This window comes from Candidatus Nanopelagicales bacterium (assembly GCA_037045355.1).
In the GTDB taxonomy this organism is placed as follows: domain Bacteria; phylum Actinomycetota; class Actinomycetes; order S36-B12.
On sequence record JBAOHO010000014.1, the window covers coordinates 114,224 to 229,566 of the forward strand.

The following is a 115,343-nucleotide window of genomic DNA, read 5'->3' on the forward strand; positions in this document are numbered from 1 at the left end:
GAAGACGATGGCGGTGACGTTGGTCAGGAACAGCAGCAGAGCCCCGAGCGCGTCGTCGAATCTGCCCTCGTTGAGGGTGATGCCGACAACGGCAAGTGGCGGGACCAATGAGATCGCTATCGCCACACCAGGCAGGGTGTCGGACACATCGGAGCGAGCCAACGCGAACGCTCCAACCGTTCCCGTGGCGAGCGCTGCGATGAGATCGATCATGCGGGGACTGACGCGCGCAGACACCTGGCCGTTACCCTCGCTGATCACGTCGAGCGGTTCCACCAAGGCGAACAGGTAGCCGATAGCGATGACCAACAGCGCACCACCGACGACAACCAGAAGGGACCGCGCCATGCGATAACGATCTGCGAGCACCAGGGCCAGTGCAGTTCCCAGGATCGGAGTCATGAGCGGGGCAACGATCATGGCGCCGATCACGGTTGCGGTGGAGTCGGCGATGATCCCGGCGGTCGCGATCACTCCCGCCAGGGTGAGCAGGACCCAGAAGGCTGAGTACTTCCTGCGTGAGCTGGGCCCGAAGGACAAGAGAACCTGATCAGCCATGCGTTCCAGATCGTCTGCCGAGACCGACGGCCGTTTCACATCCACTGGACCTCCCGACGTGAATCGAATCCACCTTAGAAGCACTCGGAGTCGTACTGTGGGCTACCGCCGGATAAGAAGCGCATCGACGATGAGGAGAGTGGCATGAACATCGGGATCCTGGGCTCGGGGATGGTCGGTCAGACGTTGGCCACCGCCCTGGCAGCAGCCGGACACGCCGTCATGATCGGCACCAGAGAGCCGGCCGCGACGCTGGCCCGTCAGGAGGCGGACGGTTACGGCAACCCGCCCTTCGGTGTCTGGCTGTCGGAGCATCCCGATGTCACGCTGGGTACGTTCGCAGAGTCCGCAGCCCACGGGGACGCGCTCATCTTGGCCACGACGGGCTCCGCCGCCAAGACCGTGCTGGAATCGGCGGGAGACGCCACGGACGGCAAGATTCTCTTGGACATCACCAATCCACTCGACTTCTCGGCTGGAATGCCGCCCACGTTGTTCGTCTGCAACACCGACTCGCTCGCCGAACAACTGCAGCAGGCGTTCCCCGCCATCCGGCTCGTCAAGACCTTGAACACGATGAACGCAGCTCTGATGGTTGCCCCCGGATCTCTGGCGGATGGACATCACACGGTGTTCGTCAGCGGCAATGACGAGACGGCAAAACAGCAGGTGATCGCGTGGCTGGGGGAGTGGTTCGGGTGGAAGGACGTCATCGATCTCGGTGATGTTTCCACGGCCCGCGGAACGGAGAGCCTGCTTCCGATCTGGCTGCGCCTGATGGGCGCACTCGGCACCACGGACTTCCAGTTCAAGATCGTCCGGTAAGGCAGTTCGAAAGCGTCTGGCAAGCTCGTACGGCGTCACCACCAGACAGTCCGCTCAGGCGCCGCCCGGGGGCATGACGAAGTTGAGATGATGCCGGCCCCCATCGACGTAGATGGTCTCTCCCGTGATGTAGGAGGCGTCCTCCGAGGCCAGGAATGCCGCCACACCGGCGATCTCTTCGGGGGAGCCGAAGCGCCCCAGGGGAGTCCGCGCCAGCATGAGCTCCCGCAACTGGGGATCATCGGTGGCGTCGTGGGTCATCGCAGTGGTGATGGTCCCGGGTGCCACGATGTTGACTCGGATTCCGTGGGGAGCCAGAGCGACGGCCACTGCTCGGGTCAGTTGCCCGACCCCGCCCTTGGATGCGCAGTAGTCCACCGTCAACGGATTGACGAGACTGTCGCTGAGTGAGCCGATCATGATCATCGACCCGGGGCGGCCACCGGCCTGGATCTGATCCACCATCTGGCGGGCGCATGCGTGCATGGCCAGGAATGAGCCCCTGAGGTTCACCGCGATGGTTCGGTCGAACTGCTGCGCTGTCATCTCCAGGAAGGGTCGCTGCTCGGCAATGCCGGCGGAGTTGATCAGCACATCGATTCGACCGTGGCGGGCGACGGCCGTCTGGATGGTTGCGGCGACACTGTCCGAGTCGGACACATCACAATGCAGGTAATCCGCCCCGGTGGGCTGTATCTCGCGCGGGTTATCCTCGATGCCGGTGGCGACGACAACCGCACCGTCGGCTCGAAAGCGCTTGACACACGCCAGTCCGATCCCACTGGTTGCTCCGGTGACCAGGACCACCGGCGCTTCGGGCATCGCGACTCAGCTCTTCTGCTGGGAGTCCGGTCGGTTGCTGATCGGACGGCCCGGATGATGCAGCACTGAACCGTCGTGGGCGATCTCGAGCTCGTTGTCCTCCTGGATGACCGGTGCGGTCACGGCCACCTGTTCGGCCAGGTGCTCGTCCGCGTGCTCGATCTCCGCGGCAGAAGGTTTGGCGACGGTGTCCCCGAACAGGAACTGCGACAACTTCGACCGGCGCCGATCGCTCTTCAACTTCGGATTGCGAACTCCGGCACTGTCGGTTTCGGGCGGTGCGGCCACCGGCTTGACCTCGGGCTTGGCCATGATCTTGGCGCGTTCGTTGTCGTTCAACGGCGCATGGATCTCGATGAACTCACCGTGGGGAAGGCGCAGGATCTGTCCGGTCTCACGGCCGTGCAGGAGTTTGTCGCGATCGCGGCGCTGCAACGACAGGCAGATGCGTTTGGTGATCAGGAACGCGATCGGCGGAAGCACGATCAGCGAGATGCGTAGGAACCAGATGATCGAGTTGATGGACAGGTCGAATCCGACCGCGATGATGTCGTTGCCTCCACCGATCCACAGCAGGACGTAGAAGGTGATGGCCATGACGCCCAGACCGGTGCGCGTCGGATTGTCGCGTGGCCGGTCGAGCAGGTGATGCTCGCGGTTGTCGCCGGTGGCCCAGCGTTCGAGGAACGGGTAGGCCATCAACGCAACTGTGATCAGGCCCGGGATGATCAGCGCCGGGGTCAGGACGTTCAGGCTGAGGGTGTAACCGAAGGCCTGAATCTCCCAGTTGGGCATGACGCGTAGGGCGCCATCCAGCCAGCCGATGTACCAGTCGGGCTGGGTGCCGGCCGAGACCTGATCGGGCGTGTAGGGGCCGAAGAGCCAGATCGGGTTCAACTGCACGAGGCCCGAGATGATCACGATGATGCCGAAGACCAAGAAGAAGAACCCTCCCGCCTTGGCCATGTAGATCGGCATCAGGGGGTAGCCGACCACGTTGTTGTTCGTGCGGGCCGGGCCGGGGAACTGCGTGTGCTTTTGCACCCACACGAGCATGAGGTGAACGGTGATGAGTGCGAGGAGAATCCCCGGGATCAGCAGGATGTGAACGCCGTAGAGGCGAGAGATGAAATCGGTCCCTGGGAACTCGCCGCCGAACAGCAGGAAACTCGCCCAAGTCCCGACGACCGGGATGGACAAGACAATGCCCTCGGCGATGCGCAGGCCCGTGCCCGACAGCAGATCGTCGGGGAGGGAGTAGCCGGAGAAACCGGCCATCAGGGCGGTCATCGCGAGGCCAACACCGATCATCCAGTTGAGTTCGCGGGGCTTGCGGAAAGCTCCGGTGAAGAACACGCGGAACATGTGAACCGCGATGGCGGTCATGAAGAACAGCGCCGCCCAGTGGTGAATCTGGCGCATGAGCAGCCCACCGCGGATCTCGAAGGAGATGCCGAGTGCGGAGTCGTAGGCCTCCGACATCTTGACGCCCTTGAGCGGGATGTACGGGCCGTCGTAGATGACCTCCACCATGCTCGGCTTGAAGAACAGAGTCAGATAGACGCCTGAGAGGAGAACAACGATGAACGAGTAGAGGGCGACCTCACCCAACATGAACGACCAGTGATCGGGGAAGACCTTGTTGAGGTTGCGGCGCAACCATCCGTTGCTCCCGACGCGCTCATCCACGAAGGTCGCGGCTGCGGCGCCCTTCTTCTCGATCCCGGTCAGTTCCGGTGGAGTCAGTTCCGACGTGCTCATGAGTAATCCTTCAACTCCCAGAAGCTCGGTCCGACAGGTTCTTGGAAGTCACTCACGGCGACCAAGTACCCCTCGTCGTCCACGGTGATGGGCAACTGAGGCATCCGCCGCGCCGCCGGGCCGAAGACCACATTGGCCGAGTCCGCCAGGTTGAACGTCGACTGGTGGCAGGGGCACAGCAACTCGTGAGTGCGCTGCTGGTACAACGATATGGGGCAACCCACATGGGTGCAGATCTTGGAGAAACACAAGATGCCCTCGTAGTCCCATCCTTCGCCTTGCTGCGACTGAATCTCCTCGGGAGTCATGCGGATGACGATGGCGGCGGCTTTGGCGCGGGCATTGAGGTTGTGGTCCTCCTCTTCCACCAGAGGAAGGTCGGCGGGGACCACGTTGACCAGGCCTCCGACAGGAATCTCGTCGGCCTTGACGGGCTGGTAGGTGATGTCGGTGACCAGGCGCATTCCGGGGCGCCAGATCGTGTGGAGCAGCTCCTCGGACGGCGTGGTGACTCCCGGGGGCGTGATCCACAGGTCACGCAGGGAAACGATGAAAGGAATGGGCACCAGGGCCATGGCCGCGAGCATGGTGCGGCGGATCATCGGGTACTTCGCGAAACCACTGGACTCTTTGCCGACTTCGTAGATGTCGGCCGCCACGGCGGTGTCCTCGGCGTCGGTCTTCATCTCGTGGCGCTCCTGCACCACTTCGACGTCGCTCATGAGTTTCTTGGCCCAATGGATGGCGCCGAGCCCGATGAGCAGGATCGCCAACCCGAAGGTGACTCCCATGGCCGCGTTGAGTGCGCCGATGGCCCCGATATAGGGGAGCGTGATGACCGCATCACGGGGAATGACGATGAACGCGACGATGAACAGGATCACCATCAGCACCGACAGCATGAACATGATGCTGACTTGCCGCACCGCCCGGTCATGGGCGCGTGGGTCAGTGTCCGTCCGGCGCAGATGATGCGCGACGTCCGCGCGGGGCCATTCCCCGGGACGCAGAGCCTGCTGGGTATCCGACGCGGGAGTGAGGTCCCCTCCTGCCGGGGTCAGGTCCTTGCCGGTGCCGTTGTCGCTCATCGAACCTTCGCTCCGATCCAGATCGCTCCGGCCACCACGAGCAGCAGCCCGCCGATCCACATGAACAGGCCCTCTGTCACCGGCCCGAACCGGCCCAGCGCCCAGCCGCCCGGATCATCGGAGGCCCTCAGCCCTTCGATGTAGGCGATGATGGCCTTCTTGTCTTCCTTGGGAAGGGTGCTGTCGGCGAACACCGGCATGTTCTGTGGGCCGGTCAGCATCGCCTCATAGATCTCCTGAGGGGTCGCCTCCATCAGATTCGGTGCGTACTTGCCGTTGCTGAGCGCACCGCCGCGGCCAGCTGCCTGGTGGCACTGCGAGCAGTTGGCCCGGAACAGTTCCCCGCCTACGGCCGAATCCGCGTCGGCCCAGTCGAGATCAGCAGCGGTGGGGATGGCCGGGCCTGGAGCCAGCGAGGCGACGAAAGCCGCGAGTGCGGCAATGTCGGTATCGCTGTAGTCGCGCGGCTTCTGCGGAGCCTGAGCCCCTGGGTTGGCCAGCGGCATCCGGCCGGTGGACACCTGGAAGTGCACCGCCGCTGCTCCGACGCCGATGAGTGTCGGTCCGTTCTGGGTGCCCTGGGCGTTGATCCCGTGGCAACTGGAGCAGCCCTCGAGGAAGAGTTTCTTGCCATTCAGTACTGCAGTGGCGTCCTGCTCGGCCGACTGTGCTTCGGTGGCCTTGTTTGCGAGGGCGAACAGGGCGCCGGTCAGCAGCAGCCCGATCATGATCACGACAAAGACCGCGGCCGGGTGGCGCCGGTGTCTGGCGAGGGTCTTCACCTGTTGAACCCCTTGTCCTTCAGTGAGCGTTCGGAGCGTGTTGCGAGTGTGCGGAGCTGGTCATTGCAGAGGATGGTCATTGCAGGATGTAGATCATCGCGAACAGCGCGATCCACACGACGTCGACGAAGTGCCAGTAGTAAGAGGTCACGATGGCTGAGGTGGCCTCTTGGTGGGTGAAGCGCTTGGCCATGTAGGTGCGGGCCAGCACGAAGAGGAAGGCGATCAGGCCACCTGTGACGTGCAGGCCGTGGAATCCGGTGGTGAGGAAGAACGCGGAGCCGTAAGGGGAGCCGGAGAAACTCAGGCCCTCGTGCAGTAGTTGCGAGTACTCGAACACCTGGCCGGCGACGAAGATCGAGCCCATGATGAACGTGATCGTGAACCAGAACCGCAACTTGTCCCGGTCGCCCCGCTCCGCGGCGAAGACGCCCATCTGACACGTGACGGAGCTGAGGACCAGGATCGTGGTGTTCGCTGCGGCGAACGGCACGTTCAACAGTTGGGTGTCCTCGGCCCAGATCTCGGGGTTCACCCCCCGCAGCGTCAAGTACATCGCGAAGAGTCCCGCGAAGAACATCAACTCACTGGACAGCCAGACGATCGTCCCGACCGACACCATGTTGGGACGGTTCGCCGGGGCGCTGTGCGCCTGCGCCTCTAATGCTGTTGCAGTAGCCACGTGCGGATTCTGGCACCTTCTGACTCCGACGTCGCACCTGACCCCCCGATAGAGGTGCCCTTTTTCGGAGCCGGCCCGCCTGTGGTGACCTTCCGTAGGGTGCGCTACGCAGTGCAACGTCCGGACGGGCATTCTGGCCGGCGGATCGCGCCTCGCGACTCGCCTGGGCCCCGATCGCTAGTATCGCAACCATGACCGACGACGCTCGCCCGCTGCGGATCCTCGTCTACTCCGACGATCGCAACACGAGGGCCAAGGTGAGGTCGCTGCTGGGTCCTCGCCCGTCGGCTGAGTTGCCGGCCGTGGAGTACGTCGAAGTGGCCACCGAACCGGCTGTGATCCGGCGCATGGACGCGGGGCGGATCGACTTGGCCATCCTCGACGGCGAGGCCGTGCCGGCCGGGGGCATGGGCATCTGCCGGCAGTTGAAGGATGAGATCTATCAGTGCCCGCCGGTACTGCTCATCGTGGGTCGCCCCGCGGATGCATGGTTGGCAACCTGGTCGCGCGCTGACGAGGTGGCGCCTCAGCCACTCGATCCGCTGGAGTTTCCCGAGGCGGTCGCAGGGCTGTTGCGTCGGCGCATCGCCGCTCTGCCCAGCGCCTGACCCGCTACCTCTGAGAGCGCACGTACGCTACCGATCGTGAGTACCACTACTGCCTGGCCTGCGCTCTTGGACCAGCTTCTCGCCGGTCGACCGCTTGCGGAAGCACAGAGTCGCTGGGTGATGGACCAGGTCATGTCCGGACTTGCGACCCCGGCGCAGACTGCCGCCTGGCTCGTCGCCCAACGCTCGTCGGGGGTTACCGCTGACGAATTGGCCGTGCTGGTCGAGGTGATGCTCGAGCACGCCGTGACAGTGGATATCCCGGGTCCGGTGGTCGATACGTGCGGGACGGGCGGGGACGACAGCGGATCGGTCAACATCTCCACCATGGCGGCCATCGTGGTCGCTGCTACGGGGCGCCGTGTCGTGAAGCACGGCAACCGGGCGGCTTCGTCGAAGTCCGGATCGGTCGACGTCTTGGAGGCGCTGGGCGTGGTGCCCGATCTGGCCCCCGATCGAATCGGCGCTTGTCTGGATCGAGTCGGGATCGCGTTCTGTTTCGCGCAGGTGTTCCACCCGGCGATGAGACATGCCGGTCCCGTTCGCAAGGAGATCGGGATCAGGTCCGTATTCAACTTCCTGGGCCCCCTGGCGAATCCGGTGCGCCCGTCGGCTCAGACGGTGGGCGTCGCCGACGAGCAGATGGCCCCTGTGGTCGCAGCGGCGTTGGCCCGCAAGGGAACCTCGGCATTGGTCGTGCGGGGGATGGACGGTATGGACGAGATCACCACGGAGGCACCCACCCGGGTATGGGACGCACGGAAGGCCGAGATCCGGGAGGTTGTCATCGATACGGAGGACGTGGGTCTGGCTCGGCCCTCCGCCGGCGCACTCGGTGGCGCCGACCCCGCGGCCAATGCAGAGGCGGCACGTCGGATGCTCGCGGGTGGCCAGGGCCCCCGGTCGACGGCCATCGCCGACGCTGTCGCGGCCAACGCAGCTGCCGCCATGTGCGTCTTCGACGTGGCCAGCGGGAGAGCCGAGGCCGACGAGGATCTGCTGAGCCAGCTCGCACCACGGGTGATCGAGGCCCGGGAGGCCATTGCCACCGGTGCCGCGGCCCGGCTTCTGGACGAGTGGGTCACCGTCAGCCGGGAATTGGGTGGCGCCGGAGGTTGACCTTGGCGGTGAGCTGTCCCAGTGCCGGCTGTGCACCGTTTCGCGGGAGGGCGAGATGCCCGTCGAGTTGCACCAGACGTACTCCAGGCCCGAACAGCCACCGCAACACCAGTCGGCCCTCTTCGGGACTGGCAGCTGTCAGGACCCGGTCCGGTGCTGGGACATGTTCGGCTCGAGCGATGGCGGCGGCCACCACCGCGGCGGGATCGTCGTCCGGCCGGGCACGTGCGGCGGCTGCAAGCCGCCCATGTTTGATCACGTGGATGGTCCAGTCCCGAGCATCGGGCGCCGCCGCCACGATCTGCGCGCAGGAACCGATCACCGCCAACTGCCGGCCCTGATGAGCGGCCGTCAGCAAGACCTGAAGGGTGTCGCGCAACTCGGCGGCGTCCTCGAAACGCTGTGCCACCGCTAGGTCCGCCATGCGCTGGCGCAGCATATTCACCACCGGTGAGCAGTCGCCGGTCATGGCGGCTCTGGCCTTATCGGCCATCGCCCGATAAGGCAGGTAGGCCGACGCGTCACGACACGGTGCCGCGCAAGACCCTAAGTCGGCCCGGATGCACGCGCTCACGGATCGGGCAGGGGACAGCCGAGGCGAGCAGGTGCGCAGGGGATAGACCGACTGCAATGCCTCGGCAGCGCGCACCGCCAGACGACGCGAGGAGAACGGCCCCAGGTACCCGTCGTCAAGATCTGCTCCGGGGGCGAGTTCGCGGACGACGGACAACCGAGGTGCGGGTTCGTCGGTCATGCGTAGCCACACGTACTTCTCGGCATTGCGTGAGCGGCGGTTGTAGGGCGGCTGCTCCGTGGCGATCAGGCGGACCTCGCGTACGGCGGCCTCCAACTCCGTCGCACACTCGATCGCTGTGACGCGATCGGCGATGCGGACCATCTCGAGAATCCGGCCGCGAGTCTCGCCCGCCGTGAAGTAGTTGCGGACCCGCTGGCGGATAGAGGTTGCCTTGCCGACGTAGAGCGTGCGGTCGTCCGGAGCGACGAAACGGTAGACCCCGGGCCCGGTGGGCAGACCCTGCGCAAGCGTGCGCTTGGCCCGCTGCTCGGGTCGGACCCGGGCAGTCAAGGCGGACAGGTCCCCCAAATGATGGGCACCGAATCCACTGGCCCGCTCCAAGAGCCCATGCAGGACATCGAGGGTCGCCCGGGCATCGTGCAGGGCTCGGTGATCGGGCGTCGTGGAGGCGCGGAAGTGCCGGGCGAGTGTGCCCAGCCGGTGGTTGGGGACCTCGTCTCGATGGAGCAGAACCCGGGCCAGGCGGGCGGTGTCTACGACCGGGAAGGCGGGCCACGCCAGCCCTTGCGCCTTGCACGCAGCCTTGAGGAAACCGACATCGAAGGGAGCGTTGTGGGCAACCAGGACAGCGCCCCGGGCGAACGCCAAGAACGGGTCGAGGACTTGCTCGATGCGTGGCGCCTCGGCCACTGCGGTGTCGGTGATTCCCGTGAGAGCGGCGATGAACGACGGGATGGGAACCTGTGGATTCACGAGGGTGTGGAACTCGCCGGTGACGTGACCGCCGCAGCTGCGCACCGCACCGATCTCCGTGATGCCGCAGTCGGCCGGTGATCCGCCGGTGGTCTCGAGGTCGACCACGACGAACTTGACGGCCGACAGCGGGGGGTCGATATCGGCATCGTCGAAGGTCAGGGGCTGCGTGATCACCGATGACCCGGCCGTCTGATTCATGGTGGCGACGCTATGCGTGGGGTCCGACACGTCCGGGCAAGAGAGTTCGTCCGGGTAGCATGAGCGCTCGTGACCTTCCGGATTCCCGACGCTGACAGTCGCTGGCGCTGTGCCCATTGCGGCAACCTCACCCGCTTCGACGTGGTGCGCGCCAGTAGGGTCCGGGAGTATTGGCATTTCACGATGGCGGGCAGTCCCGATGTCGAGGAGTCCGAAGTCTTGTCCGAGGCGATCGAAAAGGTGATGTGCCGCTGGTGCGGCGCGAGTGACCGCATCGAGGTCGTGCCGCGGCCTGCGAGCGACGATCCCGAGCCCGGCCTGGGGGGAACGCCCTGACCGTCCGACGCCGGACCCACTCTCACGCTCGCATATCCGGGCTCGGCGCATCCGGGTTTCAGGGCCCAGGGGCACCGATCGCCTGTCTGGGCATCATTGTCGGGGGTCCTCGGTAGCGTCCGCGCAACACGCTCACAACCAGTGCGTTGAAGGTGAGGACGTCATGGACAGCGAAGTCATGGCCGGGCAAGTAACGGCCGGAGAAGTAACGGCCGGGCAAGTAACGGCATGGGAAGTGGCGGCCGGAGAAGTCACGGCCAGAACGGACAGCGATATCGAGTCGACGGCGCGCCGCGAACCTCCCGAGGTGCTTCAGATCGACTGCGCCACCTGCCCGATGCGAGCGGTGTCATGCGATGACTGCGTGGTCAGTGTCCTGCTCGGACCTGCTGAGTTCGACCACGACTCCGCAGCGGCCCTGGTCGTGCTGGCCGACCGGGGTTTGATCCCCCCGTTGCAGGATCCTCGTCGGCACGCGGGTTAGGGGGTCAGCCTCCCGGCGAGTCAGGACCAGTGGCGATCACCCGTACAGTGCAGCCACCTCGTCCGCGAACTCCGTCATCACGACGTTGCGCTTCAGCTTCAACGAGGGCGTCAGTTGGCCGCCCGCTTCGGTCCAGTCGACGGGGAGCACGGTGAACTTGCGGATGGACTCTGCTCGTGAAACTGCCTTGTTCGCCTCGTCGACGGCCTTCTGGATCTCCGCGATGAGCGTCGGATCGTCCACGAGTTCCGCGGGCGAGGTGTCGGCCGGTTTGCCGTTGTGCTCCAGCCATGCGGGCAGTGACTCCACATCGAGCGTGACCAGACAGGCGATGAATGGCTTCCCGTCGCCGACGACCATGCACTGACTGACGAGTGTGTGTGCTCGCAGTCGATCCTCCAGTACTGCGGGGGCGACGTTCTTGCCGCCCGCGGTGACGATCAATTCCTTCTTTCGGCCGGTTATCCGCAGGTAGCCGTCCGAGTCGATCTGGCCGATATCCCCGGAGTGGAACCATCCGTCCGGCTCGATGGCCTCTTTGGTGGCGGCATCGTTGTTCCAGTAGCCCCGGAAGATGTGGGGACCCTTGAGCATGATCTCGCCGTCGTCGGCGATGCGCACAGAGGTCCCGGGGATCGGGCGCCCGACAGTCCCCACCTTGAGCCCGCCGGGACGGTTGACCGTTGACGCCGCCGAAGTCTCCGTCAGCCCGTACCCCTCGAGGATTGTCACACCGACCCCGCGGAAGAAATGGCCGAGGCGGTCGCCGAGCGCGGCACCACCCGAGACTGCGTGCTTGACGTGGCCGCCCATCGCGGCGCGGAGTTTGCCGTACACCAGACGGTCGAAAATCGCATGCTTCAGGCGCAGCAGGATGCCCGGGCCCGAACCGTCCAGGGCTTGGCTGTACTCGATGGCCACGTCAGCAGCGGCGTTGAAGATCTTGCCCTTCCCGCCGGCAACCGCCTTGGTCTGGGCTCCGTTGAAGACCCGTTCGAACACGCGGGGAACCGACAGCAGGAACGTCGGCTGAAACGATGCCAGGTTGGGCAGCAGTTCGGTGACATCAGCGGTGTGGGCCAGCCGAATCCGGCCGCGGATGCACGCAATCTCGATGACCCGGCCGAAGACATGCGCGATGGGCAGGAAGAGCAACGTGGACTGACCCGGGGCGAACACCTCGGGGGCCCCCGCGATCACAGCGTCGACCTCGAACATGAAGTTGCTGTGAGTCAGGGTGCACCCCTTGGGGCGCCCTGTCGTCCCAGATGTGTAGATGATGGTGGCGACACTGTCGGGAGTGACGCTCGAGCGCCGATTCTCGAGTTCCTCGTCATCGATGTCCGTACCGGCCGCCCGGAGGTCGTCGATAGCGCCGTCGTCGAACACCCATGGCCGAGTAACGGCGGGGAGTGCTCCACTGACCTGATCGAACACTTCCTTGTGCTTGTCGGATTCGAGGAAAACACCCACGGCACCGGAGTCACCGAGGATCCACTCCACCTGTTCCGCGCTGGAAGTTTCGTAAATGGGGACGGGAACCGCGCCGGCGTACCACAAGGCGTAGTCGACCAGGGTCCACTCGTAACGAGTCCGGGACATGATCCCGACGCGATCGCCGACCTGAACGCCACTGGCGGCAACGCCCTTGGCAACGGCTCGGACGTCGTCGGCGAACTCCTGGTAGGTCAGATCGGTCCAGCCGCCACCGGAAGGTAGCGCTATGGCCGGCTGGTTGGGGGCTAGGCGTTCACTGTCCAAGAGATGGTCGCTCAGGTTGCCCGTGGTGGGGGGCGAGACCAGTTCTGGTTCGGTGAACTCCTGCATGGTCGCTCCTTGAGATCGTCGTGGCCGAATGCCGACACATTACGCGGGCGGCGTCGCTGTCGCAGCATGACCCCCGCTTGGCGAGTCGCGATTCTCAGATCAGTATTCCTAGATTGAACCGCGGGCACGCACAGACGCGATCGACTCGGCTGCGGCACCATAGGGACATGCCGGTTGTTGACCTGGTGGATGAGACATTCATTGTTGCGTCACCGGCCACCCTCGCTGCCGTGGTGGCAGACCGGAGCCGGTGGCGGGTGTGGTGGCCCGACCTCACCCTGCATGTGTTCATGGACCGCGGCGAGCAAGGCATCCGGTGGTCGGCGACCGGTGCGCTGGTCGGATCGGTCGAGGTGTGGCTGGAGCCGTTCGGCGACGGAGCGATCCTGCATTACTACCTGAGGGGCGACCCCACGACGGATCCGGAAGGCACCCGCGCGCGGACCCTGCCCGATTCTCCACGTGGTCGACGGGTGGCCGACCGGCTGCGCCGCCGCCACGCCCTGCGATGGAAGCGCAGTGTGTGGGCCCTGAAGTACGAACTGGAAGCCGACCGCCCTCCCGGTACCGGCGGGTGGTGAGTCGAATGGTTGCCGTGGCCCGCTGTGCCGAGTGCGGCGCGGTCTTGGCTTCGGGGGCGCAATGGTGCTCGCTCTGTCTGACGCCCATCCCAGCGCCGACGAGCCCCACCACTGCGGACATGCCATCAGCCACAGCACCGCCTGGGCAGCCCACCCCGCCGACCGTCGCACCCCTGCCGCCACCACCACCCGGGGCCACACCGGTCCTCCCCCCCTCAGCTTCCGCGACCTCGCCCATTTCGACGTCCGGCAATCGCGACCCCGGCTCGGGCGCTCACCCCGGCACCGGCACCGGCACCGACGCCGATCCCGAGGCCTGGTTGGCGAAGCTGGCGGCGGCGGAGCGTCAGGACCCGACCCCGCTCGCGACGACTTTCGCGACGAGATCCGGACGGATTCTCGTGATGATCGTCGGCATGGTGATCGTGATCATCTCCCTCGCTCTGATCACCTTCGTCATCGGACGGTTCGCGGGCTGATGCGCATTCATCTCGTATCGGACGTGCACAACCGCACACAAGGGCTGGCGGCGGCCGGCGTCGGGTGCGACTTGTTCATCTGTCTCGGAGATCTGGTGCTCTTCTTGGACTACGACGACCCGGGCGACGGCATCTTCGCCGAGGTCTTCGGTCCGGACAACGCACGCCGGTACATCGAACTGCGTTCGCAGTTGCGTTTCGATGAGGCCCGCACGTTCGCCCGGGAGTTGTGGGAAGCCGTGGGTGCGGAACCCTGGACAGTCATCTCCGAGAAGGTCAATGCTCAGTACGCGGCGCTCTTCGCAGCCATGCCCGAGGGGCTGCTGACCTATGGCAACGTCGATGTCCCCGCGCTGTGGGCCTCCCACCTGCGCCCCGGTCACGAAGTCGTCGATGGCACTACGGTTGATGTCGGAGGCATCCGATTCGGCTTCGTGGGCGGTGGATTGCGGACCCCCATGCGGACACCGTTCGAAATCACCGATGAGGAGTACGCGGCGAAGGTCGCGGCACTCGGGCCGGTCGATGTCTTGTGCGCGCACATCCCCCCAGCCGTGCCCGAATGCACCTACGACGTGGTCGCTCGAAGACTGGAGCGCGGGTCACAGGCGCTGCGGGAGTACATAGAGGACATCCAGCCCGCCTTTGCGCTTCATGGTCATGTTCATCAACCACTCACGTCCCGCGTCAGCATCGGGCGCACGCAAGTCGTGAATGTCGGCCACTTCCGCTCGCGGGGTCGTCCGTATGTCCTGGACCTGGGTTGATCCGACGACCAGCGCTCATCTGGGGGACTCGGCCGGCGAACTCCTCCGCGTCGCACCCCTCCGCGGTGAACCCGCGAGAGTGAAGCCGTGCCGAGACAGGACCCCCACGGATGTCAGGACGATCGCGATCGGGAGTAGGACTCCCAACAGGATCCAGATCCCGAACGACTGGGTCGAGTTGACCAACCACTGGAAGTTCATGCCGAAGTACCCCGTCAGAAACGTGACCGGGAGGAACACGATCGACACGATGGTGAGTTGGTTGATGCGCTGTCCTTGCCGGTTGGCCACCTCGGTCTGATAGTCCTGGGCAGCGTTGCGGACGGCATCCAGCACTCCACCGACACGAGAGACGGTGCTTTGGACGCGTGCGCTGTACGCCTGGAGGTATTGGGCACCGGTGGCATCCATACCCGGCAACGAGGTCGGGTCGATGATGGCCTGGTTCACGTTGTCCAGATAGGAGGGCAGGACACGGGCCCACGGCGCCAGGTCGCTACGGACGGCTCGGAGCTGTTCCAGTTGTCCGGGGTCCACCGACGAGATGATCGCCCCATCCAGAGCGTCGACGCTGCCGGCGATCTGGGTGAGACACCGGTCGACACTGTTCAAGATGATCTCCATCACCACGCCCGGGACAGCGGTGGGATGCGCGAAGAGGTGTTGACCTCGTGCGTCGATCTGCTCCTTGACGGTCGCCATGACCTTGTCGGCACCGCAACGGATCGTGATCATCCGGTCGGGATTCCAGACCAGATGAACCAGAACAGGGTCATTGCTGTCGTCCGACGTTGCCCAAGTGGCCCCGACCAGATTGCCCGCGAACTGCTGGAACATCCCCGTGCCTTCGGAATGCGAGGTGAAGGACACCAGCGGATCCTCAAACCCGATGCCCGCGAGGAACGGGGCTACTTCGGGGTCATGCGGGCCGTCAGCCCGCACATCGATCCACGCGAACGGGGTGTCAGCAGACAGCACGTTGTGGTCCTGAGCCGTGAAGGGACGCGTCACGCGCCCGTCGAACATGGTTGCCTTCATGGCGCCGCAGTCTAGAGCGCCGCGCCACTCGCCCTTCAGGCGAAGTGCTTCAGCCAGTGTCCCTGAGTCGCTCGGCGGTCCTGGTCGCGAAGTGCACGATAGCCTCGACTCATGGCGGAACGGACCCAGGCCGAGCTGGAGATCGCTGCGCCGCCCGCTCGGATCATGGCGACCATCGCCGACATCGATTCCTACCCCCAGTGGTGCCCCGGTGTCAGCACCGCGCGAGTGCTCGTCGAATTTCCCGATGGCCGGCCGCGGGAAGTCGAGATGGTGTTCGATTCCGGTCCCATCCAGGACACGCACATCTATCGCTACGACTCGTGGGGCGATCGGGAAGTCAGGTGGCACCTGATCGCCGGTGAGACGGTCACCGGGTTATGGGGTGTCTACTCCTGTCACACCCTCCAGCCCCGCAACACGCTGGTGTCGTACCGCTTGGCCATGGATCTCGCGGTACCCATCATCGGAGCCCTGAAGCGACGCGCCGAGAAGGTCATTGTCCGCACGGCCCTGAAGGGCCTGAAGGAGCGGATCGAGTCACAACCGTGACACGTGTGCTGCTGTTCACCGGCAAGGGTGGTGTGGGCAAGACCACTCTGTCTGCGGCGTCAGCGATCGCTTGTGCAGACACGGGCTTGCGCACTTTGGTGATGTCGACCGATCCAGCACATTCGCTGGCCGACGTCCTCGCCGCTCACGTGAAACCAGGAGTAGCGGTCCCGCTGTCCGACAATCTCTGGCTCGAACACATCGACTCACGCATGCTGCTCGAGCGTTCCTGGGGAGCCGTGCAGGATTACCTGCTCAATGTGTTGTCGTCGGCCGGAGTGGACACGGTGTCCGCCGAGGAACTGACGGTCCTCCCAGGCGCCGAAGAGGTGTTGGCGCTCCTCGAGGTTCGGGACAAGGTCAGATCCGGTGTCTATGACGTCGTGGTCCTGGATTGCGCCCCGACCGCCGAGACGCTTCGGCTGCTGGCTCTTCCTGAGGCGCTGGAGTGGTACATGCGGCGGATCTGGCCACTGGAGCGTCGAGTGGTGACGGCTCTGCGCGCACCCTTGAGCAAAGCCACGCGGGTGCCCATGCCCGACTCGGGAGTCCTTGACGCTGTCGAGCGGTTGCACTCGGACCTCGCGCAGGTCCGTGACGTGCTGACATCGGACGACGCATCGGTGCGACTGGTCATGACCCCCGACACAGTCGTTCTGGCCGAGGCTCGGCGTACGCTCACCTCGTTGTCGCTGTACGGGTACCGGGTTGACGGGGCACTGGCCAACCGCGTGTTCCCTCGTGGTCGCGATGCGTGGCGATCGGGTTGGGCGTCGGCTCAGCGGGTCCGGCTCGATCAGGCGCGGGCGGATCTCGACCCGATCCCGCTGTTCGCTGTGCCGTATCAGGACAGCGAACCAGTGGGACTGCCGGACCTGCGCGCTCTCGCCGAGCAGGTGTACCCGGACGGGGACCCGTTGGCGCTGCCCGCCGTGGAGCCGCCCCTGCAACTGGAACGGCTCGGCGATCAGATCGTGTTGGTGTTGCACCTGCCGCTCGCCGCCAAGGGGGATGTGGACCTGGCGGAACGGGGCAATGAACTGATCATCACCGTCGGCCCCTACCGCAGGGTGCTGGCGCTACCAGGGGCGTTGCAGCGATACGGGATCGCCGGCGCCGGCCTGGTGGACGGTGTGCTCAGAGTCCGATTCCGGCCGCACGACAAAGGACGGCAGCGATGACCGATACCCCCTGGTGGCACGACGACGACGCCGAACCTCCGGCCGGCGGATCCGACGCCCTCGGCTCGGCCGCGGCTGAGGCTGCCCGACTCTTCGAGGTGTTGCGGGAACGGATGATGACCGACCCGAACACGCTGCGCGCGGGGATGCGGATGATGGAGGCGTTCAGTGCCTTCACCGCGAATTCCGGAGGCAAGGCAGTGCCTCCGGGAGAGGCCCCGGAATGCGCGTACTGCCCCGTCTGTCAGGCCATCACGCACGCCCGCAACCTCGATCCTCAGACCGTCGAGCGGCTGACCGGCGCCGCCGTCGAGTTCGCGGACACGATCCGACGCACGGTGGCGCAAGACTCGTCAGCCGCCGCCGGCGACGAAGTGCGCCACGTCCCCCTCGACGACGAGGAGAACGAGGAATCGGAGCGCGATGGGCGCGACCCGGTCGCCGAGATGGAGGTGGAGGGTTTCGCCGGCTGGCCGGAGCCCTTGGACCCGAATGACCAGGATCCGGACGATCAGGAAATCTGACCGCTGCGCTTCGCCGTGACCCGGGCACCCGGACTGCGGCGATCGCGGATCACCGCGTGTCACTCGCCCGTGATCGGTAGCCTCCGAAGTGGGAACCAGGGAGGTTGTCGTGACCAGCAAGAAGTCCGTGTCCTACACCGCCGGAGTCGACATCGGCGGCACGAAGATCGCCGTTGGGGTGGTGAATCCGGACGGGGACCTGGTTGACAGCAATCGCAGTTCCACCCCGGTCCGCGACCCGGACGCCGTGCTCGACGTCATCGTCGAACTGCTCGACGGGTTCTCGCAATACGACATCGAGGCTGTCGGTATCGGGGTGGCGGGCTTGATCGACTCCTCACGTTCCCGCGTGATCTTCGCCCCCAATCTGGGCTGGGTCGAGGAGCCTCTGCGGCAACAGGTCGAGCGGGCGGTGGGACTGCCCACGGTGATCGAGAACGACGCCAACGCCGCCGCCTGGGGCGAGTACCGGTTCGGTGCCGGCAAAGGCAAGGACGACCTGGTCATGGTGACCGTCGGCACGGGAATCGGCGGTGGCATCGTGCTGGGTGGCCGACTGCAGCGGGGGGCCAACGGAATCGGGGCCGAGTTCGGACACCTGCGCCTGGTGCCGGACGGGCGGTTGTGCGGGTGTGGTCGGCACGGCTGCTGGGAGCAGTACGCCAGCGGCAACGCCTTGGTCCGTACCGCGCGAGGCCTCGCTGCCGAGCACCGCTCGGAAGCGCGGGTCATGCTTGCGCTGGGCGATGGAACTCCGGAAGGGATCCAGGGTTTGCACGTCACGGAGGCCGCGGAACGCGGCGACAGCGTCGCCATCGAGGCGTTCGAGGTCGTCGGAGCCTGGCTGGCGCGGGGCATGGTAGAAGTGGCCACTCTTCTCGACCCTGCGGCATTCGTGATCGGTGGTGGTGTCATCGAAGCTGGTGAACTCCTGTTGGGACCCGCCACGACGGAGTACGCGGCACAGCTGGTCGCTCGATCGCAGCGACCCATGACCGAGATCATCCCCGCCGAGTTGGGCAACCTGGCCGGCATCGTCGGTGCCGCCGACCTCGCGCGAGACCATGGCCCGGCCCCGGAGACCGTCCGACGCCCAGCCGCGAAATCGTCGGCTGGGGCGGATCGAGAGGCTGCCGTCGCGGCTGCCACGGGCTCGGCCAAGAAGGTGGCCGAAGCGGTCGAGACGAGTACTGCCGCGGCGAAGTCAACAGCGGCCAAGAAGTCCGAGGCAGTCGCCCGCAAGACGCCGAAGAAGTAGTCGATCAGCTACTGCGGTAGCCCGGCACCAACTCCATGGCGAGTTGCTCCATGAACAGTCCGATGTCGGTGACCACTCCGACCGCCTGCGCCGAGCCTCGATCGGCCAGTTTGGTCACAGTCGCAGGGTTGATGTCCACGCATACCAGCGGAATGGATGCGGGCATCAGGTTGCCGGTCGCGATGGCGTGCAGCATGGTCGCCACCATGATGGCGTAGCCGACGTCGGCCAGCGCCGCGCGCATAGCCCGTTGGCCGTCGATCACATCCGTGTAGACGTCGGGCAGGGGGCCGTCATCGCGGACGGAGCCCACCAGGATGAACTCCCGATCGGCCTTGACCATGGCGTGCATGATCCCGCCGGTGATGACTCCCTCCTCGACTGCGGCGGCGATCGACCCTGATCGGCGCACCCGGTTGATGGCGCGCAGGTGATGCTCGTGGCCGTGTTCGACACCAGTGGCATCGGACAGATCGACGCCCAGCGAAGTTCCGTACATGTTCGACTCGATGTCGTGGGTCGCCAGCGCGTTGCCGGCGAACAAGATGTCGACAAAGCCCGCCTCGATCAAGGCCACCATGGCCGGCCCCGATCCGGTGTGCACGATCGCGGGTCCACCCACCCACAGGATCTTCTTGCCCTCCGCCTTGACGCGGCGGAAGTCATCCGCGATCAGGCGGACCTGGAGGGCCTGGGGTTTCTCGCTCGACACGACCGAGTTCATGAACTCGAAGTGGCTGTCATCCGGGTTGAGTTTCAGCGGTTCCGTGACCACTCGAACGCCACGCGGGCCGACGACGACCCGGTCGCCGACCTCGATGTCGGCCATGGGGCGAGTGAGCGGTATCCCATCCTCGATCACGATGCCGCAGTCCATCTCGGGGTTTTCGACCGTCCGCCACTCGCCATCGAGCATGACCTGTGTCTCGAGGTTCGTCGAGGAGTAGAAGCCCAGGGGCAGGCTTCCGGCCACGTCCGCGACAACGATGTTCGGTTCGCCGGGGTCCACCAGGTTCGCCCCGAACTGCTGGAGTCGGTTGAGCACGTCGCGCAGTAGCTCCGGCTCGTCGGCGGACACCATGATCTGCACCCAGGACTCGTCATCCGGGTGCTTGCCGATCTCGAAGCGTTCGATGACGAAATCGCCGTGGCCTTCGAGGATTTCGTTCAGGACACGGGGCAGTTCCCGCGTGTCGAGGATGTGGCCTCGCATCTCAATACGTTCGCTGACGGGCACAGTGGTCCTCTCGATCGGGCGGCGGGAACAGCCTGCCAGATCGGCTGCGAGATGGCCTATAGCGCCGAGGGTTGGTCCAACGGAAACGTTGGGTTCAGACGACCGCTCCGTCGTCCCACCCGTCGTCGGAGCGGTTGCGCTCCTCCATGCGGAAGACCAAGGTTCCGAATCCGCCGAAGAACAAGATCACCCCGACTGAGCTCAGGAATCCGGGCAGTCCGATGGCGTGGACGAGCAGGATCAGCAGCGGACCGCCAAGAACGGCAGCCCACGCGGCTCGCGCGATGCGGTCCTTAGGGCGGGGGATCGGGGCCGGCTCCGGCGGCACGAAATCCGCTGTCTCGTCTTCCGGGGGGTCTGCCAGTGGGTCCGCGTAACCAAACGTGAGGCGCGTTCCATCGACCAGGCCGCCGGGCAGCGCGGTCGGGTCGTCTTCGGTGCGGATGAGGCGACTGGAGAGGCTCCCGGTGCGCCGTGGCGCGTCGTCGAGGAGTTGCGGCAGAACGAGTCCGATGACCGATCGCGCGTGTTCGTCCGCAGCTGGATCGATGACCACGCAGACCCGTCCATCAGGTTGGGGCAACGCCGCGCTGGGGACACCAGCGTCGGTCAGGAGTTGCCGAACATGGCCGACAAGTCCGGGCTCGACCGTGCACAGCGTGGTCACTTCATCGGGGTTCATGGCTTCGTCGGGCTCATCGTTTGCCGGGTTCATCGGATGCCGGGTTCATCATTCATATGGTCACTCGGTGAGGCGTTGGATGAACGCCAGACTGTCGGCGAAGATCTGCGGGGCATCGTTGTCGAGAGTGGCCACGTGGTAGCTGTCGGGCAGCAGCTCTTGGTGTCGGTCCACGCTGTTGACGTGCTCAAGGAGGTAGTCCGAGTTCTCCGGTTCGACTGTGTGGTCGTCGGGGCTCGTGAAAATGAGGATCGGCTGGCTGACGCGGGGAATGTCCGGCTTCACGTTCGCCCACAGTTTGCTCAAGGAGTACGCGGCCTTGACCGGAATCTTGTCGTAGGCGACCTCGGCTTCGCCGTCCTTCTTCTTGATGTCGTTCGCGATCCCTGGCCACGCGGGGACGACTCTGGCCAGAACAGGCAGGAGATGCCTGTCGGGACGGGTGGTGAAGACGGACGGGTTGACGAGTACGAGCCCCGCCACCTGCTCGCCGCGGTCGGCCGCCAATCGCAGCGACAAGGTGCCACCCATGGACTGTCCGAAGACGAACACCTGATCGCAGCGCGCGCGCAATGCGTCGAAGGCCCGGGCCACCTCGGCGTACCAGTCGTGCCAGGTGGTGCGATTGCACTCCGACAGAGATGTCCCATGTCCGGGCAGCCTCGGGGCGGACACCGTGTACCCGGCATCGGCGAGGAACCGCGCCCAGTCACGCATGCTCTGCGGCGTTGACGTGAATCCGTGGACCAGCAACACGCCGGTGCGGTTGCCGTCGACGGTGATGGGCTCTGCGCCGGCCATCAGGGGCATGGGACCTCCTCGCGGATGCGACCTCCCATGGTGGCACGTTCCTGATCGTCCCAACACCGCTGGTCGGGTAGGTGCGGCGCGCCGGGGGATGAACGGGCATCCCGGGTCGACTGTGGGGCAAGGTGGGGGGGCATCAGGGCAGAGGATCGTCAGGAGGTGCGGGGTAGTGCTGTACTGGTTTCTCAAGCGCTTCCTGCTGGGCCCCTGGCTGCGGGTGCTCTTCCGGCCGTGGATCGAGGGTCAGGAGAACCTGCCGGAGGACGGGCCCGCGGTGCTGGTCAGCAACCACTTGTCCTTCTCGGACTCGATCTTCCTGCCCCTGCTCATGCGTCGGCGGGCCACGTTCCTGGCGAAGAGTGACTACTTCACCGGGACCGGTCCCAAAGGCTGGTTCAGTCGACTGTTCTTCGGGGGCACGGGGCAGGTTCCGATCGACCGCTCCGGTGGGCAGGCGTCCGAGGCCGCGCTGAACACCGGCCTTCGGATCCTGGGCAAGGGTGATCTTCTCGCCTTGTATCCCGAAGGGACACGATCTCCGGACGGCAAGCTGTATCGCGGTCGCACCGGAGCCGCTCGCATGGCGCTGCACGCCGAAGTCCCCGTGATCCCGGTCGCGATGATCGGCACGTTCGAGGCGCAGCCGACCGGACAACTCAAGCCCAGTCTGCGTCGCATCGGAGTACGGATCGGTCGACCCATTGACCTGTCCCGTTACTACGGCATGGCCGACGACCGGTTCGTCCTGCGCTCCGCGACGGACGAGATGATGTACGACCTGATGCAGTTGAGTGGTCAGACCTACCAGGACATCTACGCCAACGTCGCCAAGGAGCAGATCAAGGAAACTCGGGCAGCGCAGCGTCGGGCGTAGGGGGGCGTTGAGATCGGGGCCCGGCGGGGGCCTCGGGCTTCTGCCTGCGGGGCTTCTCAGCGCGGTGCAGGTGCCTCGGGATCAATCTCCTGCGTCTGATCCTCGCCCACCTGCGAGTCCGGCTCGCGAGGGTCGGCGGCAGCGGTGTCGATCTCGCTGTCCTGCTGCTCACCCAGTTCCGTGGCGGGATCGTCGGGATCAATCATGTCGTCGGAGTCGATCATGGGGCCTCCTCGCTTCTTGGCTCTGACCCTAGATTGGCGATGGTGCTGATGCGCGGCGGTGGCAGTCGGCTGTTGCCGTGCGGTGGCGATGGTGCTGATGCCGCGCGGTGCGTGTCTTGTCGTCTCGGGTCGGCCCAGGGGTCCCCTGTGCGGGGTGGCGACCGCAGGCCCGCGGGTGACGAGGTGTGGTCCGTCAGCCTGGGGTTTCCACAGGTGTCGTGGTCGCGGGGGTGTCCGGGGGCGTGTCGGGGGGGTGTCCGGGGGCGTGTCGGGAGGCGGTGAGGGGAAGGAGCGGATTCGATTCAGTCGGTGGCGTTCGCCAAGTATCCGTGGCCTGCGGGGTGAAGGAGGGGTCGGTGCTCGCTGGTGGCAGCGAGGTTCCCGCGGCCCTAACCTTGTGCAGTGACCATCACATGGCCTGACTTGCCTATGGCCCAGAGCATCCCGTGGCCGGATCAGGCAGCTGTCGATCAGGTTGCCGGCACCCTGTCAGGGTTCCCCGGTCTGGTTCAGGCTGCGGACTGTCACCTTCTGACTCAGCGGCTGGCCGCGGTCGAGCGTGGTGAGGCATTCGTCCTGACGGCCGGTGACTGCGCTGAGACCTTCGATGCCAATACGGCGACCTCGCTGCGCGCCCGCCTGCGGACGGTGCTCCAGATGGCGGTCGTGCTGACGTACGGCGGATCCCTGCCTGTGGTCAAGATCGGGCGAATGGCCGGCCAGTACTTCAAACCGCGGAGCCGACCCGTCGAGGCTCGTGGGGACGTGGAACTGCCGTCCTACTACGGGGACGCGGTCAATGCCCTGCCCTTCGATCCGGGGTCACGCCTGCCGGACCCACTTCGATTGCTGCAGGTCTACCGAGCGAGCAGCGCGGCGTTGAACCTCATCAGGTCGTTCATGCAGGACGGAAGCGCCGACTTGCGTCAGGTCCACGCATGGAACCGGGACTTCGTCCGGTTCTCGCCTGCCGGGCGTCGGTACGACCAACTCGCAGCGGACATCGACCGTGCGCTCGCGTTCATGAGTGCGTGCGGTGCCGATCCCGAGGAGTTCCGCAGCGTCGAGTTCTTCGTGGCCCACGAGGCCCTGTCACTCGACTACGAGCGTGCCCTGACCAGGGTGGACTCGGCGACCGGCCAACAGTTCGGTTCCTCAGGGCATCTGCTGTGGGTGGGTGAACGGACCCGTCAGCCCGAAGGGGCACATATCGATTTCTTGTCGCGGATCGCCAACCCGGTCGGCGTGAAGGTTGGCCCCGATGCTCACCCCGATGATGTTCTCGCGCTCATCCGCCGGTTGGATCCGCACCGCACCCCCGGGCGGCTCACCATCATCACCCGGATGGGGGCCGACCTGATCTCGGAGAGGTTGCCCAACATCGTGGCCAAGGTCACCGGGGCCGAACATCCGGTCGTCTGGGTCTGTGATCCCATGCACGGAAACACCCGCGAAGCCCCCTCCGGGCACAAGACGCGACTGTTCGATGATGTGGTGGCCGAGGTCAAGGGGTTCTTCGCGGTGCACCGGGCGTTGGGGACTCATCCCGGGGGATTGCACGTCGAGCTGACCGGCGACGATGTCACCGAGTGTGTGGGTGGCACCCAAGGGGTGGCGGAATCTGATCTCGCCGACCGCTACGAAACCGCCTGCGACCCGCGACTGAATCGTGAGCAGTCCCTGGAGCTGGCATTCACCGTCGCCGGCATGCTGTCGGCCTGATCGGGCGGCTCGAGTCGCCACTCGGCAGGGGCCACTCGCGGGAAGAGCGGTCAGGCAGTAACCGCCTCGGGCTGCGCCCGGCCCAGCACCTGGGCAAGATCGTGCAACGATGCCGCGAGTTCCGTGAGGTCGTCCGTGGTGAGCGCCTGGGGCCCGTCACACAAGGCGGTCCTCGGGTCGGGGTGAACGTCGATGATGACGCCGTCAGCGCCGATCGCGACGGCCGCCCGTGACAGGGGCGCCACCAGCTCACGTCGCCCTCCGGAGTGGCTCGGGTCGACGATGATCGGCAGATGGGACTGTGCCTGAACCACCGGGATCGCGGAGATGTCCAACGTATTGCGGGTCGCCGTCTCGAAGGTCCGGATCCCTCGTTCGCACAGGACAATCTCCAGATTGCCGCGCTGGGCGATGTACTCGGCGGCCATGAGCCATTCCTCGACGGTCGAACTCATCCCGCGCTTGAGCAGGATCGGCCGGTCGACCGAGCCCAATGCCTGGAGCAGGGCGAAGTTCGCCATGTTGCGGGTACCGACTTGCAGCATGTCGGCGTATTCGGCGACAACATCGAGGTCCGCTGCGTCCACGATCTCCGTGACGATCGGTAGTCCGGTTTCGGCGCGGACGTCGGCCAGGATCCGAAGACCAGCCACCCCAAGACCCTGGAACGCATACGGCGAGGTCCGCGGCTTGTAGGCCCCGCCCCGCAAGACAGTGGCCCCCAGTCTTTGCGCCAACAGAGCGGCGGCGAGGGTCTGTTCGGGGGTCTCGACGGCGCAGGGGCCGGCCACAGTGGTGAAGGTATCGGGGCCGAACGGCACACGATGCGCGCCTCGGCCGACCCAGACGGTGGAGCGTTGCGGGTGATGATCCCGGGAGACGAGTTTGAACGGGGTCGAGATCCGCACGATCTCGGACACGCCGGAGAGGCCTTCGAGGTTCAGGTCGAGGAAGTGGTCGATATCGCCGACCAGTCCGATGATGGTCCGTCGCTCACCGCGGGAGACAAAGGCCTCACCGCCCACGCCGTCGATCATCGTCACCACGGCGGCGATGTCCGAATCCGTCGCGTCCGCATCCATCACCACAACCATGAGCCAAGGTTACGGCGTCGGCGGGTGTCTCTTGCCCGGCGCGTCAGAAGCGGCCCCCGGCGCTGGAGGGTGTCAGAAGCTGCCGAGGGTGTCAGAAGCTGCTGGAGGGTGTTAGAAGGAGATGGAGGGTGTTAGAAGGAGATGGAGGGTGTTAGAAGGCGCTGGAGGGTGTCAGAAAATGCTGAGGGTGATGGTGGAGCCGACCGGCACGGTTGTCCCAGGTGCCGGGTCTTGGGCGTAGACACGCTCGAGCGGGGTGACGATGCCCTCGTCGATCTTGGCCCGCAGGCCGAGGGCTTGGAGTGCCGCGATGGCCTCGTCGCGGGGCTGGTCCACGAGATTCGGAACCGCGACGGGTGGGGGTCCCTCCGAAACCACAAGCTTCACCGTGTCGCCGCGCAGGACTTCGGATCCGGGTGCCGGGTTGGCCTTGATGACCACGCCCTTGGGTACATCGGTGGACTCGCGCGTGGACACCGCCGCCTTGAGTCCGGCATTGTTCAGGGCCTGTTCGGCTTCGGACTGGCTGATCCCGGTGACAGCGGGGACATCCACAGGGGCCGGTCCGCGGGACACGATCAGCCCGATCGGGGTGTCCCGCTTGACCTCGGTGCCCTTGTCGGGATCAGTACCGACGACCAGACCTTCGGACACTTTGTCGTGGAACTCGCGCGTCTCGGGTCCCACCGTCAGATTGGTGGCCGTCAAGGTGGCGGCAGCCTCAGCTGGGGACTGGCCCCTGACCCCAGGCACTTCGTAGCGCTCCGGTCCGAGTGACACCACAAGGCCGACGGTGGAGCCTGTGGCCGCGCTGGACCCCGATTCCGGGTCGGACGACACGACGGAGCCTGCCGGGACTCGTTCAGAGAACTCCCGCGCGCTGATGTCAACCTGGAACCCGGCGGCAGTCAGGCTCGATGTGGCCTTGGCTTCGGTGGCCCCGACCACGGTCGGCACGTCCGTACGGTCGAACGGGTTGCCACCCGCCGCCCACCATCCCGCAGCGGCAGCCAGGGCAACCAACGCGAGCGTGACGACGATCCCGACCACCCACGGCCGACGTGGTGTCTTGGGGGAGGGGGCGCCATGAACAGGGGGTGGCCCCTGCCAGGAGCCAGCGCCGCTCTCGGGGACGCCGGTGGGTCCGACCGGTTCCGGCGTGGCGGCTGCGCGGTCCAATGCGGTCGTGATCGAGTCGGGAACCACGACAGCGCGGGGAATGGGGAACGGTTCCGGCGGCGGCAGCAACTGAGCCAGTTCATGCACGCGGGACAAGAAGTCGTTGACGGTGGGGATGCGGTCGTCGGGATCGCGGGCGGTGGCAGCGGCGACCAGGTCGGTGATGCCGGGGGGCACGTCAGGTCTGACGGTGTCGAGACGCGGCACGTCGGTGTTCACATGCTGGTAGGCGACGGTCCAGGGGTTGTCACCGGAATGGGGTGGGCTACCGGCGAGGAGTTCATACAGCAGCACGCCGGCCTGGTAGACGTCGCTGCGCTCGTCGCTTTGGCCGCGGCTGACTTGTTCCGGGGCCAGATAGGCGGCGGTTCCGATCAATACGCCGCGGGTGGCCGAGGAGGGCAACTCGAGAGCCCGGGCGAGGCCGAAGTCGGTGACCTTGATGGTGCCGTTGTCGGCCACCAGGACGTTCTCGGGTTTGACGTCGCGGTGCACGAATCCTGCCGCGTGGGCCGCAGCCAGTGCCTGGAGCGCGGGGTCGATGACCGCCAGGGCCTGCTCGGGGCTCAGCGGACCCACTTGTTGCAGGATGTCGCGCAAGGTGCGTCCGGCCACGTACTCCATGACCAGGTAGACCAGGCCGTCCGACTCGCCTTGGTCGAAGACCCCCACGACGTGGGGATCCGAGAGGCGGGCGGCAGCGCGGGCTTCGGTCTGGAATCGGATGACGAACTCGGGGTCCTCGGCGAGGGATCCCCTCATGACCTTGAGGGCCACGGGCCGGTCGAGTCGCAGATCGGTGGCACGATAGACCGTGGCCATGCCGCCCGAAGCCACCCGCGCCAAGACGTGGTAGCGCCGGTCCACGGTGCGGCCGACCAGGGGATCGGCGACCATCGTGTCCATCATCATGAGTGTACGGGCGGGGACGCCGGGTCCCGTGTACTCGCAGGGAGGGCATTTCCGTGACCTATGTGTGGGTGCTCGCTTTTATCCTCGTGGGCAGCGGGTGGCTCGAACTGGTCCTGCGGACCAGGGTGTTCCGCCGCTGGCGCCGACTGCTGGCCACCCTCGCATGTGCGATCGCCCCGTTCCTGCTGTGGGATCTGTACGCGATTGCCGCCGGGCACTGGTGGTTCGACCCTGAACAGTTGATCGGGGTGCAGTTGCCGATCGGTATGCCGGTGGAGGAGTTCCTGTTCTTCCCGGTGGTGGGGCTGGCGGCGATCCTGACGCTCGAGGCTGTACGAGCGGTGCGCGACACCCGCGCCCCCGCTGATACCCCCATCGAGTCCGGTGACGGCCGATGACGTACACCGCCATCGCCGTGGTGACCGCCATAGCGGTCCTTGTCGTCGACGGATTCGTCCTGCGCACTCGTATGGTCGCGAGGACCGAGTTCTGGATCGCCTACGCGATCATGATCGGATTCCAGTTCCTTACCAATGCCGTGCTGACCGGCTCGCGCACCGTGCGCTACGCCGACGACACGATCATCGGAGTGGGCAACGATGTCGTCGAACAGCCGCCGTTGTTCGGCGAGGGTCGGCTGTTCTTTGCGCCGGTGGAGGACATCGCCTTCGGTTTCGCGTTGGTCCTGCTCACGCTGAGTCTGTGGCAGTTCTGGGGGCGTCGGGGTCTGCAGGACCGTCCCCGAAGTGGCCCACCGATCTGGCGCCGACAGTCGTGATCCGGCCGCTGCCGTAGATGCGGCGGGCCTTGCGGGCGCGAGTCCAGGCGGCGGCGGCGACGGCGGCTCGCCGCCGCCGCGGGACTCGGGCCCGCTGCGAGAACACCTCGTAGTCGATCGCGGCGACCTGTTCGGCGATTCCGCAATACAGCTCCTGCGCTGTACTGATGCAGTCCCGCGTGGCCGGGTGAAGCAGCTGGATCGAGGCGGCGGACTCCGCCGACAGTCGGCGGACCCGGTCGACCTGGAACGCCAACGCCGCGCGCACGTCGTCGTCGACGACCCGGCGTTGCAGGCGCTCCGGCGTGACCCCGAACTCGGCGAGTTCGGACAGTGGAAGGTAGATCCGGCCGCGGTCGAGATCCTCACCGACATCGCGGATGAAGTTGGCGAGTTGGAACGCCTCACCCAGACGCATCGCTCCGGTGCGGGCGGCCTCCGGATCGCTGGGCTCCAGGATGGGCAGCATCTGCAGTCCGATGACCGCCGCCGACCCGTACACGTACTTCTGCAGATCCGGCCACGTGTCGTAGCTGGTGACCGTGAGATCCATCGCCATCGACTCGAGGAACGCGTCGAAAGTCTCCCAGGGGATCTGCCACCGCGTGGCGGTATCCAGCACCGCGCGCACCACCGGCGGTGCGGGTGCGGAGGACTGCCATGCGGCGGTGAAGTCGCTGCGCAGTTGGGCTAGTCGGCGGCCGCGTCCGGTTGGTCCGTCGGCAGCCGGCGCGTCGACGATCTCGTCGGCGAACCGGGCGAATCCATACAGCGCGTGGACGAACGGACGCTTGGCGGGCGGGAGGAGCAATGTTGCGAGGTAATAGGTCTTGCCGTGCTCCGCGTTGAGCCGTCGGCACTGTGTGTAGGCGGCGATGAGTTCCGGGTCGCGGATCCCGGCCGCGTCCAACTGGCGTGCCACCCGCTGATTCTGGCACGGGTCTTCTCTGTCGGGTTGCAGGAGAAGTTGCAGGGGAACCGGCAGGGAATCCGCAGTGGAATCTGGCAGGGGAATCTGCAGTGGGGGAATCCGCAGGGGAAGCTGCAGAGGAAGCGGCAGGGGAAGCTGCAGAGGAATTCGTCCGTGGGGAGGCTCCCACCCCGGGGCTGGCGCGTGGCACCATTCCTCCTGAACGGGAGGACAGATCCTCCTGAGAACGGGAGGACAGATCCTCCTGAAAACGGGAGGACAGATGGCTGGCACAGACGAGTCGGTGCCCTCACAGTGGTCCGAGCTGCTGCGCACCGGAGGTGTCGCTCGAGTCGCCACGGGGGACGTGGCTGCTGCCGACATCGAGGGCTGGGCGGACCGATCCGATCGACGTGTGGTGGCCGTCGACACCCAGGACTGCGCGTCGGAGCGCGACCTGATCCTGGCCCTGGCCACCGCTTTCGGGTTCGATGGCGACGATGACGGTGACTGGGATCTGCTGGACGAGGTCCTCGGCGACTATGACGTCGCGCCCGCCGGCGGCCTGGTCATCGTGTGGTCGGGGTGGGACCTGTTGCACGATGATGACGAGGAGGCGGTGGCGACGGCGGTCGACGCTCTGGCCACGGCCGCACAGTCGTGGGCCCACGAGGGCAGACCGTGCACGGTACTCGTCGCCGGGGATGGCCCGACCTGGCAACTGCCCTGGCTGGGGGCGGGCCCCATTCCATCGACCCGGTGACGGTCGCCCAGGGGGTCGTCGCGGGCAGCTACGCGGTGATGATTGTCGTCGCCGCGCGCTGCTGATCCTCGGGTGTCTCTGGATGCAGGCCGTGCGACCCGGGGTCCTTGAGCACCAGTCGTCGTTCCCGGGGACTGGCGAGCAGGATCAGGGCGACGATCGCCAGCGCGAACGCGATCGCCACCAAGTCGGTCAGTTCGAACAGCGTGTCAGAGGTCGCGCTCGACTCCGCCATGCCATGGACCGCGAATGCTGCCGTCAGGAGGATGGTCCATCGCAGTTCGACCTCGGAGAGTCCCGTGACCGCGAACAGAGGCAGGACCCACAGCAGGTACCAAGGCTGGATGACCGGACCGAGCAACACCACAGCCGCAAAAGCCAGTGCACAGCCCCGTACGGCACTGCGGCCCTGTGGCCGCAGGCACAGGTAGGCGACGATCATCAAGGAGGCAGCCAGACCGATACCGCGGCAGACAGCTACAGCTGCCACGTTTGACTCCGCGATCCCCAGGCCCTGCAGCAGCCCACCGATGATCATGCCGACAGCGGTTGGCGGCGACAGCCAGGTCTTGACCTCGCCGGGCGCCGAAAGCGAGGCGATCCACCCCATGCCGGTGCCCGCCAGCAGCGCCGTGAGCCCGAAGACGACCGCCGCGGGAATAGTGACCAGGATCCAGTCCTTCACCCGCCGGCCGAAGGTGGCGATCGTGCCGGATCGGATCAGACCGACGAATGGCAGGGCCAGCAAGGCGATGGGTTTGACGGCGGCAGCCAGGCCGATCAGACCGGCACCGGCCAGTGGCTGACCGGACCCCGCGACTGCCAGCCCGGCCAACAGGAGACCGACCATCAGCGCGTCATTGTGGGCTCCGGCCTCGAAGTGCATGATCACCAACGGATTGGCGACACTCAACCACACCGCTTTGGCGGGGTTGATGCCGTGCTGGCGAGCCAGCTTGGGGATGGCCCACAGCATGAGCAGCAGTCCGAGCACCGCGATCAGGCGGAACATCACGGCCCCGAGGTAGGCCTGGGTTCCGCTGAAGTCCGCGACCCCTCGACTGAGGAGCAGGAAGAACGGACCATACGGGGTTGGTGTGTCGCCCCACAGGGGGTCGGCGCCGAAGGTGAACCATCCGGGCAGTACCGAGACGCCCGTCGTATAGGGGTCGTAGCCCTCCATGAGCAGGCGACCCTGTCCGAAGTAGCTGTAGACGTCGCGGCTGAACAGCGGCGGGGAGATCAGCAGCGGGACCGACCACGCCCCGACCAGGGCGGCGATGCGCGAGGTGTCCCATGGGTGGCCGGACAACAGGTCGTAGCCGACGACAAGCCACGTCTGGAGCAGGATGGCGACGCCGGCGAAAATCATCAGGCGGGACAGGATCAGACCAGGTGACGTGTCACGCAGGATGTCGACCAGGGGCCAGTCCCGCACGACCGTGTCCAGAGGTAGCCACCCAACCCCGAAGGCCCCCACGGTGATCAGAACCGTGCCCAGCGCGCCGGGTAGGGCGTATCGGGCGAGGAACTCGGGCCACGGTTCCGCTGCGGTACGCACGGATCCGTCAGTCACCCGAGCACTCTACTGTGGCGCTGTGGTGGCTCCCGTCACGCGCTCGGCAGCCAACCGACCCGACACCAGGACCATCGGAACCCCGACTCCGGGGCGGGTCCCGGAGCCCACGAACACCACGTTGTCACCCCAAATGTTGCCTGGTCGGAAGGGGCCGGTCTGCCAGAACGTGTGCGCGGCGGCGAACGGAGCCCCGGCAGCCATTCCCCGGTCGAGCCAGTCGGCGGGAGTGGTCAGGTGCTCCACTTCGATGCCGGATCCGAACCCCCGGTAGCCACGCTCCTCGAGTGTTCGGAGGGCTTCGTCGCGGTAGCGGTCCCGGGCCCGGGACCAATCGATCCCCGCAGTGGCGTTGGGAGTCGGGAACAGAACGTAGTACGCGTGTTTGCCGGCGGGCGCCAGCGAGGGGTCGTCCCTATTGAGGTGGGTGACCATCAGGCTGGGATCGGTCATCAGTCTCTTCTCGTCGATGAGTTCGCGGAAGGTACCCCGCCACGATCGACCGAAGTGGATGTTGTGGTGCGCGGTGGCCGGGTAGTGGCGGTCGGATCCGATGAGCATCACGAACGCCGACGGTGAGTAGGACAGGCGCCGCAGGGACAGCGGTTGTCGGTTCAACAAGTCACGATGCGCCACCGGCAGATCCGCGTTGACGATGACTGTGTCAGCCGGGATGCGTTCCCCCGAGTCGGTGATCACCGCGGTCGCTCGCCGCCCGGTCCGTTCGATCGATTCGACGGTGGTGCCGTAGCGGAACTCGACGCCGTGCTTGGCGGCCGCTCCGGCCATCGCCACCGGGATCTCGTGCATGCCACCCTTCGGCACGCTGACCCCTGCGACGGAATCCATGTAGGAGATCACTCCGTAGATGGCCAGTGCCTTGAACGGCGAGACGCCGGCGTACATGGCCTGGAACGACAGCGACCTGATGGTCCGCGGATCCTTCAGGTAGTCCCGCACCTTCGTGTCGAGACGGCGGAACCCGCCCATGCGCAGTAGTCGCACGAGGTTGGGTGTGAGGAGGTCCCACGGGTAGTCGGTGTTGCGGTCGATGAAGTCGCCGAACTCCGCGTCGTACAACTGCGTCAAGAAGTCGACGTAGCGCAGGTAGCCCGAGGCCTCGTCGGGGCCGATGACCGACTCGATCTCCGCGGCCATGCGGTGCGGATCGGCATGAACGTCGAGTTGTGAACCATCCGGGTAGTAGGTGCGGTAGATGGGCTCCAAAGGTGCCAGGTCCAGCCAGTCGGACATGTCCTCACCGACGGCCGCGAGGGCGTCGCCGACAAGTTCCGGCATGGTCAGCACGGTCGGCCCGGTGTCGAACGTGTACCCGGAGTCCTCGATCCGTCCGGCGCGCCCGCCGGGGATCGGTTCCCGCTCGACCACGGTGACGCAGCGCCCGGTTCCGGCCAGCCGCAGCGCTGCCGACAGGCCACCGAGTCCGGCGCCCACGATCACGACCCGGTCGGTGGGTCCGCTCACGGTTCTCATGTTCTCGTCATTCCTCTCCGCCCTCTCGCCTTCCGCCCTCTCGGCCATCTCGGCCCTTCCGGACCATTCGGCCGCTTGGACCGGAAGGCCCTGCGGTCGCTCGCTCGATCACGGTTCTCACGCGACCCGGCGCGTGGCGACGTCGATGAGTGCGTCCAGGACGGACACGACGGTGGGGTCCAATCCGGGGGCGGTCAATGCGGAGCGGGAGGACTGCGCGAAGTCGGTGATCATCCGCTCGACCTCGTGGCGCGCATCCGTGCTCTCGACCAAGGCACGCATTCTCTGTACGTCGGGCGGCGAGGCCGACGGTGCATCGAGCCCTGCGGACAGTTCGCGTCGACCGTTGTCGTCGAGTTCCTGCAGGGCGAGTGCGATGAGCACGGTGCGTTTGCCCTCGCGCAGATCATCACCACTCGGTTTCCCGGTTTCGGCGGGATCGCCGAATACCCCCAGCAGGTCATCACGTAACTGAAACGCACGGCCCAGGGCCAAGCCGTACTGGCGCAGCGCATCGGTGACGCCCGGATCGGCATCGGCCATGGCCGCACCCAGGTGCAGGGGACGCTCGATCGTGTACTTCGCGGACTTGTAGGTGGCCACCAGCATGGCCGGGGCCACCTCGGCATTGCGGCGCACCTGCTCCAGCATGTCGAGGTACTGCCCGGCCATGAGCTCGGTGCGCATGACGTCGTAGACGGGTTTGCCTCGCTGCAACGCGTCCGTCGGCAGTCCGCTGCCGAGGAGCAGTTCGTCGGCCCACGACAGGCACAGGTCGCCGATCAGGATGGCGGTCGCGAAGCCGAACTCCCCGGAATCGCCGGCCCAACCGGCGTTGTGGTGCTGCGCAGAGAACTGGCGGTGCATCGACGCCCGGCCCCGCCGGGAGTCGCTGCGATCCATCACGTCGTCATGGACCAGAGCACATGCCTGCAGCAACTCCATCGCGGCCGCGGCCGAGACCACCGAATCGTGGTCGGGCCCACCCCCCGCTCGCCAGCCCCAGTACAAGAACATGGCCCTCAGTCGTTTGCCACCGGCCATGAAATCGGACAGCGGGTCGAGCAGAGCACCGGCGTCCGGGCTGATGCTGTCGAGCAGATCGCGTTGGCCGGCGAGGAACTCGTTGACTCGCTTTCCGACGCGTTCGCGCATCTGGTCGACGTCCCATGGCTGTGCTTCATCCACTCTCAGAGGGTAGGCCCGAGACGGTCCGGCACAACTCGGGTGATCCGGAACGCGAGGCTGTGGGATAGCCTTTCCGGATGCATCGGCCCGTGGAGAACCCCTCTTTGCGGCATGCCCTGCACACGGGAGAGCGTTCGTTCTCCTTCGAGTTCTTCCCGCCCAAGACCGACGCGGGAGAGCGTCAGTTGTGGCAGGCGATCCGAGAACTCGAGGGATTGCACCCCACTTTCGTCTCCGTCACCTACGGTGCAGGTGGCTCCACCCGCGACCGGACGGTGCGGATCACCCATCAGATCCAGCAGAACACCACGGTGGCTCCCGTCGCCCACCTCACGTGCGTGGGCGCCAGCGTGGATGACCTCCATGCCGTCATCGCCCAGTATGCGGACGCGGGCGTGAGCAATGTGCTGGCGATCCGCGGAGACCCTCCGGGCGGACTGGGTCGGCCTTGGGTGCCCCACGCCGGTGGGTACGACCACGCCGTGCAACTCGTGTCCCTGCTGAAGGAACTCGGCAACTTCACGGTGGGCGTCGCGGCGTTCCCCGAAGGGCCATCCCGAGGCCCGGGATCTGCAGTCCGACGTGACGGTGCTCCGGGCCAAGCAGGACGCCGGCGCCGACTTCGCGATCACCCAGTTCTTCTTCGACGCTGCCGACTACTTCCGGTTGCGTGAGCGCGCAAACGCCGCGGGCGTCACCATCCCGATCATCCCCGGCATCATGCCGGTCACCAACGTCGCTCAGATCGAACGATTCGCGCAGTTGTCCGGAGCCGCTTTCCCCGAGGGGCTGGCCCGGCGATTCCACCAGGTCGCGCATGATCCAGGTGCCGTCGCCGACCTCGGTGTCGCCGTCGCCACCGAGATGTGTCAGGCGCTGCTCGCCGGCGAGGCCCCGGGACTGCACTTCTACACCCTCAACCGATCCACGGCGAGCCGTGAGATCTACTCCGCGTTGGGGCTGCAGCACCGGCTGGCCGCCGGCGTCACTGCCTGACGTCCCCGGGCGGGCCTGAAAGACTGGGGCATGGATCTCGACAGCCTCGCCGTGGCGATGCTGGCGTGCGCCGCGGTGGCGCTGTTGGCTGTGCTCGGAGTGCGCTTCGCCGGGCTCATCGGAATCCCAGGCCTGTTGCTGTACCTCGGCCTCGGACTCGTCATCGGGTGGATCTTCCCGCAGTACGACCTGCAGGACGCGCAACTGGCGACCGTGCTGGGGTACGCGGCGCTGGTCGTGATCCTCGCAGAGGGCGGCCTGACGACACGAATGGACAACCTCAGGCCCGTTCTGTGGCCAGCCCTGGTTCTCGCCACGGCCGGGGTCGCCATCAGCATCGCGATCGTCACCTTCGCCCTCGTCTCCCTCACCGATGTCACCCTGCAGATGGCCCTGCTCATCGGGGCTGTGGTGGCGGCGACGGATGCGGCTGCTGTCTTCTCCGTGCTGCGTCGGCTCCGGTTGCACCCTCGGTTGCGCTCACTCCTCGAAGGTGAGGCGGGTTTCAACGACGCTCCTGTGGTCGTCCTGGTCGTGGTGTTGTCCAGTGGTGACATCGCGGCTTTGTCACCGTGGCAAGTGCCGCTCATCGTCATCGCTGAACTCATCGGTGGTGCGGCCTTCGGAATCGCAGTCGGACTGGGGGCCCGCTACCTGCTGCCACGGCTCGCACTGCCTTCGGTCGGTCTGTATCCGATCGCCGTTATGAGCTTCATGGCGCTGGCATATGGCGCGGCATCCGTGGCCCACACGTCCGGATTCATGGCCGTCTACATCGCCGGTGTGCTGGTCGGCTCTGCCGAGGGCATGCCTCACCGCCGTTCGGTCATCGGGTTCGCCGAGGGCCTGGCCTGGGCGGCCCAGATCGGCTTGTTCGTGATGTTGGGGTTGCTGGCTCAGCCGGAGCAGGCACTGGCGTCGATCGTTCCGGCAGTGGTCGCGGGCGTCGCTCTGGTTCTGGTGGCGCGCCCTGTGTCAGCAGTCGTGACGCTGCTCCCGTTCCGTTTGCCCCGACGTTGGATCGCCTTCGTCTCGGTGGCGGGGTTGCGCGGCGCGGTTCCCATTGTGTTCGCCGCCATCCCGTTGGGGTTGGCTGTGCCCGGGTCTCAAGTGGTCTTCGACGCGACCTTGATCCTGGTCGTCTTGCTGACGCTGCTCCAGACCCCGCTGCTGCCCTGGATCGGGCGCAGGCTGGGAGTCGGTTCCGAATGGAAAGCGGAGGAACTGGCAGTCGAAGCGGCGCCGATGGACCGCATGGATGCTTCATTGCTGGGTGTCGATGTCGACGGAGAGTCCCACCTAGCGGGGCTTTATGTGGCCGAGCTTCGGCTGCCGAAAGGCGCGTCGGTTTCGCTCGTCGTGCGTGACGACGCAGCGATCGTGCCCGACAACACGACTCGGTTCCGAGTGGGGGATCAGGTTCTGATCGTAGTTACGAACAAGGATCGGCGAGCGACGGTGCGTCGGTTGCGGGTGGTGTCTCAGGGTGGACGGCTTGCCGGCTGGCGGGGTTGACTCCGCCCGCCTCACCCCGCTCAGGCTCGACCGATCTCCTCGGCGACGATCTCGGCGCTCATGCCGACCAATGGCAGTCCACCTCCGGGATGAGCTGTACCGCCGACTCGGAACAAGCCCCGCACCGGGCCTATGTTCTGGGCCCGGTGCAGCACGGACATGGCGCCATGGGCCGCCGTTCCGTAGATCGCGCCGTCGCCGGACCCGTCGCGGAGTCCGAGGTCGAACGGGGTCTGCAGGATCCGCCAGCGGACCCGGTGGCGGATGTCCATGCCTCGACGCGCCAGCAGGTCGAGCACGTCGTCGGCGTAGCGTTCGTTGGCCGCGTCGTCCGACCAGTCGTGGCCGTCGGGTGCGTCGGGTGCGTGCCGGGGGGCGTTCACCAAGATGAACCACGCTTCGTCCCCCGGTGGCGCCATCTGGGGATCAACAGGGCGGCACACGTAGATGGCGGGGTCGGCCACGGGGCGGCCCGCCGCCAGGTCGGTGAACTCGCCGTCATAGTCGGCGGGGAACCACACAGAATGGTGCCGGAGCCCGTCAGTCGTGCCGGCGACCGCGGCCAGGATCGCGAATCCGCTGTAGGAGTCCGTCTGGGTCGAGGCGGCGTCATCGCCCCACATCGCGGGCAGTCTGCGGGAATCGACGTCGGAAACCACAATGTCGGCCGGCACCATCTCGTCGGAGTCCGTGACCACACCTGTCACGGCACCGTTGCAAGTGTCGATGGAGCGCACGCCAGTGCCGAGTCGGAACTGGGCTCCCGCCTTCTCGGCACGGCGACACAGCGCGTCGGCCAGGTTTCCCAAACCGCCCCCGATGTGCCACATCCCGAACGTGGCCTCGACGTAGGGAATGGTGATGAAAGCGCCGGGTGCCTTTCTCGGCTGGGAGCCGCTGTAGGTCGCATACCGATCGAGCAGTGTCACGAGGCGGGAGTCGGTCAGGGCGTCGGTGCCCATGTCGTGCAGGGACCGCCATGGAGCGACGGTTCGCAGATCGCGTGGTCGCGACAGCGACATCAACTGCCGGCGCCCCCGGATGGCCGTCCCCAAGACGTTGGTGCGGGTCAGGCGCCAGATGTCTGCCGCCCGCCTCATGAGTTCACGCCACGACTCACCCGCGGATGGTCCGAACTGATCGCCGATGGCCGCGACCGTGCGCCCCATGCTCGAGCCGGGCAATTCCAGGCGTGAGCCGTCGCCGAACTGATAGGCGAAACCCGGTTCGCATTCCTGCAGGTCGATCTCGGACTCCAGCGGGGGGCCGGTGTGCATGAACAGGTCGCGGTACACGGCCGGAAGCGTGAACAGACTCGGTCCCGTGTCGAAGGCGAAGCCATCACGACGCAGCGTGTACAACTTCCCACCGACCCTGTCGGCGGTGTCGAAGACGGTGACCTCATGCCTTTTCGCCGCAAGGCGGGCGGCGACAGCGAGCCCACCGGCCCCGGCACCGATCACACTGATACGAGACACAGCGTCAGCGTAGTGCCCCGTGCACCCGGACCCTGGGTCCGACTGGTCGCCCGCGCCATTGCAGGCCGCCGCGGTAGGACAGCGCCGCCGAGCGGACAGTCAGGGCGAAGAGAGCCACCATTGCGGCCGGGTGTTCGGCGGCGGAGGGCCACGCTGCGCTGCCGGTGGACCGCGCCGCGACGATGCGACCGGCCACCGCGGCGCAGTAGCCGACCAGCCCGACGATGCGGGTCTCGCGGTGTTGTCCGACAAGTGCGTAGCCGGGGGGCAGCAGGTGTCCGATCGCCAGCGTCGCGGTGACAGCAACCCCCGACACCGGGCCGCCGAAGGCCCGCCACAGCGACTTCGTGTACCCGGCGACCAGTTCGCGGTTGTCGGCGTACATCAGGCACTGCGCCACGGCGGCCGCATCGACGACGTCGGCGCGGCCCCCCGACCGCTTGACCGCGCGGGCGAGTCCGATGTCCTCCAGCACCTCTCCCGCGACTGCGCCATGCCCGCCGCAGGTGTCGTATCCCTCGCGGGTCAGCAAGAGGAACTGTCCGTTGGCCGCAGCCATGGAGCTTCGGGCAGATGTGGCCGCCCGCGCCAACGGAAGGGTCGTGAGCCACGACCACTGCTGCAATGGCTGCACCATCCGGGCCAAGTGGGTCGCGGCCAGTTGGCGGGGCCAGGCGCTCAGCAGATCCGACCGCGAGGAGACGAGGTCCGCGACTGCCGCAGCGACGGCCTCGGGGTGCAGGCGGACATCTGCATCGACGAACACCAGTACCTCGCCCGAGGCGGCGGCAGCGAGCCGGTGGCACGCATAGGGCTTTCCGAGCCAGCCAGGTGGGGGGCCGGTGTGGCCGCTGATCACCCTCACGCGGGGGTCCGATTCTGCGTGGTGGCGGGCCAGGTCGGCGGTGTCGTCACTGGAGTCGTCGTCGAGCACGATGATCTCGGTGGCGGCCAGGCCCCGCTGCGCGCGCAGCATCTCGAGGCAGCCGTCGATCGTGGCCTGTTCGTCGCGGGCGGGCACGAGGATGGAGACCGCCGGCAACGCACCTGCGTCCTGCCTGCGTCCGGGACGCAGGTGACGCAGGTTCTTCGAGTTCGAGGCCGCGTGGACCGCACCCGCGATGGTCAGGGCAGTAGTGGCCCACACCACGGCGCGGACCCACGCAGTGGCACGGGGGAGTCTCATCGGGCAAACTCGCGAACCTCAGGACGGCGCAGTCCTGCCCAGACGATCGCCATGGGGATCCCCATCGCGATGCCGCCGATCAGAGCCACTGCGGGGCGCCCGAAGAACACGGCGTTCGCCAAGACGTTCGACAGATACACCCAGGTCAGGAGAACGACCGGCGGAGAAGTCGTGGGTACGGGTTCAGCGGGAGGTCCGGCCAGTAGTTCGACGATGGTCATGACGATCAGGGCTGCCACGATCCAGCCGACGAAGTTCGACAGCGGGATCCCCGCGACCCCGGGCAGGGCCGGGGTCGGGTCGGCGAACCACCAGTGCCTCTCGGAGACCATCTGCGGGTCCAGGAACAGGTCCCATGTCGCGAGGAGGGTCGCGGCCAGCAGCACGCGGGTGAACGCGCCCATGCTGATGCGGGCGGCCACGACGTAGATCGGGTACGCCATCATCGCCCACGCCAACGGGATCACCCACGGGACCGATCCGATGTCCGCGCCCAGACGGTCGCCGTAGGTGTAGGCGCCGAACGGAAGACCGGTCCCGGTGCCGATGGCCTCGATGGCCCAGCCGAACAGCAAAGAGATCGCGAAGAACCGCGCCGTCCAGCCGGGAGGCTGGGTGGCCAGGCTATGGGTGAGGGACGCGAGGAAGAACAGCACGACGCCGCCGACGGTGAAGGTGTCGCGTGTGGTGCCGGACACCAGCACCCACAGGATCTGTCCGGCGATGGTCAGCGCCGTGAAAGCCCACGACAGGCGGATGGTCACGACTGAAGCGTGGACGCTGCGCCCGGGCCGGGCAACTCTCCGACCTCGGCGGCGGTTCCGGCGGTGATGCGCAGCAGTTCGCTGTACGTGGTGGGGAAGCAGTAGCCCGGGGCGCCGGCGGGAACCCAGATGCGCCGCCAACGGGACAGGTTGACGTCGATGATCACGGTCACGGGTTCCGCGTGCCCGACGGGGGCTATCGCTGCCGGGCTCTGCCCGGTCCAGAGGCGGGCGACTGGTTCCGGTACGACGCGCACGGTCATGGTGCCCAGAACACCGGCGAGGTCCACGGGGTCGGCGCGACCGTCGCACACGACCAGGACGGGTCGTCCATCGGCCTCGAAGACCTGTGTGGTGGCGATGGTCTGGTCGGCCGGCAGGGGCGCGGCCGGGGTGGGGCCGGGCACGCCCGAGGCGCCCAGGCCACCGAGTTCCTCGGCGACCCGGACGACAGGACCGGGCAGGTCGGGCATGTCCGAAACACTAGTTCCCCGCCATTCGGGACCGAGGTGTTGACGGCTGTCGGACCCCAGTCGTAACGTCCTTGTTATCGAACATATGTTCGATCATGATTCGGGGGCGAGCAGATGCCGAGGAAGACCAGCAACCGTGGACCAGCAGCCGTGACCAGCAACCGTGGACCAGCAACCGTGGACCAGCAGCCGTGAGCGAACAACCGTGAGCAGGCGTTATGGCGAGCCGATCGCCGTGTGGACCAGTGAGACATCGCCGGGCGCCCCGCAGCGATTTCGCTGGCGCCGCCACACCTATGCAGTCACTGAGGTGCTCGGTCGGTGGGTCGAGGCCGCCCGGTGGTGGCAGAGCGGGTCCGGGGCGGCTGGAGCCGAGAGCGGCCCGACCGGGCAGCGGCTCCTGTGGCGGGTCGAGGCCCGTTCCGGCACTCGGACCGGAGTGTTCGACCTGTGCCGGACTCCCGCGGGGTGGTCGCTGCGGGCCGTCCTCGACTGAAGTTTCAGGACTGACCCCGACCAGGAATTGAAGAACGAACCAGAGAAGGGACGAACGATGCGTGCTCCACAGCATCCTCCGGCGCCGCTGCCGGCTGCCAGCGTGGAACTGCTGGCCACCGCCGTGGCGGAGATCGAGGCGGCGGTGGTGCAGCCGCGGGCAGCGGACCGATTCATCCGGGGACATCTGGTCGCGCGCCGGGCGGCGGCGGCAGTGCTCGCGGCCCGGGCTCGCCCGGATCAGTCCGGGCCACCCCGCAGTGTGTGGACCCTGCTGCCCGCCGTGGCCCCCGAGTTAGGGGAGTGGGCCCAGTTCTTCGCTGCGGGCGAAGGTCGGCGGGTGGCCATCGAAGCGGGCGCGGAGCAGGTGGTCGGTACCCGCGAGGCCGACGACCTGGTCCGGGACGCCCACAACTTCCTCAGCGTTGTGGTCACGCTGCTCACCGCGTGCCGGCGGGCGGGTTGACGTGGCCGGATTCGCCCACCTCCATGTCGCCTCGGGATTCTCGTTGCGGTACGGCGGATCCAGTCCGGTCGACCTGGTGCGCCGAGCCGCTGACCTCGGCCAGACCGCACTGGCCTTGACCGATCGCGACGGACTGTACGGGGCCGTGCGGTTTGCCCTCGCCTGTCGTGACCACGGGGTGGAGCCGGTGTTGGGCGTCGATCTGGCGGTCCGGCCGACGGGTCTGCTGCCCGCTCGATCGATCCCCACGCGGCGTCGCGCTCCTGCCCGGGGTGGGGCACAAGTGGACGAGCGTTTGCCGCGGGTCGTGCTGCTGGCCCGCAACCGGGTCGGGTGGGCGTCGCTGTGCCGACTGGTATCGGCTGCTCATCTAGATGGCGAACGGGGTCGACCGATACTCGATCTGACCCAGATCGAGCAGTACGGCGAGGGAATTGTGGTGCTGCTCGGACCCGACTCCGAGTGTGGTCGGGCCGTCGCCGCTCGCCGCCCCGACCTGGCCGACCAAGTGCTGCGGCGCTGGCAGGACATCATCGGATCCGGCGTCTACGCCGAGGTGGTGTGCCACCTGGCGGCGATCCCCGACCGGGTCCCCGACCGGCCGTGGATCAGTGCCTTGTCGTTGCCGCTCGCTGCCCGGATGCTGCGTTGGGCTCACGACCGAGGGATCGAGCCCGTCCTCACCAATGCCGTGCGTCACGCCGAACCCGAGCAGGCCCGGGTGGTGGACGTCCTGGACTCCATCCGTCGCCTCGTCCCGATCGACATCCGCCACCTGGATCGAGGGACCAGCGAGGGGTATCTGAAGTCCGGTACCGAGATGGAAGACGTGGCCGAACAGGTCATCCGGGCCGCTGGTTACCCCGATACCCGCGGCCGCGTCCGACGCTGGTTGGAACGCACCGAGCAGCTCGCCCGGTCGTGGGCACTGGATCCGGTCGCCGACCTCGGCATCGGATCGGTTCATGTCCCCGAGATGTCGGTTCTGCTACCGGACACCGACGTCAGTGGCGATCAGGTGCTGCGGCAGCGATGCATGGCACAACTCCACCGGCGCTACCCGGATCGCCACCGCGCCCGGACGGCCCGGTCCCGGCTCGACGCCGAGCTCGCCGATATCGCCACACTCGGTTTCGCCGGATACTTCCTGACCGTTGCCGAGGTCGTCGACCTCATCCGCGGCCATGGGGTCCGGGTTGCCGCCCGTGGTTCGGGTGCCGGCAGTCTGGTCAACCATCTGCTGGGGATCTCCGGGGTCGATCCGCTCGACCACGGGCTGATCATGGAACGGTTTCTGTCGCCACTGCGGCGGGCGCTGCCCGACATCGACATCGACGTCGAGTCAGCCCAGCGGACCGAGATGTACGAAGCCATCCTGGACCGGTTCGGTGGGGAACGGTGCGCCTGCGTATCGATGATGGACACCTATCGGGTCCGTCATGCCGTGCGCGATGTCGGAGCGGCGCTGGCTTTCCCGCCCGGCGAGATCGACGCCTTCGCCAAGGCATTCCCGCACATTGCGGCTCGCGATGCCCGAGCGGCGTTGGCCGATCTTCCCGAACTGCGCTCCTCAGCGATGGGCCGGATGGCGGCAGCCGGCCGACTGGACACCTTCTTGGATCTCGTTCAGTCGCTGGACGGCCTGCCACGCCACATCGCGTTGCATCCCTGCGGCGTGCTGCTCTCCGACAGTTCTTTGTTGGACCGCACCCCGGTCGAGGCCTCCTGGATGGGATTTCCCATGAGCCAGTTCGACAAGGACGACGTCGAAGAGCTGGGCTTCCTCAAACTCGATGTCCTGGGGATCCGGATGCAGTCGGCCATGGCGCATGCGGTTGCCGAGATCCGCCGCACCGAGCGGGTGGACGTCGATATCGACTCGGTTGCGCGTGACGATCCCGCCACGTTCGAGTTGATCCGCAGCACCCGCACGCTGGGGTGTTTCCAGATCGAGTCACCGGGTCAGCGGGAATTGATCGGCAAGTTCGCCCCCGAGTCCTTCAACGACCTGATCATCGACATCTCCTTGTTCCGACCCGGTCCGGTCAAGAGCGACATGATCACCCCATTCCTTCGGTCCCGGCACGGATGGCAGTGCACTTCGTATCTGCACGACGACCTGCGTCCGGTGCTGGCCGAGACAGCTGGAGTGGTGGTGTTCCATGAGCAGGTCATCCGGATCATCGCGGTGATCACGGGTTGTTCCCTGGCGCAGGCCGACGAGGTCCGGCGCAGTCTGGGCAGCCCCGAGGGGCAGCGGCAGGTCCGAGCCTGGTTGTATCCGGCCGGGCTGGCCCAGGGATACGACCTTTCGACCGTGGAAGATGTCTGGGACGTGCTGACAGCCTTCGCGTCGTTCGGGTTCTGCAAAGCCCACGCCGCAGCCTTCGCCCTGCCCACCTACCAGTCGGCGTGGTTGAAGGCGCATCACCCGGCCGCTTTCTTGGCCGGGGTGCTGACCCATGACCCAGGCATGTATCCCAAGCGCCTCATCCTCGACGATGCCCGTCGGCACGGTGTCGAGGTCCTGGGTTTGGACGTCAATCGGTCCGATCGGCAGTACCGGGTCGAGCCTGTCGGTACTGAGCCTGGCGGTGTCGAGCCTGGCGGTGTCGAGCCTGGCGGTGTCGAGCCTGGCGGTGTCGAGCCTGGCGGTGCTGAGCCTGGCGGTGCTGAGCCTGGCGGTGCTGAGCCTGGCGGTGTCGAGGTCCAGCAGGTCGGGCGGCAGCGGTGGGGGATCCGGTTGCCACTGGCCGAGGTCAAGGGTATTTCGGAGGCGGAGCAGGCCACCATCGTGGCCGGTCGCCCCTACCGGTCCTTGGCCGATTTCTGGCACCGGGCGGGTGCGGATCGATCGACCACCGAACACCTGGTTCTGGCCGGCGGGTTCGATGCGCTGCACCTGGTGGGCGGTGGACCCGGGGTGAATCGGGTGACCCGGCGCGATCTGCTTCTGCATGTCGCCGACCTCGACCGATACCGACCATCGACGCGACGGGGGAGTCGCGCGGCGATCACCGCCGAACGGATTCGGGCGGCGACCGTCGATCCGCGGGATCCGGCCACAGCCGCCCGCCGGCAGTCGCAGGCCCCGGCCGCGGTCCGTGCGCCCGAGGAACTCACGGCACAGCTGACCCTGGACCTCGCCGATACCCCGGCACTGATGGCCAGTGGGTTGCCCGAGATGAATCCCGCCGAACAGGTCCGGGCCGAAGTCGAGATCCTCGGGCTGGATGTGAGCTCCCACATCGTGTCGTTCTACGACGACATGCTGACCGACATCGGAGTCGCGCGGGCGCAGGACCTCATGCGGCGCCGCTCGGACAGCGAGGTTCTGGTCGCCGGGGTCAAGGTCGCGACCCAGACCCCTCCGGTACGCAGTGGCCGCCGGGTCGTGTTCTTGACCCTTGACGACGCCACCGGCCCCGTCGACGTCACCTTCTTCGAAGACGCCCAGGGGCCGTACGCCGCGACCCTGTTCCACTCCTGGCTGCTGCTGGTCACTGGCCGGGTCAGACGTACCGGACCGCGGGGACTGTCGCTGCGGGCCACGGGCTGCTGGGAGTTGGGCGCCGTACGGCAGGTCTGGCTGGACCAGGGCCCCACCGGGGTGCAGCAGATGATCAGTGAATCGATGAGCGCCGATGTGGGGCCCAACAACACCTCCAGGGTCACCGGCCACCAGACTCTAGGCGGCAGTCCGGGTTCCGGAACCGCTGCCGGTGGTATGCGCCAGCGCCGCCGGATTCTCGTCCATGCCAGCGGTTTCAAGATGTCGCCCTACGCTGACATCAGACCCGCAGGCGCAGACGTGAAGAACGGTAGTCCGGCGCGGGAACAATCAGCGGCGGCCGCAACGACTCACACTGACTCTGATGGGGCTGGCGAGAAGACCGGCGAGGCGCCCGCGAAGTTGTGGCATTCCAGTCCTGGGAGCAGCGGATGGTGAGCCGATGAGCCGTAGTCAGATCGACCGGCCCCGGGCGAGTCAGCCGGTCCATGCCGACGATCGCGACTGCACCGTCCTGCACGTCGACATGGACGCGTTCTACGCCTCGGTTTCCTTGTTGGCCCGACCTGATCTGGTGGGCCAACCCGTCGTCATCGGCGGTTCGGCCAACCGCGGAGTCGTGCTGTCAGCGACCTATGAGGCACGTGCGCTGGGGGTCCACTCGGCCATGCCCATGGCCCGGGCTCGCCGACTCGCTCCCGCGGCCGTGGTCATCGAACCGGACTTCCGTCGATACGCCGACGCCAGCGAGGGTGTGATGGCGTTGTTCCGCACCATCACTCCTGCTGTGGAACCTCTCAGCCTCGACGAGGCCTTCCTGGACGTCTCCGGCGCCCGCCGTCGGCTCGGATCTCCGCGGGATATCGCGAACCTGATCCGCGCCCGGGTCAAGGACGAGCAGGGCATCACATGCTCGGTCGGTGTGGCCGCGTCGAAGTTCGTGGCCAAACTCGCATCGACACTGGGCAAACCTGACGGATTGTTGGTGGTCCCGCCCGATCGGGTCGTGGAGTTCCTGCACCCATTGCCCGTCAGCGCGTTATGGGGAGTAGGCGACAAGACCGCCGAGTCACTGACCCGCCTGGGGCTGCGCACGGTCGCTGACATCGCCGGGACACCCGTGACTACCTTGTGCCGGGTCCTCGGGCCCGCCGCGGGGCGGCATCTGTCCGAACTGGCCTGGGGGCGAGACCCCAGGGCCGTGGTCCCGCACGAACCCGAGCGCAGCATCGGTGCCGAGGAGACATTCGGTACCGATGTCGACGATGCCTCGGTGGTCCTGCGCGAGATATTACGTCTGGCCGAGAAGGTCGCCGCCCGGCAGCGCGCCCGCGGTTACGTGGGTCGCACTGTCACAGTCAAGGTCAGGTTCGCTGATTTCACCACGATCACGCGGTCGCGAACCCTGCCCGATCCCACCGATGTCGCCCGCGACATCTTCACAGCAGCTGCGGAACTCTTCGGTTCCCTGGACCTGCAGCGGGCCCGGGTCCGTCTCGTCGGGGTGCGCATGAGTGGTCTGAGCGACGGCGCCACGACACCGCGGCAACTGTTGCTCGACGACACCGGACCTGCCTGGCGAGAGACCGAGTTGGCGGTCGACCGTATCGCTGAGCGGTTCGGTCGCCACGTCGTCAAACCCGCTCGTCTGGTGGAACCTCCCGGCGATTGACCACCCCCAGTGCCGCAGCGGACACCGCCAGCACCCAGCCGGCCCCGAACATCCAGCCCGCGATCACATCGGACGGCCAATGGACGCCGAGGATCAGCCGCCCCACACCCATCAACACGCCAGCCGTCCACAGCCCCACGGCGATTCCTCGTCCGCCCGGCACCACGAACAGGACCACGATCCCGTAGACCACCCACGTCGTGACCCCTCCGAGCGCATGCCCTGACGGGAACGCGTAGTCGGTTGCCGCGGCGATCGGGTCCGACCACACCGGACGCTCGCGTCCAACAGCAGCATCCACAACCTCCGAGACGACCGCTCCTCCCAAAGAGGTGACCGCCAGGTAGATCGCCCAGCCCCGATACCCCCGTGCCGCCAGGAGCACGACTATCACGATCGTCAGTGGAACCAGGACCAGCGGCGATCCCGCCCACCGTAGTAACTGTCCGACGATCACAAGAAGTCCGGACGACCGTGCGGCCTCATGGAAAGCGATCGCAACAGTGGCATCCCAGGTGGGAGGTGTCTGTGCCACCACCTGTTGCGTCAGAACAGCCGCGACGGCGAAACACAGCGCTGACAGCCCGGCGAATACCGGCACCCACCGTCGCCGCGGAAGGGCGGGGGTCGTTCGCGTGTCGCTCACCCACCACCTCCTCCCGCCCTTGATCATCGGATCGGCCGGGCCATATCGCTCGATGCCCGCTAGTCTCAGCCCATGCGTTCCAGCCACCCCGCGCATCCCCGAGAGGTGTTGCTGCGCGGAATCGGCGACTGGACTTTCCCATGTGCCCGGCCCCGCCTATTGTGGAATTGAAAGCGTTGGAGGTGTCGCATGCCCCTGTCGGACCATGAACAGCGGCTGCTCGAGCAGATGGAGCGTGCCCTCTACGCCGAGGACCCCAAGTTCGCCGACTCCTTGCGCAAGACCCGCCGGGCGGCCATCGACCGCAGGCGACTGCTGCTCGGGGTGATCGGGGCTGTGGTCGGTCTTGCCGTGATCGTCGTCGGGGTCGCCACGTCGCTGCCGGCCGTGGGTCTCCTCGGATTCCTCGGCACCGTCGCCGGTGCGTTTGTCGCCTACAACGCCTACACCGCCAAGGCGGAGACCGATACCTCGACGGCGGGGGCACCTGCCCCTCAGGCTCCCAAGGCGGCCTCCTCCGGTTTCATGGACCGGCTCGAGGAGCGTTGGCGTCGACGCCGAGACGAGCGCGGCCAGTACTGAACCCACCCGCACCGAAGCCACCCACCCGCACCGAAGCCACCCACCCGCACCGAAGCCACCCACCCGCACCGAAGCCACCCAAGCCACCCGCGATCGGGAACCGGTGAAGTCTGTTGTCTCACCCCACGAGACCGACCACGCCGACCGTTGCGCAGCGAGGGTTCCGTCTGGTCGCGGCCGGTAGTAATCCGGCGAGGAGCAGATAGATGGACGACGTCGCGCTGAACCGGGTGTTCCACGACCACGAATGCGGCTACTACGACGAGCGTTTCGGCATCGTTCACGACGAAGTATCGGCGCACGCAGCGGTCACCGAGGTCGAGCAACTCCTGGGATCGCGGCTGCGCGACGGTGACGTCGTCGTCGATGTCGGTTGCGGCACCGGATGGTTCGCCGCCGGACTGACTCGACTGCGCCCGGACGTGCAGGTGATCGGAGTGGACCTGTCAGCGGGCATGCTCGGGAAGGCGGCTTCCGCCGGGGCCACCGTGCTGGTCCAAGGTGACGCAACTCGCTTGCCGTTCGCGGACGGCGTCGTCGATGTCGTCGTCGGCCGCGGTGTGCTGCATCATCTTCCTGATCCAGTGGCTGCTCTGCGGGAGTGGCGTCGCGTGATGCGTCCGAGCGGTGCAGTCGTGCTGTCGAGCGAGCCCACGCCGATCGTGGAGACTCACGGCGCGTGGCTCGTCGCGGCCATGTTGCGACTGCCCGGGCTGCGGGGAGGCCTGACTGCGGAGGATGAGTTCTGGGAACTCGCAGCCATGGCCGCCAACCTGCACACCTTCAGGCCTCAGGAGTTGCGGGACATGGCGCAGTCGGTGGGTTTCCAGGAAGTGACGGTGGCAGCGTCAGGTTTCGCCGAGACGATGGCCATGACTGCCTCGTACGCGATGCACGGCCACGCCCCCAACCTGGCCGCGAGACTCCCGTGGCGGCGGATCGCGACAGTCGGATCGCAGGTCGACCGTGCGGCATTGGACAAGGTGCTGCCCGAGAGCTGGCGCCACACCCTCACGGGTCGTTTCCGGTGACGTGACGCAGTGCCCTCGCCGACCGACGCACTGCTCGCGCTGCTGAGCGTCACTGTGTGCGTGTGAGTGGTTCGTCGCGAAGCAGTAGGCGTTCGATCGCGTCGGCTGTGGTCGCTGCCTGCCAGAGCCAACCCTGGGCGAATGGGCACCCCATCGTGCGGAGCAACTCCAGTTGCTCCGGGCGTTCCACGCCCTCGGCCACCACCTCGAGATCGAGTCCGGCCCCGACCGCAACCAGGCTGCTGGTGATGGCCGTGTCGGTGCTGTCGGTTCCCAGTCCCGCGATCAGGGAACGGTCGATCTTGATTTGGCTCACCGGTAGCGGACGCAGGTAGCTGAAACCGGAGTGGCCCGTGCCGAAGTCGTCGACAGCGATCCGAATGCCCAGGTCGGCCAACTCCACCAGTTCCGACACGATGTCGGGATCGGCGCTGATGAGGTCGGGTTCCGAGATCTCCACGACCAGACGGTCGGGCCTCGTCCCGTGTTCGTGGAGGGCCTGCTTGACCAGATCAGGAAGAGTGCCGACGCCGAGTTGGCGCACAGAGATGTTGACGGCAATCCGTGGTTCGGGCCGGCGCCCCCCGACCGGCCAACTCGCAGCCACGCGGCATGCCCGATCCACCACCCAAGCACCCATCTGGGTCATCAGGCCGCGCCGCTCGGTCGCCGCAATGAACTCGTCGGGCAGGATGCGGCCGGCCTCTGGGTGTTCCCACCTGATCAGCGCTTCGACCGCCACAATCCGCTCCGATGTCAGATCGACGATCGGCTGGAAATGCAGTTCGAACTGATCGGCCCCGATCGCGTTGCGGAGTTCGTCCTCCCGGCGCATGATCCCGACGGCCACCTTGTGCATGTCGTCCGTGCTCAGCGCCCACTGTCCGCCACCAGATCGCTTCGCTTGGCTCAGGGCGCTGCCCGCGTCACGGAGCAGATCATCCGGCGTGCTGTTCGGGGTGCTGAGGGTGACTCCGATGCTCGCACCGGGGTTCACCGTCGCGCCGAGCAGATCGAAGTCCCGCGCGAGTGCCGTCGCAAGTCGGCGGGCGATCATGCCGGCCTGCTCCTCGGTGCCGACCTCTGGACACAGCGCCACGAACTCGTCGGCGCCCAGACGAGCGATGGTGTCCGCCTCACGCAGCACCTCTCGTAGCCGCTGTCCGACCGCGGTGAGGAGAGCATCTCCGACGTCGTGCCCGAGATCGTCGTTGACCGCGGCGAAGTTGTCGAGGTCCACCATCAGCACAACGACCGAACGCCCCGAGCGTTTGCTGCGGAGCAGGTCCTGACTGATCCGGTCCATCAGCAGTGCCCGAGTGGGCAGTCCCGTCAGTGAGTCGTACAAGTCCGCCCCGGGGACGGCTCGACCGGTGATGATGCAGCCGTCGCGATACTTCGACGCTGTCGCCAAGAACGGGTCCCGACCCACGACGGGGGGGATCTCGAAGACCACTGGTACCCCGGACGCCACGACGGCGCGACAGATGTCGACGGCCTGCCACTCCGCCGGGGCGGCGGCGAGCAGGCTCTGTCCGCCCAGGTCCCCAGCGGACACCCCCAGTAGCCGCCCGCCGGTGCCAGTGGCCTGCTCGCAGCGGAAATCGCGGATGATGCCGGCCTCGTCGCGCTGTGCGCGCACCACCAGCAGGACGTCCTCCAGCAGGACGTCTTCCAGCAGGACGTCTTCCAGCAGGACGTCTTCTAGCAGTGCGGCGTCTGTGGCGAAGGCCTCGTCCTCAAGGAGGGCGTCTTCGCGCGGGGCAACGTCTTCGCGCGGGGCAATGTCTTCGCGCGGGGCAACGTCTTCGCGCGGGGCAACGTCTTCGCGCCGTGGAGCGACTTCGCCGGCGGCACCGGCGTCGACCGGTGGTTCCCCCGGATCGTCGGTCATGACACCTCTTCTTCCATTGCGTTCTCTTCCACTGCCTTTTCCCCGCGTCGCGATCTTCCTCATCCCCGCGTCGCGATCTTCCAATGCGTCGCGCTCACGGGAACGCCTGCACTCGCATGCTCAGGTGCCGCCCGCATTCTCATGCTCAGGTGCACTGAGAGTGGAGCGCCGCGCAACTCTCCACTGTTGAGTCAACCAGTCCCTGCCCTTGGTGGCACGGCAGGTGCCCCTTGGGTGGGCACGGCAGGTGTCCCTTGGGTGGGCACGGCAGGTGTCCCTTGGGTGGGCACGGCAGGTGTCCCTTGGGGGTATGGCCGGTGCCTTTTGAGGACCGGTGCCCTCTGAGGGAACGGCCAACACCTCCATCGGTGACTCGGCCGTCCCATCGCCGACTCGGCCGCCTCATCGCCGACTCGGCCGCCTCATCGCCGACTCGGCCGTCCCATCGCCGACTCGGCCGCCTCATCGCCGACTCGGCCGCGCAGTCGTGGGCCGGACCACGAACGGTGGTGGGCATGGCGGGGCCGGCGCGGGGCGATGCGGTTGACAGTGGGAGAAAGTGGAATACAGTGGAGCGAAATGGAGGACTGGACCACAATCGGGCTGGCCTGCGGCGGAGTGGAGGTGCGCGATGCTGTTGGGCACTCACGCGCCTCGGCTGGACGACAAGGGTCGGCTGGTGTTGCCCGCCAAGTTCCGCGACGAACTCGCGGCGGGGATCGTCCTTACCAAAGGTCAGGACCGCTGTGTCGTGTTGTGGCCCGAGCAGGAGTTCGCGCGCTACGCCGAACGCCTCAACGAAGCATCACGATCCAACGCCTCGGTGCGCTCGTACCTACGGGTGCTGTTCTCCGGAGCTTTCGACCAGGTCCCGGACAAGCAGGGGCGCATCAGCTTGCCCCAGCCATTGCGCGACTACGCGGACCTGGAGCGCGATGTGGTGATCGCCGGCAACGGCAGTACAGCAGAGATCTGGAACGGCCCGGCTTGGGAGCACTACCTGGCCGCCCAGGAGGAGTCCTTCTCGGACCTTGGCGAGGAGGTGGTCCCGGGCATCTTCTGACCGTGCTGTGAGGCCTCCGCCCGCAGAGCCGGCCATTCTTCCCCGATGGCCGGAACTCGCCCCACCCAGGTGACGTCCCGACGCTCTTCCCCGGCGCCGGGTGCGCGGGAGGGGACCTGATGGCACGGTCGGACCCGGAACCGGCGCGATCTGCGAATGTGAGGGCTCTCGCGACTCCCTCGGGACCTCTGGTACAGCCTGAGGCCCGCAGAGTAAGCCGGGGGACTCCTGAGCAGGCCTGAGGGAGGAGGCACGTGTCGGGCTCATTCACCCACGATCCGGTCCTGGTGGGTCGGATCGTCGAGTTGCTCGCACCGGCTGCCACCGACGGCGGGATCGTCATCGACGCCACGGTCGGATTGGGCGGCCACAGCGAGGCGTTGTTGGCGAGTTTCCCCACGATCACCGTCGTGGGGGTCGACCGCGATCCCGAAGCGCTGGCGCTGGCATCGGCCCGGCTGGCCGGATACGGCGACCGTTTCGTGCCGTTCTCGTCGGTGTTCGACGACATCTCGGGCGCCGTTGCCGCGGCGGGGGGGAACGATGCGGCAGCTGTTCTGTTCGACCTCGGCGTGTCAAGCCTTCAGTTGGACAGTGATGCGAGGGGGTTCGCTTACAGTCGGAGCACCCGGTTGGACATGCGGATGGATCCGCGCAGCGGGGTCACGGCCGAGGACGTCGTGAATGACTACAGTCCCGGGGAGTTGGAACAAGTGTTCGCGCTGTATGGCGAGGAGCGGTTCGCGCGAAGGATCGCGCGTCGAATCGCCACTGAACGTCAGCAGCGGCGCATCACGACCACCGATCAACTCTCCGCCATCTGCGACGCTGCCATTCCCGCCGCGGCGCGACGCAAGGGGCACCCCGCCAAGCGGGTATTTCAGGGCCTGCGGATCGAGGTCAACGGCGAACTCGATGCGCTTCGGCTGGGCCTGGAGCATTCAGTCAGAACGTTGCGCCCCAACGGCCGGGTGGCTGTGCTGTCCTATCACTCGCTGGAAGACCGCATCGTCAAGCGCGCGTTCGCAGCCGGGGCACGTCCACCGGTACCCGCCGGACTGCCGGTGATCCCCGACGACGCACGCCCGTTCCTACGTCTACTCACCCGAGGAGCGGAGCAAGCCTCCGACTCCGAGGTTCGCGACAATCCCCGGGCGGCGTCCGTGCGGCTGAGAGCCGTCCAGCGGATTCTCCCGATCCCGCCGACGTGGACGGTCGCCGCATGACCACCGCGACCCCGATCCGAACCACCGGACCCGCGCGACTACGGGTCCGGCCCCGGCGCACCGAGCGCGCCGTCGAGCATCAGCGCCGCCATCTCGGATCGTTGCCCTTCCTGGGTCTGATCGCAGCGATCCTCAGCCTCGGGTTGTTGTCGTTGCTGCTGATCAACAACAGCCTGGCGGCCGGCTCTTTCGAACAATCCCGGCTCAAGGCCGACAGCATCCTGCTCGGCGAGCAGGAGCAGGCGCTCAGCCAGGAGGTCCAGCGGCTGTCCTCGCCCACGAACCTGCGCGACGCGGCGCGGCAGGCCGGACTGATGGCTGCTGCCACCACGGCCTACATCGACATCTCGACCGGGCGCATCCTGGGCACACCGATGCCGGCCGGAGCGACCCCTGGGTCCGCAACGAGTGGAGACCTGGCGACGCCGTTGACGCCCGACTCGACCGATCCGGCGGTGACCGATCCCACCGTGACCGACCCGACGACGACCGACCCGACGACGACCGACCCGACAACGACCGACCCGACGACTGATCCCACCGATTCGACCGCTTCTGATCCGTCCGCTTCTGATCCGACCGCCCCGGATTCGGCCGGGCCGGATTCGGCGACCGGTGACACGCTCGACCCGGAAGGCTCGGACGGTGCCGCTGTGGGCCCGGCCGGCGAGACGGCCTATGACCGGGCCATTGTCAGCGGAGGTGGCCGATGAGTGCCCCCACCCAGCAGCGGCCGCGCACCGGCGGCCCCGGGCGTCCACCCGCGAACAAGCCCTTCGCGTTGGCCAACTCCCGGCGCCGGATTCAAGTCGTCATCATCGGTTTCGCCATGGTGCTCAGCCTGTTCGCCGCTCGCCTCGTCGAGCTGCAGGCGCTCAAGGGCCCCGACCTCGCAGAGGCAGCGCTCAACCAGCGCATCCTGTCGCAGGACATCCCGGCGACTCGAGGCGAGATCACCGATGTGGACGGTCGCCCCCTCGCAACATCCATCGAGGTTCGTGACATCACGGCAGACCAGACATTGGTGGTCGACCCCGCTCAGACCGCCGCAGTACTCGGTCCGATCATCGGGATGTCACCGACCGAGTTGCAGCCGCTCCTCACCGGCGACGCCCGGTTCACCTACTTGAAGAAGGCCACCGAACCTCAGGTGTGGCGCAACATCCAGACATGGCGTTCCGATCCCGGCAACGACCCCGTGGTGCTGCAGGGGATTTTCTCCGAGCGCCGCACGATTCGCGACTACCCGAATGGCCCGCTGGCGTCGAACATCATCGGGTTCACCAATGCCGAAGGCCATGGCGCGGTGGGCCTCGAGTCCGGGCTCGACCGGCTCCTCGCCGGAACGCCGGGCAGCGTCACCTTCGAGCAGGCGGCCGGTGGCACCGAGATCCCCACATCTGACGTCCAGCAAATCGATCCGGTGCCCGGCAGCGACGTCAAACTCACCATTGACTCCGATCTGCAGTGGGCCGCCCAGCAAGCCGTTGCCGCCGAGGTCAAGGCATCCGGATCCGACTTCGGCACCGCAGTCGTTCTCGAAGTCGGTACGGGCCGCATCCTCGCCATGGCCACAGCGCCGGCCTTCGACCCCTTGGATCCCGATCAGGTCAAACCAGAGGAATGGGCGAACAAGCCGGTCACATGGGCCATGGAGCCGGGATCCACCGCGAAGCTCATGACGTTGGCGGCGGTCCTGAACGAGGGCAAGATGAAGCCCCGGTCCCGGGTGTCGGTGCCGCCTTCGCTGTTCCGCGGTGGCCAGTACTTCAAGGACTCGCACGAACACGGTGGACTGCAGCTGACCTTGGCGGGTGTGCTCGCGGAATCCAGCAACATCGGGACTGTCCTCGCCGCCGAGAAGATCGGTGGCAAGAAGCTCTACGAGTACCTCAAGGCGTTCGGGGTCGGCGAACCCACCGGACTCGATCTGCCGGGGGAGCAGACAGGTTACGTGCCCCACCCCAAGGAATGGTCCGACACGACGTTCCCGACCCTCGCGTTCGGCCAGGGCATGTCCCTGACGGCGATCCAGATCGCCAATGCCACCGCTACGATCGGCAACGATGGTGTGCCCGTGCAACCACGCATCATCGACAGCTACACCGCCCCCGACGGCACCACCGAGCAGACCAGCCCCGTCGAAGGGGAGCCGGTCGTCTCGCCCGAGACCGCCCAGACCATGCAGAGCATGATGCAGATGGTCGTCGGCGAGGGCGGTACCGCCAAGGTCGCTCAGGTGCCCGGATACCTGGTGGGCGGCAAGACCGGAACCGCGCAGCGCTACGACGAGGAATGTGGCTGCTACAGCGGGTACACCGCCAGCTTCTTGGCCATGGCACCGGCGGATGATCCCCAACTCGTGGTGGGTGCCTGGTTCGACCACCCCCGCAACGGCTACTACGGCGGCGAAGTAGCGGCCCCGGTCGTCCAGAAACTCATGACCGCCGCGCTCGCCAACCACAATGTCCCCCCCACTGGGGGCAAGCGGGCCAAGTGGCCGCTGACCTGGGGTGGGACGTCCTGACCCTGGACAGTCGGCCGGGACCAAGGCCCCGACCGTTGCACCAAGCCCCCGCGCTCGCGTCGGCAAAGGTGCCCAGGAACCTCCTGGTCGCGGGGATCACTCTCGACTCTCGTGCCGTGCGTCCTGGCGATCTTTACGCAGCGCTGCCCGGCGCGACAACCCACGGGGCCCGATTCGCCGATCAGGCCACCGACGCCGGCGCCGCGGCGATCCTCACCGATGCCTCGGGTTCCCAACTGTGCCCCGATAGCCCGGTCCCGGTGATTGTCGTCGCGGACCCGCGCGCAATGCTCGGGGACTTGTCCAGCTGGATCTACCACCAGCCCGCAGGCGACCTGTTGCTCATCGGGGTGACCGGCACCAACGGCAAGACCACCATGACCTATCTGCTCGCCGAAGCCTTGGCGGCGGCCGGTCACACGACCGGCGTGATCGGCACGATCGGTATCAAGGTCGGCCACCAGGATCTGCCCTCGGCCCGAACCACTCCCGAGGCTCCCGACGTGCACGCCGCTCTCGCCGTGATGCGGGAGCAAGGAGTCACTGCGGTGGCTATGGAGGTGAGCAGTCACGCATTGGTACTGGGCAGGGTCGCTGGGCTGGCATTCGACGTGGCGGTCTTCACCAACCTCAGCCAGGACCACCTCGACTTCCACCAGGACATGGCCGATTACTTCGCCGCGAAGCGGCAGTTGTTCGAACCGGGTCGCAGCAAGCGTGCGGTCATCTGTGTCGACGACGCATGGGGGCGCCGGCTCGCGGAGTCGAGCGAGATCCCTCGGGTCACGTATGGCCGCGACGAACCGGCCGACTGGAGTCTCGTCGACCTGCGCGTGCGACGAAGCGGCGGCTGGGACGCCGCCGCGAGAGGACCCAACCTGACGGTACCGGTGTCCTCCGACCTGCCCGGCCGGTTCAACCAGGCGAACGTGCTCGGGGCGTTGGCCGCCGCCGCCGGCGCCGGGATCGATCCGCAAGCAGCCGCTGCAGGCCTCGCGCGGTGCCGGGGTGTGCCGGGTCGGATGGAGGCGGTGTCGGCGCCCGAGTTTGCGGCATTCGTTGACTACGCTCATACCCCGGAGGCTGTGGCTCGAGCCATCGGCGCAGTACGCGAATTCAGCAGCGGCAAGGTGATCGTCGCGCTGGGGTGCGGCGGCGATCGGGATCCGGGCAAGCGGCCATTGATGGGCACAGTGGCGGCCCGGGGGGCCGACATCGTGATCGTCACTGACGACAACCCTCGATCGGAGGACCCGGCGATGATCAGGCAGGCAGTTCTCGAGGGTGCTGTACGGGCCGAATCCGGTGCCGAGATCAGTGAGATCCCCGACCGGGCGGCAGCAATCCGGGCAGCAGTGGACCGGGCCCAGCCAGGTGACGCCGTACTCATCCTCGGCAAAGGCCATGAGCAGGGGCAGGAAGTCCGCGGCGTCGTCACGCCGTTCGACGACCGCGTCGTCCTGGCGTCGGCCATCACCGCCGGAGGTGCCAGATGATCCCGCTCACCTTGGCCGGCGTCGCCGATGCCGTCTCCGGAACCGTGGCGGGCACCGCGGCGTCGGCGGACGACACGTCGGCAGATGACACGGTGGTCACCGGGGTTTGTGCGGACTCCCGGCTGGTTGCCCCCGGCGACCTTTTCGTGGCCATCCCCGGGGAGCGGGTCGATGGTCATGACTACGCCGCGGTGGCCGCAACGGCTGGTGCGCGGGCAGTTCTCGGCAGCAGACCGAGTCCGTCGCTGCCCACCGTCGTGGTCCCGGACCCGGTCGCTGCCCTGGGAGAACTCGCACGTTCCGTGGTCGCTTCCCTGCCCAACCTGACGGTGATCGCGGTGACCGGTTCGTCGGGTAAGACCTCCACCAAGGACCTGCTCGCCACGGTCGCGAACCTGCGGGGGCCGGTTGTTGCGCCGGCCGGATCCATGAATACGGAAGTTGGACTTCCCGTCACCGCACTGCAATGCACACCGGACACCCGCACCCTCGTCGCCGAGATGGGGTCCCGTGGTCCCGGTCATATCGAGTACTTGTGTCATATCACCCCGCCGGATGTCGCGGTCGTCCTCAACGTCGGCACCGCTCACCTGGGTGAGTTCGGTTCCCGCGAGGTGATCGCAGCCGCCAAGGGCGAGATCGTCGCCGCACTACCCGCTGGGGGAACGGCGGTTCTCAACGCCGACGACCCCCTCGTTGCCGCCATGGCCACGCGCACATCGGCAACCGTGCGGTCCTTCGGGCTGTCGGCGAAGGCGGACATGCGCATTTCGGAGCTGGAACTCGACGATTTGGCCCGGCCCTCCTTCACTTTGACGTTCGCGGGGGCATCGGCTCGGGTGGACCTCCGCAGCAGCGGGGAGCACAACGCTCACAACGCCGCTGCCGCCGCGCTGGCCTGCTGTGCGAGCGGGGTCGCATTAGCGGACGTGGCGCGTGCGCTGTCCGACGCCGAACCCGCCAGTCGGTGGCGCATGGAAGTGAGCACAACCGCCGGGGGCGTGACACTCGTCAACGATTCCTACAACGCCAACCCCGATTCCATGGCTGCTGCCCTGAAGTCCTTGGCCGAGATGGGGCGTCGCACTTCGGGCCGCACGTTCGCTGTACTCGGCGAGATGAAGGAACTCGGCGCCGAGTCGCTGACCGCCCACGATGAGATCGGCCGCCTGGCAGTCCGGCTCAACATCAACGCACTGGTGGTCGTCGGCGAGGGCGCTCGCCCGATCCATCTCGGTGCAGCCCACGAAGGATCTTGGAACGGCGAATCGGTGTGGGTCGCCGACATCCCGGCCGCTGTCGCCGAGTTGAGCAGCCGACTGCACCCGGGCGACATCGTCCTGGTGAAGGCCTCCCGCAGCGTCGGACTCGAGGCCGTCGCCGAGCAGGTGGACACGCTCTAGTGCCTTTGATCATCCTCGCCGGCGGGATCAGCATGCTGATCACGTTGCTCGGTACCCCACTTCTCATCAGGCTGCTGCAGAAACACGGGTACAGCCAAGCCATCCGGATGTCCACCGACGACATCCAATACCCCGAACACACGGGCAAACTCGGCACGCCGTCCATGGGTGGTGCGGCCATGATCGTGGCGATCGTGATCGCCTATTCCCTGGTCCACCTCGTGTTCTGGACGTGGCCGTCGGTGTCCGGCCTGCTCGCGCTGTGGCTGGTGATCGGCCTGGGAGCCGTGGGTTTCGCCGACGACTACCTCAAGATCTTCCGGCAGCGGTCCACCGGCATCCGGGCCCGCACCAAGCTGATCGGTCAGGCGTTCGTGGCCCTCACATTCGCTCTGGCAGCGGTGCACTTCCCTGATGCGCAGGGATTCACCCCTGCCTCCCAGGCAGTGTCGATCGTGCGCGACACCTCGTTGGTGTTGCCGTTGGCCTTGTTCGTGCTGTGGGTCTGGTTCCTCATCACGGCCACCACCAATGGCGTCAATCTGACCGACGGGCTCGACGGTCTGGCCACCGGTGCGGCGCTCGCGTCATTCCTGGCGTACACCGTCATCACCGTGTGGCAGTTCAATCAGTCGTGCGGTGCCGCTGTCGCGGCCAACTGCTACCAGGTCCGAGATCCCTTGGACCTCACCGTGTTCGCATCGGCGTGCGCCGGTGCCTGCTTCGGGTTCCTGTGGTGGAACACTCACCCAGCCGCCATCTTCATGGGAGACACCGGGTCGCTGGCCCTCGGCGGCGCCATCGCCGGCCTCGCCATCATGAGTCGTACCGAACTTCTGTTGGCTCTGACCGCGGGACTGTTCTTCATCGTCACGGTGTCCGTGATCCTTCAGGTCGGATCGTTCAAGCTCACGGGCAAGCGTGTGTTTCGGATGGCGCCCCTGCACCATCACTTCGAGCTGCGGGGCTGGCCCGAGATCCTCATCGTGGTGCGGTTCTGGATCATCCAGGGACTCTGCATGGCCGCAGCTGTGACGATCTTCTTCGCCGAATGGGTGGTGCCATGGTCGAACCAATGAAGCTGGACGGTCTCGGACGGGCCAGCGACTGGTCGGGTATCCACGTGTGCGTGGCCGGCATCCGGGTGGCAGGTGCGGCGTGTGTCCGGGCGTTGGTGGCGCTCGGGGCTGACGTCGTCGCTGTCGACGCGGGCGCTAGTGCGGACCACGAGCGTTGGGCGGACGAACTGCGCTCCATCGGCGCCACCGTCCGGCTGGGTGACGGCGACACGCTGCCGACAGACTTGGATCTGCTCGTCGTCTCGCCCGGCTTTCCCCCCACCGCGCCGATCATCCGCTCCGCTACTGCCGCCGGAGTCACCGTGTGGGGCGAACTGGAACTCGCCTGGCGGCTGCGGTCTGCGCAAGCGGCTCCATGGCTGGCCATCACGGGCACGAATGGTAAGACGACCGCGACGCTGATGCTCGAGTCGATCCTGCGGGCGGCCGGTCAGCGAGCCATCGCGGCGGCCAACATCGGGGTCTCTTTGGTCGAGGCCGTGATGGCCGACGATCTCGATGTCATCGCCGTCGAGGTCGGGGCGCCGCAGCTGCCCTTCTGGCACAGCGTGAGCCCGTTGGCGGCTGTCTGCCTCAACGTCGCTGAGGACCACATCGACCATTTCGGGTCGTTCGACGCCTACACCGCCGCCAAAGCCAGGATCTACGAGCGCTGTCAGGTGGCTGCGATCTACAACTGCGCCGACCAGCGCACGATCGCCATGGTGCGCGACGCCGATGTCGCGCCGGGATGCCGGGCCATCGGGTTCACGTTGGGGATCCCTGGTCCCGGTGAGTTGGGCGTCGTCGAGGAACTGCTGGTGGACCGCGCGTTCGGCGCCGATCGGGACACCACGGCGGTGGAACTGGCAGTTGTGGACGATGTCCATCCGGCTGCGGCGCACAATGTCGCCAACGCATTGGCGGCCGCCGCGCTCGCCCGCGCGTTCGGCGTATCCCCGGAGGCGATAGCCGCGGGGCTGCGTTCGTTCACCCCGGCCGGTCACCGCATTGCCGATGTGGCCGAGGTGCGAGGGGTGCGTTACATCGACGACTCAAAGGCCACCAATACCCACGCCGCGGACACGTCGCTGCGCTCCTATGAATCGGTGGTGTGGATCGCGGGCGGGTTGGCAAAGGGGCAGGAGTTCGACGAACTGGTGGCCGCCAGCCGGGACCGGTTGCGCGGCTGTGATCCTGCTGGGCGCCGATCGTGCGGTCATCGCCGGCGCATTGCAGCGACACGCCCCCGAGGTTCCCGTCGTTGTGGTCGCGAGCGCGCAGACTGGGGCAATGGCCGAGGTGGTGGCCGCCGCCGCCGCGATGGCCGAGCCGGGGGACACCGTGCTGCTGGCACCGGGGTGCGCGTCGTGGGACATGTTCGTCAGCTATGCGCAACGTGGTGACATGTTCGCGCGAGAGGTGCACCGGCTCGCCGCGCCGACCGAGGAGCATCGTTGAGCGAGACCCTGCAGCCGGACGCCACCTGGCGCGACCGCCTGGTGAGCCACCCGGCCAGCATCTACTACCTTCTGCTCGGTTCCACGCTGTTCCTGCTGCTGCTGGGCCTCATTATGGTCTGGTCGTCCTCGGCCATCGAGAGCATTCGAGACACCGGGGGCAGCACCGACCTCGTGGTCAAGCAGGCACTGTTCGCCGGGTTGGGTCTGGTGTCCATGGTCGTGGCGTCGCGGCTCCCGACGGCGACGATCCGGGGCCTGGCCTGGCCGGCCATGGGGCTCGCGCTCGTACTGCTCGTGCTGGTGTTGATCCCCGGCATCGGAGTGGCGGTGCACGGCCAACAGAACTGGATCGACCTGGGCGGGCCATTCCGGCTGCAACCCTCCGAGATCGCCAAACTGGCCCTGGTCGTTGTGGGGTGCCGACACGTTGACCCGCAAGTACCGCCCCATCACCGACTGGCCGACGTTGCTGATCCCGGTCGCGCCCGTCGGTGGGCTGCTAATGTTCCTCGTCACCCTCGAAGGTGACTTCGGCAACGCCATGATTCTGGGCTTCATCCTGCTGGGACTGTTCTTCGCGGTTGGTGCTCCACTGCGCTTGTTCGCGGCGTTTGGCGCCCTCGGTGTCGTTGCTGTCGTCTTCGCCTCGTTCGCCGCTGAGTACCGGGTCCGGCGTTGGACCGCTTTCCTGGACCCCAACGCCGACGAACTCGACGGTGCCTGGCAGGTCACACAGGGCACCTACGCCCTGGGGACGGGCGGCTGGTTCGGCACCGGAATCGGCGGATCCCGCGAGAAGTGGGGCAGTCTGCCTGCCGCCCACACCGACTTCATCTTCCCGGTCATCGGCGAGGAACTCGGCATGGTGGGCACGTTCTCGGTTCTTGCCCTGTTCGCCGTCCTGGTGTTCGCGATCCTGCGCCTGGCGAAGGAGTCACCCGACCGCTTCGTACGGCTCTTGGCTGCCGGCACCGGTACCTGGCTGATCATCCAGGTCGTCACCAACGTCGGCGCCGCGTTGAAGATGCTGCCCATCACGGGCGTCACCTTGCCGATGGTGTCCTACGGGGGTTCGTCGTTGATCCCGCTGCTGATCGCCATCGGGCTGCTGCTCGGAGCCGCTCGTCGCCATCCTGCCCGACTGCGGCAGTACCACGAGGAAGTGGCCCAGCAGACCGCCGGATCCATCCGTTGACCCCGCGGGTCGCCATCGCCGGCGGCGGTACCGGCGGGCACATCGAACCCGCCCTCAACCTCGCCGATGAGTTGCGCCGACGTGACCCGACGACCGCCATCGTCGTGATCGGAACCGCGAAGGGATTGGAGGGGTCACTGGTACCGCAGCGCGGGTACGATCTGGAGCTCATCGATCCGGTGCCGTTGCCGCGGCGGCCGGGGCGGGACCTCATCAGTCTCCCCACTCGGCTGCGCCGATCGACCCTGCAAGCCCGGCGGATCGTCACCGACCAGCGCTGCGACATCGTGGTCGGGTTCGGCGGTTACGTGTCGATCCCGGCCTACCTGGGCGCACGCGGCCGGGTTCCTTTCGTCGTCCACGAGGCCAACGCAAGGCCCGGACTGGCCAACCGGCTGGGGGCCAGGATGACTCCTTGGGTCGCGGAGAACTACGCCGGCACCCTGCCCCATGCCTCGCCGGCTCGGGTGTCCGCTGCGGCAGGTCATCAGCGACCTCGACCGCGACTCGCAACGTCTCGCCGCGCGGGAGTTCTTCGGCCTGGCGCCGGATGGCCCGGTCCTCCTCGTGTTCGGTGGTTCCCAGGGCGCGGCGTCGATCAACGGGGCGCTCGCCGGCAGCCGCGATCGGCTCCTGGCCTCCGGGATCCAGATCCTGCATGCCGTAGGTCCGCGCCAGGGTCATGCCGTCGAACCCCGACCGGGGTATCACCCGCTGCCCTTCATCGACCGGATGGATCTCGCCTACGCGGCGGCGGACCTGGCCGTATGTCGCGCCGGAGCCATGACCTGCGCCGAGGTCGCGGCCGTTGGGCTGCCCTGCCTGTACGTGCCCTACCCGATCGGCAATGGGGAACAACGGCTCAACGCCGAGCCGGTGGTGTCCGCGGGAGGTGGCATCATGATCGATGACGCCGATCTGACCGCAGCGGTACTGGGGGAGACCGCCTCGAATCTGCTCAGCGACCCCGGTCGACTGGCTGAGATGGGCCGCCGCGCTGCCGGCTATGGCATTCGCGACGGAGCGGCGAGGTTGGCGGACCTGGTCATACACGCGGCGGGAGGACCCCGATGACAGCGGCCTCGTTGGCCGACCTCCACGCGGTGCACTTGGTCGGCATGGGTGGGGCAGGAATGTCCGGTCTGGCGCGACTCATGATGGACCGCGGCGTCACCGTGTCGGGTAGCGACATGCGCGACTCGGCCCGGCTCGAGGCACTGCGGCGCCAGGGCGCCACGGTGTTCATCGGGCACCGCGGCGATCATGTGGGGGCCGACGTCGATGCGGTCATCGACACCCCGATCATTCCCGACGACAACCCCGAAATCATGGCCGCGCGTGATCGCGAGATCCCCGTGCTCACCCGAGCGCAGGCTCTGGCTCTCGTCATGGCCGACCGCACGGTCATCGGAGTCGGCGGCACCCACGGCAAGACCACCACGACGTCCATGATCACCGTGGCGCTGCAGCGCTGCGGCGCGGATCCGTCGTTCGCCATCGGCAGCGAGGTCAACGACCTGGGGAGCAACTCGCACACCGGACGTGGAGACTTCTTCGTCGTCGAGGCGGACGAGTCGGATGGCGCCTTCCTGCTCATGGATCCCGCCGTCGTCGTGGTGACGAACGTCGAACCGGATCACCTCAACTACTGGGGGGATTTCGCAACACTGCAGAATGCCTTCGACGAGTTCGTCGATCTGGTCGCCCCCAATGACGGCTTCGCGGTCATCTGTCTCGATCAACCCGGCAGCGCCGATCTAGCGGCACGCTCGCGGGCCCGCGGAACCACAGTGGTCACCTATGGCACCCACTCCGATGCGGACTACCGCGTGGAGATCCTGGGCAGCGATCACGGCGGCTACCGGTTCGATGTCGTGCACCGGGGTGTACGGATGGGCGACATCGTGCTGCAGATTCCCGGGCGGCACAATGCGCTGAACGCGACGGCCGCGCTCGCCGCCTGTGTCGGACTCGGCTTCAGCGCCGTCGAGGTGCGTGCCGCGCTGTCCGCCTTCACAGGTACCCGGCGCCGCTTCGAGTACCGGGGTGAGGTCGCGGGGGTGCGGGTGTACGACGACTACGCGCACCACCCCACGGAACTGCAGGCGACGCTGAGTGCAGCCCGGGAGTTCGTCGGCTCGGGGCGGCTCGTCGTGGCGTTCCAGGCCCATCACTACTACCGCACCGCGATGTTCAGCAAGGAGTTCGGTGAGGCCCTGGGCCTGGCCGATGACGTCGTGGTCCTCGAGGTCTTCGCTCCCGGAGAGGAGCCGATTCCCGGTGCCAGTGGGCAAGCCATGGCGGCCAATGTGCCCCTGCCGCCCGGCAACGTGGTCTTCGAGCCGTCGTGGTCGCGTGTCGCCGGGCATCTGGCGGCTCGCGCGCGTCCGGGAGATATGGTGATGACCCTGGGGGCCGGGGACATCTCCCTGCTGGGGCCAGAGGTTCTCACGCTCTTGCGTGAATCGGAGGAGGGCACATGACGCTCACGTCCGACGCGCCCCCCGACGTCACCGCGGACTCTGTTCCTCCTCGTTCCCGGCGCAGGTTCGGGCTCCGACGGACCTCTGGAGCGAATCGCGCCGGCCGAAATGGATCCGAGCGAAAGGTCTCCGGCCGACGGGTCCCCATCCGGTTCGTGATGTTCGCCGTGTTGGCCGTCGCTGCGCTGGTGGCTCTCGCTTGGCTGCAGTCCTGGTACTCGCCCGTGCCGGTCCGATCGGTCACGGTGTCGGGTCCCACCGCAGCCAAGCAGGCCGAGGTCCTCGAAGCGGCTGCGATCACCGAAGGCACACCGATCCGCGAGATCGACACCGCAGCCGTCACCGAGCGAGTTGCCGCCCTCCCGGGAATCGAGTCCGTCGACATCGTCCTGCAACGCCCCTGGACCGTCGACCTGCAAGTCGTGCAACGGATTCCGTTCGCGGTGGCCGGAGGTCCCGACCGGTGGGTGATCGTGGATACCCAGGGCGCCGTGATCAGTGAAGCCACCGCGCGCCCCGAGGAGTTGCCCCTCCTGAACTCGCCGGGACCCGACTATGCGCCGGCGGTGGCAGCGCTGCGGGGCTGGCCCGAGGACGAACGCTCCGCGATCAAGTCGGTCGACACCGCTGCGGACGGTTCCATGACGATCGTGCTGAAGAACGGAGTCCCGGTGGAGTGGGGGCTGCCGGGTCAGGATGAGTTGAAGGCCGCTGCAGCGGTGCAGCTGCTGCAGTTCAAACCGAAGAAGATCAACGTGTCGGTCCCTGAACGCCCCGCGGTCACCGGCGCTTTGGACCTTCCCAAGGAAAACCAACCCGACCCCGAGGACTCCACCGCGGAGTAGGGCCTCCCGATCACCTCACCGACCATCAGGCGCCGGACATCAAGTGAACCGTCACGACCGGCATGACCAGCGCCGGACACCAAGTGAACCGTCACGACCGGCATGACCAGCGCCGGACACCTGGCTACCATCTGGCAGACAGCAACCATCTGGCGCACAGCACCAAGACAGCCCTCGGAGGTTCCATGAACAAGCGCACTGCCGTCATCGCACTCGGCATGACCGGCCTCGTCACCGTGGCCGCGGGCTGCAGTAGTAGCAGCACCCCTGCTCCCAGTACGCCGGCAACCAACGCGCCAGCGACCGATGCATCGGCAACTGAGGCTGCCCCGACCGCCACCGGTGTCCCTGCGCCTCCTTCAGGTGCCAAGCAACTGAGCTCCTCGCAGGAGGAAACCGCGATCTACACCCGGTACGAGATCTCCGGTATGACCCCCCAGCAGGTCGTTTCGTCCTACGAGCAGGCGGCCACCAGCGCTGGCTACTCCGTCACCAACTCCGGTGGGTCGGGCGGAGGCTGGGGTGGGTACGGTGGCGCCGGGGCCGGCATGGTCGCGCAGAGGTCCGGCTCCTACCTGGACGTTCAAGCCGGCGGCGAGACCAGTGGCCCCACGTACTTCGAGGTATGTGTCGGTGCAGACGAGGCCGCCGTGGACCATTGCGACGCCTCGAGCCAACAGGACTCCAAGTCGAGCGGTAGTTGATGCCGGTCACCCAGCGCTGGGAGCGCACGTTCGCAGCAATGGGGACCCAGTGCCATGTCGTCGTCGTCGGAGCTGGACGGGATGTGGTTTCCCGGGCTGAAGACCGTGTCGGCGAGTTGGCGAGGGCATGGACCAGGTTCGAGTCCGACAGCGAAATCAGCCAACTCAACTCCCGCGGAGAAGGGATGCTCAGTGAGGACAGTTGGCTGCTTCTGACCGCCGGGATCGTGGGGCGCCAGTTCACGAAGGGACGCTTCGACCCCTTCATGGCTCACCAGATCGTCGCCGCTGGTTACGACCGGGACTTCCCCGACCTGGGTGTACAAGCGGTCACCGATGCGGCCCCCGCAGCACACCGCCCGGTGCTGGAGCTGTGCCGGCGCACTCGGTTCGTCCGGCTGGCTCCCGGGGCAGCCATCGACTCGGGGGGGATCGGGAAGGGGCTCGCGGCGGATCTCGTGTCGGCCCAGATCATGGCCTCGGGGGCTGACGCATGCCTGGTCAACCTCGGTGGGGATCTGAGGGTCCGCGGCGACAAAGGCAGCCCCTGGCAGATCGGCATCGACCGGGAGGTGCCGGGTCCCCAGATCAGCGTGCGGCTGCAAGCCGGCGGGCTGGCGACCAGCAGTACGACCAAGCGCATCTGGCACACGACGCGTGGCGACCCCCACCATCACCTGCTGGACCCTCGCACCGGGCGGCAGATGCGGGCCCGGTGGGCGGGAGCCACTGCGATAGCTCCGAACGCCTGGGTGGCAGAGGCATTGTCGAAGTCCTTGCTGTTGTTCGGCCCATCAGCCGCCCAGCGGTTGGTCCGGCGCCACCGGGGGGGCGGTCTGGTGCAGGACTCGAACGGGGACGTCGCCCCTCTGTGAACTGAACCCAACCCCATATGTTGAGTTGAGGTCGAGACATTACCCCGAGAAATGGGGTCGGAACTGCTTGCCGGGGTCATGTGATCTGCATAACCTTCCGACATCTGAGCACTCGGGGAAGTGTCACCTCGACCATAGGTCGAGGTCTCGGATTGGGTGGGAAATCGCACAAGACCATCGCCTGGGGGCGGTGGGGGGAGGGAGGCAGCCATGGCTGCTCCACAGAACTACTTGGCCGTCATCAAAGTTGTCGGAATCGGTGGCGGCGGCGTCAATGCCGTCAACCGCATGATCGAGGTCGGCCTGAAGGGCGTTGAGTTCATCGCCATCAACACCGACGCGCAGGCGCTACTGATGAGCGATGCCGACGTCAAGCTCGATATCGGGCGAGACCTCACCCGGGGGCTCGGGGCAGGCGCCAACCCCGATGTCGGCCGCGAGGCCGCCGAGGACCACGCCGACGAGATCGAAGAGGTCCTCAAGGGCGCCGACATGGTCTTCGTGACCGCCGGCGAAGGCGGTGGAACCGGCACCGGGGGAGCGCCCGTCGTTGCCCGGATCGCACGCAGCCTGGGGGCACTGACCATCGGTGTCGTCACCCGGCCCTTCGGTTTCGAAGGCCGGCGCCGCGGCAACCAGGCGGAGACCGGCATCGAGTCCCTGCGGGGCGAGGTCGACACACTGATTGTGATCCCGAACGACCGCCTTCTGTCGCTGACCGACCGCCAGATCAGCGTCATCGATGCCTTCAAGCAGGCCGATCACGTGTTGCTCCAGGGCGTATCCGGCATCACCGACCTGATCACCACGCCCGGCCTGATCAACCTCGACTTCGCGGACGTCAAGAGCGTCATGCAAGGCGCCGGATCCGCCCTCATGGGGATCGGGTCCTCACGAGGTGAGGATCGCGCCATCACGGCCGCCGAAGGTGCCATCAACTCACCTCTCCTCGAGGCGAGCATCGACGGTGCGCACGGTGTCCTGCTGTCCATCGCCGGCGGGAGTGATCTCGGACTGTTCGAGATCAACGAAGCTGCCCGGATGGTGTCCGAGGCCGCCCACCCCGAGGCGAACATCATCTTCGGAACGGTCATCGACGACACATTGGGCGACGAAGTCCGGGTCACCGTCATCGCCGCCGGTTTCGACGGCGGTCTGCCCAAGGCCCGCGAGGTGGTCGCGGAGGTCCGCGTGCCCGACACCGAGGTCGTGTCGTCCCGGCCCAGCCAACACCGCACCCAGGGTGCCGTGGCGCAGCCAGTCGGTGGCGGTACCCCCGTCGAGCCGCAGCGCACCGTCTTCGACGACACCGATGACGGCCTGGACATCCCCGATTTCCTGAAGTGACCACCGAGCCCGGTGGGGTCGGTTCCCCCGGCCCCACTCGGCCGGCTCCGCTTGCCCGGGTGTGCTTCTCGGACCGGCGCGGCGGGATCAGCGCCGGCCGGTACCGCAGCCTCAACCTCGGTGATCATGTCGGAGACGAGCCGACAGCCGTCGCCGCCAACCGCGGTCTCCTGGCTGCACGGGTGGGCCTCACCGGAGCCGACCTGGCCGTGATGCAGGCCGTGCACGGTCGCACCTCGGCCGCCGTCGCGGTTCCCGGTGTGGTGCCCGCCGTGGACATCTTGGTCACTACCAGTCCCGACATCGGGCTCCTGGCGATGGCGGCCGACTGTGTCCCGCTCGCCCTCGTCGACCCCGTCGCGGGCGTGGCCGCCGCCGTTCACTCCGGATGGCGCGGTATCGCCGCCAACGCACCGGGCGCGGCCGTGGCGGCCATGACCGAACTCGGAGCCCATCCCGCCGACATCACCGCGCGTCTCGGCCCCGCCATCTGCCCGCGGTGCTACGAGGTGTCGAACGACGTCCGCGACGAAGTTGCCGCCGCCGCTCCGGATGCTGCTGCTCGGACAGCCACCGGAAGCCCCGCCGTTGCGTTGCACGCGGCTGCCCGTCAGCAGCTGCGGGCCACCGGTGTGCTCGAGGTCGGTGCGGATCCCACCTGCACCGCGGAGTCAGCCGATCACTTCTCCTACCGACGTGACGCGGTGACGGGGCGGCAAGGGGTCGTCGTCCGGTTGCCTGAGAGACACCATCAATCCCGGGCAGAGAGTCAACCCGGACCGGGCAGGGCAGGGAATGAATCCCGGGGACGTCATGACTGAATCCCAGCCTGAAACCCGGCCCGAAACCCGGCCCGAAACCAGCCCCGAGACCCGGCATGAAGACCGCGAGGACCGTCGACTCGAGCTGAGGACCAACCTCCAGGAGATCTCCCGGCGCGTGGCCGTGGCCTGCACTCGGGCCGACCGGGATCCCGCGGGGATCGTGGTCATCGTCATCACCAAGACCTATCCGGCGTCAGATGTCCGCCTGCTGCATGGCCTGGGAGTGCGCGATGTCGGAGAGAACCGGGATCAGGAAGCAGCCGCGAAGGCAGCCGACTGCGCTGATCTGGACCTGACGTGGCACTTCGTGGGGCAACTCCAGCGCAACAAGGCCGCCTCTGTGGCGCGGTACTGCGACGTCGTGCATTCCGTCGATCGGGGCCGATTGGTCACGGCCCTGGATGCCGGTGCCGCGCGAGCGGGTCGTCGACTCGATGCCCTGGTGCAAGTCGACCTGACCGATCCGCCTGCGCCCGGCCGGGGTGGTGCGGCACCGGCCGCCGTACTGGAGTTGTGTGCGCAGGTGTCCGCCGCTGACCACCTGGAACTCCGCGGGTTGATGGCCGTGGCCCCGCTCGGGGAGGACCCGACGGCTGCCTTCGCGCGGCTCGCCGGGGTTCGAGCCCAGGTGCTCGACCGATTCCCGGAGGCGGACTGGCTGTCCGCGGGAATGAGCGGAGACCTTGAAGCTGCCGTGATGGCCGGCGCGACACACCTGCGTGTCGGCAGTGCGGTGCTCGGAGAACGTGCGCATGTCGGGTAATGTGCGACTGCGAGTCTGTGCTCGGCAGTCCAAACGCTCGGCAGGTCACGGCCAGGAAATCTGGCAACCCGTTGCAGACAGAACGGTTGCAGCAGAAGAGAACGGTTGCAGACAGAGGGCCAGACAGAGGATTTGGTGGACACGAAAGAGATGAAGGACTGCCAGTGGGGACTGCGGCGCCTCACTTCCCCGAACGAGGAGCGGACATGGCAACAGCGATGAAGCGACTGGGCGTCTATCTGGGCCTGGTCGAAGACGACCCCCAGTACTACGACAACTATGCCGACGCATCGTCGGCCCCGGCGCCCACCCGGGCGGCCGACTCCGCCCCGGCCAGCGTGGCGACATTGCCCAGGCGCGACACCGAGACGTACCGACCCGCCGCGGCCAGTCCTGCATCATCGACGAGCGCCGCTGTGGATCCCTACGCGATCCACACCATCCACCCACGCTCGTACAACGATGCCCGCCGGATCGGCGAGGAGTACCGCGCGGGTTCGCCCGTCATCATGAACCTCAGCGAAATGAACGACAACGACGCCAAGCGCATCGTCGACTTCGCCGCAGGCCTCGTCTTCGCGATGCACGGCAGCATCGAGCGTGTCACTCAGAAGGTGTTCTTGTTGTCGCCCGCCAATGTTGATGTCCGCGACGCTCCCGCCGTGCAGCAGGCGCGTGACGGCTTCTTCAACCAAAGCTGACGCGCAACAGGCGTGGGCGCGTTCTTCGGACTCCTGGCGACAGCGCTGTGGATCTACTGGTTGGTCCTGATCGGACGGCTGATCTTCGACTGGGTGCAGGTTTTCGCGCGGGACTGGAATCCTCGGGGCCCCTTGCTGATCGTCGCCGAGGGTGTCTACACGGCCACCGACCCGCCACTCAGGCTCTTGCGCCGCTTCATCCCCCCGTTGCGGCTGGGTCAGGTGTCGTTGGACCTGTCCTTCCTCGTCCTCATCCTGGCCATCGGCATCGCTATCTCGGTGCTGTCCGGACTGGCCGTGTGATCAGCAGTCGGTTCACGGCTCGGCGCGCCGACTGACCCACACTCGGAAGGCGCCGTCTCGACCGGCGTACCCGTCGCCATCCCCCGTTCCCGCGTTCATGGTCACGGCCAGAACTTCCCCGGCGATGAGGTCGGAGTACTCATCGATCGCTGCCGCAACCTCGTCGTCCTGGGCCTCCCAGCGCAGTTCGATCCGATCGCTGACATCGAATCCGGCGGACTTTCGCGCTTCCTGCACGACCCGGATTACCTGACGCGCTGTTCCCTGGCGTAGGAGATCGTCGGTCAGGTGCAGATCCAGCGCGACGGTCGCTCCGTCCTGCGCCGCAACGGCCCACCCTTCTCGCGGCGTCTCGGTGATGACGACGTCGGCATCGGTCAGTGCTACGGGACCGATGCCGGTCACGTGGATCGACGTCTCCGCATCCGGACCGCGCAACTGCGCGACGAGACCTGCCGGGTCGAGTTCGCGAAGCGCAGCGGCCACCACAGGTGTCTGTTTGCCGAAGCGTTGCCCCAATGCCCGGAAGTTGGGCTTCACGCTGACTTCGACGAGTTCCCCGGCCGCGTCGGAGAGCGACTCCAACTTCTGGCAGTTCAGTTCATCGGCGACCAGTGCCCGCATGTTGTGGGGCAGTCGGCTCCATCCGGGAGCGGAGATGAGCGCCGCGGCGAGTGGTTGTCGCGTTCCGATCCCGGACTCGCCGCGGGCGGTGCGGCCGAGATCGACCAAGCGCAGCACCAAGTCCATGTGCTCCGTCAGTTGCGGATCCACGAGTGCGGGCTCCGGCTGCGGCCAGTCCGCGAGGTGGACCGACTCGGGGCCGCCCGCCGCGAACAGGTCCTGCCACACGCGCTCAGTGATGAACGGTGTGAACGGGGCCATGGCGAGAGTCAGCAGTCGTAGGCATTCGTGCAGGGTGCTCAACGCCCCCGGGTCGCCCGCCCAGAATCGCCGTCGGGAACGTCGGACGTACCAGTTGGACAGGTCATCGATGAATCGGGCGAGTTCGCGGCCCGCCCCTTGTGAGTCGAATCGCTCCAGCAACTCATCGACAGTCGCCACCATGTCATTCGCCCGGGACAGCGCCCAGCGGTCCATGACGTGGTCGGACTCCGTCACGTCGGTCGGATCCCAACCGGACGCCCGCGCATACAGAACCTGGAACGACACCGTGCTCCAGTAAGTGGCGAGCACCTTGCGCCATACCTCGGCGATGGCCTGATGTCCGACCCGGCGGGCCTGCCACGGTGATCCGCTCGCCAACATGAACCAGCGCACAGAATCGGCGCCATGCTCGTCCATCAGCGCGATCGGCTCCAACACGTTGCCCAGGTGCTTGCTCATCTTGCGGCCTTCCTCGTCGAGGATGTGGCCGAGGCACAAGACGTTGCGATAGCTGGACTGGTCGAACACGAGGGTGCCGACCGCCATCAGGGTGTAGAACCACCCGCGAGTCTGATCGATTGCTTCGCAGATGAAGTCCGCCGGATAACTGGACTCGAACTCCTCCGTGCCCTGATGCGGGTACCCGAATTGGGCGAACGGCATGGCTCCGGAGTCGTACCAGCAGTCGATGACCTCCGGCACGCGCACGGCTGTGGTGCCGCACTCGGGGCAGGGCATCGTCACGTCGTCCACGAACGGACGGTGCGGATCGAGCGTGTGGAGGTCTTGACCGGACAACCGCGACAACTCCGCGAGTGAACCGACAGCTGTCAGATGGTTCTCCGGGCAGCGCCAGATCGGCAGCGGCGTTCCCCAGTAGCGGTCGCGGCTCAGGGCCCAGTCGATGTTGTTGCGCAGCCAATCGCCGTAGCGGCCCCATTGGATCGTGGGAGGGAACCAGTTGGTTGCCTCGTTCTGTTCCAGGAGTTCGTCCTTGCGGGCCGTGGTGCGGATGAACCACGACGGTTGGGCGTAGTAGATCAGCGGCGTATGGCACCGCCAGCAGTGCGGGTAGGGGTGTTCGTAGGGGAGATGACGGAACAGCAGGCCGCGTCGTTGCAGGTCCGCCACCAGAGGTTCGTCGGCCTTCTTGAAGAACATCCCCCCGACGATGTCGATGTCGGGTGCGAATGTGCCATCGGGGAGTACCGGGTTGACCAGTGGCAATGAGTAGGCCCGGGCGGCGGTGAAGTCCTCGGCTCCGAACGCGGGCGCGATGTGCACCAGGCCGGTTCCGTCGTCGGTGGTGACGTAGTCGCCGAAGATCACGTAGTGCGCATCCGGAACATCCACCAGGTCGAAGGGAGGCCGGTAGGACGAGGTGTTCCAGTTCGCGTCCGGTCAGGTTCGCCAGGACCTGGTACTCGCTGTCGCCGACAACGGCTGCGACGAGGTCCGTGCCCACGAGCAGCGTCTCATCCGCCAGTCGCAGGACCTGGTAGTCGGCATCCGGATTCACGGCGACCGCCGTGTTGGACACCAACGTCCAGGGGGTCGTCGTCCATACGAGCAGGGCCACTCCGGGGAAACGTTCCGCCAGTTCCCCACTGGTGACGGGGAACCTGACGTAGACAGACGGGTCCACGATGTCCTCGTAGCCCTGGGCGATCTCGTGATCGGACAGTCCCGTCCCGCACCGCGGGCAGTACGGGCTCACCCTGTGGTCGGAGGTGAGCAGGCCCTTGTCGAAGATCTGTTTCAGAGACCACCACACCGACTCCACGTACGCCGGTGCCATCGTCCAGTAGGCCGAGTCCATGTCGACCCAGTAGCCCATCCGTTCGGTCATGGCGGCGAACTGGTCCACATGACGCAGCACCGATTCGCGGCACCGCTGGTTGAACTCGGCCACCCCGTAGGCCTCGATGTCCTGCTTGCCGCTGAAGCCCAGTTCCTTCTCCACGGCCAGCTCCACGGGCAAGCCATGGCAGTCCCAGCCGGCCTTGCGGGGGACGAGGTAGCCCTTCATGGTGCGATGCCGCGGGAAGACATCCTTGAAGACGCGGGCTTCGACATGGTGGGTGCCGGGGCTTCCGTTCGCCGTAGGGGGTCCTTCGTAGAACGTCCACTGCGGAGCACCGGCCCGTTGCTTCAGGGAGCGATGGAAGATGTCGTGCTCGCGCCAGAACTCGATGATGCCCGTCTCCATAGCGGCGGGGCTGTCGATGCGGGCGGGCACGTCGCGGTACATGTCGTCCTCCGGGTCGGGGAAGGGACGACCCCCGACACGTGCCGGGTGCCGCGGTACCACCCTTCTTGCCGCCGGTGGCGGCCTCTCGTGGTCGGTGCTGGTTCTACTGGCCCGCAGGCGTTCTTCCAGCGACTCCGGGGCGATGTCGGCATCCGGTGATCGTCCGGGCTCTCACCAACCCCGGTCGCTGTCCGATCACCAGTCGGATGCCGCGCGTCCCCTTCGACGTCAGCAGCACCGCCCAGGGTAGCCGATCAGCCCCAATGCAGCAGTCGCTCGAGCAGCCGTCCCAGCGAGCACGGGATACTCAGGAGGTGTCGACCGCCCCTCAGTCGGACCCGGTCTGAGGAACGTTCTCGGTCACATCGGCGTAGGTGGCCTGGCCGGGCAACTCGCTCGGCGCGTAGACGAGCTGGACGACCCCGGTCGGGAACGTGGCGGAGTGCAGCAGCCTCAGAGGCTGCATCGGCGCATCGGCGTCGAACAGGTGCTCGCCACTTCCGGCAGCCACCGGGTGGACCAGCAGCCTCAACTCGTCCAGCAGTTCGGCGGCGAGCAGTTGCCGGACCACCGACAGCGATCCTGCGACCAGGACCTTGCCCACACGGTCGTCGGCCCGCAGAGCCGCCACGCTCGCAACGATGTCGTCGCTGGACTCCGCGTTGCGCCAGCCGAGGTCCTGCGACCCACGGGTGGCCACGATCTTGCGGAGGTCACCCAGCGTGGCTGCGAAGGCCGCATCTTCCCCACCGGCAGCCTCTCGCTCGGGCCATGCGCCAGCGAAACTGTCATAGGTGACGCGACCCAGGACGAGAACGTCTGTGCCGGAGTAATCCTGCGCCACCGCGTTGCCCATCGCCTCGTCGAAGTACGGGAAATGCCAGGCGGGGTCGACCTCCGCCACCCCGTCGAGCGACATGAACAAGGTCGAGATCACGGTGGCCATGGATATCCTTCGGCGCGCAGCTGTGGCGAACTACTTGACCTTGTACTTGTTCACGTCTTGGTAAGCCGAGTACGAGACCCATTCGACCGCCTCAGTGCACGAGTGCTCGGGATTCGCCGGGTCGCACCGGTAGATCCGTTCGGGCGCAGAGAACGTCAACTTGGCCTTGCCGGAGTTCTTGGCTTTCACCTTGTACCAGTCGCCCCGCTGCACCAGTTTGGCGACGGATTTGTCGGCCTTGAGCTTCACCTTGACCGATTTCGCGGCACTGGACATGCAGTCATCGAGCATCACCGAGTAGATGCGCCCTGCCTTCATCTTCTTCGGCGGCATCACGCACGTGGCGATGGACTTCTTCGGGGCTCGCTCCGTGCAGGTGTTGTTCTCCATCGTCCACTGCTTGTAGTAGTCGGGGAAGTCCGTGGAGATCCAGTGAACCCCGAACTGGGCCAGGCCCTCCCAGCCCTGACCCACCAGATTGGGTTCGCCGGTGGGGTTGTCGCCCTTGGTGATGGTGTTGAACCACACGTTCATCTTCATGCCGGCGGTCTTGAAGCGGTCGACCAACTCCTTGCTCTGCAGGTAGTTGATCAGTCCTGGATCCGCGCCCTGAGGCACGTCGGCGGGCTCGGTCGCGATCGGCACCGATCCGCTGCGGTTTCCGAACCACATCAACGGCAGTGCCGGGTCCTCGGCGTGCAACCAGTTGAGGAAGTCCTTGGAGAAGCCCGAGCCATAGACCTTGGCACTTGAGTTCTCCACGAGGTCCAGGTACAGGCGGTACAGGGTGGGGTCGTCGGCGTCTTTGTACTCGACGAAACCCGTCAAGTCACGTTCCACGAGGAAGACCAAGAACTCCTCAAGGCTTGGGATACGTTCGCCGTTCTTCAACCGGAACTGCTCCAGCTCCGCGAAGGTGTAGTCGCCCACGGTTCCCGGGGGGTCGCCCTGGACGGTGCGCGCCAGAGTCTGGTCATGCATGATCACGGCGACCTTGTCCTTGGTGAACCACACATCGGTCTCGAGGACATCCACTCCCATGTTGGCCGCGCGCTTGAATGCTGCCATCGAGTTCTCGTTCTGGTTGGGGACGGTCTCGAAGCCACCTCGGTGCGCCACAACCCGGGGGCATTGAGTCGCCTGGGCGGTCACCTGCGACGCCGGAGCCTGCGGTGCCGCGCTCGCCGGGCCCAAAACCGGCATGAGGGTGAGGCCGACGACGGTGGCCAGCCCAGCGAATGTCAGTGGCTTGAGTGTCATCGGCAACTGCCTCCTAGCAAGTCGGGATCGAACCATTCAAAGGGACTGACGCAGGTCATGGACGTGCGCCCAGCGACGTCCCCCTGGGGAGGTTCCAGATGTGAAAAATAGCCCACAATCGCGGGTCATCGCAGGGAGTTGGAGCTCTTGACCAGAGGTCAGGTCGTCCTTGTTCCGCGTGGCTGGTTGAATACACCGTGTCGCGGTGACTACAGTGCGGGAGTTTCTGTCGGACGAACAAGGGCGAAGCCATGGCCAACAAGGCGATCGGAGGGCTGCGCCGAGCTGTCGCCGGAGCCAAGACCAAGGTGTCCGAAGTGTCCGCCAAGCGCTCCAAGGCAAAGGCCCCTGGATCAGTATCCACACCCAGCATTACGAATCCCCCCGCAAAGAGCCCCACCGCGAAGAGCCCCCCCGCGAAGACGACCCCCGCGAAGAAGACCCCTGCGAAGAAACCCACCGCGAAGAAGTCGGCAGCTACGAAGAAGCCGGCTGCCGCCAAGAAGTCGGCCCCTGCCAAGAAGGCCTCTCCAACGAAGAAGACGGCCACCAAGAAGGCGGCCACCAAGAAGACTGCCACCAAGAAGACGGCGGGCACGGAAACACCGGTGACCCGGCCAACCGCGAAGAAGACGCCAGCGAAGAAGTCGCCAGCGAAGAAGACGCCAGCGAAGACGAAGACGGCGGTGAAGCAGGCATCGCCCAAGCCCTCAGTCACGAAGGCACCTGCGGCGCAGGCGTCGCGCAAGAAGTCCTCCGCCTCGACGCCACCCACTCCTGCCCCGAAGAAAGCAGCCACCAAGAAAGCAGCCACCAAGAAAGCAGCCACCAAGAAAGCCGCCCCGAAGAAGGCAGCTGCGACACAGACGGCTCCGACCAAGGCGGCCACCAAGCAGGCGCCGGCCGTGCCGAGTTCCGCAGCCAAGCGAGCCCCCGCTCAGCGCAAATCCACGGCCAAGAGGGCTGCACCCGTACTGCGGCGAGGAGGGCTCCCTGTGCGCGAGGGCGAGTCCGCCTGGACCAAGGCCGAGATCGCCGGTGTCCGATCCGAACTGGAGGAGGATCTGCGCGACCTCGAGACCGAGCTGATCGACATGGCCGCCGATCTCGCGGACATGATGTCCGAGGCGATCGACGGGGCCGGAGACGATCAGGCCGATGCGGGCACCAAGACTTTCGAACGCGAGCACGAGATGGCGCTCGCCGCCAGTGTCGAGGAGATGCGCGATCAGGTGCTCAAGGCCCTGGAACTGCTCGACTCTGGCGGGTACGGGATCTGTTCGTCCTGCGGCGAGGCCATCGGCAAACTGCGGCTGCGAGCGTTTCCCCGCGCCACGATGTGCCTGGCCTGCAAGCAGCGCCAAGAGCGCCGCTGATATCGGCGTACCCTGTTCGGGTGGCGACACCGCGTGGCATCCGCAATGGAACTCTCGTGGTCGCGGCCATCGCCGTTGTGGTTGTTGCGATCGACCAACTCACCAAATGGTGGGCAGAGCAGGCACTGGCCGGCAAACCCGCCGTCGAGGTGTACGGCGACATCCTGCGCCTGACCTTCATCCGCAACCCGGGTGGTGCCTTCAGCATCGGAACGGGTCAGACGTGGTTGTTCACCGCCGTCGCGGTCGTGGTGGCCATCGTCATCGTGTGGTACTCGCGCCGTGTCACCTCCGTCTGGTGGGCGGTGGCGCTCGGGGTCCTGTTGGGCGGCGCGTTGGGCAACCTGGTCGATCGCATCATCCAGCCGCCCGGGCTCGGCCAAGGACACGTCGTCGATTTCATCTGGTTGCCCTACTGGCCCGTGTTCAACGTGGCGGACATGGCGGTGGTTTCTGGGGCGATCACTGTGGTGGTGCTGTCGCTGATGGGCGTCGAACCCACCGGCCGGCAATCTGACGAGGCGCTGGGCAGCCGTCAGACCGAACCGGCCTCGTGACCGACGACGTCCGCCGAATGCCCGTCCCGGACGCGTTGGTCGGGGAACGTGCCGACGCGGCGATCGCCCGCCTGCTCGGCATCTCGCGCTCTCGGGCGGCCGATCTCGCGGAATCCGGTTCGGTGATCCTGGACGGTGCTGCGATCGGCAAGTCAGTGCGGCTGGCCGCGGACTCGTGGCTCGAGGTGACCCTCCCGGCCACCCGCCCGACTCCGCTGCCGCAACCCGTCCCCGGTCTGGTGGTGCTGTACGAAGATGAACACGTCGTCGCGGTCGACAAGCCCGTGGGGGTGGCGGCCCATCCCAGTCCCGGGTGGACCGGACCGACGGTCGTCGCAGGGTTGCGCGCCGCTGGTCACACGATCGCCTCGGCGGGCGCCGCGGAACGCCAAGGCATCGTGCATCGCTTGGATGTCGGCACGAGTGGCGTGATGGTGGTCGCCAAGACCGACTTCGCGTACGCCGATCTGAAAGAGCAGTTCCGGCAGCGCACCGTGACCAAGACCTACCACGCCCTGGTACAGGGTCACCCGGATCCGTTGCGCGGCACGATCGACGCCCCGATCGGGCGGCTGCGCGATCACCGTTTCGGTGTGGTCGCCGGTGGTCGCCCCAGCGTGACGCACTACGACACCATCGAGGCATTCCGGTACGCGACGCTGCTCACCGTGGGGTTGGAAACCGGTCGGACCCATCAGATCAGGGTGCACATGGCGGCGCTGCGCCATCCCTGCGCCGGAGATGTGACATACGGGGCCGATCCGGTGCTCGCCGACAAGTTGGGGCTGACTCGACAGTGGCTCCATGCCGTCGAACTGCGGATCACTCATCCGGACACGGGCCGCGAACTGACTCTCACCTCGGACTACCCACCGGATCTCGCCGAGGCGCTGCGCCGACTGGGCGATCAGGGCTGAAGGTGAACCAACCTGTCCCGGCGTGTTGCCGCGGGACAGCCGGGAGCCGTCGGATCCACGGGTTAGAGTCAACGGGTTCTTCCCCCTGGTCCTGACCGCACGAGCGGTCGGCGCCGGGCAACAGTCGACAACCATGGTGAGGGGTGCAACGGTGCCGGATCAGCGGGCCCCGGACGACTCGTTCGTCCACCTGCACGTCCACACCGAGTACTCCATGCTCGATGGGGCGGCCCGTCTCGACGACCTTTTCTCCGAGGTCTCCCGACTTGGTCAGCACACCATCGCGATGACCGACCACGGCAACCTCTATGGGGCGTTCGAGTTCTACTCCAAGGCCCGCCGGGCCGGAGTCAAGCCCATCATCGGGATCGAGGGCTACTACGCGCCGCACGGCAGATTCGAACGTGCACCCATGGACTTCGGTGGGGGCTACGACGAAGGCGCCGGCGAGATCAGCGAGGGCCGCGGCAAGTTCGCGTACACGCACATGACGTTGTGGGCCGAGAACAACGTCGGACTGCACAACCTGTTTCGGCTGTCCAGCCTGGCCAGCATCGAGGGCTACTACCGTGCCCCGCGGTTCGACCGGGATCTTCTCGACCGCTACGGCAAGGGGCTGATCGGTACCACCGGCTGCCCATCCGGCGAAGTCAATCGCTGGTTGCAGGCGGGGCAGTTCGACAAGGCGCTCGCTGCCGCCGCCGACTTCCGCGACATCCTGGGCAAGGACAACTACTTCTGCGAGGTCATGGACCACGGCATCGACATCGAGCGTCGGTTCCGCGACGACCTACTGACCATCGCGCGCAAGTTGGATCTTCCGTTTCTGGCGACCAATGACACCCACTACGTGCACCCCGACGACTGGAGGATGCATGACGCGTTCCTGTGCGTGGGCACCAAGAGTCTGTTGTCCGACGAGAAGCGGTTCCGGTTCGACAGCCATGACTTCTACATCAAGACCGCGGCCCAGATGCGGGAGATGTGGTCCGATCTTCCGGGTGCCTGCGACAACACCCTGCTGATCGCCGAACGTTGCGACGTTTCGTTCGCCGAGGGCGCCAACCTGATGCCGCGTTTCGCGGTCCCGCCAGGTGAGACCGAGGAGTCCTGGCTCGTCAAGGAAGTGGAACGTGGTCTGATCGCCCGGTTCGCGCCCGATCCGGTCCCGGACGAGCACCGCCGGCAGGCCGACTACGAGCTACAGGTCATCGCCCAGATGGGATACCCGGGCTATTTCCTCGTGGTCGCCGACCTCATCCGGCACGCCCACGCCAACGGGATTCGAGTGGGTCCGGGCCGTGGGTCCGCGGCTGGTGCCCTGATCGCCTGGGCCTTGGGCATCACTGAACTCGACCCGCTGCAGCACGGACTGTTGTTCGAACGGTTCCTCAACCCCGAACGCGTGTCGATGCCCGACATCGACATCGACTTCGACGAGCGTCGCCGCGGCGAGATGATCCGTTACGCCACAGAGCGGTACGGCGCCGACCACGTCGCCCAGATCGTCACCTACGGCACGATCAAGGCCAAGGCCGCCATCAAGGACGCCGCCCGGGTCATGGGCCAGCCGTTCGCACTCAGCGACCGCATCACCAAGGCCATGCCGCCAGCGGTCATGGGCAAGGACATCCCCCTGTCCGGCATCTTCGACTCCGAGCACAAGCGATTCGGCGAAGCAGGCGAGTTCCGGGATCTGTACGAGTCCGACAGTCTCGTCAAGGAAGTCGTCGACACGGCCCGCGGGCTCGAGGGCCTGAAACGCCAGGTGGGCGTGCACGCGGCCGGGGTCATCTTGTCCAGCGAGCCGCTCACGGATGTTATCCCCGTGTGGCGGCGCGATGCCGACGGATCCATCATCACCCAGTTCGACATGGGAGCCTGCGAGACGCTCGGCCTGTTGAAGATGGACTTCCTCGGTCTGCGCACCCTTACTGTCATCGACGACTGCATCAACTCCATTCGCGCCAACACCGGCGAAGAGGTCGTCCCCGAGGAACTCCCGCTGGACAACCGACCCACCTATGAACTGCTGGCCCGCGGCGACACCCTCGGGGTCTTCCAGTTGGACGGTGGCCCCATGCGAGCCCTGCTGCGTTCCATGGTTCCGGACAACTTCGAAGACATCTCCGCCGTGTTGGCGCTCTACCGGCCAGGTCCCATGGGGGCCAACGCGCACAACGACTACGCGGATCGCAAGAACGAGCGCAAGAAGGTCGAGGCGATCCATCCCGAGCTCGCCGAACCCCTCGCCGACATCCTGGGCGACACCTACGGCGTCATCGTCTACCAGGAACAGGTCATGGCGATCGCCCAACGAGTTGCGGGCTATTCACTCGGCCAGGCCGATCTGTTACGCCGTGCCATGGGCAAAAAGAAGAAGGAGATCCTCGACAAGGAGTTCGGGCCCTTCTCCGCGGGGATGAAGGCCAACGGCTACTCCGACGCGTGCATCACGGCGCTGTGGGACATCCTCGTTCCCTTCGCCGACTATGCGTTCAACAAGGCTCACACCGCGGGGTACGGTCTGGTCGCCTACTGGACGGCCTACCTCAAGGCAAACTACCCAGCGGAGTTCATGTCAGCCCTCCTGACGAGTGTCAAGGACGACAAGTCCACGTCGAACGGGCCGGGCCGACTCTCGATCTACCTCAACGAGTGCCGTCGCATGGGCATCAAGGTCCTGCCGCCTGACATCAACGAGTCGGACTCGGACTTCACGCCCCGTGGTGGCGACATCAGGTTCGGATTGTCCGCGGTCCGCAACGTCGGCGAGAACGTTGTCGCGTCCATCATCGCGACCCGACGCAGCCACGGACGATTCGCTGATTTCACCGACTTCATCGGCTCTGTGGAGATCGGAGTCTGCAACAAGCGGGTCGTCGAGTCCCTGATCAAGGCGGGGGCCTTCGATTCGCTGGGTCACACCCGTAAGGGGCTGGTCTCGGTGCACGAGACACTCGTCGATGCAGCTGTCGAGGTCAAGCGGGCCGAAGCGGTCGGGCAGTTCGACCTCTTCGGTGACGACTCCGATGCAGGTGCAGTCGGTGGCTTCTCCGTACTCCCGGATATCCCGGTGGGGGAGTGGGACAAATCCCAACTGCTGGCCGCCGAGCGAGAGATGCTCGGACTCTACGTCAGCGATCACCCGCTCAACGGTGTCGAGCACTTGCTGCGCCAGGCGGTCGACTGCTCCATCGCGTCACTGCTGGTGGACGACCGGCCCTCAGGGCACGTCGTGACCATCGGCGGCCTGGTCAGTTCCCTGCAACGAAAGATCACCCGGGAAAAGGGCGAGCCCTGGGCGTTGGTCCAACTCGAAGATCTCGACGCGTCAGTCGAGATTGCTGTGTATCCCCGCCAGTACGGCCCCGTCAGCGCCTACCTGGTGGAGGACAAGATCGCCCTGTTCACAGTGCGTCTCGAACGCCGCGACGAGGACAGCCTGCGCCTGGTGGCTCGGGACGTCACCTTCCCCGACCTCTCCCAGCAGCACACTGGCCCGGTTCGGGTGAACATGGCAGCCGCCCGGTGTGTCCCCCCGGTCGTCGATCGCCTCAAGGAGGTCCTGGCCGCTCATCCCGGAACGGTCGAGGTGCAGCTCCACCTGAGCAGCTCCGGTCGCACCACCGTGTTGCGGTTGGACGACCGTCTGCGGGTCACCCCGACTCCGGCACTGTTCGCCGAACTCAAGGCCCTGCTCGGGCCCGGCTCGGTCGCCTGAGCACCTGGCTGAACTACTCCTCGGCGCAGGCCAACGTGACGGGTTTGTCAGAGCCTTTGCCCAGGTCCACCTGTGCGGCCAGCGTCGGCAGTGCGGGATCGGCCCACGCCCGCTGGACTCGGCTGCCCGACTCCTGCGCGGCGAAGGCCAACGTGGCGACGTCGAGAGTCGTGCCCGACCAGCAGTAGCCGGCCGTCTTCGCAGCGGCTACCCGCTCCGCCGCCACCGGGTCGCCCGGGGGGACCTGGTCGGGCTGCAGCGTCACGAGCGTACGAGCGGGCGTGTCGGTGCCGTCCTTCTCACCCTGGACGAAGAACGCCAGGCCCAACGTCTGGGGGGTCGGCAGCTCGATCTGCGCCATCCCTTGCTCCACCGTGGCCGACCAGTCCTTGGCGCCGCCCGCGGTGCTGGTCGGAACCGCTGTCACCTGGCAGGCCTCGCAATCCGCCACTTTGATCTTGAGCACGGTGCTCCCCTGATCCGCGGCCACGGACTCGGGATCCGGTGCGGCGGTGGGGGTACCAGCGGTCGGCGAAGGCGTCACGGACGGCGATGGCACCGGGGCAGCAGCGGGAGGTTCACCGCTGCCGGTGCGGGCCAGCAGGAACAGGCCGAGCCCGACGATGGCGGCGACGATCACGCCACCGATCAGGAAGGGAGACCGCGCATTCATGCCCGCCATTGTGGCCCATGTGCTTGCGCTCCGCCGGAAGGTGCCCTGATCGGGGTTCCTCATCCGCCCGATGAGCAGGTTCAGCACTACGCTGGCACAAACACGCGCCGGTCTCCTCACGCTGACATGTTTCGGGCGCCGACGTGCGGTGACGAATGCCGGGCGAAGTAAAGAGCGACGCAACGGTAGCTGCAAACGGTGGAGAGTTGACCGCGAGCACGATGGCCATAACTCCGGTGAAGGAGTCGAGATGGGACTGGACCCCGGGTGGGCCGAAGACTTCCAACGCCGGTTCGACGAGGAGCGGGCCAAAATCGGCCGGTTCAACATTTTGATCTGCGGCAAGACCGGAGTGGGCAAGTCGACCCTGATCAACGCCATCTTCGGCTCGGACGTGGCTCCCACCGGCAACGGGGTCCCGGTGACCGTGGATACCGAGTATTTCGCCCACGACCGCCTGCCGGTCGGCGTCTTCGACACGAAGGGATTCGAGACCGGCGAGCACGGGGACACGATCTTGGAACGGCTTGGCGTCGAGATCAGTCGCCGGCGCCAGGGTCCGATCAATGACCAGGTGCACGCGGTCTGGTACGTCGTGCGCTCAGGTGATCGCCGGTTCGAGGATTCCCAGGCCGGATTCGTGACCCGACTGGCGGCCTTTGACCTGCCCGTCCTGATCGTCTTGAGTCAGGTTCCCGTACGCGACGGTCATATCCACCCCGATGCGATCGAACTCGCGGCGGCCATCGAGTCCCGGGGACTGCCCACCCAGCCGGGTCCCGCCCCGATCCTCACCAACGCCCGCGTGGACCCCTGGGTGACACCCGAACTGTGCGGCTTGCACGAACTGCTGGATGCGACCGCGGAGGTGATCCCAGCGTCGGTGCGGGCGGCCCTCGAGGCGGCCCAGCGCATCGACCTGCAAAGAAAGCGACGGCGCGCCAAGTTAGCGATTCGGGCGGCGACCACTGCCGCTGCCGGAACCTGCGCCGTCCCCCTGCCGATAGCAGATGCCGCAGCGCTGTTCCCCGTTCAGATGGGCATGCTGGCAGCGGTGTCGGCGGCCTACGGAGTGCCGACTCCGTCCAGCCGCCTCGTCCAGGCTTTCGGCAGCATCGTGATGGCCACCGGGGCATCGACCATCGGGCGGTATCTGGCGGGCACCATCGTGAAGTTCGTGCCAGGTGCGGGGTCGGTCACCGGTTTCGTCATCAAGGCCGGGGTCGCGTCGAGTGTCACGTTGGCGATGGGCTACGGGTGGATGGCGGTGAATGAGCGATTGGTGCGCATGACGGATGAGGAAGCCGCGGCGTTCCTGGGCAGCGATGGAGTGAAAGATGCCTTCGTGGCAGCCTTCCGTGACGCTTGGACCAATCGGAAGAAGCTCGCTGCCGAGATCGAGCAGGATCCGCAGTAGCCGATCGCGCGGGCGGAAGGCCGGTTGACGAGGGAGCGCCGGCAGCCGTGCGGGAACCGCAAGTTTCAGTGAGATGTCCGGTGATCGGCCCCGGGCAAGAGACCCCGCAGAGGGCTCGGGCACCAGATCAGCGGGCGATCGGGGCGGTGCGCGCGTTGAGGGCGGCGATGAGGTGTGTCCCCATGATCTCGAGGTCCATCCCGCGCCGACCCGCCGACACCAGGATCGACTCGTGGTCCATCGCGGACGTGTCGAGAACCGTCGGCAGTTCCGTGCGCTGGCCCAGTGGACTGATCCCTCCGACCGGATAGCCCGTGATCCGCTCGGCTCGCTCCGGATCGGCCATGACGGCCCGCTTCCCACCGACAGCCGCTGCCAGAGCCTTCAGATCCAACTTGGTGCTCACCGGTACTACAGCCACGATCGGGTCGCCGTCGACGTCCGCCACCAGGGTCTTGAAGACGCGGTGAGGATCGACCCCGAGCTCCTGGGCGGCCTCTTCGCCATACTGCTCGACTCGGGGGTCGTGTTCGTAGGTATGCAGCGCGTAGGGAATGCCCAGGCGGGCCAGCGTCGACGTCGCGGGAGTCGCCTTCCGGGTGGACTTGCTCGCCTTCTTGGATTTCCCGTCCTTCTTGGATTTCCCGTCCTTCTTGGCCACCCGTTCTCCATTCTCCTGCGGCCGGCGGCGGCCATTCTCCTGCGGCCGGCGGCGGCCATTCTCCTGCGGCCGGCGGCGGCCATTCTTCGGCGGCCGGGCGGCGGTCCGTAATCTGCGGCCGGAAGCGGCCCGGGATCAGTCTTCGTAGACTAGGCGAGTGATCCAGCTGCTGAACCACCGTGGGGTCCCCGGTGCCGACATCGTGGTGCCCCGGGCCGCCTTCGAGGTGGGTGCCGCCGTCGCCGAGGTGGCGCCTATCGTCGCTGACGTTGCTGCCGAGGGGCCGACGGCGGCGCTGCGGTGGGGTGAGCGGCTCGATGGCGTGCGACCGCCCGCGCTGCGCGTACCTGAGGAGGTCCTGGTCGCGAGCCTGGCGGAACTCGACGATTCGGTGGGAGCTGCACTCGCCGAGGCGATCGAGCGGGTGCGCCGGGTTCACGGTGATCAGCACCCGAGATCAGTCACCACCACCGTCGTGCCAGGCGCCTCGGTGACACAACGTTTCGTGCCTGTCGACCGCGTGGGTCTTTACGTGCCCGGTGGACGCGCGGTCTACCCGTCGAGCGTCATCATGAACGTGGTGCCCGCACAGGAAGCGGGCGTCGCGTCGATCGCCGTGGTCTCCCCGCCACAGCGGGAGAACGGTGGCTGGCCGAACCCGACCGTCCTCGCGACGTGCCAACTGCTCGGAGTCAGTGAGGTGTACTCCGTGGGTGGCGCCCAGGCCGTCGCGCTGCTCGCCCATGGCGGGGGCTCGGGCTCGACAGCCGTGCGACCAGTTCGTATGATCACCGGTCCTGGCAACGTGTGGGTCACGGCCGCCAAGCGCCTGGTGATGGGCTCAGTCGGCATCGACTCCGAGGCCGGCCCGACCGAGATCATGATCATCGCCGACGACTCCGCCGACGCCGCCTGTGTCGCTGGCGACCTGATCAGCCAGGCCGAGCATGATCCGCTCGCAGCCGCTGTTCTGGTGACCGATTCCGAAAGCCTCGCTGAAGCTGTCGTCGGCGAGTTGGCGCGACAGGTTCCTGCGACGAAGCACACGGAGCGCATCGCCGAGGCCCTGAGCGGAGTCCAGAGCGCCATCGTGATTGTTGCCGGGATCGACGACGCGATCGCCGTGGCCAACAACTACGGTGCCGAGCATCTGGAGATACACACCCACAATGCGCAGGAGATCGCCGACCGCATCACCAACGCGGGTGCCATCTTCCTCGGGTCCCACACGCCGGTGTCCCTGGGTGACTACGCGGCCGGATCCAACCATGTCCTGCCCACGGGCGGTTCGGCCGCGTTCTCCTCAGGCCTCGGAGTGCATACATTCCTGCGTCCGGTTCAGGTGGTGTCCTACGATGACGCCGCGCTGGCTGACATCGCCGACACCGTCCGTACGCTGGCGGAGGCCGAGGACCTGCCGGCACATGCAACGGCTATCACCGCCCGGATTCCGCTCGCTCATGACTGAACTTCCTCTGCGTGCCGATCTCGTGGGGGAGCGGCCCTACGGTGCCCCCACGGATGACGTGCCGGTGCGACTCAACGTCAATGAGAATCCGTATCCGCCGCCGCCGCCCGTCGTCGCCGACCTGACTGCGGCGGTCGCAGCCGAGCTGGTGCGGCTGAACCGCTACCCGGATCGGGAAGCGGCACAGTTGCGCGACGCTCTCGCGGCGTACGTCGGCGTGGCTTCGGATCAGGTGTGGCCCGCCAACGGCAGCAATGAGGTGATGCACCAGATCCTGGGGGCTTTCGGCGGGCCCGGTCGAACGCTCGTGTCCTTCACGCCCACGTACTCCATGTATCCGGTGTACGCGCGCGACACGAACACCGCCTACGCCACGGCGCCCCGGGCAGCCGACCACAGCATCGAACCGGACATCGCTGCCGAACTGATCGCCGGCTGCGCCGCCAACGTCGTGGTCGTCGCGTCGCCGAACAACCCGACTGGTGGGCTGCTCGATCTCGACGAAGTTCGGTACCTGCACTCGCTGATCGCGTCCAGCGGCGTCCTCGTCGTCGACGAGGCCTATATCGAATTCGAGCCGGGGGCCCGCAGCGCGGTCGAGTTGCTGCCCCAGTGCCCGAGGCTCATCGTCCTCCGCACCCTGAGCAAGGCGTGGGGCATGGCCGGGCTGAGGCTCGGGTACGCCGTGACCTCTCCCGCCATCGTGGACGCCCTGCGCGTCGTCCGCCTGCCGTACCACTTGTCTGCCCTCACCCAAGCCGCTGGGGTGGCCGCCCTCGGACACGCGAGCACTCTCCTAGCGCCCGTCGCTGACCTGGTGTCCGAGCGGCGCCTCCTGCAGCAATGGTTGGCGGATCACGGCATCCCGGCGGCGGACTCCAGCGCCAACTTCATCCTTATCGGCCCCGTCCGGGACTCCCGGAGACTGTTCTCGGACCTGCGCGGTCGGGGGGTGCTCGTGAGGGAGACCGGAGGACCGGGTCACCTGCGTGTCAGCATCGGCACAGCAGAAGAGAACGAAGCGTTGCGCGCAGCGCTGCTCGACAGTGGAGGATGGCGAACATGACCAGAGCTTCCGTGGTGGAACGGGCCACCAAGGAAAGTCAGGTGTCGGTGGCGCTGGATCTTGACGGGGCGGGTCGCACCGAGATCGACACAGGCGTCCCGTTCTTCGACCACATGTTGGCGCAACTGGGCAAACACGGGGGATTCGACCTCTCTGTTCGCACCGTCGGCGACCTCCATGTGGACGCTCACCACACCGTCGAGGACACCTCGCTCGCCGTCGGGCAGGCCCTCCGTGAGGCGCTCGGGACCAAGGAGGGGGTTCGCCGCTACGGTGATGCTTTGGTGCCGCTCGACGAGGCTCTCGTGCAGAGCGCAGTCGACCTGTCGGGCCGGCCCTATCTCGTGCATACGGAACCCGAGCTCGTGGAACTGATCGGGACCTATGACACGACGTTGACGCGCCACATCTGGGAATCAGTCGTCGCGACCGCTCAGATCACCTTGCACGTCAGGGTGGTGTCGGGGCGCAACGCCCACCACATCGTGGAGGCCCAGTTCAAGTCCGTAGCCCGGGCACTGCGAACGGCGGTCGAGATCGACCCTCGTGTGGCCGGGGTGCCCAGCACCAAGGGAACCCTGGGTGGTTGATCCGACCGTCACCCCTGGGGTGCGCACCCGGCCACGCGTGGTCATCTTCGACTACGGTTTCGGGAACGTGCGCTCGGCGCAGAACTCGCTCCAGCGCGCCGGCGCCGAGGCCGTCATCACCGCTGACCGTGACGACGCCATGTCCTGTGACGGCCTCGTGGTTCCCGGAGTGGGCGCATTCGCGGCGTGTATGGCGGGCTTACGTGCCGCCGATGGTCCTCGGATCATCGCCGAGCGATTGACTGCCGGGCGCCCGGTACTGGGAATCTGCGTAGGGATGCAAGTCATGTTCGACGCGGGCAACGAGCACGGGCTGCATACGGTGGGACTCGGACATTGGCCCGGCACCGTCGATCGGTTGCACGCCGATGTGCTCCCGCACATGGGCTGGAACACGGTCACCACCTCACCCAGCAGTGCCCTGTTCGCGGGCGTGAGCCACGAGCGGTTCTACTTCGTCCATTCCTACGCCGCGCGGGCGTGGCAAGGAGAACGCGGCGAAGCAACCTGGAGTCGGCACGGCGAGCCGTTCGTGGCCGCTGCGGAGTCCGGCGTCCTCACCGCGACCCAGTTCCACCCTGAGAAATCAGGGGATGCGGGCATCGCCGTCATGCGTAACTGGCTCGCTCTGCTGCGCTAGTGTCCCGAGTTGGAGGTGTCATGTCGAATCCCATGCCCGGGTGGTATCCGGACCCCGAGGATCCCCGGCGGCAACGGTTCTGGGACGGCACCCGGTGGACCGACGCCCGCGCCTACCCGGCAGTCGTGCCCGGCCCGGAGGGCGCAGCGGTCGTCACCGACCCGGCCGTTGAGACGGCACAGCGCTCGACGAACTGGCTGCTGATCATCCTGGTTGTCCTGGCCGCCGTCATCGCCGCCGCACTGTTGTGGTTCTTCCTCCTGCGGGACACGTCTCAACCGACTCCCGTTCCGACCGCGCCACCGACGACGGCGCCCACGTTGGCGCCACCGACCAAGGCGCCCAAGACTCCCACCGAGGCGCCGACTCTGCCGCCGACTGTCCCACCGACCCCTCCCACTCTCCCGCCCACCGAGGCGCCGACCATACCTTCGCCCTGATGCCCAAGCCACCTTCGCCCTGAGGCCCAAGCCACCTTCGCCCTGAGGCCCAAGCCACCTTCGCCCTGAGGCCCAAGCCACCTTCGCCCTGAGGCCCAAGCCACCTTCACCCGGAGGCCCTGGTCCGGATCCGTCAGGTCCTCGGTGGCGCGCAGTGGCCGATGGGCCGGGGTATCAGGGCTATAGGCTTTCCGCCGTGGATACGTTGCAGTTATTGCCCGCTGTCGATGTCGCCGACGGGACCGCGGTCCGGCTCGTTCAAGGCGAGGCAGGGACAGAAACCGACTACGGCGACCCGCTGCAGGCCGCACTGGCCTGGCAGGAGCAGGGGGCGCAGTGGATTCACCTGGTCGATCTCGACGCCGCGTTCGGTCGTGGCTCGAACCGGGACCTGCTCGCTCACGTTGTCGGCCATCTGGACGTGGACGTCGAACTGTCGGGGGGCATCCGCGATGACCAGTCCCTCGCGGCCGCGCTGGCCACCGGGTGCCGCCGGGTCAACCTCGGCACCGCCGCCCTGGAATCTCCCGAGTGGTGTGCTCGTGTGATCGCGGAGCACGGCGATCGGATCGCCGTCGGACTCGACGTCCGCGGTACGACGCTGTCCGCCCGCGGATGGACCCGCGATGGGGGAGAGCTGTTCGAGATCCTGGCCAGGCTGGACGCTGACGGCTGCGCTCGGTACGTGGTCACCGATGTCGCGAAGGACGGCACCCTCAAGGGCCCGAACCTGCAGTTGCTGGAGACCGTGTGCGCGGCGACGGACCGCCCGGTCGTCGCCTCGGGCGGGGTCGGCCGCCTCGAGGATCTGCATTCCCTGGCCGAACTTGTGCCCTTGGGCGTCGAGGGCGCGATCATCGGCAAGGCTCTCTATGCGGGCGCATTCACCTTGGCGGAAGCGCTGGTGGCGGTGGCACCCCGGCACAGTTACCTCAACCCCGGTGACCTGTGAATCGGATGGATCCGACGACACGTGACCCGGTGACGCACCGATGACCCTCGCCATCCGCGTGATTCCGTGCCTCGACGTCGACGCGGGCCGCGTCGTGAAAGGGGTCAACTTCCGCAATCTGCGTGACGCGGGGGACCCCGTCGAACTGGCCTCGCGTTACAGCGAATCCGGTGCCGACGAATTGGTGTTCCTCGACATCACGGCCAGTCACGCCGGACGAGCCACCATGGTCGAGGTCGTTCGTCGTACCGCCGAACGGGTCTTCATCCCCCTGACCGTGGGAGGCGGTGTCCGCACGCCCGAGGACTTCGACGCACTGCTTCGGGCTGGGGCGGACAAGGTGGGGGTCAACACCGCGGCCATAGCCCGACCGGAACTGATCGCCGAAGCCGCGCGGCAATTCGGGTCACAGTGCGTCGTGGTGTCCGTCGATGCCCGGCGGTCTTCCTCCGCCTCGAGCGGCTTCGAGGTCACCACTCATGGCGGGCGAACGTCCGCCGGTGTCGATGCCATCGACTGGGTCCGACAGGTGCAAGACCTGGGAGCGGGCGAGATCCTGCTCAACTCCATGGATGCCGACGGTACTACCGCCGGCTTCGACACCGAGATGATCAGTTCGGTACGGGCGGTGACATCGCTCCCACTCATCGCCAGCGGGGGTGCGGGTGCGCCGCGGGACTTCGTCGCAGCGGTCTCGGCGGGGGCCGACGCGGTCCTTGCCGCGAGCGTCTTCCACTTCGGGACCACCTCGATAGCGGCGGTCAAGGCCGAGTTGGCGACTGCGGGTCATCCGGTCCGCCACGTGGGCGAAGTCTGACCGGAAAGTCCGAGTGCGGGATCTGCCTGCCGGGCCGGCGGGCTCGTCCTACTGTTCGTCGGGAATCAGATCGTCTTCGTCCACATGCAACCGTGTGGCACGGAATTCCGCGACAGCCTGCGGGTCGCCCTCGATCTCCACGTCGGCTGCACTACGACCGAAAGCGGTCATCATGAGTTCGCCCGCGGTGCCGGTCACGGTCACCATCGGTTCGCCGCCCTTGGTCCACGTATCGTCCGGGGCGCCGTCGGTGCGAACCAACGTGACCCCTCCAGGGATGCCGGCGAACCAGCCCCGCCCCGCGAGCCGGAGGCGATCCCACAGGAAGCCGGACAACTCAGGATCGAGGTCGCGCACGGTCCAGTTGTCTCGTCCGCGGCGGACGTCCTCGTGGTGGACGTAGTACTCGATCGTGTTCAGCTGGCCGTCGACCCACGGCAATCGGAAGTACGACCAGATGGGCGGACCGTTGCGCACCAGGGTGACCAATTTGTCGTAGGGCTGGGACGCCGCGTCGTTTTGGACCTTCTCGGTCCACGAGGCCAGTGGGCCACCGAGGATGCCGAGCGCGGTGTCGGGTCGGCTCTCCCGCACCACAAGGTGGGCGGCGAGGTCTCTGGTGGTCCAGCCTTCGCAGAGGGTCGGCTCGTCGGGACCGACCTCCTCCAGGAGATCGCAGATCCCGGCTCGTTCCGCGCGGGAGAGATCAATCGCTGACACGCGCCCCATGTTAGGCATGAGGCTGCGAAGTCTCGACACCACCCCGCGCCCCACCCCGACCTCGGTGGGCAGACGACGTTGCCAACCCTGATCACAGGGATCTCCTGGTACCGCGGAGAGGGCCCCACGGGCACAATGGGCCAATGGCGAGTTACGACAGTGCCGAGGACATCCTGGCGCAGGTCCACTTCGACCACTCGGGGCTTGTCCCTGCCATCGCGCAGGATGCGACCACCCACGAGGTCCTCATGCTCGCGTGGATGGACCGGGCGGCGCTGGAACGGACTCTCAGCACGGGAGCAGCGACCTACTTCAGTCGCAGTCGTGCGCGGCAGTGGGTGAAAGGCGAGACGTCGGGGAACCGACAGCGGGTGGTGGCTGTGGCGCTGGACTGTGACGGCGACACGGTCTTGCTCACCGTCGAGCAGACCGGCCCGGCTTGTCACACCGGGACCCGGACGTGTTTCACGGATCGTGCGTTGGTGGTGCGCCCGTGATCGCCGATGGCGCGGTCACGCCCGACTTGAGGCAGTTTCGCAACACGGCCCGCGACCGCCGGGTCATCCCGGTGGTCCGAACCGTCTTCGCCGACGGGCTCACCCCCGTCGCCGTGTACCGGGCGTTGGCCCACGAGCGCCCCGGGACATTCCTGCTGGAGTCCGCCGAACATGGCCAATGGGCCCGCTACTCCTTCGTGGGTGTCAACAGCGCGGCGATGTTGACCGCGGACGGGACCCGGGCCCGCTGGGTCGGCCGGGTTCCGGCGGGACTCCCCACCGAAGGTGCGGCTCTGGACGTCCTGCGTGAGACGGTCGCTGCCCTCGCCACGCCGGCGCATCCGCATCTGCCACCGTTCACGTCGGGAATGGTCGGGTACCTGTCGTACGACGTCGTGCGACATTGGGAGCGCCTGCCGGACAACTCAGCGGACGAGTTGGGTCTGCCCGAACTCGGGATGCTGCTCGCGACGGACCTCGCGGTCGTCGATCACACCGACGGTTCGGTCACCTTGATCGCCAACGCGATCAACTTCGACGGTTCCCCGGACCGGGTGGACGATGCCTGGCGCGACGCGGTGGATCGCCTGGATCGAATGGTCGCGGATCTGGCGACAGCCGGACCCGAATCCGTGGTCACCTACGACGCGGCTGTCGAGCCGCAGCCGCGTGCTCGGACCGAACAGCGTGACTACCTCGCCGACGTCGACACGGTGAAGGAACACATCCGAGCCGGTGACGCATTCCAGGTGGTGCTGTCCCAACGTTTCGAGATCGCCAGTCCTGCCCCTGCCCTCGATGTCTATCGCGTGCTGAGGGCGACCAACCCGAGCCCCTACATGTACTTGATCCGGCTGCCTGATCCGGACAACCCGCAGGCAGGTTCGGGATGGGACATCGTGGGATCTTCACCCGAGGCCCTGGTCACGGTCGCCGACAACCACTGCACGATGCACCCGATCGCCGGGACACGCCCGCGCGGGCGCGATCCCGAGCACGACGCGCGACTGGCCGAGGATCTCCTCGCCGACGACAAGGAACGCGCGGAGCACCTGATGCTCGTCGACTTGGGGCGCAACGATCTCGGCCGGGTCTGTGCCGCCGGGTCGGTCGAGGTGGTTGAGTTCATGGCTGTCGAGCGCTACAGCCACGTCATGCACCTCGTGTCCACCGTCGTCGGAAGCCTGGCCCCCGGGCGAACCGCGTTCGACGCGTTGGCTGCGACATTCCCCGCCGGCACACTGTCGGGGGCTCCGAAACCTCGGGCGATGGAGATCATCGCCGAGCGTGAACCCGTACGCCGCGGGCTTTACGGCGGCGCGGTGGGTTATCTGGACTTCGCGGGCGGGTCGGACACCGCCATTGCCATCCGTACCGCATTGATCCGCAACAATGTGGCGTACGTGCAGGCAGGGGCCGGTTTGGTGGCCGACTCCGACCCCACGCGCGAAGATCAGGAATGCCGTGACAAGGCCGCGGCTGTCCTGAAGGCTGTTGCGGTGGCAGCGACCATGGTGCCGGTCCCCTCGGACGAGGAATAGCCGGGCCCGAGAAGTCAGAGGAACCTGAGAACTGAGCCCGAGGAGAGAGAAACAGAGAATGAGCGAACACAAGCACGGCAATACGCCCGCGGCGTGGACCGCGGTGATCATCATGATGATCTCGTTCCTGATCGGGACCATCGCGGTGGTACTGGCCAACTGGCCGCTGTTCTGGATCGGTGGTGTCGCGCTCTTCGTGATCGGAGCCATCGTCGGCCGGGTCATGGCCGGAATGGGATACGGCAAGACCCCCAAACCTGCCACCACCGGCGACTGACACGTGCGTGGTCTGGTTCTCGTCGTCGAGGACGAACCGGCGATCCGCGACCTGATCCGACTCTACCTGTCCAGGGACGGCTTCGGCGTCGTTACCGCCGACTCGGGCGAGCAAGCGCTCATCGAGGTCCGAGATCGGCACCCGGTGGCGGTGGTCCTCGATGTGGGTCTTCCCGGTATCGACGGCACAGAAGTATGTCGCCGCATGCGGGCTGACAACGACTGGACCCCGGTGTTGTTCTGCACCGCACGCGACGACGAGGTCGACCGGGTCCTCGGGCTGGAACTGGGTGCGGACGACTACATCACCAAACCCTTCAGCCCGCGGGAACTCGTCGCCCGTGTCAAGGCCGCAGTCCGGCGGGCGGCCGGTCCGGAGAGTGCGGCAGCGGTCCTGGAACTGGGAGAGGTCCGCATCGACCGGTCCGCACGCGAGGTGACGGTCGCCGGGCGACCCATCGTTCTGACCGCAACGGAATTCGATCTGCTCACCCACCTGGTGGCCCATCCCGGCAAGGTGTACAGCCGCGACGAGCTGCTGTCCGAGGTGTGGGGCTACTCCGCCGGCGCCGGCACCCGCACCGTCGACGTCCATGTCGCACAGGTCAGGGGCAAACTGGGGGCGGCGTCCCCCATCCGGACCGTGCGCGGGGTCGGCTATGCCGCGGCCGACCCGGGTCCCCAGTGAGCGAAGCTCAGCCCACGAGCAAATTCGGCGCCCTCGATTCCCTGTCCGGGCGCACCGTACTGCTGAGCATCGTCATCGCGCTGATCGCGGCAGTCGTCACTGTCGCAGTCTCGATCCCGCTGATCAACGGCGCCGCCCAGGCCCAGGCGGAGGCCACATTGAACCGGGTCGCCGAGATCACCGTCGCCGCACTGCAGCGGCCCGGCTCCACCGACTCTCCGCAGCGGCTGCGCGATCTGCTGGCATCGCAGCAGATCTCCGCCTACCTGATCGGACCGGATCTCGAACCCGCCCCGGGACTGACTTTCGCCGACCAGCAGGCGGTGCGGTCCGGGTCCGAACTGAACAGCGAGGTCTCCATCGCGGGAGTCGACTACCTGGCCGCCGCACGGCCCGTGAACAGTGGATACGCCGTCGTCCTGCTCGCCCCCGTGGACAACGTCGTCGAGCCGGCTTCCCAGGCGTTGCGTCGGCTCCTCGCCGCCGTCCTTGTCGGAGTAGCGGTGGCGTCGGTGATCGGGTATCTGGTGTCCCGGCGCCTGACCCGACCATTGCGCCAGTTCGCGGACACCGCCCGCGCCTTGTCAGCGGGCGAGCGAGGTGTGCAAGTCGCTGCCACAGGACCGCGCGAGATCGCGGAGATCGCGCAGTCGCTCAATGGATTGTCGGATGCACTCGACGCCAGCGAAGGCAGGCAGCGACAGTTCCTGCTGTCGGTGTCGCACGAGCTTCGGACTCCGCTGACCGCGATCCACGGATACGCGGAGGCCCTGGCCGACGGAATGGTCGACGAACGTGATGTGCCGGCGACGGCGCGGGTCATGCAGGCCGAGTCGGAACGGTTGGATCGCCTCGTCGCCGACCTGCTGGACCTGGCGCGTCTGGGCGCGGTCGATGTTGCGATCGAACCGATCGACATCGATCTGACCGAACTCGCCACTCAGGCGGCGCAGGTGTGGCGCGACCGGTGCTTGCGAGTGGGTGTGCGGTTCACTGCCGAGCTTCCGACGCGGCCTGTGGTCGTCCGAGCAGATCCCGTGCGCACGCGACAGATCATCGACAACCTGGCCGAGAACGCCCTGCGCGTGACTCCGGCCGGTCAAGCCATCGTCTTGTCAGTGACCCCGTGGGGGCCGTGGGGCGCGGTCACGGTACGCGATGGTGGACCCGGGCTCACCGACGACGATCGGGCCGTCGCGTTCCAACCGGCGGCGCTCTACGCGAGGTATCGCGGGGTACGTACGGTCGGCTCGGGCGTCGGGTTGGCCCTCGTCGGTGAGTTGGCGCGCCGGATGGGTGGATCCGCCCAGGTCGGAGTGGCACCCGAAGGTGGTGCCGCGTTCACGGTTCTGGTTCCGCTCGCGTCGTGATCCGGGATCCGGGACAAGCCCGCCCAAGCCCGGTTGCCGCCTGACGCGGGAGCGCCGTTAGGGTTGGCGCTTGGGAGGCAACACGTGACAGTGCTGGATGACATCCTCGACGGCGTGCGCGCCGATGTGGATCGTCGCATGGCGCACACCTCCCTCGACGAACTCAAGGAACGATCCTCGGCCACTCCTCGGCCACGCGATGCCACCGCCGTGCTGCGTGGTGATGGGGTCAAGGTCATCGCCGAGGTGAAGCGGGCCAGTCCCAGCCGCGGGCACCTCGCTGACATCCCCGACCCGGCGGAACTGTCGCGGGCCTATGAGGCGGGCGGCGCCCACATCATCAGCGTGCTCACCGAAGAACGCCGTTTCGCCGGTTCGCTGGACGACTTGGTGGCCGTGCGGGCCGCCGTCGACATCCCCTTGCTGCGCAAGGACTTCGTCATCACCTCCTACCAATTGTGGGAGGCCCGCGCCGCGGGTGCTGATGTGGTGCTCCTGATCGTGGCGGCGCTCGAGCAGGACGCGCTGGTCAGCCTCATCGAGCGCACGTCTTCGCTGGGCATGACGCCGCTGGTGGAGGTCCACGACGAGTGGGAAGTCGAGCGTGCTGTCTCCGCGGGGGCGCGCATCATCGGTGTCAACGCGCGCAATCTCAAGACCCTCGAGGTCGACCGGAACACTTTCGCGCGGGTGTCTCCGGTGATCCCCGACGAGTGCGTGCGCATCGCCGAATCAGGCGTGCGGGGTCCCCGCGATCTGCTCGCTTACGCAGCGGAGGGCGCCGATGCGGTGTTGGTCGGCGAGAGTCTGGTCACCGGCGGCGACCCGGTCGCTGCGGTCCACGATCTCGTGACTGCCGGGGCGCATCCGTCGCTCAGTCGGGAATGACCGTGGCCTCCCTGACCGACAAGTTCGGCGAGTACGGTGGCCGGTTCGTGCCCGAGGCCCTGACCTTCGCACTGGACGAACTCGCGGCTCAGTTCCTGGCCGCCACCGCGGACCCCGACTTCACCGGCAGACTGGACGCCCTCAACCGCGACTACGTCGGTCGTCCGAGTCCGCTCACGGAGGTGCCGGGTTTCGCGGCGCACTGTGGTGGTGGCCGAGTGTTCCTGAAGCGTGAGGATCTCAATCACACAGGTAGCCACAAGATCAACAATGTCCTCGGACAGGCCCTGCTGACCGAGCGTATGGGGAAGAAGCGAGTCATCGCGGAGACCGGCGCGGGACAGCATGGAGTCGCCACGGCGACGGCGGCCGCCCTCCTGGGGCTGGACTGCACCGTGTACATGGGGGAAGAGGACACCCGGCGCCAGGCCCTCAACGTCGCGCGCATGAAGATGCTGGGTGCCACCGTCGTCCCGGTCACGGCCGGCACGCGGACGCTGAAGGACGCCATCAACGAAGCCATGCGCGACTGGGTCACCAACGTGGCCGACACCCACTACTTGCTGGGCACGGTGACCGGCCCGGCGCCGTTCCCCTCGATCGTGCGGCATTTCCAATCGGTGATCGGTCGCGAGGCTCGCGCCCAGATCATCGAGCGCATCGGTCGCCTGCCCGATGCAGCGGTCGCCTGCGTGGGTGGCGGGAGCAACGCCATCGGACTGTTCAGCGCGTTCCTGGACGACCCCGCGGTAGCACTGTTCGGATTCGAGGCCGGGGGCCATGGTGTTGCCAGCGGCCGACACTCGGCGCGCTTCGAAGGGGGAGCGCCGGGAGTCCTGCACGGCACTCGGACCTACATCATGCAAGATGAATTTGGTCAGACCGTCCCCTCCTACTCCATCAGCGCCGGACTGGACTACCCCGGCATCGGGCCGGAGCACGCGCACCTGTACGACCGGGGCCGGGCCACCTACGAATCGGTCACCGACGATGAGGCGATGGCCGCCTTCGAGTTGCTGTGCCGAACCGAAGGGATCATTCCGGCGCTCGAGACCGCCCATGGACTCGCGGGTGCCCTGCGGGTGGGCCAGCGGCTCGGGCCGCGGGCAGCGATGATCGTCAACCTGTCGGGGCGCGGTGACAAGGACATGGCCACGGCTGCCGAGTACTTCGGCCTGACGGCGCAGGACCAACCGTGACGACCGTTGCCGACGCCTTCGCCCGCGCCCGCGCCGCGGATCGGGCTGCCCTGATCGCCTATCTTCCCGCCGGGTTCCCCGATCATGCGACGTCGGTGCGCATCATCGAGGCCATGATCGATGCCGGAGTCGACATGGTCGAGGTCGGCATCCCGTACTCGGATCCGCTCATGGACGGGCCTGTCATCTGCGCCGCAGCGGAACAAGCACTGCAGCAGGGCACCACGACCGACGACGCACTCGATGTCGTGGCCGCCGTCGCGGGGCGTGGCGCGGCCATCGTCATGATGACGTACTGGAACTTGATCGACCGATATGGCCCGAGGCGCTTCGCCGATCGACTCGCGGCGGCCGGCGGCGCCGGCGTGATCACGCCGGACCTCACGCCCGAGGAGGGGGTCGACTGGGTCGCCGCCTGCGACGATCGCGGCTTGGCTCATGTGTTCCTCGCCGCTCCTTCGTCGACCGACGATCGGCTCGCGGTGGTCGCCAGTGCCACCAGTGGGTTCGTCTACGCCGCCTCATTGATGGGGGTCACGGGGGTGCAGCAGGCGGTCGGAAGCCAAGCGGCCGATCTCGTCGAGCGACTGCGGAGGGTCACTGCCACCCCGATCGCGGTGGGCATCGGAGTGTCCACCGCGGCCCAGGCCCACGATGTCTCCCAGTTCGCCGACGGTGTGATCGTCGGTTCGGCGTTCGTCCGGCGGGTCCTCGAGGCAACCGACGCCGACGCCGCCGTGGCGGCGGTCGGACAGTTCTCGCGGGAACTGGTCGCAGGCGTCGCCCGTCACAGCCGTTGAGCCCGGGTCACAGGAGAGTCACCATGCGCGGCGGCCGGGCTTTGTCCGCGTACAGTGGTGCGAGCCACTGAAGCCCCGGGCCGGCCAGACCGGTCCCGGGACCGACCAGCGAAGCACAGGGAGCAGTATCCGATGGCCACCCAGAAGCCCAAGAGCGCGCGCGAGAAGGCCGCCGAGGCTCGAGCCGCCGCCGAGGCTGCGGACAAGAGGCGCCGCCTGATCATCAACATCTCGATCGGCGCTGTGTTGGTTGTTGTCGTCGCGGCGTTGGTCGGCGGAGCATGGATCACGAGCCAGAACAACAAGAACGTCACGCAACCGAGTGCCGACGCCGCTGCCCCCGCGGGAGCATTCCCGGCGGACTCGCCGTACAAGTTCGGTGTCGAGTGGTCCGACGGGGTCACGGGGAAGCCCGTTCTCGAGATCTGGGAGGACTTCCAGTGTCCTGCCTGCCGTGACTTCGAGGCCGTATTCGGCCCCACCTTGCAGAAGGTCGCCGACAGTGGTGACGCCCAGGTGATCTTCCGCAGCACGTCGTTCCTCGACGGCAACTTCCCCGGCGATCACTCCAAGCGCGCGGCGGCTGCCTACGGCTGCGCGGTTGACGCTGGCAAGGGTGAGCAGTACCACGACATCCTCTATGCCAACCAGCCCGAGAACGAGGGCGACGGCTGGACCGACCAGCAATTGCTGTCGTTCGCCGAGCAGGCCGGGATCACTGGCGAAGCCAAGACCACGTTCGACAAGTGCCTGACCGATCGCACCTACGTCACGTGGGCCGTCAACGGCACCCAGGCCATGCAGGAGGCCGGAGTGTCCGGCACGCCCAGCCTCTACCTGAACGGTGTCGAGGTTTCCAATGAGGACCGCGCGACCCCGGAGGCGCTGCTGAAGGCGATCCAGGAAGCCGCCGCGAACCAGTGACCGCGGTGCTCGCGGCCCTGCCGACGTCCATTCCTAGCCCGGATCAGGGTGTCTGGAACCTTGGGCCGCTACCCGTGCGGGCTTACGCGCTGCTGATCATCGTCGGCATCCTGGTGGCAGTATGGGTGGGCAACCGACGATGGATCGCCCGCGGTGGGCAAGCAGGAACCGTGGCGGACATCGCCTTGTGGGCGGTGCCGTTCGGCATCGTCGGGGGTCGGCTCTATCACGTCATCTCCGACAACCAGCTCTACTTCGGGCCGGGTGGCTCCGGATGGGCCGGTGCCGTCCAGATCTGGCAGGGCGGCCTCGGCATCTGGGGGGCCGTGCTCGGCGGCGCGCTAGGCGCCTGGATCGGTTGCCGACGCAAAGGGATCCCGTTGCCACCGTTCGGCGACGCGATCGCCCCGGGGATCATCCTGGCCCAGGCGATCGGTCGGTTCGGCAACTACTTCAACCAGGAGTTGTTCGGTGCCCCCACCGACCTTCCGTGGGGTTTGGAGATCAGCCCGGTCAACCGTCCCGCCGGCTACGAGGTTTTCGAGACCTTCCACCCCACTTTTCTCTACGAAGCGCTGTGGAACCTCGCGGTGTTCGCCGTCCTGCTGTGGGCGGACCGGCGTTTCCGGATGGGCCACGGCCGGGTGTTCGCGCTGTACGTCGCGCTGTACTGCCTCGGTCGGGTCTGGATCGAGATGCTGCGCATCGATACTGCCAACACCGTGCTCGGCCTGCGGCTGAACGTCTGGACGGCGGTCATCGTCGGGGTCGGCGCCCTGCTGTACCTGGTGATCAGCGCCCGACTGCGCCCCGGGCGGGAGTCTGCCGCCGAGCTCCAACCGCACGGCTCGCCCGGCCAACAGAAGTCGAGCCGACGCCGACCCCGACTCCGGGGATGTGCCGTCAGGGGGCCGTGGTTCGGTCGAGGGTGCTGGGTCGGCGGAAGGCTCCGGGTCCTCCGGGGCCAAGCCCCCGCGTAGCGGCTGACTGTCGCCACAAGCAGGGGCTCATCCGTTCGCTTGGAGCGGCTGTGGACTCGTCAGAGCCTCGGTGTGGGGGTTATGATCCCGATAGCCGCGGGCCAACGTCGTCCCGCGGGCCAGCCCGGTGATCACATCGCCGGTTTCCCGCCCGCCGGACGACTGAAGGTAGCCCATGATGCACGCGGCTTTCCCCCCTCCTCAGGGTCTCTACGACCCCCGGCACGAACGCGATGCCTGCGGCGTGGCCTTCGTCGCCACGTTGACCGGTGCCCCGAGCCACGACATCGTCGCCAAGGCGCTGACGGCGTTGGCGAACCTGGAGCATCGAGGGGCCTCCGGTTCCGAGCCTGACTCCGGTGACGGGGCAGGAATCTTGACCCAGGTTCCCGACGCGTTCTTCCGTGCCGTCGTCGACTTCGATCTGCCGGTGGCGGGGGAGTACGCGGTCGGGACGGCGTTCCTGCCCTGCGATGACGACGGGCTCGGATCGACCTTCCTCCCGGCGGCCGACGACCTGTGCGCCCAGTCCGTCGCCGACATCGAGGAGATCGCGGCCGACGAGGGTCTGACGGTGCTGGGGTGGCGCGATGTGCCCACCGATCCGTCCTTGGTGGGGCGCACGGCGCGCAGCGTCATGCCCCGATTCCGGCAGCTCTTCGTCTCCCGGCCCGGATTGTCCGGCCTGGAACTCGACCGGCTGGCGTTCTGCCTGCGCAAGCGCGCTGAGCGTGAGACCGACGTGTACTTCCCATCCCTGTCGTCTCGCACGATCGCGTACAAGGGCATGCTGACCACCGCGCAACTGCCGGCCTTCTACCCCGATCTGACCGACGAGCGGTACGCCTCCGCCATCGGACTCGTGCACTCCCGGTTCTCCACCAACACTTTCCCGTCGTGGCCCTTGGCACACCCGTACCGGCTCATCGCCCACAACGGTGAGATCAACACAGTGATGGGCAATCGCAACTGGATGCGGGCTCGGGAAGCCATGCTCACGTCGGATCTGATTCCGGGCGACCTCACGCGGTTGTTCCCGATCTGCACCCCCGGCGCGAGCGACTCCGCATCATTCGACGAAGTCCTCGAGTTGCTGCACCTCGGGGGCCGTTCGCTGCCGCACGCGGTCTTGATGATGATCCCGGAGGCGTGGGAGAACCACACCGACATGGACCCCGCACGACGGGCGTTCTACGAGTTCCACGCCACCTTCATGGAGCCGTGGGATGGGCCCGCCAACGTGTCCTTCACCGATGGCACCGTCATCGGGGCCGTCCTCGATCGCAATGGTCTGCGACCCGGACGGTTCTGGGTCACCGACGACGGCCTGGTCGTATTGGCGTCCGAGGCCGGGGTGCTGGAGCTGGATCCGGCCACGGTGGTCCGCAAGGGTCGACTGCAGCCGGGCCGGATGTTCCTGGTCGACACCGCCGCCGGACGCATTCGCGAGGACGACGAGATCAAGTCGGAACTGGCGGGCGAGGCGCCTTATGAGGACTGGCTGCGCAACGGCATCATCCACCTCGATGACCTGCCCGACCGCGAGCACATCGTCTACACCCGCGAGTCCGTACTGCGTCGCCAGCAGACCTTCGGATACACCGAAGAAGAGGTCCGGATCCTGGTGGCCCCGATGGCCCGCGCCGGTGCCGAGCCGATCGGGTCAATGGGCACCGATACCCCAATCGCGGCAATCAGTGATCGCCCCCGGCTGTTGTTCGACTACTTCTCCCAGTTGTTCGCCCAGGTGACCAATCCGCCCCTCGACGCGCTGCGCGAGGAGATCGTGACCTCACTGGGTACCACCATCGGCCCGGAGGGGAACGTCCTCGAGGCCGTCCCCGGGCACTGTCGTCAGGTACGCCTGCCGTTCCCCGTCATCAACAATGACGATCTGGCCAAGATCCGGAACATCAATGCCGATGGCAACATGCCGGGTCTGGCGGCGGCGCGGGTGTCAGGCCTGTACCGCGTGAGCGGCGGTGGCGAGGCGCTGCGCCGTCGGCTCGACGAGATCTGTCGGGAAGTCGACGCCGTCATCCGTCAGGGCAAGCGGTTCATCATCTTGTCCGACCGCGATTCCACCGGTGAACTCGCGCCGATCCCGTCGCTGTTGCTGACCTCCGCTGTGCATCACCACTTGGTCCGCGAGAAGACCCGCACCATGGTCGGCATCATCGTGGAGGCCGGTGATGTCCGCGAGGTCCATCACGTGGCCCTGCTCATCGGCTACGGGGCCGCCGCGGTGAACCCCTACCTGGCGATGGAGACCGCCGAGGGGCTCGCCCGGCGCGGGATGCTGGGCGATATCGCCCCGGAGACCGCCGTGCGCAACCTGGTCAAGGCGCTCGGCAAGGGGGTGCTCAAGGTCATGTCCAAGATGGGCGTGTCCACGGTGTCCTCCTACTGCGGGGCTCAGATCTTCGAGGCCATCGGACTGTCGGCTGTCCTGGTCGACCAGTACTTCACTGGCACCACCTCCAAACTTGGTGGTGTCGGGCTCGAGGTGATCGCCGAGGAAGTCGCTCGGCGGCACCGCGTGGCCTACCCACCCAGCGGGATCTCGCCGGCACATCGGCGGCTCGCGGTCGGGGGCGAGTACCAGTGGCGTCGGGAAGGTGAACCACATCTGTTCGACCCAGAGACGGTGTTCCGCCTCCAGCACTCCACCCGTGAGAAGAACGCCGACATCTTCCGCGAGTACACCGACCAGGTTGATCAGCAGGCGCAACGCCTGATGACGCTGCGCGGACTGTTCGAGTTCCGCGTCGGGATCCGCGAGCCGATCCCCCTGGAGGAGGTCGAGCCGGCGACCGAGATCGTGAAGCGGTTCTCGACAGGGGCCATGTCGTACGGCTCAATCTCGGCGGAGGCGCACGAGATGCTGGCCATCGCCATGAACCGGATCGGGGCCAAGTCCAACACCGGCGAAGGTGGCGAGGACCCGGAGCGGTTCCTGCCGATGTCCAACGGCGACTCGCGCCGCAGCGCCATCAAGCAGGTCGCGTCGGGACGGTTCGGAGTGACCAGCGAGTATCTGGTCAACGCCGACGACATCCAGATCAAGATGGCCCAGGGCGCGAAGCCCGGCGAAGGCGGGCAACTGCCCGGCCACAAGGTCTACCCGTGGGTGGCGCGCACCCGGCACTCGACCCCGGGTGTCGGGCTGATCTCCCCGCCCCCGCATCACGACATCTACTCCATCGAAGATCTCGCGCAACTGATCCACGACCTGAAGAACGCCAACAACCGCGCCCGGATCCACGTCAAACTCGTGTCCGAGGTCGGGGTGGGGACCGTGGCCGCGGGCGTGAGCAAGGCGCACGCGGACGTCATCCTGATCTCCGGGCACGACGGCGGCACCGGCGCCTCCCCGCTGACCTCCTTGAAACACGCCGGTGCGCCGTGGGAGCTCGGGCTTGGCCGAGACGCAGCAGACGCTGCTGCTGAATGGCCTTCGGGACCGCGTGGTGGTCCAGACCGACGGCCAGTTGAAGACCGGCCGCGATGTCGTGATTGCCGCGCTGCTCGGGGCCGAGGAGTTCGGATTCTCGTCGGCGCCGCTGGTCGTCATGGGCTGCGTCATGATGCGTGTGTGCCACCTGGACACCTGCCCTGTCGGAATCGCGACCCAGAATCCGACACTGCGGGAGCGCTTCACCGGTCGGGCCGACCATGTCGTCAACTTCTTCATGTTCATCGCCGAACAGGTCCGGCAGTACCTCGCCGAACTGGGGTTCCGGACCCTGGAGGAGGCCGTCGGGCACGCTGAGATGCTGGACACGAGCAAGGCGATCCACCACTGGAAGGCCGATGGCCTGGATCTGAGCCCGATCCTGCACGTTCCCGCGGTGGATCATCCACGCCACCACGTCGTCGCACAGGACCACGGCCTGGCCGCGGCGTTGGACAACCAACTCATCACGATGTGTGCCGATGCCATCGAGCGCGGTGAGCCGGTGCGTGCCCAGGTCCCGATCCGCAATGTGCATCGCACCGTGGGGACGATGCTCGGCGCCGAGATCACCCGGGCGCACGGGGGTGCGGGCCTGCCGGACGGCACAGTGGACCTCACCTTCATCGGTTCAGCCGGGCAGTCCTTCGGCGCGTTCGTCCCGACCGGGGTCACGCTGCGTCTGGAGGGTGACGCGAACGACTACGTCGGCAAGGGTCTGTCGGGTGGCCGCATCGTGGTGCGCCCCGACCGCGCCGCGCCCTTCGTGGCGGCTGACCACATCATCGCGGGCAACGTGATCGGCTACGGAGCCACCGGTGGCGAGATCTTCCTCCGCGGGCGCGTCGGGGAGCGGTTCTGCGTCCGCAACTCCGGTGCGACCGCCATCGTCGAAGGGATCGGCGACCACGGCTGCGAGTACATGACCGGGGGACGCGTCGTGGTCCTCGGCCCCACGGGACGCAACTTCGCGGCCGGTATGTCAGGTGGCACCGCCTACCTGCTGGATCCCGACCCGTTGCGCATCAACCAGGAGATGGTCCGCCTCGAGCCATTGGACGACGAGGATCGCGAGTTCGTGCTCGACACGATGCGCAAACACGTGGAAGAGACGGAGTCCCAGGTCGCGGCGGAGCTGCTGGCCGATCCCGAGGCGGCACTGGAGCGATTCGGCAAGGTCATGCCGATCGACTACAAGCGAGTGCTGCAGGCCCGGGCCCGCGCCGAACTCGAAGGCCGCGATCCGATCAAGGCAGTGATGGAGGCGAGCAATGGCTGATCCGCGCGGATTCTTGAAAGCCGACCGCGAGTTGCCCCAGCGACGACCCGTCGATGTGCGCATCCGCGACTGGCGCGAGGTGTATGAAGAGTTCGAGGACGACCGACTGCAGACCCAGGCGGGGCGCTGCATGGATTGCGGCATTCCCTTCTGCCACAACGGCTGCCCGCTGGGCAACCTCATCCCCGAGTGGAACGATCTCGTGTGGCGCGGCGAATGGCGCATCGCGTCCGAACGACTCCATGCGACGAACAACTTCCCCGAGTTCACGGGACGGTTGTGCCCCGCTCCCTGCGAAACTGCCTGTGTCCTCGGGATCAACCAGCCCGCGGTGACCATCAAGCAGGTCGAGGTGTCGATCATCGACAAGGCCTGGGAAGAAGGCTGGGTCGCCCCTCAGGTTCCGGCTCGCCTGTCAGGTCGGACTGTGGCTGTGATCGGCTCCGGTCCGGCGGGACTGGCCGCGGCGCAACAACTGGCCCGCGCCGGGCACACGGTCGCGGTGCTGGAGCGTGCTGATCGCATCGGTGGGCTGCTGCGCTACGGCATTCCCGAGTTCAAGATGGAGAAGCGCCACCTGGATCGCCGGTTGGCGCAGATGGAGGCCGAAGGTGTGCGATTCCGGCCCGAACACCTTCGTCGGTCGCGACATCACCGGTGAGGAGGTCCGCGCTCGATACGACGCTGTCGTCCTCGCAGTTGGTGCGACGCAGTGGCGCGACCTCCCGGTCCCGGGCCGGGAACTGGCGGGTGTCCACCAAGCCATGGAGTTCCTTCCGCTGTCCAACCGGGTCTGTGAGGGAGACACGGAACGCGCCGAGATCGATGTCAACGGCAAGCATGTCGTGATCATCGGCGGGGGTGACACGGGTGCCGACTGTCTCGGTACCTCACACCGGCAGGGGGCTGCGTCGGTCACCCAGTTGGAGATCCTCCCGCATCCTCCCGACGACCGGCCCGCGGGCCAGCCGTGGCCGACCTATCCCATGACGTACCGCGTCAGTAGCGCCCACGAGGAGGGCGGCGAGCGTCTGTACTCGGTGTCCACCCAGAGATTCGTCGACGACGGCAACGGCCGCGTCACTGCGTTGGAACTCACCGAGGTGGAGTGGATCGACGGCCGATTCGAGCCGGTCGAGGGCAGCGTGCGCCAGATCCCGGCTGACTTCGTCTTCCTCGCGATGGGATTCACGGGGGTCGAAGCCGATCCATGGGTGGAGCAGTTCGGAGTCGAACTGGACGGCCGGGGCAACGTGGTGCGCGCCGACGACTACAGCACCGAGGCCCGGGGGGTGTTCGTGGCGGGTGACGCCGGCCGGGGCCAGTCCCTGATCGTCTGGGCAATTGCCGAGGGTCGCGCCGCTGCCGCATCTGTCGACGCCTACCTGACCGGCAGCTCGAATCTGCCGGTGCCGATCCCTGCCTCCGCCCGGCAACTGACGGTCTGACTGGTGAGCGCCGCCGACCAACTGCCTGATCAGTTGCCCGAACCGGAGTCGGACTCCGTGGTGGCGGAGATGTCGCGCATGGACCGTGCCCTGTACGCGGCGGTTGCCACGACCCCCACACCTCGGCTCGACAAGGTGCTCAGAGATCTGACCCGAACCGCGGACAAGTCGGTGCTCTGGTTCGGTATCGCCGGTGCTCTGGCACTGGCCGGGGGTGACAGAGGGCGCCGCGCCGCACTGACCGGGGTGGCATCGATCGGGGCGGCCAGTCTCGGCGTGAACGTCGGCGTGAAGACCGTCTTCCGACGCAGGCGTCCCGACCGCCCGGATCCCGTGAAGCACCGATTTGTGCCCATGCCGCGCTCGACGTCATTCCCCTCCGGTCACTCCGCCTCGGCTTTCGCATTCGCGCAGGGAGTGTCTTCCGTGCTTCCCGCGGCCTCCGTACCGCTGCACCTGGCTGCGGTACTGGTCGCCTACTCGCGCGTTCACACCGGTGTGCACTACCCCGGTGACGTCGTGATCGGATCACTGATCGGGATCGTCACCGGTGGCGCCGTCGGGCGGCTGCTGCGCTCCCGGGCCTTGCCCGGCATCGCATCTCCGCGTCCGTCCGGGCTTCGCAGCGCCAGCGTGTGAGCCGGCCGAGCGCGGAGGTCAACCGCCCGCGGGTACCTCGGCCTTCGCCGGAGTTTCCGGGTGGTCGGCATCATCGGAGTCCGCGCTCTCATCGTCGGCGACGTCGTGGCGTTTCACGTAGATGCCGAGCAGTGCGAGCAACATGGCCATGACCGGAACCGCGAGGAATGCACCCGCGACGCCGAACAGCGCCGCGCCGAGCATGACCGAGGCGAAGGCGACCGCCGGGTGCACGTCCACGGCTCTCGCGCTGATCTTGGGTTCGATGGTGAGGTTCTCCACCTGCTGGTAGAGCAGCGCCCACGCGAGGGCCAGGATCCCGACAATGGGTCGTCCGCTGGTGAGCCCCACCACCACGGGCAGAACGATCGAGATGTAGGTACCGATCGTGGGCACGAATTGCGCCACGATCCCCGTCCACAGGGCCAACGGGAGCCAGTACGGCATCCCGATCAAAAGGAACACCACGGCGGTGGTCGCCGAGTTGATCGCGGCGAGAACCACTCGAGCACCCACGTAGCCACCCGTCTTGGTGGCGGTGATGTCCCAGACGTTGAGGACCACACCTTGAATCCGGGCGGGGAACAGACTCGCGAACCAACGACGCAGGCGCGGCCCGTCAGCCGACAGGTAGAAGGTGATCAGCCCGAACGTGAAGACGGAGAAGAATCCGCTGGCCACGGAGCCGAGGATCGTCAGAGCCTGACCGGCGATCTGGGTCGCCAGTTGCTGCGCCTTGGCGGCATCGAACCCGATCGAGGACTTGATCGAATCGACACTCAGGGACAGGTCAAAGGTCGAGTTCGCCCACGTGATGATCGCATCGATGGCGTTCGGCAACGCAGTCACGATTGCGGTCAGTTGCTCGACGAACAATGCTCCGAACGCCATCAGGAACAAGACCGCGAACACGATGAACGCCACCATCACGCTGAGAGTGGCCAATCCGCGAGGCATGAAGCGTGCGAGCCGATCCACGGCCGGCGCCATGGCGATGGAAGCGAACCACGACATCAGGACGGTGAAGATGACGCTGCCGCCGTCGTCGAGGATGAACCACAAGAAGCGTGCCAGCGCGAACGCAGCGATCAGGACGAGGCTGATGCGCCAGATATTGCCCGGGTCCATCAATATGGTCCGGCCCCGGGCGGCGCTGCTCGGAGCCTCAGGTGCCACCGCCTCGACGGTTGCCTCGGAACTGTCGGTCATACTTCTCCTCGGTGATCCGCTCCCGGCGATTCCTCCGGGGGTGATCCGCCCCGGCTGATCCCATGCGCGATCGCGCACCAGGGTACGGGAGCCTGGCAGGTGCAGACGGCCATCCCTCGAAAGACGGCCATTCCTCGAATAGGGGTGACGTCCTGCGGGCCGCAGTCGCCGGGTGGCAGGATTCCGGGCGACAGTGAGATGACGACGGAGAATCGAGACGAGACGTGCCAGTGCCGACGACATTGCATCGCGTTCAGGCGATCCTGGCGCTCATCTGTGCGGCGATCCTCGTGGCCCTCGTGGTCGTGCTGCTGTTGTCCAGCCCCGCCGCCCTGCTCATCGCTCTGTTGGGACTGGCGCTCACCGGAGGTGGCGCGTGGTGGCTGGTCACGGAACGGATGCCGCGTCGCGCGATCGGTGCCGCCGGACTCATCATCGGTCTTGTCGTGGTGGCCGGGGCGATCGTCCTTGTCGTGGTCGGTTTCGACGGCCGGGTCGCCGCCATCATCGCCATCGTGATCCTGGCCGCCGCGGCAGCGGCTCAGGCCCGGCTCGCACTCGTCGCGGGCCTGCACGACAGCGACAGATCCATCGCCGCAGCGCCCAGCAAGCCGGTCTTGATCGCCAACCCCAAGTCCGGCGGCGGAAAGGTGGAGAAGTTCGACCTCACAGATCTGGCGCAGCAGTTCGGAGTGGAAGTCGTCCTGCTGAATCCGGGCGATGACCTCGAACAGTTGGCACGAGACGCGATCGCCCGCGGTGCAGACTGTCTCGGGATGGCCGGCGGTGACGGTTCCCAGGCGCTGGTGGCAGCCGTTGCCACCGAGCACGATCTTCCGTTCGTCTGCATTTCCGCGGGTACGAGGAATCACTTCGCGCTGGACCTGGGGCTGAATCGCGACGATCCCCGCGAGGGCATGATCGCGTTCCGGGAGGGTGTCGAGCGGCGCATCGACTACGCGACAGTCGGGGATCGTCTGTTCGTGAACAACGTCTCGATGGGGGTGTACGCCACGATTGTCCAGCAGGACTCTTATCGGGATGCGAAACTCGAGACGTCCAAGGAACTCCTGCCGACGCTGCTCGGCAGCGAACAGCAACCCTTCGACTTGCAGTTCACCGCATCCGACGGCACCAAGGTCGACGGAGCCTTCCTGATCCTGGTGTCCAACAACCCCTATGTGCTGGGCCCCAAACTCGACGTATCCCAGCGGCGCAGTCTGACCACAGGTGAACTCGGTGTCTTCGCGGTGAACGCGTCGTCCGGCGCGGAGGCGGCTGCGCTCGTGGCTCGCTCGACGGTGGGCCTCGGCGGCCGAGATCCCCACGTTCATCAGTTCACGACATCCGAGTTCGCCGTTCACTCGCGCTCCGGACGCGCGTTCGCTGGCGTCGACGGGGAGGCGCTGGATCTGGCAACCCCGTTGCTGTTCCGCAGCCATCCAGGCGGTCTGCGGATCAGAGTCCCGATCGACAGCGATCGGCGCCTGGCACGACGGCGGGCGCGTAATGTCGGCATCGGGGACCTGTTCCGGGTGGCCGCCGGCAAACCGATGAGTATTCGAGAATGAGGGACCGTCATGAGCCGTCAAGACCGCGCTACGGGCCGTCAAGACCCGACGAGAAGGAGCAACCATGACCGGTGACACCGTTCCACTGGGGCCCGGTCCCCAGTCACCTTCGGGAACCGACGCCCAGAAGCAGATCGAGCAACTCCAGGCAGAAGTCGATCGGCTGCGGGGGCAGTTGTCCGAGCAAAGCGGTCCCACGCCGAAACCGGCTCGGACCGGTAGTCGGTGGCGCAGTTTCTGGTCGGCCGTGCTCATCATCGTTGCCTGCATCATGGCGCCGCTGTCCGTGGTGGCGGTGTGGGCGCGTGGCGAGGTCACCGACACGGATCGATACGTCGCGACCGTAGCCCCGCTGGCCAGCGACCCCGCGGTGCAGCAGGCCGTCAGCGACCGGGTCAGCGACGAGTTGCTGGCACAGGTGGACATCCCTGCCCTGACGCAGGAGTTCGTCTCCGTCGTGAGCGACAATCGCAAGCTCACGCCCAGGCAAGAGGCGGCGCTGACCGCCTTGGAGGGCCCAGTCAACAGCGGCATCGAAGGCTTCATCCGCGACAAGGTGACCCAGGTCATCCAGTCGCCGCAGTTCGCGTCGGTGTGGACGCAAGCGAATACCCAGTTGCACATGGAGTTGAACTCAGTGCTGTCCGGCGAGAACAGCGGAGCGGTCTCCATCGAGGGGGACAAGCTGGTACTCAACGTCGGTGACGTGGTCGAACAGGTGAAGACCGAACTGGTGGCCGACGGGTTCTCCGTGGCCTCGAAGATTCCCGCGGTCGACGCCCAGATCGTGTTGGCGGAATCGAACAGCATCGCCGAAGCCCAGTCGGCCTACTCGGCCTTGAACACGATCGGCGTGTGGCTGCCGATCATCGCCGCGATCTTGGCCATCCTCGGAATCTTGGTGGCCAACACCAGCCGGAAGGCAGTCCTCGGACTCGGAATAGGACTGACCCTCGCGATGTTCGTCAGCGCCCTCGCGGTCGCGAGCCTGCGCGCGGGCCTGATCGCCGAACTCCCCGAAGCATCGAGCGCAGCGGCGGCCACAGCCATCCTCGATCAGGTCACTCTCTTCCTGCGTCAGGCCCTGTGGGCCGGATTCGCGGCCGGCATCGTGTTGATCCTCGCCGCGGTATTCACCGGTCCCAGCCGCTTCGCTACCGGTGTGCGCGGACTGTTCACCCGGGCCGCCGGCGCGATCCAGGGTCAGCTCGCCTCGTGGGGGGCGTCCATGGACTCGGTGCGGCATTGGGTCGCGGCCCAGGCGACGGGACTGCGGATCGCGGCGACCATCGCGGCGATCGCGATCATCATCATCCAGCGCTACAAGACCGTCGAGTTGATCCTCTGGACAACGGCGGGGCTCCTGGTCGTCCTGTTCATCATCCAGATCTTCGCGTCGGGTGAGCGCCTCGACAGTCCGGTCGAGGATGGCGAAGCCGGGGCAGGGGCGTCGACCTGAGCGGGGGTGATGAGGCGCTGATGTCTGGGGACGACACCACGGACGCAAGCGACGCGAGCGACGCGAGCGACGCGAACGGCACGAGCGCGGGGGCACCCGGTGGGGCCGGGATCGGTCGACTGCTCGGCCTGGCTGTCGCGATCGGCATTGTCGCTTCATTGCTGGCGGTGCTGTTCGTGACTGTCGAGCACGAACTGCAGGCATTGCTGTGGACACATCTTCCGGAGGCGCTGGGCTGGCAGACGGCTCCGGCGTGGTGGGTGTTCCTGTTGCTTCTGATCGGCGCCGTGCTCACTTGGGGCGCTCTCCAACTGCCCGGCCACGGCGGACACAGTCCGTTGGACGACATGTCGTTCGTGATCGATCCCCGCTTCCTCATCTCGGTGGTGTTCGCGGCGCTGGCGTCCCTGTCGTTCGGTGTCGTCCTCGGACCGGAGGGCCCTCTGCTCGCCATCGGGGCCGCTGCCGGGGCGGTACTCATGCGAGGCCAGGACGAGCAGGTGCGGCACCTGGGTATGGCGGCCGGCGCTGTCTCCGCGATGGGCCTGATCCTGGGCAATCCCTTGATCGCCATGATCCTGGTGCTCGAGGCGGCTGTGCTCAAGGGGAGCCCCGGTGGCAAACGCGCAATGATCGGGATCCTGCCGGTGTTGGTGGCGCTCGGATTCGGATACGTGATCCAGGTCGGTGTCGGTGACTGGGGTGGATTCGGCGAGTCCGTCCTCGCGGTGCCCGGGCTACCGCCATACCCCGACCTCCAGTTGGTGGATGTGGCGGTAGGGATTCCCGTCGCAGCTGTCGTCGCGATTCTGGCCGTGATCGCTGTCGGTGCCGGTGAGGTGTTTCGGGAGAAACTCCATGCCGGCAGCCTGACCGCTCTTGTCGTTGCCGCTCTGGTCGTCGCGACCGCCGCGGTCGTTGTGTCAGCCGTCACGGGGCAGACCACGGGCACCATCTTGTTCTCCGGGCAGAACGCCATCCCCGAGGTCCTCACGATCGGCACCGGATCCACGCTGATCGCCATCCTGATCGGCAAGACCATCGCGTACGCGGTGAGCCTCGGCAGTGGTTTCCGCGGCGGCAAGATCTTCCCAGCCGTCTTCCTCGGTGTTGGTGTCGGAGTGGCAGCATCCTTGCTGTCGGACGAGCTGAATATGTCCGCGCTGGTCGCAGCCGGTATGGCCGCTGCTACCGCAGCGGTGACCCGGTTGCCGGTCACCGCGACAACCCTGGCGGTGCTGTTGAGTTCGGCTGCCGGTCTGGCCGTCACCACCACCGCCATCGTCGGCGCCATCGTGGGGGTACTTGTGCGAGTCGCGCTCGACGCCCGCCGAGCCCCCGCAGCGGCTGACGTTCCGCCGGCGCAGCCTCACGGAGCCCCATCGTGAGACAAGACGCCGTGCGAGACTCATGAGCGCCGACGGCGGGTCGCCCGATTCGCAGGCTCGGTGGCTGCCATACTCGGCGCGTGTCTGAGCAGGCGGTGGAGTCCGAGGCTCCGACGACACTGCCCCCATTCGTGGTGCCGCGGGCCCTCGCGGTCACTGCCGGAATGACCTGGCGGATCCTCGTGATCGGCCTGGGAATCTACATCCTCATCTGGGCGCTCTTCCAGATCGCCCCGGTTGCCCTGGCCATCTTCCTGGCGCTGTTCGTCACCGCCTTGGCAGGTCCGGTCGCGCGGTTGTTCCAGCGTGTGCTCCCGAAAGTCGTCTCTGTGGTGCTCGCGCTGCTGCTCATCACCGTCGTCGGGGGCGTCATCATCTTCAGCGTTCTGCGGTCCATCATCGAGCAGGGGCCCGCCCTGGCGTCGGCGATCACGGCCGGGATCCAGGACGTCGAGGACTGGTTGCAGCAGGGTCCGCTGCAGTTGACCGGAGATCAGTTGAACTCCGTCCAGCAACAGGCGGAGACTTGGGCCAAGAGCGCCGGGGAGTCGATTGCCTCCGGTCTGCTGTCGGACCTCGGCGAGGTCGGCACCATCATCACGGCCGGGTCTGTGTTCTTGTTCGGGACCGTGTTCTTCATGGTCTCCGGGCCGTCGATCTGGCAGTGGCTGGTCGACTGGGTGCCGGTTCGGGTGCGTGACACGTTCGACACCTGCGGCCAACTCGCCTGGCGCACGATGGCCGGTTACGGGCGGGGCATGGTGGTGGTTGCGTTGTGCGATGCGTTCCTGGTCTTCATCGGACTGACGATCCTGCAGGTTCCGCTGGCCCCCGCCCTGGCGGCCGTGGTGTTCATGGGTGCGTTCATCCCTGTCATCGGTGCGCCCATCGCCACCTTCCTGGCGGCGTTGGTGGCGCTCGCCACCAAGGGCCCCGTCACCGCCTTGCTTGTGGTCGCACTG

At 66.9% G+C, this 115,343-nt stretch carries 109 protein-coding genes and 3 pseudogenes (2 of these 112 running past the window's edge); 79 read left to right on the forward strand and 33 right to left on the reverse strand.

The window, feature by feature from the left end; translation table 11 throughout:
* On the reverse strand, positions 1-603 hold the 5' portion of the coding sequence (locus tag V9E98_08895) for a DUF389 domain-containing protein (GenBank protein ID MEI2717097.1). The gene continues 396 nt to the left of window position 1, outside the view; the window shows 603 of its 999 coding nt (coding positions 1-603); its start codon is at positions 601-603; its stop codon lies beyond the left edge, outside the window.
* A gap of 99 nt (positions 604-702) precedes the next feature.
* Here V9E98_08895 and V9E98_08900 point away from each other — a divergent pair, with 99 nt between their 5' ends.
* Entirely contained in the window at positions 703-1,383 is a 681-nt protein-coding gene (locus V9E98_08900; GenBank protein MEI2717098.1) for an NAD(P)-binding domain-containing protein, read from the forward strand.
* Positions 1,384-1,437: 54 nt separating this feature from the next.
* On the opposite strand, the gene V9E98_08905 is transcribed toward V9E98_08900, so the two are convergent.
* The 5 genes from V9E98_08905 to V9E98_08925 form a co-directional block, all read right to left on the reverse strand.
* Positions 1,438-2,205 (reverse strand): SDR family oxidoreductase, encoded by a 768-nt coding sequence (locus V9E98_08905; GenBank protein ID MEI2717099.1) that lies wholly within the window; start codon positions 2,203-2,205, stop codon positions 1,438-1,440.
* Positions 2,206-2,211: 6 nt separating this feature from the next.
* Positions 2,212-3,966: a ubiquinol-cytochrome c reductase cytochrome b subunit gene (locus V9E98_08910; GenBank protein ID MEI2717100.1), complete on the reverse strand. Its 1,755-nt coding sequence runs from the start codon at positions 3,964-3,966 to the stop codon at positions 2,212-2,214.
* Positions 3,963-5,054, reverse strand: coding sequence for a Rieske 2Fe-2S domain-containing protein (locus V9E98_08915; GenBank protein ID MEI2717101.1), 1,092 nt, complete (start codon positions 5,052-5,054; stop codon positions 3,963-3,965). The genes V9E98_08910 and V9E98_08915 overlap by 4 nt, the downstream gene beginning before the upstream one ends.
* Complete coding sequence (locus V9E98_08920) at positions 5,051-5,836, reverse strand: c-type cytochrome (GenBank protein MEI2717102.1); 786 nt, start codon at positions 5,834-5,836, stop codon at positions 5,051-5,053. The genes V9E98_08915 and V9E98_08920 overlap by 4 nt, the downstream gene beginning before the upstream one ends.
* A 76-nt stretch (positions 5,837-5,912) precedes the next feature.
* Positions 5,913-6,518, reverse strand: coding sequence for a heme-copper oxidase subunit III (locus V9E98_08925; protein MEI2717103.1), 606 nt, complete (start codon positions 6,516-6,518; stop codon positions 5,913-5,915).
* Between the two features lie 191 nt (positions 6,519-6,709).
* On the opposite strand from V9E98_08925, the gene V9E98_08930 reads away from it, so the two are divergent.
* Positions 6,710-7,126: a hypothetical protein gene (locus V9E98_08930; GenBank protein MEI2717104.1), complete on the forward strand. Its 417-nt coding sequence runs from the start codon at positions 6,710-6,712 to the stop codon at positions 7,124-7,126.
* A 36-nt stretch (positions 7,127-7,162) separates the two neighbouring features.
* The gene (trpD, locus tag V9E98_08935) at positions 7,163-8,245 is read left to right on the forward strand and encodes an anthranilate phosphoribosyltransferase (protein ID MEI2717105.1); all 1,083 of its coding nucleotides are present in this window, start codon (positions 7,163-7,165) and stop codon (positions 8,243-8,245) included.
* Here the strand turns inward: trpD and V9E98_08940 are convergent.
* Complete coding sequence (locus V9E98_08940; protein MEI2717106.1) at positions 8,214-9,956, reverse strand: DEDD exonuclease domain-containing protein; 1,743 nt, start codon at positions 9,954-9,956, stop codon at positions 8,214-8,216. The two genes, trpD and V9E98_08940, sit on opposite strands and share 32 nt — an antisense overlap.
* Positions 9,957-10,025: 69 nt before the next feature.
* On the opposite strand from V9E98_08940, the gene V9E98_08945 reads away from it, so the two are divergent.
* Both V9E98_08945 and V9E98_08950 read left to right on the forward strand, forming a co-directional pair.
* Positions 10,026-10,292 (forward strand): hypothetical protein, encoded by a 267-nt coding sequence (locus V9E98_08945; protein ID MEI2717107.1) that lies wholly within the window; start codon positions 10,026-10,028, stop codon positions 10,290-10,292.
* A gap of 163 nt (positions 10,293-10,455) precedes the next feature.
* Positions 10,456-10,776 (forward strand): hypothetical protein, encoded by a 321-nt coding sequence (locus tag V9E98_08950; GenBank protein ID MEI2717108.1) that lies wholly within the window; start codon positions 10,456-10,458, stop codon positions 10,774-10,776.
* A 36-nt stretch (positions 10,777-10,812) separates the two neighbouring features.
* Here the strand turns inward: V9E98_08950 and V9E98_08955 are convergent, their stop codons facing one another.
* Positions 10,813-12,603 carry an AMP-binding protein gene (locus V9E98_08955; protein MEI2717109.1) on the reverse strand — a complete coding sequence of 597 codons (1,791 nt, stop codon included), beginning with the start codon at positions 12,601-12,603 and terminating at the stop codon, positions 10,813-10,815.
* A 167-nt stretch (positions 12,604-12,770) separates the two neighbouring features.
* Between V9E98_08955 and V9E98_08960 the strand changes: the two genes are divergently transcribed.
* The 3 genes from V9E98_08960 (at position 12,771) to V9E98_08970 (ending at position 14,430) form a co-directional block, all read left to right on the forward strand.
* Entirely contained in the window at positions 12,771-13,184 is a 414-nt protein-coding gene (locus tag V9E98_08960) for a polyketide cyclase / dehydrase and lipid transport (GenBank protein ID MEI2717110.1), read from the forward strand.
* A 119-nt stretch (positions 13,185-13,303) separates the two neighbouring features.
* A complete protein-coding gene (locus V9E98_08965) occupies positions 13,304-13,663 on the forward strand; it encodes a hypothetical protein (protein ID MEI2717111.1) in 360 nt (119 codons plus the stop codon).
* Positions 13,663-14,430, forward strand: coding sequence for a metallophosphoesterase (locus V9E98_08970; GenBank protein ID MEI2717112.1), 768 nt, complete (start codon positions 13,663-13,665; stop codon positions 14,428-14,430). Before V9E98_08965 ends, V9E98_08970 begins: the two co-directional genes overlap by 1 nt.
* Positions 14,431-14,445: 15 nt before the next feature.
* Here the strand turns inward: V9E98_08970 and V9E98_08975 are convergent, their stop codons facing one another.
* Positions 14,446-15,468 carry a CorA family divalent cation transporter gene (locus V9E98_08975; GenBank protein MEI2717113.1) on the reverse strand — a complete coding sequence of 341 codons (1,023 nt, stop codon included), beginning with the start codon at positions 15,466-15,468 and terminating at the stop codon, positions 14,446-14,448.
* A gap of 111 nt (positions 15,469-15,579) precedes the next feature.
* Between V9E98_08975 and V9E98_08980 the strand changes: the two genes are divergently transcribed.
* The 4 genes from V9E98_08980 to V9E98_08995 all read left to right on the forward strand — a co-directional run bounded on the left by V9E98_08980 (position 15,580) and on the right by V9E98_08995 (position 18,983).
* The gene (locus V9E98_08980) at positions 15,580-16,020 is read left to right on the forward strand and encodes an SRPBCC family protein (protein MEI2717114.1); all 441 of its coding nucleotides are present in this window, start codon (positions 15,580-15,582) and stop codon (positions 16,018-16,020) included.
* The gene (locus tag V9E98_08985) at positions 16,017-17,201 is read left to right on the forward strand and encodes an ArsA family ATPase (GenBank protein MEI2717115.1); all 1,185 of its coding nucleotides are present in this window, start codon (positions 16,017-16,019) and stop codon (positions 17,199-17,201) included. Before V9E98_08980 ends, V9E98_08985 begins: the two co-directional genes overlap by 4 nt.
* Complete coding sequence (locus V9E98_08990; protein ID MEI2717116.1) at positions 17,198-17,725, forward strand: hypothetical protein; 528 nt, start codon at positions 17,198-17,200, stop codon at positions 17,723-17,725. The genes V9E98_08985 and V9E98_08990 overlap by 4 nt, the downstream gene beginning before the upstream one ends.
* A gap of 109 nt (positions 17,726-17,834) precedes the next feature.
* A complete protein-coding gene (locus tag V9E98_08995; protein MEI2717117.1) occupies positions 17,835-18,983 on the forward strand; it encodes an ROK family glucokinase in 1,149 nt (382 codons plus the stop codon).
* A 4-nt stretch (positions 18,984-18,987) separates the two neighbouring features.
* Here V9E98_08995 and V9E98_09000 read toward each other — a convergent pair whose 3' ends face one another.
* The 3 genes from V9E98_09000 to V9E98_09010 form a co-directional block, all read right to left on the reverse strand.
* Complete coding sequence (locus V9E98_09000) at positions 18,988-20,196, reverse strand: TIGR00300 family protein (GenBank protein MEI2717118.1); 1,209 nt, start codon at positions 20,194-20,196, stop codon at positions 18,988-18,990.
* 118 nt (positions 20,197-20,314) lie between these two features.
* Positions 20,315-20,935 carry a hypothetical protein gene (locus tag V9E98_09005; protein MEI2717119.1) on the reverse strand — a complete coding sequence of 207 codons (621 nt, stop codon included), beginning with the start codon at positions 20,933-20,935 and terminating at the stop codon, positions 20,315-20,317.
* Positions 20,936-20,962: 27 nt separating this feature from the next.
* On the reverse strand, positions 20,963-21,712 hold the full coding sequence (locus V9E98_09010; GenBank protein MEI2717120.1) for an alpha/beta fold hydrolase: 750 nt from the start codon (positions 21,710-21,712) through the stop codon (positions 20,963-20,965).
* Between the two features lie 166 nt (positions 21,713-21,878).
* Between V9E98_09010 and V9E98_09015 the strand changes: the two genes are divergently transcribed.
* Positions 21,879-22,583, forward strand: coding sequence for a lysophospholipid acyltransferase family protein (locus tag V9E98_09015; protein ID MEI2717121.1), 705 nt, complete (start codon positions 21,879-21,881; stop codon positions 22,581-22,583).
* 56 nt (positions 22,584-22,639) lie between these two features.
* Here V9E98_09015 and V9E98_09020 read toward each other — a convergent pair whose 3' ends face one another.
* Positions 22,640-22,807, reverse strand: a complete 168-nt coding sequence (locus V9E98_09020) for a hypothetical protein (GenBank protein MEI2717122.1) — start codon at positions 22,805-22,807, stop codon at positions 22,640-22,642.
* A 402-nt stretch (positions 22,808-23,209) separates the two neighbouring features.
* On the opposite strand from V9E98_09020, the gene V9E98_09025 reads away from it, so the two are divergent.
* On the forward strand, positions 23,210-24,529 hold the full coding sequence (locus tag V9E98_09025) for a 3-deoxy-7-phosphoheptulonate synthase class II (GenBank protein MEI2717123.1): 1,320 nt from the start codon (positions 23,210-23,212) through the stop codon (positions 24,527-24,529).
* 50 nt (positions 24,530-24,579) lie between these two features.
* Here the strand turns inward: V9E98_09025 and aroF are convergent, their stop codons facing one another.
* Both aroF and pknB read right to left on the reverse strand, forming a co-directional pair.
* Positions 24,580-25,623 (reverse strand): 3-deoxy-7-phosphoheptulonate synthase, encoded by a 1,044-nt coding sequence (gene aroF / locus V9E98_09030; GenBank protein MEI2717124.1) that lies wholly within the window; start codon positions 25,621-25,623, stop codon positions 24,580-24,582.
* A gap of 171 nt (positions 25,624-25,794) precedes the next feature.
* Positions 25,795-27,708 carry a Stk1 family PASTA domain-containing Ser/Thr kinase gene (gene pknB, locus V9E98_09035; GenBank protein MEI2717125.1) on the reverse strand — a complete coding sequence of 638 codons (1,914 nt, stop codon included), beginning with the start codon at positions 27,706-27,708 and terminating at the stop codon, positions 25,795-25,797.
* 59 nt (positions 27,709-27,767) lie between these two features.
* Here pknB and V9E98_09040 point away from each other — a divergent pair, with 59 nt between their 5' ends.
* The gene (locus V9E98_09040; GenBank protein ID MEI2717126.1) at positions 27,768-28,112 is read left to right on the forward strand and encodes a lycopene cyclase domain-containing protein; all 345 of its coding nucleotides are present in this window, start codon (positions 27,768-27,770) and stop codon (positions 28,110-28,112) included.
* Positions 28,109-28,492, forward strand: a complete 384-nt coding sequence (locus tag V9E98_09045; GenBank protein ID MEI2717127.1) for a hypothetical protein — start codon at positions 28,109-28,111, stop codon at positions 28,490-28,492. The genes V9E98_09040 and V9E98_09045 overlap by 4 nt, the downstream gene beginning before the upstream one ends.
* Here V9E98_09045 and V9E98_09050 read toward each other — a convergent pair.
* Entirely contained in the window at positions 28,404-29,414 is a 1,011-nt protein-coding gene (locus tag V9E98_09050; protein MEI2717128.1) for a phytoene/squalene synthase family protein, read from the reverse strand. The two genes, V9E98_09045 and V9E98_09050, sit on opposite strands and share 89 nt — an antisense overlap.
* Positions 29,415-29,685: 271 nt before the next feature.
* On the opposite strand from V9E98_09050, the gene V9E98_09055 reads away from it, so the two are divergent.
* The gene (locus V9E98_09055) at positions 29,686-30,165 is read left to right on the forward strand and encodes a barstar family protein (protein MEI2717129.1); all 480 of its coding nucleotides are present in this window, start codon (positions 29,686-29,688) and stop codon (positions 30,163-30,165) included.
* A gap of 28 nt (positions 30,166-30,193) precedes the next feature.
* Here V9E98_09055 and mptB read toward each other — a convergent pair whose 3' ends face one another.
* The 3 genes from mptB to V9E98_09070 form a co-directional block, all read right to left on the reverse strand.
* Positions 30,194-31,741, reverse strand: coding sequence for a polyprenol phosphomannose-dependent alpha 1,6 mannosyltransferase MptB (gene mptB, locus V9E98_09060; protein ID MEI2717130.1), 1,548 nt, complete (start codon positions 31,739-31,741; stop codon positions 30,194-30,196).
* Between the two features lie 9 nt (positions 31,742-31,750).
* A complete protein-coding gene (gene crtI, locus V9E98_09065) occupies positions 31,751-33,235 on the reverse strand; it encodes a phytoene desaturase family protein (protein MEI2717131.1) in 1,485 nt (494 codons plus the stop codon).
* A 117-nt stretch (positions 33,236-33,352) separates the two neighbouring features.
* Complete coding sequence (locus V9E98_09070) at positions 33,353-34,423, reverse strand: polyprenyl synthetase family protein (protein ID MEI2717132.1); 1,071 nt, start codon at positions 34,421-34,423, stop codon at positions 33,353-33,355.
* 77 nt (positions 34,424-34,500) lie between these two features.
* Between V9E98_09070 and V9E98_09075 the strand changes: the two genes are divergently transcribed.
* From V9E98_09075 to V9E98_09085, 3 genes are read left to right on the forward strand one after another with little or no spacing between them, the layout of a single operon-like run.
* Positions 34,501-35,097 carry a methylenetetrahydrofolate reductase gene (locus V9E98_09075; protein ID MEI2717133.1) on the forward strand — a complete coding sequence of 199 codons (597 nt, stop codon included), beginning with the start codon at positions 34,501-34,503 and terminating at the stop codon, positions 35,095-35,097.
* The gene (locus V9E98_09080; GenBank protein ID MEI2717134.1) at positions 35,006-35,419 is read left to right on the forward strand and encodes a methylenetetrahydrofolate reductase; all 414 of its coding nucleotides are present in this window, start codon (positions 35,006-35,008) and stop codon (positions 35,417-35,419) included. Before V9E98_09075 ends, V9E98_09080 begins: the two co-directional genes overlap by 92 nt.
* A gap of 30 nt (positions 35,420-35,449) precedes the next feature.
* Entirely contained in the window at positions 35,450-36,934 is a 1,485-nt protein-coding gene (locus V9E98_09085) for a potassium/proton antiporter (protein MEI2717135.1), read from the forward strand.
* Between the two features lie 20 nt (positions 36,935-36,954).
* On the opposite strand, the gene crtI (V9E98_09090) is transcribed toward V9E98_09085, so the two are convergent.
* Genes crtI (V9E98_09090) through V9E98_09105 form a run of 4 tightly spaced genes read right to left on the reverse strand, consistent with a single transcriptional unit; the run spans position 36,955 to position 40,835 of the window.
* Positions 36,955-38,412: a phytoene desaturase family protein gene (crtI, locus tag V9E98_09090; GenBank protein MEI2717136.1), complete on the reverse strand. Its 1,458-nt coding sequence runs from the start codon at positions 38,410-38,412 to the stop codon at positions 36,955-36,957.
* Positions 38,413-38,416: 4 nt separating this feature from the next.
* Positions 38,417-39,598 (reverse strand): glycosyltransferase family 2 protein, encoded by a 1,182-nt coding sequence (locus V9E98_09095; protein MEI2717137.1) that lies wholly within the window; start codon positions 39,596-39,598, stop codon positions 38,417-38,419.
* Positions 39,595-40,362 (reverse strand): carotenoid biosynthesis protein, encoded by a 768-nt coding sequence (locus V9E98_09100; GenBank protein ID MEI2717138.1) that lies wholly within the window; start codon positions 40,360-40,362, stop codon positions 39,595-39,597. Before V9E98_09100 ends, V9E98_09095 begins: the two co-directional genes overlap by 4 nt.
* Complete coding sequence (locus tag V9E98_09105) at positions 40,359-40,835, reverse strand: YbaK/EbsC family protein (protein MEI2717139.1); 477 nt, start codon at positions 40,833-40,835, stop codon at positions 40,359-40,361. Before V9E98_09105 ends, V9E98_09100 begins: the two co-directional genes overlap by 4 nt.
* A 205-nt stretch (positions 40,836-41,040) precedes the next feature.
* Between V9E98_09105 and V9E98_09110 the strand changes: the two genes are divergently transcribed.
* Genes V9E98_09110 through dinB form a run of 4 tightly spaced genes read left to right on the forward strand, consistent with a single transcriptional unit; the run spans position 41,041 to position 46,979 of the window.
* The gene (locus V9E98_09110) at positions 41,041-41,331 is read left to right on the forward strand and encodes a DUF6504 family protein (GenBank protein MEI2717140.1); all 291 of its coding nucleotides are present in this window, start codon (positions 41,041-41,043) and stop codon (positions 41,329-41,331) included.
* 57 nt (positions 41,332-41,388) lie between these two features.
* Positions 41,389-41,796: an SAV_6107 family HEPN domain-containing protein gene (locus V9E98_09115; GenBank protein ID MEI2717141.1), complete on the forward strand. Its 408-nt coding sequence runs from the start codon at positions 41,389-41,391 to the stop codon at positions 41,794-41,796.
* Between the two features lies 1 nt (position 41,797).
* Positions 41,798-45,745 carry a DNA polymerase III subunit alpha gene (locus V9E98_09120; GenBank protein MEI2717142.1) on the forward strand — a complete coding sequence of 1,316 codons (3,948 nt, stop codon included), beginning with the start codon at positions 41,798-41,800 and terminating at the stop codon, positions 45,743-45,745.
* A gap of 4 nt (positions 45,746-45,749) precedes the next feature.
* Positions 45,750-46,979 (forward strand): DNA polymerase IV, encoded by a 1,230-nt coding sequence (dinB, locus tag V9E98_09125; GenBank protein MEI2717143.1) that lies wholly within the window; start codon positions 45,750-45,752, stop codon positions 46,977-46,979.
* Here dinB and V9E98_09130 read toward each other — a convergent pair.
* Positions 46,942-47,625 carry a phosphatase PAP2 family protein gene (locus V9E98_09130; GenBank protein MEI2717144.1) on the reverse strand — a complete coding sequence of 228 codons (684 nt, stop codon included), beginning with the start codon at positions 47,623-47,625 and terminating at the stop codon, positions 46,942-46,944. The two genes, dinB and V9E98_09130, sit on opposite strands and share 38 nt — an antisense overlap.
* A 189-nt stretch (positions 47,626-47,814) precedes the next feature.
* Here V9E98_09130 and V9E98_09135 point away from each other — a divergent pair, with 189 nt between their 5' ends.
* Positions 47,815-48,207 carry a DUF3040 domain-containing protein gene (locus V9E98_09135; GenBank protein MEI2717145.1) on the forward strand — a complete coding sequence of 131 codons (393 nt, stop codon included), beginning with the start codon at positions 47,815-47,817 and terminating at the stop codon, positions 48,205-48,207.
* Positions 48,208-48,413: 206 nt separating this feature from the next.
* The gene (locus tag V9E98_09140; protein MEI2717146.1) at positions 48,414-49,238 is read left to right on the forward strand and encodes a class I SAM-dependent methyltransferase; all 825 of its coding nucleotides are present in this window, start codon (positions 48,414-48,416) and stop codon (positions 49,236-49,238) included.
* 49 nt (positions 49,239-49,287) lie between these two features.
* Here V9E98_09140 and V9E98_09145 read toward each other — a convergent pair whose 3' ends face one another.
* Positions 49,288-51,132, reverse strand: coding sequence for a bifunctional diguanylate cyclase/phosphodiesterase (locus V9E98_09145; protein ID MEI2717147.1), 1,845 nt, complete (start codon positions 51,130-51,132; stop codon positions 49,288-49,290).
* Positions 51,133-51,763: 631 nt separating this feature from the next.
* Here V9E98_09145 and mraZ point away from each other — a divergent pair.
* The 21 genes and pseudogenes from mraZ to V9E98_09250 all read left to right on the forward strand — a co-directional run bounded on the left by mraZ (position 51,764) and on the right by V9E98_09250 (position 71,408).
* Complete coding sequence (gene mraZ, locus V9E98_09150; protein ID MEI2717148.1) at positions 51,764-52,195, forward strand: division/cell wall cluster transcriptional repressor MraZ; 432 nt, start codon at positions 51,764-51,766, stop codon at positions 52,193-52,195.
* 254 nt (positions 52,196-52,449) lie between these two features.
* Positions 52,450-53,421, forward strand: coding sequence for a 16S rRNA (cytosine(1402)-N(4))-methyltransferase RsmH (rsmH, locus tag V9E98_09155; protein ID MEI2717149.1), 972 nt, complete (start codon positions 52,450-52,452; stop codon positions 53,419-53,421).
* Positions 53,418-54,134: a hypothetical protein gene (locus tag V9E98_09160; protein MEI2717150.1), complete on the forward strand. Its 717-nt coding sequence runs from the start codon at positions 53,418-53,420 to the stop codon at positions 54,132-54,134. Before rsmH ends, V9E98_09160 begins: the two co-directional genes overlap by 4 nt.
* Positions 54,131-55,948 carry a penicillin-binding protein 2 gene (locus tag V9E98_09165; GenBank protein MEI2717151.1) on the forward strand — a complete coding sequence of 606 codons (1,818 nt, stop codon included), beginning with the start codon at positions 54,131-54,133 and terminating at the stop codon, positions 55,946-55,948. Before V9E98_09160 ends, V9E98_09165 begins: the two co-directional genes overlap by 4 nt.
* Before the next feature lie 68 nt (positions 55,949-56,016).
* A complete protein-coding gene (locus V9E98_09170; protein ID MEI2717152.1) occupies positions 56,017-57,444 on the forward strand; it encodes a UDP-N-acetylmuramoyl-L-alanyl-D-glutamate--2,6-diaminopimelate ligase in 1,428 nt (475 codons plus the stop codon).
* Positions 57,441-58,847: a UDP-N-acetylmuramoyl-tripeptide--D-alanyl-D-alanine ligase gene (gene murF / locus V9E98_09175; GenBank protein ID MEI2717153.1), complete on the forward strand. Its 1,407-nt coding sequence runs from the start codon at positions 57,441-57,443 to the stop codon at positions 58,845-58,847. The genes V9E98_09170 and murF overlap by 4 nt, the downstream gene beginning before the upstream one ends.
* A complete protein-coding gene (gene mraY, locus V9E98_09180) occupies positions 58,847-59,926 on the forward strand; it encodes a phospho-N-acetylmuramoyl-pentapeptide-transferase (protein MEI2717154.1) in 1,080 nt (359 codons plus the stop codon). Before murF ends, mraY begins: the two co-directional genes overlap by 1 nt.
* Positions 59,911-61,311: a UDP-N-acetylmuramoyl-L-alanine--D-glutamate ligase gene (murD, locus tag V9E98_09185; GenBank protein ID MEI2717155.1), complete on the forward strand. Its 1,401-nt coding sequence runs from the start codon at positions 59,911-59,913 to the stop codon at positions 61,309-61,311. The genes mraY and murD overlap by 16 nt, the downstream gene beginning before the upstream one ends.
* A gap of 51 nt (positions 61,312-61,362) precedes the next feature.
* Complete coding sequence (locus V9E98_09190; GenBank protein MEI2717156.1) at positions 61,363-61,896, forward strand: FtsW/RodA/SpoVE family cell cycle protein; 534 nt, start codon at positions 61,363-61,365, stop codon at positions 61,894-61,896.
* Complete coding sequence (locus V9E98_09195) at positions 61,796-62,563, forward strand: FtsW/RodA/SpoVE family cell cycle protein (GenBank protein ID MEI2717157.1); 768 nt, start codon at positions 61,796-61,798, stop codon at positions 62,561-62,563. Before V9E98_09190 ends, V9E98_09195 begins: the two co-directional genes overlap by 101 nt.
* Positions 62,560-62,913, forward strand: a pseudogene (locus V9E98_09200) (glycosyltransferase). The gene V9E98_09195 and the pseudogene V9E98_09200 overlap by 4 nt, the downstream one beginning before the upstream one ends.
* A 100-nt stretch (positions 62,914-63,013) precedes the next feature.
* Entirely contained in the window at positions 63,014-63,637 is a 624-nt protein-coding gene (locus V9E98_09205) for a glycosyltransferase (protein ID MEI2717158.1), read from the forward strand.
* Complete coding sequence (gene murC / locus V9E98_09210; GenBank protein ID MEI2717159.1) at positions 63,634-65,046, forward strand: UDP-N-acetylmuramate--L-alanine ligase; 1,413 nt, start codon at positions 63,634-63,636, stop codon at positions 65,044-65,046. The genes V9E98_09205 and murC overlap by 4 nt, the downstream gene beginning before the upstream one ends.
* 158 nt (positions 65,047-65,204) lie before the next feature.
* On the forward strand, positions 65,205-65,891 hold the full coding sequence (locus V9E98_09215; protein MEI2717160.1) for an FtsQ-type POTRA domain-containing protein: 687 nt from the start codon (positions 65,205-65,207) through the stop codon (positions 65,889-65,891).
* Positions 65,892-66,076: 185 nt separating this feature from the next.
* Complete coding sequence (locus tag V9E98_09220) at positions 66,077-66,595, forward strand: hypothetical protein (GenBank protein ID MEI2717161.1); 519 nt, start codon at positions 66,077-66,079, stop codon at positions 66,593-66,595.
* Positions 66,595-67,470, forward strand: a complete 876-nt coding sequence (locus tag V9E98_09225; GenBank protein ID MEI2717162.1) for an FAD:protein FMN transferase — start codon at positions 66,595-66,597, stop codon at positions 67,468-67,470. Before V9E98_09220 ends, V9E98_09225 begins: the two co-directional genes overlap by 1 nt.
* A 210-nt stretch (positions 67,471-67,680) precedes the next feature.
* Positions 67,681-68,817 carry a cell division protein FtsZ gene (gene ftsZ, locus V9E98_09230; protein MEI2717163.1) on the forward strand — a complete coding sequence of 379 codons (1,137 nt, stop codon included), beginning with the start codon at positions 67,681-67,683 and terminating at the stop codon, positions 68,815-68,817.
* The gene (locus V9E98_09235) at positions 68,814-69,638 is read left to right on the forward strand and encodes a polyphenol oxidase family protein (GenBank protein MEI2717164.1); all 825 of its coding nucleotides are present in this window, start codon (positions 68,814-68,816) and stop codon (positions 69,636-69,638) included. Before ftsZ ends, V9E98_09235 begins: the two co-directional genes overlap by 4 nt.
* The gene (locus tag V9E98_09240) at positions 69,631-70,404 is read left to right on the forward strand and encodes a YggS family pyridoxal phosphate-dependent enzyme (protein MEI2717165.1); all 774 of its coding nucleotides are present in this window, start codon (positions 69,631-69,633) and stop codon (positions 70,402-70,404) included. The genes V9E98_09235 and V9E98_09240 overlap by 8 nt, the downstream gene beginning before the upstream one ends.
* A gap of 206 nt (positions 70,405-70,610) precedes the next feature.
* On the forward strand, positions 70,611-71,105 hold the full coding sequence (locus tag V9E98_09245; GenBank protein ID MEI2717166.1) for a cell division protein SepF: 495 nt from the start codon (positions 70,611-70,613) through the stop codon (positions 71,103-71,105).
* A 12-nt stretch (positions 71,106-71,117) separates the two neighbouring features.
* A complete protein-coding gene (locus tag V9E98_09250; GenBank protein MEI2717167.1) occupies positions 71,118-71,408 on the forward strand; it encodes a YggT family protein in 291 nt (96 codons plus the stop codon).
* A gap of 12 nt (positions 71,409-71,420) precedes the next feature.
* Here V9E98_09250 and V9E98_09255 read toward each other — a convergent pair whose 3' ends face one another.
* From V9E98_09255 to V9E98_09270, 4 genes are all read right to left on the reverse strand, one after another.
* A complete protein-coding gene (locus tag V9E98_09255) occupies positions 71,421-73,649 on the reverse strand; it encodes a class I tRNA ligase family protein (GenBank protein ID MEI2717168.1) in 2,229 nt (742 codons plus the stop codon).
* Between the two features lie 1,226 nt (positions 73,650-74,875).
* Positions 74,876-75,493, reverse strand: coding sequence for a dihydrofolate reductase family protein (locus V9E98_09260; GenBank protein MEI2717169.1), 618 nt, complete (start codon positions 75,491-75,493; stop codon positions 74,876-74,878).
* A 30-nt stretch (positions 75,494-75,523) separates the two neighbouring features.
* Positions 75,524-76,753: a glycerophosphodiester phosphodiesterase family protein gene (locus V9E98_09265; protein MEI2717170.1), complete on the reverse strand. Its 1,230-nt coding sequence runs from the start codon at positions 76,751-76,753 to the stop codon at positions 75,524-75,526.
* A gap of 55 nt (positions 76,754-76,808) precedes the next feature.
* Positions 76,809-77,471, reverse strand: coding sequence for a hypothetical protein (locus tag V9E98_09270; protein MEI2717171.1), 663 nt, complete (start codon positions 77,469-77,471; stop codon positions 76,809-76,811).
* Between V9E98_09270 and V9E98_09275 the strand changes: the two genes are divergently transcribed.
* From V9E98_09275 to dnaE, 4 genes are all read left to right on the forward strand, one after another.
* Complete coding sequence (locus tag V9E98_09275) at positions 77,440-78,129, forward strand: TraR/DksA family transcriptional regulator (protein MEI2717172.1); 690 nt, start codon at positions 77,440-77,442, stop codon at positions 78,127-78,129. The two genes, V9E98_09270 and V9E98_09275, sit on opposite strands and share 32 nt — an antisense overlap.
* A 20-nt stretch (positions 78,130-78,149) precedes the next feature.
* A complete protein-coding gene (lspA, locus tag V9E98_09280) occupies positions 78,150-78,686 on the forward strand; it encodes a signal peptidase II (protein ID MEI2717173.1) in 537 nt (178 codons plus the stop codon).
* Positions 78,683-79,603, forward strand: coding sequence for an RluA family pseudouridine synthase (locus V9E98_09285; GenBank protein MEI2717174.1), 921 nt, complete (start codon positions 78,683-78,685; stop codon positions 79,601-79,603). Before lspA ends, V9E98_09285 begins: the two co-directional genes overlap by 4 nt.
* 151 nt (positions 79,604-79,754) lie before the next feature.
* Positions 79,755-83,327 carry a DNA polymerase III subunit alpha gene (dnaE, locus tag V9E98_09290; protein ID MEI2717175.1) on the forward strand — a complete coding sequence of 1,191 codons (3,573 nt, stop codon included), beginning with the start codon at positions 79,755-79,757 and terminating at the stop codon, positions 83,325-83,327.
* A gap of 13 nt (positions 83,328-83,340) precedes the next feature.
* Here dnaE and V9E98_09295 read toward each other — a convergent pair whose 3' ends face one another.
* On the reverse strand, positions 83,341-84,000 hold the full coding sequence (locus tag V9E98_09295) for a hypothetical protein (GenBank protein MEI2717176.1): 660 nt from the start codon (positions 83,998-84,000) through the stop codon (positions 83,341-83,343).
* Positions 84,001-84,250: 250 nt separating this feature from the next.
* Between V9E98_09295 and V9E98_09300 the strand changes: the two genes are divergently transcribed.
* Positions 84,251-85,417 (forward strand): GTPase, encoded by a 1,167-nt coding sequence (locus V9E98_09300; GenBank protein MEI2717177.1) that lies wholly within the window; start codon positions 84,251-84,253, stop codon positions 85,415-85,417.
* 127 nt (positions 85,418-85,544) lie between these two features.
* On the opposite strand, the gene ybaK is transcribed toward V9E98_09300, so the two are convergent.
* Positions 85,545-86,078, reverse strand: coding sequence for a Cys-tRNA(Pro) deacylase (ybaK, locus tag V9E98_09305; GenBank protein ID MEI2717178.1), 534 nt, complete (start codon positions 86,076-86,078; stop codon positions 85,545-85,547).
* 157 nt (positions 86,079-86,235) lie between these two features.
* Here ybaK and hisD point away from each other — a divergent pair, with 157 nt between their 5' ends.
* The 7 genes from hisD (at position 86,236) to hisF (ending at position 92,051) form a co-directional block, all read left to right on the forward strand.
* A complete protein-coding gene (hisD, locus tag V9E98_09310; protein MEI2717179.1) occupies positions 86,236-87,546 on the forward strand; it encodes a histidinol dehydrogenase in 1,311 nt (436 codons plus the stop codon).
* Positions 87,539-88,612 (forward strand): histidinol-phosphate transaminase, encoded by a 1,074-nt coding sequence (locus V9E98_09315; protein MEI2717180.1) that lies wholly within the window; start codon positions 87,539-87,541, stop codon positions 88,610-88,612. Before hisD ends, V9E98_09315 begins: the two co-directional genes overlap by 8 nt.
* Positions 88,609-89,202 carry an imidazoleglycerol-phosphate dehydratase HisB gene (gene hisB, locus V9E98_09320; protein MEI2717181.1) on the forward strand — a complete coding sequence of 198 codons (594 nt, stop codon included), beginning with the start codon at positions 88,609-88,611 and terminating at the stop codon, positions 89,200-89,202. Before V9E98_09315 ends, hisB begins: the two co-directional genes overlap by 4 nt.
* Positions 89,195-89,842: an imidazole glycerol phosphate synthase subunit HisH gene (gene hisH / locus V9E98_09325; GenBank protein MEI2717182.1), complete on the forward strand. Its 648-nt coding sequence runs from the start codon at positions 89,195-89,197 to the stop codon at positions 89,840-89,842. Before hisB ends, hisH begins: the two co-directional genes overlap by 8 nt.
* A gap of 20 nt (positions 89,843-89,862) precedes the next feature.
* Entirely contained in the window at positions 89,863-90,282 is a 420-nt protein-coding gene (locus V9E98_09330) for a DUF2510 domain-containing protein (GenBank protein MEI2717183.1), read from the forward strand.
* 196 nt (positions 90,283-90,478) lie between these two features.
* On the forward strand, positions 90,479-91,234 hold the full coding sequence (priA, locus tag V9E98_09335) for a bifunctional 1-(5-phosphoribosyl)-5-((5-phosphoribosylamino)methylideneamino)imidazole-4-carboxamide isomerase/phosphoribosylanthranilate isomerase PriA (GenBank protein MEI2717184.1): 756 nt from the start codon (positions 90,479-90,481) through the stop codon (positions 91,232-91,234).
* Positions 91,235-91,274: 40 nt separating this feature from the next.
* Positions 91,275-92,051, forward strand: a complete 777-nt coding sequence (hisF, locus tag V9E98_09340; GenBank protein ID MEI2717185.1) for an imidazole glycerol phosphate synthase subunit HisF — start codon at positions 91,275-91,277, stop codon at positions 92,049-92,051.
* A gap of 48 nt (positions 92,052-92,099) precedes the next feature.
* Here the strand turns inward: hisF and V9E98_09345 are convergent, their stop codons facing one another.
* The gene (locus V9E98_09345; GenBank protein ID MEI2717186.1) at positions 92,100-92,771 is read right to left on the reverse strand and encodes a TIGR03085 family metal-binding protein; all 672 of its coding nucleotides are present in this window, start codon (positions 92,769-92,771) and stop codon (positions 92,100-92,102) included.
* Between the two features lie 143 nt (positions 92,772-92,914).
* On the opposite strand from V9E98_09345, the gene hisI reads away from it, so the two are divergent.
* From hisI to V9E98_09425, 16 genes and pseudogenes are all read left to right on the forward strand, one after another.
* On the forward strand, positions 92,915-93,268 hold the full coding sequence (hisI, locus tag V9E98_09350; GenBank protein ID MEI2717187.1) for a phosphoribosyl-AMP cyclohydrolase: 354 nt from the start codon (positions 92,915-92,917) through the stop codon (positions 93,266-93,268).
* Positions 93,265-94,809 (forward strand): anthranilate synthase component I, encoded by a 1,545-nt coding sequence (locus tag V9E98_09355; GenBank protein MEI2717188.1) that lies wholly within the window; start codon positions 93,265-93,267, stop codon positions 94,807-94,809. The genes hisI and V9E98_09355 overlap by 4 nt, the downstream gene beginning before the upstream one ends.
* Before the next feature lie 58 nt (positions 94,810-94,867).
* Complete coding sequence (locus V9E98_09360) at positions 94,868-95,086, forward strand: HGxxPAAW family protein (protein ID MEI2717189.1); 219 nt, start codon at positions 94,868-94,870, stop codon at positions 95,084-95,086.
* Positions 95,087-95,089: 3 nt separating this feature from the next.
* Positions 95,090-95,773: a response regulator transcription factor gene (locus V9E98_09365; GenBank protein ID MEI2717190.1), complete on the forward strand. Its 684-nt coding sequence runs from the start codon at positions 95,090-95,092 to the stop codon at positions 95,771-95,773.
* Positions 95,770-97,143 (forward strand): HAMP domain-containing sensor histidine kinase, encoded by a 1,374-nt coding sequence (locus V9E98_09370; protein ID MEI2717191.1) that lies wholly within the window; start codon positions 95,770-95,772, stop codon positions 97,141-97,143. The genes V9E98_09365 and V9E98_09370 overlap by 4 nt, the downstream gene beginning before the upstream one ends.
* 84 nt (positions 97,144-97,227) lie before the next feature.
* On the forward strand, positions 97,228-98,031 hold the full coding sequence (gene trpC, locus V9E98_09375; GenBank protein MEI2717192.1) for an indole-3-glycerol phosphate synthase TrpC: 804 nt from the start codon (positions 97,228-97,230) through the stop codon (positions 98,029-98,031).
* Between the two features lie 2 nt (positions 98,032-98,033).
* Positions 98,034-99,230 carry a tryptophan synthase subunit beta gene (gene trpB / locus V9E98_09380; GenBank protein MEI2717193.1) on the forward strand — a complete coding sequence of 399 codons (1,197 nt, stop codon included), beginning with the start codon at positions 98,034-98,036 and terminating at the stop codon, positions 99,228-99,230.
* Positions 99,227-100,030, forward strand: coding sequence for a tryptophan synthase subunit alpha (gene trpA, locus V9E98_09385; protein ID MEI2717194.1), 804 nt, complete (start codon positions 99,227-99,229; stop codon positions 100,028-100,030). Before trpB ends, trpA begins: the two co-directional genes overlap by 4 nt.
* 132 nt (positions 100,031-100,162) lie before the next feature.
* Positions 100,163-100,954: a thioredoxin domain-containing protein gene (locus tag V9E98_09390; GenBank protein ID MEI2717195.1), complete on the forward strand. Its 792-nt coding sequence runs from the start codon at positions 100,163-100,165 to the stop codon at positions 100,952-100,954.
* Positions 100,951-101,934 (forward strand): prolipoprotein diacylglyceryl transferase, encoded by a 984-nt coding sequence (gene lgt, locus V9E98_09395; GenBank protein MEI2717196.1) that lies wholly within the window; start codon positions 100,951-100,953, stop codon positions 101,932-101,934. Before V9E98_09390 ends, lgt begins: the two co-directional genes overlap by 4 nt.
* A gap of 178 nt (positions 101,935-102,112) precedes the next feature.
* Positions 102,113-105,298: pseudogene (gltB, locus tag V9E98_09400) on the forward strand (glutamate synthase large subunit).
* Positions 105,299-105,404: 106 nt separating this feature from the next.
* Positions 105,405-105,617 (forward strand): annotated as a pseudogene (locus V9E98_09405) (glutamate synthase-related protein).
* Positions 105,618-105,626: 9 nt separating this feature from the next.
* A complete protein-coding gene (locus V9E98_09410; protein ID MEI2717197.1) occupies positions 105,627-106,667 on the forward strand; it encodes a hypothetical protein in 1,041 nt (346 codons plus the stop codon).
* A complete protein-coding gene (locus V9E98_09415) occupies positions 106,660-107,328 on the forward strand; it encodes an FAD-dependent oxidoreductase (protein MEI2717198.1) in 669 nt (222 codons plus the stop codon). Before V9E98_09410 ends, V9E98_09415 begins: the two co-directional genes overlap by 8 nt.
* The gene (locus V9E98_09420; protein ID MEI2717199.1) at positions 107,279-108,115 is read left to right on the forward strand and encodes an FAD-dependent oxidoreductase; all 837 of its coding nucleotides are present in this window, start codon (positions 107,279-107,281) and stop codon (positions 108,113-108,115) included. Before V9E98_09415 ends, V9E98_09420 begins: the two co-directional genes overlap by 50 nt.
* 3 nt (positions 108,116-108,118) lie before the next feature.
* Positions 108,119-108,754 (forward strand): phosphatase PAP2 family protein, encoded by a 636-nt coding sequence (locus V9E98_09425; GenBank protein ID MEI2717200.1) that lies wholly within the window; start codon positions 108,119-108,121, stop codon positions 108,752-108,754.
* Positions 108,755-108,772: 18 nt separating this feature from the next.
* Here the strand turns inward: V9E98_09425 and V9E98_09430 are convergent, their stop codons facing one another.
* Positions 108,773-109,963 (reverse strand): AI-2E family transporter, encoded by a 1,191-nt coding sequence (locus V9E98_09430; protein MEI2717201.1) that lies wholly within the window; start codon positions 109,961-109,963, stop codon positions 108,773-108,775.
* Positions 109,964-110,187: 224 nt separating this feature from the next.
* Between V9E98_09430 and V9E98_09435 the strand changes: the two genes are divergently transcribed.
* The 4 genes from V9E98_09435 to V9E98_09450 form a co-directional block, all read left to right on the forward strand.
* Positions 110,188-111,534: a diacylglycerol kinase family protein gene (locus V9E98_09435; protein ID MEI2717202.1), complete on the forward strand. Its 1,347-nt coding sequence runs from the start codon at positions 110,188-110,190 to the stop codon at positions 111,532-111,534.
* A gap of 64 nt (positions 111,535-111,598) precedes the next feature.
* Positions 111,599-112,993: a hypothetical protein gene (locus tag V9E98_09440; protein MEI2717203.1), complete on the forward strand. Its 1,395-nt coding sequence runs from the start codon at positions 111,599-111,601 to the stop codon at positions 112,991-112,993.
* A 20-nt stretch (positions 112,994-113,013) separates the two neighbouring features.
* Entirely contained in the window at positions 113,014-114,381 is a 1,368-nt protein-coding gene (locus tag V9E98_09445; protein ID MEI2717204.1) for a chloride channel protein, read from the forward strand.
* 80 nt (positions 114,382-114,461) lie between these two features.
* Positions 114,462-115,343: the 5' portion of an AI-2E family transporter gene (locus tag V9E98_09450; GenBank protein MEI2717205.1), read on the forward strand. The gene runs 246 nt beyond the window's last position; the window shows 882 of its 1,128 coding nt (coding positions 1-882); it begins with the start codon at positions 114,462-114,464; its stop codon lies off the right edge, out of view.

Excerpts from the sequence above, each read along its gene's own strand:
- V9E98_08900 (MEI2717098.1), top strand. The coding sequence starts at position 703 with ATGAACATCGGGATCCTGGGCTCGGGGATGGTCGGTCAGACGTTGGCC.
- V9E98_08905 (MEI2717099.1), bottom strand. The coding sequence starts at position 2,205 with ATGCCCGAAGCGCCGGTGGTCCTGGTCACCGGAGCAACCAGTGGGATC.
- V9E98_08910 (MEI2717100.1), bottom strand. The coding sequence starts at position 3,966 with ATGAGCACGTCGGAACTGACTCCACCGGAACTGACCGGGATCGAGAAG.
- V9E98_08915 (MEI2717101.1), bottom strand. The coding sequence starts at position 5,054 with ATGAGCGACAACGGCACCGGCAAGGACCTGACCCCGGCAGGAGGGGAC.
- V9E98_08930 (MEI2717104.1), top strand. The coding sequence starts at position 6,710 with ATGACCGACGACGCTCGCCCGCTGCGGATCCTCGTCTACTCCGACGAT.
- V9E98_08940 (MEI2717106.1), bottom strand. The coding sequence starts at position 9,956 with ATGAATCAGACGGCCGGGTCATCGGTGATCACGCAGCCCCTGACCTTC.
- V9E98_08950 (MEI2717108.1), top strand. The coding sequence starts at position 10,456 with ATGGACAGCGAAGTCATGGCCGGGCAAGTAACGGCCGGAGAAGTAACG.
- V9E98_08955 (MEI2717109.1), bottom strand. The coding sequence starts at position 12,603 with ATGCAGGAGTTCACCGAACCAGAACTGGTCTCGCCCCCCACCACGGGC.
- V9E98_08960 (MEI2717110.1), top strand. The coding sequence starts at position 12,771 with ATGCCGGTTGTTGACCTGGTGGATGAGACATTCATTGTTGCGTCACCG.
- V9E98_08965 (MEI2717111.1), top strand. The coding sequence starts at position 13,304 with ATGCCATCAGCCACAGCACCGCCTGGGCAGCCCACCCCGCCGACCGTC.
- V9E98_08970 (MEI2717112.1), top strand. The coding sequence starts at position 13,663 with ATGCGCATTCATCTCGTATCGGACGTGCACAACCGCACACAAGGGCTG.
- V9E98_08975 (MEI2717113.1), bottom strand. The coding sequence starts at position 15,468 with ATGAAGGCAACCATGTTCGACGGGCGCGTGACGCGTCCCTTCACGGCT.
- V9E98_08980 (MEI2717114.1), top strand. The coding sequence starts at position 15,580 with ATGGCGGAACGGACCCAGGCCGAGCTGGAGATCGCTGCGCCGCCCGCT.
- V9E98_08990 (MEI2717116.1), top strand. The coding sequence starts at position 17,198 with ATGACCGATACCCCCTGGTGGCACGACGACGACGCCGAACCTCCGGCC.
- V9E98_09000 (MEI2717118.1), bottom strand. The coding sequence starts at position 20,196 with ATGCGAGGCCACATCCTCGACACGCGGGAACTGCCCCGTGTCCTGAAC.
- V9E98_09005 (MEI2717119.1), bottom strand. The coding sequence starts at position 20,935 with ATGAACCCGGCAAACGATGAGCCCGACGAAGCCATGAACCCCGATGAA.
- V9E98_09010 (MEI2717120.1), bottom strand. The coding sequence starts at position 21,712 with ATGCCCCTGATGGCCGGCGCAGAGCCCATCACCGTCGACGGCAACCGC.
- V9E98_09020 (MEI2717122.1), bottom strand. The coding sequence starts at position 22,807 with ATGATCGACTCCGACGACATGATTGATCCCGACGATCCCGCCACGGAA.
- aroF (MEI2717124.1), bottom strand. The coding sequence starts at position 25,623 with ATGGTTGTGGTGATGGATGCGGACGCGACGGATTCGGACATCGCCGCC.
- pknB (MEI2717125.1), bottom strand. The coding sequence starts at position 27,708 with ATGGACACGATGGTCGCCGATCCCCTGGTCGGCCGCACCGTGGACCGG.
- V9E98_09045 (MEI2717127.1), top strand. The coding sequence starts at position 28,109 with ATGACGTACACCGCCATCGCCGTGGTGACCGCCATAGCGGTCCTTGTC.
- V9E98_09055 (MEI2717129.1), top strand. The coding sequence starts at position 29,686 with ATGGCTGGCACAGACGAGTCGGTGCCCTCACAGTGGTCCGAGCTGCTG.
- crtI (MEI2717131.1), bottom strand. The coding sequence starts at position 33,235 with ATGAGAACCGTGAGCGGACCCACCGACCGGGTCGTGATCGTGGGCGCC.
- V9E98_09075 (MEI2717133.1), top strand. The coding sequence starts at position 34,501 with ATGCATCGGCCCGTGGAGAACCCCTCTTTGCGGCATGCCCTGCACACG.
- V9E98_09085 (MEI2717135.1), top strand. The coding sequence starts at position 35,450 with ATGGATCTCGACAGCCTCGCCGTGGCGATGCTGGCGTGCGCCGCGGTG.
- V9E98_09095 (MEI2717137.1), bottom strand. The coding sequence starts at position 39,598 with ATGAGACTCCCCCGTGCCACTGCGTGGGTCCGCGCCGTGGTGTGGGCC.
- V9E98_09105 (MEI2717139.1), bottom strand. The coding sequence starts at position 40,835 with ATGCCCGACCTGCCCGGTCCTGTCGTCCGGGTCGCCGAGGAACTCGGT.
- V9E98_09115 (MEI2717141.1), top strand. The coding sequence starts at position 41,389 with ATGCGTGCTCCACAGCATCCTCCGGCGCCGCTGCCGGCTGCCAGCGTG.
- dinB (MEI2717143.1), top strand. The coding sequence starts at position 45,750 with ATGAGCCGTAGTCAGATCGACCGGCCCCGGGCGAGTCAGCCGGTCCAT.
- V9E98_09135 (MEI2717145.1), top strand. The coding sequence starts at position 47,815 with ATGCCCCTGTCGGACCATGAACAGCGGCTGCTCGAGCAGATGGAGCGT.
- V9E98_09140 (MEI2717146.1), top strand. The coding sequence starts at position 48,414 with ATGGACGACGTCGCGCTGAACCGGGTGTTCCACGACCACGAATGCGGC.
- V9E98_09145 (MEI2717147.1), bottom strand. The coding sequence starts at position 51,132 with ATGACCGACGATCCGGGGGAACCACCGGTCGACGCCGGTGCCGCCGGC.
- mraZ (MEI2717148.1), top strand. The coding sequence starts at position 51,764 with ATGCTGTTGGGCACTCACGCGCCTCGGCTGGACGACAAGGGTCGGCTG.
- V9E98_09160 (MEI2717150.1), top strand. The coding sequence starts at position 53,418 with ATGACCACCGCGACCCCGATCCGAACCACCGGACCCGCGCGACTACGG.
- V9E98_09165 (MEI2717151.1), top strand. The coding sequence starts at position 54,131 with ATGAGTGCCCCCACCCAGCAGCGGCCGCGCACCGGCGGCCCCGGGCGT.
- murF (MEI2717153.1), top strand. The coding sequence starts at position 57,441 with ATGATCCCGCTCACCTTGGCCGGCGTCGCCGATGCCGTCTCCGGAACC.
- murD (MEI2717155.1), top strand. The coding sequence starts at position 59,911 with ATGGTCGAACCAATGAAGCTGGACGGTCTCGGACGGGCCAGCGACTGG.
- V9E98_09205 (MEI2717158.1), top strand. The coding sequence starts at position 63,014 with ATGCCTCGCCGGCTCGGGTGTCCGCTGCGGCAGGTCATCAGCGACCTC.
- murC (MEI2717159.1), top strand. The coding sequence starts at position 63,634 with ATGACAGCGGCCTCGTTGGCCGACCTCCACGCGGTGCACTTGGTCGGC.
- V9E98_09215 (MEI2717160.1), top strand. The coding sequence starts at position 65,205 with ATGTTCGCCGTGTTGGCCGTCGCTGCGCTGGTGGCTCTCGCTTGGCTG.
- V9E98_09220 (MEI2717161.1), top strand. The coding sequence starts at position 66,077 with ATGAACAAGCGCACTGCCGTCATCGCACTCGGCATGACCGGCCTCGTC.
- V9E98_09225 (MEI2717162.1), top strand. The coding sequence starts at position 66,595 with ATGCCGGTCACCCAGCGCTGGGAGCGCACGTTCGCAGCAATGGGGACC.
- ftsZ (MEI2717163.1), top strand. The coding sequence starts at position 67,681 with ATGGCTGCTCCACAGAACTACTTGGCCGTCATCAAAGTTGTCGGAATC.
- V9E98_09240 (MEI2717165.1), top strand. The coding sequence starts at position 69,631 with ATGACTGAATCCCAGCCTGAAACCCGGCCCGAAACCCGGCCCGAAACC.
- V9E98_09245 (MEI2717166.1), top strand. The coding sequence starts at position 70,611 with ATGGCAACAGCGATGAAGCGACTGGGCGTCTATCTGGGCCTGGTCGAA.
- V9E98_09260 (MEI2717169.1), bottom strand. The coding sequence starts at position 75,493 with ATGGCCACCGTGATCTCGACCTTGTTCATGTCGCTCGACGGGGTGGCG.
- V9E98_09265 (MEI2717170.1), bottom strand. The coding sequence starts at position 76,753 with ATGACACTCAAGCCACTGACATTCGCTGGGCTGGCCACCGTCGTCGGC.
- V9E98_09295 (MEI2717176.1), bottom strand. The coding sequence starts at position 84,000 with ATGAATGCGCGGTCTCCCTTCCTGATCGGTGGCGTGATCGTCGCCGCC.
- V9E98_09300 (MEI2717177.1), top strand. The coding sequence starts at position 84,251 with ATGGGACTGGACCCCGGGTGGGCCGAAGACTTCCAACGCCGGTTCGAC.
- V9E98_09315 (MEI2717180.1), top strand. The coding sequence starts at position 87,539 with ATGACTGAACTTCCTCTGCGTGCCGATCTCGTGGGGGAGCGGCCCTAC.
- hisB (MEI2717181.1), top strand. The coding sequence starts at position 88,609 with ATGACCAGAGCTTCCGTGGTGGAACGGGCCACCAAGGAAAGTCAGGTG.
- V9E98_09330 (MEI2717183.1), top strand. The coding sequence starts at position 89,863 with ATGTCGAATCCCATGCCCGGGTGGTATCCGGACCCCGAGGATCCCCGG.
- hisF (MEI2717185.1), top strand. The coding sequence starts at position 91,275 with ATGACCCTCGCCATCCGCGTGATTCCGTGCCTCGACGTCGACGCGGGC.
- hisI (MEI2717187.1), top strand. The coding sequence starts at position 92,915 with ATGGCGAGTTACGACAGTGCCGAGGACATCCTGGCGCAGGTCCACTTC.
- V9E98_09360 (MEI2717189.1), top strand. The coding sequence starts at position 94,868 with ATGAGCGAACACAAGCACGGCAATACGCCCGCGGCGTGGACCGCGGTG.
- V9E98_09390 (MEI2717195.1), top strand. The coding sequence starts at position 100,163 with ATGGCCACCCAGAAGCCCAAGAGCGCGCGCGAGAAGGCCGCCGAGGCT.
- V9E98_09410 (MEI2717197.1), top strand. The coding sequence starts at position 105,627 with ATGTTCATCGCCGAACAGGTCCGGCAGTACCTCGCCGAACTGGGGTTC.
- V9E98_09415 (MEI2717198.1), top strand. The coding sequence starts at position 106,660 with ATGGCTGATCCGCGCGGATTCTTGAAAGCCGACCGCGAGTTGCCCCAG.
- V9E98_09430 (MEI2717201.1), bottom strand. The coding sequence starts at position 109,963 with ATGACCGACAGTTCCGAGGCAACCGTCGAGGCGGTGGCACCTGAGGCT.
- V9E98_09440 (MEI2717203.1), top strand. The coding sequence starts at position 111,599 with ATGACCGGTGACACCGTTCCACTGGGGCCCGGTCCCCAGTCACCTTCG.
- V9E98_09445 (MEI2717204.1), top strand. The coding sequence starts at position 113,014 with ATGTCTGGGGACGACACCACGGACGCAAGCGACGCGAGCGACGCGAGC.